83 protein-coding genes (1 of these 83 cut by a window edge) are annotated in these 94,208 nt (G+C 68.5%); 42 read left to right on the forward strand and 41 right to left on the reverse strand.

The window, feature by feature from the left end:
- A protein-coding gene (locus J8I35_RS19725; RefSeq protein ID WP_209926663.1) for a LysR family transcriptional regulator crosses the window boundary here: on the forward strand, positions 1–958 show its 3' portion. 5 nt of this gene lie to the left of the window's left edge; 958 of the gene's 963 nt are visible here — the last part of the coding sequence; the start codon falls outside the window, past its left edge; its stop codon occupies positions 956–958.
- A gap of 87 nt (positions 959–1,045) precedes the next feature.
- The gene (gene ggt / locus J8I35_RS19730; RefSeq protein WP_209926665.1) at positions 1,046–2,920 is read left to right on the forward strand and encodes a gamma-glutamyltransferase; all 1,875 of its coding nucleotides are present in this window, start codon (positions 1,046–1,048) and stop codon (positions 2,918–2,920) included.
- A gap of 56 nt (positions 2,921–2,976) precedes the next feature.
- On the opposite strand, the gene J8I35_RS19735 is transcribed toward ggt, so the two are convergent.
- The 3 genes from J8I35_RS19735 to tauA are packed head-to-tail and all read right to left on the reverse strand — an operon-like array spanning position 2,977 to position 5,796.
- Positions 2,977–3,942 carry an ABC transporter permease subunit gene (locus J8I35_RS19735; RefSeq protein ID WP_209926724.1) on the reverse strand — a complete coding sequence of 322 codons (966 nt, stop codon included), beginning with the start codon at positions 3,940–3,942 and terminating at the stop codon, positions 2,977–2,979.
- Entirely contained in the window at positions 3,942–4,739 is a 798-nt protein-coding gene (locus J8I35_RS19740) for an ATP-binding cassette domain-containing protein (protein WP_209926666.1), read from the reverse strand. Before J8I35_RS19740 ends, J8I35_RS19735 begins: the two co-directional genes overlap by 1 nt.
- Before the next feature lie 40 nt (positions 4,740–4,779).
- Positions 4,780–5,796: a taurine ABC transporter substrate-binding protein gene (gene tauA / locus J8I35_RS19745; protein WP_209926668.1), complete on the reverse strand. Its 1,017-nt coding sequence runs from the start codon at positions 5,794–5,796 to the stop codon at positions 4,780–4,782.
- Positions 5,797–6,484: 688 nt separating this feature from the next.
- On the opposite strand from tauA, the gene J8I35_RS19750 reads away from it, so the two are divergent.
- Entirely contained in the window at positions 6,485–7,153 is a 669-nt protein-coding gene (locus tag J8I35_RS19750; RefSeq protein WP_209926670.1) for a hypothetical protein, read from the forward strand.
- Positions 7,154–7,217: 64 nt separating this feature from the next.
- Positions 7,218–7,631: a hypothetical protein gene (locus tag J8I35_RS19755; RefSeq protein ID WP_124640419.1), complete on the forward strand. Its 414-nt coding sequence runs from the start codon at positions 7,218–7,220 to the stop codon at positions 7,629–7,631.
- Positions 7,632–7,850: 219 nt separating this feature from the next.
- On the opposite strand, the gene lipA is transcribed toward J8I35_RS19755, so the two are convergent.
- The 3 genes from lipA to J8I35_RS19770 all read right to left on the reverse strand — a co-directional run bounded on the left by lipA (position 7,851) and on the right by J8I35_RS19770 (position 9,993).
- Positions 7,851–8,834 (reverse strand): lipoyl synthase, encoded by a 984-nt coding sequence (gene lipA / locus J8I35_RS19760; RefSeq protein WP_209926672.1) that lies wholly within the window; start codon positions 8,832–8,834, stop codon positions 7,851–7,853.
- Positions 8,827–9,582, reverse strand: coding sequence for a lipoyl(octanoyl) transferase LipB (lipB, locus tag J8I35_RS19765; RefSeq protein WP_209926673.1), 756 nt, complete (start codon positions 9,580–9,582; stop codon positions 8,827–8,829). The genes lipA and lipB overlap by 8 nt, the downstream gene beginning before the upstream one ends.
- A gap of 84 nt (positions 9,583–9,666) precedes the next feature.
- Positions 9,667–9,993 carry a DUF2917 domain-containing protein gene (locus tag J8I35_RS19770; protein WP_050018167.1) on the reverse strand — a complete coding sequence of 109 codons (327 nt, stop codon included), beginning with the start codon at positions 9,991–9,993 and terminating at the stop codon, positions 9,667–9,669.
- 102 nt (positions 9,994–10,095) lie between these two features.
- On the opposite strand from J8I35_RS19770, the gene J8I35_RS19775 reads away from it, so the two are divergent.
- Complete coding sequence (locus J8I35_RS19775; protein WP_006485238.1) at positions 10,096–11,085, forward strand: transcriptional regulator GcvA; 990 nt, start codon at positions 10,096–10,098, stop codon at positions 11,083–11,085.
- A 22-nt stretch (positions 11,086–11,107) separates the two neighbouring features.
- On the opposite strand, the gene J8I35_RS19780 is transcribed toward J8I35_RS19775, so the two are convergent.
- The 10 genes from J8I35_RS19780 to J8I35_RS19825 all read right to left on the reverse strand — a co-directional run bounded on the left by J8I35_RS19780 (position 11,108) and on the right by J8I35_RS19825 (position 20,262).
- Positions 11,108–11,416: a YbeD family protein gene (locus J8I35_RS19780; RefSeq protein ID WP_204493675.1), complete on the reverse strand. Its 309-nt coding sequence runs from the start codon at positions 11,414–11,416 to the stop codon at positions 11,108–11,110.
- Entirely contained in the window at positions 11,416–12,342 is a 927-nt protein-coding gene (locus J8I35_RS19785) for a D-amino acid aminotransferase (protein ID WP_050018154.1), read from the reverse strand. Before J8I35_RS19785 ends, J8I35_RS19780 begins: the two co-directional genes overlap by 1 nt.
- A 48-nt stretch (positions 12,343–12,390) precedes the next feature.
- Positions 12,391–13,701, reverse strand: a complete 1,311-nt coding sequence (locus J8I35_RS19790) for a D-alanyl-D-alanine carboxypeptidase family protein (protein WP_124593438.1) — start codon at positions 13,699–13,701, stop codon at positions 12,391–12,393.
- A gap of 497 nt (positions 13,702–14,198) precedes the next feature.
- The gene (locus J8I35_RS19795) at positions 14,199–14,843 is read right to left on the reverse strand and encodes an alpha/beta hydrolase (protein WP_124593439.1); all 645 of its coding nucleotides are present in this window, start codon (positions 14,841–14,843) and stop codon (positions 14,199–14,201) included.
- Between the two features lie 13 nt (positions 14,844–14,856).
- The gene (locus tag J8I35_RS19800; protein ID WP_050018157.1) at positions 14,857–15,174 is read right to left on the reverse strand and encodes a ferredoxin; all 318 of its coding nucleotides are present in this window, start codon (positions 15,172–15,174) and stop codon (positions 14,857–14,859) included.
- A gap of 154 nt (positions 15,175–15,328) precedes the next feature.
- A complete protein-coding gene (locus J8I35_RS19805; protein WP_124593440.1) occupies positions 15,329–16,480 on the reverse strand; it encodes a VanZ family protein in 1,152 nt (383 codons plus the stop codon).
- A 43-nt stretch (positions 16,481–16,523) separates the two neighbouring features.
- Entirely contained in the window at positions 16,524–17,147 is a 624-nt protein-coding gene (locus J8I35_RS19810; RefSeq protein WP_023478104.1) for an ABC-type transport auxiliary lipoprotein family protein, read from the reverse strand.
- Positions 17,148–17,186: 39 nt separating this feature from the next.
- Entirely contained in the window at positions 17,187–18,116 is a 930-nt protein-coding gene (locus tag J8I35_RS19815; protein WP_050018159.1) for an MlaD family protein, read from the reverse strand.
- A 17-nt stretch (positions 18,117–18,133) separates the two neighbouring features.
- Positions 18,134–19,033, reverse strand: a complete 900-nt coding sequence (locus J8I35_RS19820) for an ABC transporter ATP-binding protein (RefSeq protein WP_124556173.1) — start codon at positions 19,031–19,033, stop codon at positions 18,134–18,136.
- Complete coding sequence (locus tag J8I35_RS19825; protein WP_235356330.1) at positions 19,030–20,262, reverse strand: ABC transporter permease; 1,233 nt, start codon at positions 20,260–20,262, stop codon at positions 19,030–19,032. The genes J8I35_RS19820 and J8I35_RS19825 overlap by 4 nt, the downstream gene beginning before the upstream one ends.
- Positions 20,263–20,446: 184 nt before the next feature.
- Here J8I35_RS19825 and J8I35_RS19830 point away from each other — a divergent pair, with 184 nt between their 5' ends.
- Positions 20,447–22,516 (forward strand): bifunctional 2',3'-cyclic-nucleotide 2'-phosphodiesterase/3'-nucleotidase, encoded by a 2,070-nt coding sequence (locus J8I35_RS19830; protein ID WP_209926675.1) that lies wholly within the window; start codon positions 20,447–20,449, stop codon positions 22,514–22,516.
- Between the two features lie 8 nt (positions 22,517–22,524).
- Positions 22,525–23,376, forward strand: coding sequence for a tetratricopeptide repeat protein (locus J8I35_RS19835; protein ID WP_209926676.1), 852 nt, complete (start codon positions 22,525–22,527; stop codon positions 23,374–23,376).
- 669 nt (positions 23,377–24,045) lie between these two features.
- Here J8I35_RS19835 and J8I35_RS19840 read toward each other — a convergent pair.
- The gene (locus tag J8I35_RS19840) at positions 24,046–24,639 is read right to left on the reverse strand and encodes a hypothetical protein (protein WP_245170341.1); all 594 of its coding nucleotides are present in this window, start codon (positions 24,637–24,639) and stop codon (positions 24,046–24,048) included.
- Between the two features lie 492 nt (positions 24,640–25,131).
- On the opposite strand from J8I35_RS19840, the gene J8I35_RS19845 reads away from it, so the two are divergent.
- The 3 genes from J8I35_RS19845 (at position 25,132) to J8I35_RS19855 (ending at position 27,299) form a co-directional block, all read left to right on the forward strand.
- A complete protein-coding gene (locus J8I35_RS19845; RefSeq protein WP_209926678.1) occupies positions 25,132–26,052 on the forward strand; it encodes a biotin--[acetyl-CoA-carboxylase] ligase in 921 nt (306 codons plus the stop codon).
- Positions 26,049–26,849, forward strand: coding sequence for a type III pantothenate kinase (locus tag J8I35_RS19850; RefSeq protein WP_209926680.1), 801 nt, complete (start codon positions 26,049–26,051; stop codon positions 26,847–26,849). Before J8I35_RS19845 ends, J8I35_RS19850 begins: the two co-directional genes overlap by 4 nt.
- A 207-nt stretch (positions 26,850–27,056) precedes the next feature.
- A complete protein-coding gene (locus J8I35_RS19855) occupies positions 27,057–27,299 on the forward strand; it encodes a hypothetical protein (protein WP_050018166.1) in 243 nt (80 codons plus the stop codon).
- A gap of 16 nt (positions 27,300–27,315) precedes the next feature.
- Here the strand turns inward: J8I35_RS19855 and rfaE2 are convergent, their stop codons facing one another.
- The 6 genes from rfaE2 to J8I35_RS19885 form a co-directional block, all read right to left on the reverse strand.
- Positions 27,316–27,801, reverse strand: a complete 486-nt coding sequence (gene rfaE2, locus J8I35_RS19860) for a D-glycero-beta-D-manno-heptose 1-phosphate adenylyltransferase (protein ID WP_069620197.1) — start codon at positions 27,799–27,801, stop codon at positions 27,316–27,318.
- A gap of 171 nt (positions 27,802–27,972) precedes the next feature.
- On the reverse strand, positions 27,973–28,851 hold the full coding sequence (locus J8I35_RS19865) for a diiron oxygenase (protein ID WP_011353352.1): 879 nt from the start codon (positions 28,849–28,851) through the stop codon (positions 27,973–27,975).
- A 466-nt stretch (positions 28,852–29,317) separates the two neighbouring features.
- Positions 29,318–30,544, reverse strand: a complete 1,227-nt coding sequence (locus J8I35_RS19870) for a patatin-like phospholipase family protein (RefSeq protein WP_050017804.1) — start codon at positions 30,542–30,544, stop codon at positions 29,318–29,320.
- Positions 30,545–30,564: 20 nt separating this feature from the next.
- Entirely contained in the window at positions 30,565–31,290 is a 726-nt protein-coding gene (locus J8I35_RS19875; RefSeq protein ID WP_209926681.1) for a PhaM family polyhydroxyalkanoate granule multifunctional regulatory protein, read from the reverse strand.
- A gap of 81 nt (positions 31,291–31,371) precedes the next feature.
- Positions 31,372–32,199: an enoyl-CoA hydratase/isomerase family protein gene (locus J8I35_RS19880; RefSeq protein ID WP_089488857.1), complete on the reverse strand. Its 828-nt coding sequence runs from the start codon at positions 32,197–32,199 to the stop codon at positions 31,372–31,374.
- 140 nt (positions 32,200–32,339) lie between these two features.
- Complete coding sequence (locus J8I35_RS19885) at positions 32,340–33,332, reverse strand: fumarylacetoacetate hydrolase family protein (RefSeq protein ID WP_209926683.1); 993 nt, start codon at positions 33,330–33,332, stop codon at positions 32,340–32,342.
- Positions 33,333–33,461: 129 nt separating this feature from the next.
- On the opposite strand from J8I35_RS19885, the gene J8I35_RS19890 reads away from it, so the two are divergent.
- The 6 genes from J8I35_RS19890 (at position 33,462) to J8I35_RS19915 (ending at position 40,988) form a co-directional block, all read left to right on the forward strand.
- Positions 33,462–34,328, forward strand: coding sequence for an IclR family transcriptional regulator (locus tag J8I35_RS19890; protein ID WP_027812547.1), 867 nt, complete (start codon positions 33,462–33,464; stop codon positions 34,326–34,328).
- A gap of 113 nt (positions 34,329–34,441) precedes the next feature.
- On the forward strand, positions 34,442–35,677 hold the full coding sequence (locus tag J8I35_RS19895) for a DUF3108 domain-containing protein (RefSeq protein WP_209926685.1): 1,236 nt from the start codon (positions 34,442–34,444) through the stop codon (positions 35,675–35,677).
- A gap of 247 nt (positions 35,678–35,924) precedes the next feature.
- Positions 35,925–36,182, forward strand: a complete 258-nt coding sequence (locus tag J8I35_RS19900; RefSeq protein WP_006477667.1) for a DUF3567 domain-containing protein — start codon at positions 35,925–35,927, stop codon at positions 36,180–36,182.
- Positions 36,183–36,385: 203 nt separating this feature from the next.
- A complete protein-coding gene (locus J8I35_RS19905; RefSeq protein WP_050017798.1) occupies positions 36,386–37,453 on the forward strand; it encodes a homocysteine S-methyltransferase family protein in 1,068 nt (355 codons plus the stop codon).
- A gap of 41 nt (positions 37,454–37,494) precedes the next feature.
- Positions 37,495–40,212 carry a methionine synthase gene (gene metH / locus J8I35_RS19910; RefSeq protein WP_245170342.1) on the forward strand — a complete coding sequence of 906 codons (2,718 nt, stop codon included), beginning with the start codon at positions 37,495–37,497 and terminating at the stop codon, positions 40,210–40,212.
- A 188-nt stretch (positions 40,213–40,400) separates the two neighbouring features.
- Positions 40,401–40,988 (forward strand): hypothetical protein, encoded by a 588-nt coding sequence (locus J8I35_RS19915; RefSeq protein ID WP_209926686.1) that lies wholly within the window; start codon positions 40,401–40,403, stop codon positions 40,986–40,988.
- Positions 40,989–41,295: 307 nt separating this feature from the next.
- On the opposite strand, the gene J8I35_RS19920 is transcribed toward J8I35_RS19915, so the two are convergent.
- Complete coding sequence (locus J8I35_RS19920) at positions 41,296–41,619, reverse strand: DUF1840 domain-containing protein (RefSeq protein WP_006489103.1); 324 nt, start codon at positions 41,617–41,619, stop codon at positions 41,296–41,298.
- A 200-nt stretch (positions 41,620–41,819) separates the two neighbouring features.
- On the opposite strand from J8I35_RS19920, the gene argS reads away from it, so the two are divergent.
- The 6 genes from argS to J8I35_RS19950 all read left to right on the forward strand — a co-directional run bounded on the left by argS (position 41,820) and on the right by J8I35_RS19950 (position 49,983).
- Complete coding sequence (argS, locus tag J8I35_RS19925) at positions 41,820–43,601, forward strand: arginine--tRNA ligase (RefSeq protein WP_050017796.1); 1,782 nt, start codon at positions 41,820–41,822, stop codon at positions 43,599–43,601.
- Between the two features lie 120 nt (positions 43,602–43,721).
- Positions 43,722–44,621 (forward strand): SPOR domain-containing protein, encoded by a 900-nt coding sequence (locus J8I35_RS19930; RefSeq protein WP_124556186.1) that lies wholly within the window; start codon positions 43,722–43,724, stop codon positions 44,619–44,621.
- A 70-nt stretch (positions 44,622–44,691) separates the two neighbouring features.
- Positions 44,692–45,330 carry a thiol:disulfide interchange protein DsbA/DsbL gene (locus J8I35_RS19935; RefSeq protein ID WP_011694426.1) on the forward strand — a complete coding sequence of 213 codons (639 nt, stop codon included), beginning with the start codon at positions 44,692–44,694 and terminating at the stop codon, positions 45,328–45,330.
- 19 nt (positions 45,331–45,349) lie between these two features.
- Entirely contained in the window at positions 45,350–46,123 is a 774-nt protein-coding gene (locus J8I35_RS19940; RefSeq protein WP_050017794.1) for an SDR family oxidoreductase, read from the forward strand.
- A 419-nt stretch (positions 46,124–46,542) separates the two neighbouring features.
- Complete coding sequence (locus J8I35_RS19945) at positions 46,543–48,138, forward strand: ABC transporter substrate-binding protein (RefSeq protein WP_209926688.1); 1,596 nt, start codon at positions 46,543–46,545, stop codon at positions 48,136–48,138.
- Positions 48,139–48,330: 192 nt separating this feature from the next.
- Positions 48,331–49,983, forward strand: a complete 1,653-nt coding sequence (locus tag J8I35_RS19950; RefSeq protein ID WP_209926690.1) for an ABC-F family ATP-binding cassette domain-containing protein — start codon at positions 48,331–48,333, stop codon at positions 49,981–49,983.
- 16 nt (positions 49,984–49,999) lie between these two features.
- On the opposite strand, the gene J8I35_RS19955 is transcribed toward J8I35_RS19950, so the two are convergent.
- A complete protein-coding gene (locus tag J8I35_RS19955) occupies positions 50,000–51,079 on the reverse strand; it encodes an MBL fold metallo-hydrolase (protein WP_209926691.1) in 1,080 nt (359 codons plus the stop codon).
- 303 nt (positions 51,080–51,382) lie between these two features.
- Between J8I35_RS19955 and aceK the strand changes: the two genes are divergently transcribed.
- From aceK to bioB, 9 genes are all read left to right on the forward strand, one after another.
- Positions 51,383–53,200, forward strand: a complete 1,818-nt coding sequence (aceK, locus tag J8I35_RS19960; RefSeq protein WP_050017788.1) for a bifunctional isocitrate dehydrogenase kinase/phosphatase — start codon at positions 51,383–51,385, stop codon at positions 53,198–53,200.
- A gap of 56 nt (positions 53,201–53,256) precedes the next feature.
- A complete protein-coding gene (gene can, locus J8I35_RS19965; protein ID WP_050017787.1) occupies positions 53,257–54,024 on the forward strand; it encodes a carbonate dehydratase in 768 nt (255 codons plus the stop codon).
- A gap of 111 nt (positions 54,025–54,135) precedes the next feature.
- Positions 54,136–54,813, forward strand: coding sequence for an SDR family oxidoreductase (locus J8I35_RS19970; protein WP_050017786.1), 678 nt, complete (start codon positions 54,136–54,138; stop codon positions 54,811–54,813).
- 39 nt (positions 54,814–54,852) lie between these two features.
- Positions 54,853–55,290 carry a YchJ family protein gene (locus J8I35_RS19975; RefSeq protein ID WP_209926693.1) on the forward strand — a complete coding sequence of 146 codons (438 nt, stop codon included), beginning with the start codon at positions 54,853–54,855 and terminating at the stop codon, positions 55,288–55,290.
- Between the two features lie 106 nt (positions 55,291–55,396).
- A complete protein-coding gene (locus tag J8I35_RS19980) occupies positions 55,397–56,668 on the forward strand; it encodes a CocE/NonD family hydrolase (protein ID WP_209926695.1) in 1,272 nt (423 codons plus the stop codon).
- A gap of 512 nt (positions 56,669–57,180) precedes the next feature.
- Entirely contained in the window at positions 57,181–58,527 is a 1,347-nt protein-coding gene (bioA, locus tag J8I35_RS19985) for an adenosylmethionine--8-amino-7-oxononanoate transaminase (protein ID WP_209926697.1), read from the forward strand.
- On the forward strand, positions 58,524–59,711 hold the full coding sequence (gene bioF, locus J8I35_RS19990) for an 8-amino-7-oxononanoate synthase (RefSeq protein WP_209926699.1): 1,188 nt from the start codon (positions 58,524–58,526) through the stop codon (positions 59,709–59,711). The genes bioA and bioF overlap by 4 nt, the downstream gene beginning before the upstream one ends.
- Positions 59,708–60,430: a dethiobiotin synthase gene (gene bioD / locus J8I35_RS19995; RefSeq protein ID WP_209926701.1), complete on the forward strand. Its 723-nt coding sequence runs from the start codon at positions 59,708–59,710 to the stop codon at positions 60,428–60,430. The genes bioF and bioD overlap by 4 nt, the downstream gene beginning before the upstream one ends.
- Before the next feature lie 39 nt (positions 60,431–60,469).
- A complete protein-coding gene (bioB, locus tag J8I35_RS20000) occupies positions 60,470–61,489 on the forward strand; it encodes a biotin synthase BioB (protein WP_089488864.1) in 1,020 nt (339 codons plus the stop codon).
- A gap of 146 nt (positions 61,490–61,635) precedes the next feature.
- Here bioB and J8I35_RS20005 read toward each other — a convergent pair whose 3' ends face one another.
- The 4 genes from J8I35_RS20005 to J8I35_RS20020 form a co-directional block, all read right to left on the reverse strand.
- A complete protein-coding gene (locus J8I35_RS20005) occupies positions 61,636–62,361 on the reverse strand; it encodes a copper homeostasis protein CutC (RefSeq protein WP_124593463.1) in 726 nt (241 codons plus the stop codon).
- 109 nt (positions 62,362–62,470) lie between these two features.
- A complete protein-coding gene (locus J8I35_RS20010; protein ID WP_209926704.1) occupies positions 62,471–62,875 on the reverse strand; it encodes a hypothetical protein in 405 nt (134 codons plus the stop codon).
- Positions 62,872–63,258: a hypothetical protein gene (locus tag J8I35_RS20015; RefSeq protein ID WP_050014335.1), complete on the reverse strand. Its 387-nt coding sequence runs from the start codon at positions 63,256–63,258 to the stop codon at positions 62,872–62,874. Before J8I35_RS20015 ends, J8I35_RS20010 begins: the two co-directional genes overlap by 4 nt.
- 150 nt (positions 63,259–63,408) lie before the next feature.
- Positions 63,409–64,695, reverse strand: a complete 1,287-nt coding sequence (locus tag J8I35_RS20020) for an EAL domain-containing protein (RefSeq protein WP_124557498.1) — start codon at positions 64,693–64,695, stop codon at positions 63,409–63,411.
- 312 nt (positions 64,696–65,007) lie between these two features.
- Between J8I35_RS20020 and J8I35_RS20025 the strand changes: the two genes are divergently transcribed.
- Both J8I35_RS20025 and J8I35_RS20030 read left to right on the forward strand, forming a co-directional pair.
- Positions 65,008–66,675, forward strand: coding sequence for a Na+/H+ antiporter (locus tag J8I35_RS20025; RefSeq protein ID WP_050014333.1), 1,668 nt, complete (start codon positions 65,008–65,010; stop codon positions 66,673–66,675).
- A gap of 378 nt (positions 66,676–67,053) precedes the next feature.
- Complete coding sequence (locus tag J8I35_RS20030) at positions 67,054–68,475, forward strand: family 1 glycosylhydrolase (RefSeq protein ID WP_209926705.1); 1,422 nt, start codon at positions 67,054–67,056, stop codon at positions 68,473–68,475.
- A 139-nt stretch (positions 68,476–68,614) separates the two neighbouring features.
- On the opposite strand, the gene J8I35_RS20035 is transcribed toward J8I35_RS20030, so the two are convergent.
- Positions 68,615–72,187, reverse strand: a complete 3,573-nt coding sequence (locus J8I35_RS20035; RefSeq protein WP_209926707.1) for an indolepyruvate ferredoxin oxidoreductase family protein — start codon at positions 72,185–72,187, stop codon at positions 68,615–68,617.
- A 1,643-nt stretch (positions 72,188–73,830) separates the two neighbouring features.
- Positions 73,831–74,388: a DapH/DapD/GlmU-related protein gene (locus tag J8I35_RS20040; protein ID WP_209926709.1), complete on the reverse strand. Its 558-nt coding sequence runs from the start codon at positions 74,386–74,388 to the stop codon at positions 73,831–73,833.
- A 337-nt stretch (positions 74,389–74,725) separates the two neighbouring features.
- On the opposite strand from J8I35_RS20040, the gene J8I35_RS20045 reads away from it, so the two are divergent.
- Positions 74,726–75,340, forward strand: a complete 615-nt coding sequence (locus J8I35_RS20045) for a glutathione S-transferase (RefSeq protein WP_209926727.1) — start codon at positions 74,726–74,728, stop codon at positions 75,338–75,340.
- Between the two features lie 31 nt (positions 75,341–75,371).
- Here the strand turns inward: J8I35_RS20045 and J8I35_RS20050 are convergent, their stop codons facing one another.
- Both J8I35_RS20050 and J8I35_RS20055 read right to left on the reverse strand, forming a co-directional pair.
- Positions 75,372–76,340 carry an ion channel gene (locus J8I35_RS20050; RefSeq protein ID WP_050014329.1) on the reverse strand — a complete coding sequence of 323 codons (969 nt, stop codon included), beginning with the start codon at positions 76,338–76,340 and terminating at the stop codon, positions 75,372–75,374.
- Positions 76,341–76,505: 165 nt separating this feature from the next.
- On the reverse strand, positions 76,506–77,525 hold the full coding sequence (locus J8I35_RS20055) for a sulfate ABC transporter substrate-binding protein (protein WP_050014328.1): 1,020 nt from the start codon (positions 77,523–77,525) through the stop codon (positions 76,506–76,508).
- A gap of 451 nt (positions 77,526–77,976) precedes the next feature.
- On the opposite strand from J8I35_RS20055, the gene dapA reads away from it, so the two are divergent.
- A complete protein-coding gene (gene dapA, locus J8I35_RS20060; protein WP_050014327.1) occupies positions 77,977–78,870 on the forward strand; it encodes a 4-hydroxy-tetrahydrodipicolinate synthase in 894 nt (297 codons plus the stop codon).
- A gap of 3 nt (positions 78,871–78,873) precedes the next feature.
- On the opposite strand, the gene J8I35_RS20065 is transcribed toward dapA, so the two are convergent.
- Positions 78,874–79,923, reverse strand: coding sequence for a LysR substrate-binding domain-containing protein (locus J8I35_RS20065; protein WP_209926711.1), 1,050 nt, complete (start codon positions 79,921–79,923; stop codon positions 78,874–78,876).
- Between the two features lie 105 nt (positions 79,924–80,028).
- On the opposite strand from J8I35_RS20065, the gene J8I35_RS20070 reads away from it, so the two are divergent.
- Complete coding sequence (locus J8I35_RS20070) at positions 80,029–81,345, forward strand: MFS transporter (protein ID WP_209926713.1); 1,317 nt, start codon at positions 80,029–80,031, stop codon at positions 81,343–81,345.
- 55 nt (positions 81,346–81,400) lie between these two features.
- On the opposite strand, the gene J8I35_RS20075 is transcribed toward J8I35_RS20070, so the two are convergent.
- Both J8I35_RS20075 and J8I35_RS20080 read right to left on the reverse strand, forming a co-directional pair.
- Positions 81,401–83,602: a TonB-dependent siderophore receptor gene (locus J8I35_RS20075; RefSeq protein ID WP_209926715.1), complete on the reverse strand. Its 2,202-nt coding sequence runs from the start codon at positions 83,600–83,602 to the stop codon at positions 81,401–81,403.
- Positions 83,603–83,744: 142 nt separating this feature from the next.
- Positions 83,745–84,383 (reverse strand): glutathione S-transferase, encoded by a 639-nt coding sequence (locus tag J8I35_RS20080; protein ID WP_124557506.1) that lies wholly within the window; start codon positions 84,381–84,383, stop codon positions 83,745–83,747.
- Positions 84,384–84,494: 111 nt separating this feature from the next.
- Between J8I35_RS20080 and J8I35_RS20085 the strand changes: the two genes are divergently transcribed.
- Positions 84,495–85,412: a LysR substrate-binding domain-containing protein gene (locus J8I35_RS20085; protein ID WP_209926717.1), complete on the forward strand. Its 918-nt coding sequence runs from the start codon at positions 84,495–84,497 to the stop codon at positions 85,410–85,412.
- Between the two features lie 9 nt (positions 85,413–85,421).
- Here J8I35_RS20085 and J8I35_RS20090 read toward each other — a convergent pair whose 3' ends face one another.
- From J8I35_RS20090 to J8I35_RS20100, 3 genes are read right to left on the reverse strand one after another with little or no spacing between them, the layout of a single operon-like run.
- Complete coding sequence (locus J8I35_RS20090; protein ID WP_209926719.1) at positions 85,422–87,647, reverse strand: xanthine dehydrogenase family protein molybdopterin-binding subunit; 2,226 nt, start codon at positions 87,645–87,647, stop codon at positions 85,422–85,424.
- Positions 87,644–88,645 (reverse strand): xanthine dehydrogenase family protein subunit M, encoded by a 1,002-nt coding sequence (locus tag J8I35_RS20095; protein ID WP_209926721.1) that lies wholly within the window; start codon positions 88,643–88,645, stop codon positions 87,644–87,646. The genes J8I35_RS20090 and J8I35_RS20095 overlap by 4 nt, the downstream gene beginning before the upstream one ends.
- 18 nt (positions 88,646–88,663) lie before the next feature.
- On the reverse strand, positions 88,664–89,419 hold the full coding sequence (locus J8I35_RS20100) for a 2Fe-2S iron-sulfur cluster-binding protein (RefSeq protein ID WP_050014319.1): 756 nt from the start codon (positions 89,417–89,419) through the stop codon (positions 88,664–88,666).
- Between the two features lie 554 nt (positions 89,420–89,973).
- Here J8I35_RS20100 and J8I35_RS20105 point away from each other — a divergent pair.
- The gene (locus tag J8I35_RS20105) at positions 89,974–90,258 is read left to right on the forward strand and encodes a hypothetical protein (protein ID WP_089488876.1); all 285 of its coding nucleotides are present in this window, start codon (positions 89,974–89,976) and stop codon (positions 90,256–90,258) included.
- Between the two features lie 32 nt (positions 90,259–90,290).
- On the opposite strand, the gene J8I35_RS20110 is transcribed toward J8I35_RS20105, so the two are convergent.
- Together J8I35_RS20110 and J8I35_RS20115 are read right to left on the reverse strand one after the other, a co-directional pair.
- Positions 90,291–90,443, reverse strand: a complete 153-nt coding sequence (locus tag J8I35_RS20110) for a hypothetical protein (protein ID WP_160300514.1) — start codon at positions 90,441–90,443, stop codon at positions 90,291–90,293.
- Between the two features lie 82 nt (positions 90,444–90,525).
- On the reverse strand, positions 90,526–91,149 hold the full coding sequence (locus J8I35_RS20115; RefSeq protein WP_050014317.1) for an alpha/beta hydrolase: 624 nt from the start codon (positions 91,147–91,149) through the stop codon (positions 90,526–90,528).
- A gap of 343 nt (positions 91,150–91,492) precedes the next feature.
- On the opposite strand from J8I35_RS20115, the gene J8I35_RS20120 reads away from it, so the two are divergent.
- Genes J8I35_RS20120 through J8I35_RS20135 form a run of 4 tightly spaced genes read left to right on the forward strand, consistent with a single transcriptional unit; the run spans position 91,493 to position 94,133 of the window.
- Entirely contained in the window at positions 91,493–92,434 is a 942-nt protein-coding gene (locus J8I35_RS20120) for a glyoxylate/hydroxypyruvate reductase A (RefSeq protein ID WP_209926723.1), read from the forward strand.
- Between the two features lie 30 nt (positions 92,435–92,464).
- Positions 92,465–93,397 (forward strand): hydroxymethylglutaryl-CoA lyase, encoded by a 933-nt coding sequence (locus J8I35_RS20125; protein WP_124557609.1) that lies wholly within the window; start codon positions 92,465–92,467, stop codon positions 93,395–93,397.
- A 26-nt stretch (positions 93,398–93,423) separates the two neighbouring features.
- The gene (locus J8I35_RS20130) at positions 93,424–93,930 is read left to right on the forward strand and encodes a YbaK/EbsC family protein (RefSeq protein WP_089488878.1); all 507 of its coding nucleotides are present in this window, start codon (positions 93,424–93,426) and stop codon (positions 93,928–93,930) included.
- A complete protein-coding gene (locus J8I35_RS20135; protein ID WP_006477621.1) occupies positions 93,927–94,133 on the forward strand; it encodes a DUF1289 domain-containing protein in 207 nt (68 codons plus the stop codon). Before J8I35_RS20130 ends, J8I35_RS20135 begins: the two co-directional genes overlap by 4 nt.
- Positions 94,134–94,208: the final 75 nt, after the last annotated feature.

Genomic DNA, 94,208 nt, shown 5'->3' on the forward strand with positions numbered 1-94,208 from the left:
CCTGAACGCGCTGACGCTGCTCGTCGAGATCCTCGACGCCGGCAATCTCAGCAAAGCCGCGCAGCGACTCAAGATGAGCCGCGCGAACGTCAGCTACCGCTTGAACCAGCTCGAACGCTCGATCGGCCAACAGCTCGTGCGCCGCACGACGCGGCGCATGGAGCCGACCGAGATCGGGCTGAAGCTGTACGAGCACGGCCGGCGCATCCGCAACGAACTGCTCGCCGCGCAGGAATCGGTGACGACGCTCGGCCAGGACCTGCAGGGCCGCGTGCGGCTGTCGGTGCCGAGCGGCTACGGGCAGATGGTGATGTCCGACTGGCTGCTCGCGTTCAAGCGGCGGCATCCAGGCATCGTGCTCGACGTCGTGTTCGAGAATCGTGTGGAAGACCTGATGCGCGACGAAGTCGACATCGCGATCCGCGTGATGTCCGAGCCGCCGCAGAACCTCGTCGCGCGCGACATGGGCGCGGTGCGCTACGTCGCATGCGCGTCGCCCGCGTTCGCGGCCGCGCACGGGATGCCCTCGAGCCTCGGTGCGCTGGCCGCAGCTCCCGTCGTCACCGCGACGGTGCTGGGCCGGCAGTTGCGAATCGCCGCGTATCTCGGCGACGAGCGCCACGAGGTGCTGCTCGAACCGACGCTGATTTCGGAGAACTTCCTGTTCCTGCGCCAGGCGATCCTCGCGGGGATCGGCGTCGGCATCGTGCCCGACTACGTGATGCAGGACGACCTGCGGCACGGCGCCGTCGTCACGTCGCTCGATGCGTACCGGCTCAGCATCTTCGGCACCCACATGTACATGCTCTACATGCCGAACCGCCACCACACGCGCGCGACGTCGACGTTCATAGAGTTCATCCTCGAACAGGCCGGAAAGACCGGCCGGGGCGGGCCCGGCGGGATGCGTCAGGGTTTCCTGTCGGATGACAAGCCGCCGGGCGCACGGCGACAATAGCGCGCCGGGGCGGGCAGCGCCGTTGCGCCCGCACCGATGTCAACGTCAACGCCGCTCTCCTTCGAATTCACTGCTGCCGAGGGTTCCATGTTCGACCGGATTCGTCCGCATTCGCGTCCCTGGACGCTGCTCGCCGCCGTCGCGCTCGTCGCGTTGAACGCCGGCTGCACGTCCCCGTCCGCGCCGTCGGGCGCCGTCGTCCCGGTCGCCGCCGCATCGGGCGCGGCCGTCCCGCTGCCCGGCGTTCATGCGCCCGAACTGTCGTCCGGCTGGACCGACAAGCCGGGCTGGACCTCGCAGCACTTCATGATCGCGGCCGCGAACCCGCTCGCGACGCAAGCCGGCTACGACATGCTGAAGGCCGGCGGCACCGCGATCGACGCGGCGATCGCGACGCAGATGGTGCTCGCGCTGGTCGAGCCGCAATCGTCGGGGCTCGGCGGCGGCGCCTTCATGCTGTATTTCGACGGCAAGTCGACGCAGGCGTACGACGGCCGCGAAACCGCACCGGCCGCCGCGACCGACCGGCTGTTCTACGGCCCGACCGGCCAGCCGATGAGCTTTTACGAAGGTGTCGTCGGCGGGCGTTCGGTGGGCACGCCGGGCGTGCTGCGCATGCTCGACGCCGCGCACCGCGCACACGGCAAGCTGCCGTGGCGCCGGCTGTTCCAGCCGGCCATCCGGCTCGCCGAGCGCGGCTTCACGATCAGCCCGCGCCTCGCGATGCTGATCGCGAACGACAAGTACCTGAGCAGCGATCCGGCCGCGCGTGCGTACTTCTACAACAAGGACGGCTCGCCGAAGGCGGCCGGCACGGTGCTGAAGAACCCCGCGCTCGCGACCGTGCTGCGCCAGGTCGCCGACCACGGCGCGAATGCGTTCTACACCGGTGCGATCGCGCGCGACATCGTCGCGAAGGTGCGCAAGCATCCGACCAACCCGGGCCTGCTGTCGCTGCAGGATCTCACACGCTACAAGGCAAAGGTGCGTGCGCCGCTGTGTACCGATTACCGGCGCTCGGTCGTGTGCGGGATGCCGCCGCCGTCGTCGGGCGGCCTCGCGATCGCGCAGATGCTCGGCATCCTCGAAGCGATGCCCGACTGGCAGCAGATCGGCGCGCAGAAGCCGGTGCGCAACGACGTCGGCTACGAGCCGACACCGTTCGCCGCCCACCTGTTCAGCGAAGCCGGGCGCCTCGCGTATGCGGACCGCGCCCGCTACGTGGCCGATCCCGATTTCGCGCCGCTGCCGGGCGGCAACTGGGCGAGCCTCACCGACAAGACCTATCTCGCGCAGCGCGCGCGGCTGATCGGCGACAGCAGCATGGGCGTCGCGCAGGCCGGCACGCCGCAAGGCGCGACGCTCGCGCTGGCCGACGACCGCAGCCCCGAATTGCCGTCGACGTCCGACATCGCGATCGTCGACCGCTACGGCCAGGCGCTGTCGATGACGACCAGCGTCGAGGATGCGTTCGGCTCGCGGCTGATGGTGCGCGGCTTCATGCTGAACAACCAGCTCACCGATTTCTCGTTCGTGTCGAACGACAACGGCCGGCCGGTCGCGAACCGCGTGCAGCCCGGCAAGCGACCGCGCTCGGCGATGTCGCCGGAACTCGTGTTCGACAAGAAGACGAAGCAGGTGACGATGATCGTCGGCTCGGCCGGCGGCCCCGCGATCATCAATCACGTCGCGAAGACGCTGGTCGGCGTGCTCGACTGGGGGATGACGATGCAGCAGGCGATCGCGCTGCCGAACTTCGGGTCGATGAACGGGCCGACGCAGCTCGAGCGCGACCGCGTGTCGGACGCGCTCGCCGACGGGCTGAAGGGTCGCGGGCACGACGTGCGAATCGTCGAGATGAACTCGGGGCTGCAGGGGATCCAGCGGCTGAACGTGCAGGGGCAGACGGTGTGGTTCGGCGGGGCGGACCCGCGGCGGGAAGGGGTGGCGATGGGCGATTGAGCGCGAAAGGCGCGGGCGGCGAGTACGCGCTCGTTGCCCGTGCCGTCAGCGTGACGTCACCCTCGCCCCTTCCACGGCACCACCCGCCGCTCGACCCACCGCATCGCGAGATCGAACAGCCACGCGATCGCGCCGATGAGCAGGATGCCCATCACGACGATGTCGGTGCGCAGGAAGCTCGACGCATTGAGCACCATTTGCCCGAGCCCGGCCGTCGCGGCGACCATCTCGGCCGCGACGAGCGTCGTCCAGCCGAACCCGATCGCGATCCGCAGCCCCGTGAGGATTTCCGGCAGCGCGGCCGGCAGCACCACATGGCGCACGATCTGCGCGAAGCTCCCGCCGAGCGAATACGCGGCGTTGATCTGCTCGACCGTCGCGGCGCGCACGCCGGCGCGCGCGGCCATCGCGATCGGCGCGAAGCACGCGAGGAAGATCACGACGAGCTTCGCCGTTTCGTCGATGCCGAACCAGATCACGACGAGCGGCAGGTATGCGAGCGGCGGCAGCGGCCGGTAGAACTCCAGCAGCGGATCGAGCACGCCGCGTGCAAGGCGGCTCACGCCCATCAGGATGCCGGCCGGCACGCCGATCGCGGTGGCAAGCAGGAACGCGCCGAACACGCGCGCGGCGCTCCACAGCAGGTGGTCGGACAACGGCAGACCGCCCTGGATGCGGCCTTGCCACGCATCGACGAATGCGGTCCACACGGCTTCCGGCGCGGGCAGGAACAGCGGCGGCAGCCACTGGAAATGCGTCGCGACCCACCAGAGCGCAGCCAGTGCCGCGATCGTCGCGGCGCTGAGCGCGGCCGTCTTCCCCTGCCCAGGCAACCGGTAGCGATGCGAGGCGCGCGCCGGACGCGGTACGTCGCGCCGCTGCGTATCGCGTCCGTCCGGCCCGAAACTCGCGGCCGCTCGATCGGCCGCCCAAGAATCCTGCGTACTCATGTCGTCCTGCCTGTGCAATGTACTGATCCGGCCGCGCCCGACGGACGCGCCGTGCCGCGCTAATTCGTGCATCACGCCGGCTCCGCGACCGCCTCGTCGCGATGCAGATACGCGATCAGCCGCTCGCGCCACGCGATGAAATCAGGCGACGACTTCACCGCGCGCGCATCGCGCGATTCGACATAGCGGCGCGCGAACGGCAGCTCGAAGGTTTCCGCGATCCGGCCGGGGCCGGGCGTCATCACGACGAGACGCGTCGCGAGAAACAGCGCCTCCTCAACATCATGCGTGATGAAGAACACCGTCTTGCCGGTGCGCGCCCATACGTCGAGCACGAGCGCCTGCATCGTGCCGCGCGTCATCGCGTCGAGCGCGCCCATCGGCTCGTCCATCAGCAGCACGCGCGGATCGCTCGCGAGCGCACGCGCGATGCCGACGCGCTGCTGCATCCCGCCGGAGAGCTCATACACGCGCGCATGCGCATGGCGCTCGAGCCCGACGAGCGCGAGCATCTCTTTCGCGCGCGCTTCGCGTTCGGCTTTCGACACGCGCGCGAAACGCAGCCCGAGCGCGACGTTGTCGAGCACGTCGAGCCACGGCAGCAACGCGTATTTCTGGAACACGACGCCGCGATCCGCGCCGGGGCCCGTGACCGGCACGCCGTCGACGCATACGTCGCCGGCCGTCGGCGCGACGAAGCCGGCCATGCAGTTCAGCAGCGTCGTCTTCCCGCATCCGGACGCACCGAGCGCGACGACGAATTCACCGGACTCGATGCGCAGGTCGACGCGCGCGAGCGCCTGCGTCGTCGGCCTGCCGCGTTCGCCCGGATACGCAACCGACACCTGACGGACTTCCAGCGTGCTCATGATCGAAGGGCTCCGCGACGAGTGGGCTGAACGGCCATGCTCAGCGCGCGGCCTTCTGCACGAACTGCGGATCGACGCCGGCCGAATAGTCGGCGAGCACCGTCTGGATCGTGCCTTGCGATTTAAGGAATGCAGCCGTGGCCGCGAGCGACTTCGCGGCGCCCGATTGCGCGCCGCCGCCGAGCCACGTCGGCGAAGCCTGTTCGGCCGCCGTCGGGAACGCGTAGAGCGCGAGGCTGGCCGGCACGTCCTGCGCATTCGCGCCGGACACCTTCGCGACCGCCGCGACCTGCGGCGAGCCGACCTTCCACGCCGCCGCATGCGCGCGGTAGTCGGCGTCAGCCGCCGCGAGCACCTTCACGAAGCGCGCGACGAACTCGGGGTTCTCGCGCGCGAACTTGCGGCTCACGACGAAGCCGTCGAAGGTCGACTTGCCACTTTCTTTCGCCACCTGCCCCGACGTCGTCAACACGGTGCCCGACTGCTTGACCTTCGCGAGCACCGGATCCCAGATATAGGTCGCGTCGATGTCGCCGCGTGCCCACGCGGCCGCGACTTCGGGCGGACGCAGGTTGACGATCTTCACGTCGTTCGGATTGACGCGCGCGGCCTGCAGCGCGACGAGCGTATGGAAGTGCGACGTTGACACGAACGGTACGCCGATCTTCTTGCCCTTCAACCCGGCGACGCTGGTCACGCCCGAACCGTTGCGCGCGACGAGTGCCTCGGCGTCGTTGATGTTGTCGAGCACCCAGAACAGCGAGATGTCGAGCCCCTGCGACAGGCCGGCCGCGATCGGGCTCGACCCGGCCTCGCCGAGCTGTACGGAGCCGGACGCGAGCGCGCGGATCACGTCGGCGCCGCTGTCGAGCTTGCGGAACCTGACCTTGTAGCCGGTCGCCTTTTCGACTTCACCGCTCGCTTGCGCATAGCGCCACGGCACGACCATGTCCTGGTACGCGATCACGACTTCGCGCGATTCGGCGTGCGCCGCGCCAAGCGCGGCAAAGGCGGTCAGCGCGACGACGGCGCGGCGGATGAAGCTGAAACGGGACATGCGGCTCTCCTTCGAATGCGGGCGTTGCTGGGAGAGCCGACTTTACGGGCTTTGCGTGCGGCGGGAGCGAACTTATCCTGCGAAGCTATCGATGATGTTTCAGCTTTGCTTTTCACGCTGGATTGGATCGCGCGTCCGGTCGGGTGGCGATTGTCGTGCGGAAGCGGGGTACTGCAGCGCATACGCAGTGTGCGTTAGTCGACGCGAGATCGTAGCTCAACTTCGAAGCGTTGCATGCCGCGTGCATCCGACGGGAAAAATCGACAAAACCGCGAGGCATCGAAAACATTCGGACTCCCGGATTTTTAGTACCTATCTGATTGCTGCGCCGCATGCCACCGTGATAATTCTTCATCTGTTGCGAAAACAGGTGACGCGCATGAAACGGTACTTGCTTAAGGTAGGCGACAGGTCAACTACGGGTGGCGTCGTCATCGAGGGGATAGACAGTTGCACGCATCATGGCACTGCGCCGACTTTTGTTGGTGCTCAAGTCGTTTGTAACACGTGCCAGTCCACAGGTGTCATCGCAGCTCAGGCGCCGTTGCTGGCGCCAGGATAGGCGCTACAGCGGGCACGATGGTCGGTATTGAACTCGGGCCTGGTGCCGTAATAACCGGCGCCATCGGCTATTTCGGCGGCTCGATGATTGCCGATCAGATTCCAGATGAATGATGACGGAGGAGACGTGTCTTTCTTCAAGCGCAAGATTGACGAGTTGCAAACGAAGCGGGCGGTGCGGGAAAGTGTGAAGAGTCTCGAAGATGCCTTCGGAAGGTCGATTGGTGAATTGCAGACCATTTTCGGCTCCGGTGCGCTCGATCTCGAAAAGCAGCAAGTTCCTGTCTATCCCAAGTCGATATATCAAGGCGATGCAGGAATCAATGCTTTCGGGCTGGCTCATCATGTTCAGCCGGATCAGTTTCCGGCTTTGCTGAATCTCGTGCGACAAGGACGAAGCGAGGTTGCGCATTTTCACTTCATGCGCGAAGTCGGCGGGCAGCCACTGAGCACCATCATCTCCCCCAAATGGACGTTTGCAGAGCGAGTCGTGCGCTTGCTCTCCAACGATGTTGAGCTAATTGCCGAGCTCTCGGAGCAGGGCTTCCACCCTCCTCCTCCGTGGATCACGCTATATGAGTTTGGACCGGTTCTGCATGTCAGTCAGGGCGACCCTCACTACTGGCTGAACTATGTCTGGGACTCGTTCTGGGAAAGCCTGAGCCTGGATGAACAGACAGACTTTCTGGAAGCAGGCAGAAAAGAGACTGATGCCTATATCACGACCGAGGACTGGGAACTGTGGGTTGAGAGTATCAGAATGCGCGACGCCCGGTTTCGCATGCTTGAGGGCTAAAGGCACGCAAAGGGTGGAAAGGACGGACGGCAAAGCCAGCATGGCTGGTGTGACGGCAGGGACAATGAAGAACAAGTACAGCTTATTGCAAATGAGGGATGTCTGGATCGATGCCTATATAAGCGGCGACATCGATCAATTGAATTTTGTAGAAAGCGCCCACTTCTTCGTGAAACGACGAGATCGGATTCTGACCAAGGTCCAGCAAATAGCATCGATACAACGGCGCCTTGCCGAAAAGACTTGGCCGGATTGTGGTCCTCGGATCCACCAGGACATCACCGCGATCGTGGAAGACCATTCATGGGCATCGATTTCCGGTACAGGCTCGATGGCAAGCAACGGAAAAGACCTTACCCGATTTGACTATCTCGAACTATGGGTGGTCAACGAAAATCGATGGCAGATCGCCGCGCTTTGCTACGACGAGAAACGACGCGAAGCCGAAGGGGTTAAAGATAATTCGGACGAGGAATAGACATGGACAAACGCTTCCAACGGGGAGCCAATCCTCTGTCCCGAGCAGAGCGAACGCCTCTCCAATCACTGGCCGGTTATTTGCCCCGTACGATGCCGCGCCGAGGAAAAGGTATGTCACCCGTGCCCCCTTCTTCACCAGATTCCGATACGAAAAAGCCCGCATCGCGGCGGGCCTTATTCGACTGCACGAGTGCTGCAGAACCGGAGATTGCGACGCTCAGACCACCCCCGCCCCATGCGCCTGCAGATCGGCGTGATAGCTCGAGCGCACCATCGCGCCGACGGCCGCGTGCGTGAAGCCCATCTTGTACGCCTCTTCCTCGTACATCTTGAACGTATCCGGATGCACGTACGCCCGCACCGGCAGGTGGTGCTCCGACGGCTGCAGGTACTGGCCGATCGTCAGCATGTCGACGTCGTGCGCGCGCAGGTCGCGCATCACCTGCAGGATTTCCTCTTCGGTTTCGCCGAGGCCGACCATCAGGCCCGACTTCGTCGCGACGTCCGGATGCAGCGCCTTGAAGTCTTTCAAGAGCTTCAGCGAGTGCGCATAGTCCGAACCCGGGCGCGCTTCCTTGTACAGGCGCGGCACCGTTTCGAGGTTGTGGTTCATCACGTCCGGCGGGGCGGCGTTCAGGATCGAGATCGCGCGGTCGAGACGGCCGCGGAAGTCCGGCGTCAGGATCTCGATGCGCGTGTCCGGCGACTGCGCACGCGTTTCGCGAATGCACTCGACGAAGTGGGCGGCGCCGCCGTCGCGCAGGTCGTCGCGGTCGACGCTCGTGATCACCACGTACTTGAGCTTGAGCGCGGCGATCGTGCGCGCGAGGTTCTTCGGTTCATCCGCATCGAGCGGATCGGGACGGCCGTGGCCGACGTCGCAGAACGGGCAGCGGCGCGTGCACTTGTCGCCCATGATCATGAACGTCGCGGTGCCCTTGCCGAAGCATTCGCCGATGTTCGGGCAGCTCGCTTCCTCGCACACGGTATGCAGGTTGTGCTCGCGCAGGATCGTCTTGATCTCGTTGAAGCGCGAGCTGCCGGTGGCCGCCTTCACGCGGATCCACTCGGGCTTCTTCAGCTTTTCGATCGGAATGACCTTGATCGGGATGCGCGCCGTCTTCGCCTGCGCCTTCTGCTTGGCGGTCGGATCGTAGGCAGCCGAATCGGCCGGTGCGGGGGAAGCGGTAACGTCAGTCATTCGATTGTTCCAGTGCGTGCGGCTTGTCGGCGGCCGCGGATGCGCCGTCGAGGTTGGCGATCAGACGGCCCACCAGCGTGTGGGCGACGTCGTTCCAGTCGGCGGCAACCGCGAGGCTCGCCATGTCGACGGTTTCCAGTCCGGCATAGCCGCACGGGTTGATCGCGAGAAACGGGCGCAGATCCATCTTCACGTTCAGGCTCAGCCCGTGATAGCTGCAGCCGTTGCGGATCTTCAGGCCGAGGGCCGCGATTTTCGCGCCCTCGTGCACGCCGGATGCCACGTAGATCCCGGGCGCGCCCGCCTTGCGGACCGAAGCGAGATTATACGCCGCGAGGGTTTCGATCACGGCCTCCTCGATCTTCGTCACGAGTGTGCGCACCATCAGCTTGCGCCGGCGCAGGTCCAGCAGCAGGTAGACGACGATCTGGCCGGGGCCGTGGTAGGTGATTTGTCCGCCGCGGTCGACCTTGACGAGCGGCACGCCGCTGTCGGCCACCAGCAGGTGCGCCGGGTCGCCGGCCTGGCCGAGCGTGTAGACGGGCGGATGCTCGACCACCCAGATTTCGTCGCCGGTGTCGGCCGTGCGCGTGTCGGTGAACGCGCGCATCGCGTCGAAGCTCGCGTCGTACGCCTCGCGGCCCCGCCATCGCACGGTGACCGGCTGGGCCGGCTGAGCCGGGACTCCGGCGGGCGATGCGGAAACGGCGACAGGCGTGGACACGATGGAAACCGGCGAAACGGACATGGGCGGTAGTTTACCGAAAACCCGTGGGTCTCGCCGGCCTGGGGACGGGGACGGATCGCCGATATCCGTCGGATGAAACGATGGTCAGACGGTACGCCAGCCGTCGTGCAGCAGCGCGTTGACGCGTTCGCGCAGCCGGGACAGCCCGCCGAGCGCGACTTCCCGCGGCGGGCGCGACACCGAGAACGCGACGCATGCGCCCTCGCGGCCTTCCGCGCTGAGCCACAGCCGCTCGCCGCGGCGCAGCTTCAGCGTCTCGCCGTCGGCCAGGAAGTAGTCGTCGACGTCGTTGCTGCGCGTCGCCCAGACCGGCCCGCACTGGACGATCAGCCGCGTGCTGCGTTGCACCTTCATCGGCACGGTCTCGCCCGGGGGAATTTCGAAGGTGATGCTTGAAGAGATTTCTTGCATGATCGACTCCGCCAATAAGTGCTTCGATGACTACAATCGTAGTCACTTGAAGGTGTCCGACCAAACGACCAATTTTCACGTCGATGTGAGGAAAATTAGCAAATGGACCTCCGCCAGCTGCCGGCGCTGAACGCGATTCGCGCGTTCGAAGCCGCCGCCCGCCACGAGAACTTCTCGCGCGCCGCCGACGAGCTGTTCGTCACGCACGGCGCGGTCAGCCACCAGGTGCGCGCGCTCGAGGAAGAGCTCGGCGTGCAGCTGTTCACGCGCAACGGCAAGCGGCTGTGCCTGACCGACGCCGGCATGCGCTACGCGCAGCAGATCCGCACCGCGCTGATGGTGATCGCCGACGCGACGCGCGACGTGCGCGCGAGCGACCGCGACCGGCGGCTGGTGGTGTCGATGCTGTCGTCGTTCGCCGCGCGCTTCATCACGCCGCGCATCGGCACGTTCATCGAGCGGCACCCGGAAATCGACGTCGAGCTGCAGTCGACCAACTCGCTCACCGATTTCGCGCGCGACGACGTCGATCTGGCGATCCGCTTCGGCTTCGGCAGCTATCCGGGGCTGCACGTGGAGCCGCTGTTCGAGGAGGTGTTCTTTCCGGCGTGCGCGCCGACGCTGAACGGCGGCAAGCTGCCGCAGACGCCCGCCGATCTCGTGCACTACCCGCTGCTGCGCTCGGACGACGAGCTGTGGCGGCCGTGGTTCGACGCGGCCGGGCTCGATACGCTGACCGAGCCCAAGCGGGGGATCCTGTACCAGGATTCGTCGAACCTGCTGCTGGCCGCGATCGAAGGCCAGGGCATCGCGCTGGTGCGCCGCTCGCTCGCGGTGCACGACCTGCTCGACGGGCGCATCGTGCGCCTGTTCGACATCGACGGGCCGAGCCCGTGGCACTATTTTTTCGTGTGTCCGCCGCCGCTCTTGAACACGCCGCGCGTGCAGGCGTTCAGGACCTGGCTGTTCGAGGAAGTGGCCGAATACAAGCGGCTGTGCGACGAGCTGGACGCGCGGCGCGCGGCGGGAAAATGCCCCGCCGAGTGCGCGCTGGAGGGAGGATGGAAAGGGATCAGCGGCCGTTTGCGCTGACCCCGGACGCCGGAACGGGCGCTTAAAGCACGACCTTGACCATCGGATGGCCGGTCAGCGCACGGTAGATGTTGTCGAGCTGTTCCTGGCTCGTCGCGCGCACGGTGATCGTGAGGCCCGTGTAATTGCCGCCGCTCGACGCGCGCTCCTCGATTTTCTCGACGTCGATCTCGTTGTCGTGAACGGCCACGACCTTGAAGATCGTGTCCTTGAACTCGGGGTGCGCCTTGCCCATGATCTTGATCGGGAAATCGCACGGAAACTCCAGCAGCGACTCCTTCCGGGTCTCGATCGCGCCGGTGACCTCGATGGTTTTGGTCGGTTCGCTCATCATTTTCTCCGGGTTAGGTCAAACTGTTCAAACTCGCGTGCCTTCGCACGCTGGTACGCGTCATACAGCGCCGCGAACACGGGGCCCGGCTTGCCGCCCTGCACGGGCAGATCGTCGAGCGACGTCACAGGCAGGATTTCCTTGGTGGCCGACGTCAGCATGATCTCGTCGGCCGAGCGCAGCTCGACCTCGCTGATCTCGCGCGCGACGAACCGGATCCCGCATTCTTCGGCCAGTTGCTCGACCAGCGCGTAGCGGATCCCTTCGAGGATCTTGTTGCTGCGCGGCGGCGCGAACAGCTCGCCGTTCTTCACGATCCACACGTTCGACGACGAGCCTTCGGTCACGTTGTCGTCGCGCAGCTGGATCGTCTCGAACGCATCGCGTTCGGCCGCATGCTGCGCCATCAACACGTTGCCGAGCAGCGAGATCGACTTGATGTCGCAATGCAGCCAGCGGCGATCCTCGGCCGTCACGCAGCGCACGCCCTTCGCGCGCTCCGCTTCGGACGGCAGCCGCAGCGGGCTCGTCATCGCGAACACCGTCGGCACCGCGTTCGCCGGGAACGCATGGCCGCGCTTCGCGACGCCGCGCGTCACCTGCAAGTAGACGAGCGCGTTGCCGTCGGCGAGGCCTTCGGCGTTCGCCGCGACCACCCGCTCGATCAGCGCGCGCCAGCCCGCCGCATCGTGCGGGTTGTCGATGCCGATCTTCTTCAGGCTGCGCGCGAGCCGGTCCAGATGCTGTTCGATCCGGAACGGCACGTGCGCGCCGTCGTGCGCATAGACGGGGACGACTTCATACACGCCGTCGCCGAAGATGAACCCGCGGTCGAGCACCGGCACACGGGCTTCGGACAGCGGCACCAGTTCCTCCTGCGCCGAGACGCTGAGGTAGACGATCGGTTCGAATTCGGCTTGGCTCATAGCTTTGACAGATGGGGATGAAGTCGTGAAAACAAAGGCCCGTCGTGCTTACTTCTTCTTGCTGAACATCAGCAGGATCGAGTCCCAGATACGTCCGAAGATACCCGCTTCCGGCACCGCCTGCAGCGCGACGACCGGGAATTCGGACAGCGTCTTGCCGTCGGCGACGATCTTCACGGTGCCGACCTGCTGGCCTGCCGCGAGCGGCGCGATCAGCGGCGCGTTGACGTCGACCTCGGTCTTGACCTTGTCGCCGAGGCCGCGCGGCACGGTCGCCCACTGGTCGCCCTTCACGCCGACCTGCACGGTGTTGTCCTTGCCCTTGTAGACGCGCGGCGTCGAGATCGCCTGGCCGCCCTTGAACAGGCGCACCGAATCGAACGCGCTGTAGCCGTAGTTCAGCATCTTCATGCTGTCCTGCGTACGGTCGCTTTCCTTCTGCTCGCCCATCATCACCGACACGAGGCGGCGCTGGCCGTCGACGCCCGGGATCGCGCGCTTCGCCGATGCGATCAGGCAGTAACCGGCCGCCTGCGTGTGGCCCGTCTTCAGGCCGTCGACCGTCGGGTCGAGCCACAACAGACGGTTGCGGTTGCCCTGGCGGATGTTGTTGTACTTGAATTCCTTCTCCGAGAAGATGCCGTAGTACTGCGGAAAATCGCGGATCAGGTGAGCCGACAGCTTCGCGAGATCGCCGGCCGTCGTGTAGTGGTTCGGGTCGGGCATGCCGTTCACGTCGGCGAAATGCGTGCCCTTCATGCCGAGGCGCGCGGCCTCGTCGTTCATCAGCGTGACGAACTGCCCTTCGCTGCCGCCGACGAGTTCGGCCAGCGCGATCGCGGCGTCATTGCCCGACTGGATGATCATCCCGTACACGAGGTCGTGCACGGACACCGGCTTGTTCGCCTCGATGAACATGCGCGACTCGTCGCGGCCGACGCGGCGCACGGCTTCGCTCGGCGTGACGATCTGCTCCATCGAGATCTTCTTCTTGTCGAGCGCCTCGAACACGAGGTAGGCCGTCATCAGCTTCGTCAGCGACGCCGGCTCGACGCGTTCGTCCGCATTGCCCGATGCGAGCACCGTGTTGCTCGTCGCGTCGACGAGCACCCACGAGCGCGCGTTCACGCCCGGCGGCGGCACCGCGCCCGGCATGTAGGTCGCGGGCGCACCGGTGAACTGCTCGGCGGCCGGCGCCGCATGCGCGGCCTTGGCCTTGGCGGCCGGCTTCGCCTCGGCGACGACGATCGTCGATGCGAGCGCGACGGGCAGCATCACGCCGAGCGCGACGTTGCGCGCGGCGGTGCTGAAGGCGATGGAGGAAGCGAGGGACTTGAGGCCTTGGGAAGACAGACGCATGATCGATTCAGGCTGATGGCAGAAAGTGCGGTGCGAAACGCGCAGGGTTGAACGGCAAGGCGGCGGGCGTGTCGGGCGCTCGCCCGACACCGTCGGGCGACGCGAAACGCGCCGGTTGGACTCGTGCGGGCGCGTTCGGTTCGCGGCCGTCGCGAGCGGGCGGACAGGCGGCGAAACGAGCGCCGCATGGGCCCAGCCGGGCCGCGGGCAACGCGAAAGCGGCCATTATACGTGGCCGCGAACGGCGTTTTCGCGAACCGGGCAGCGGACGTCCGCAACCCCGTTGCGCGAGCATCGCACGGGAATGCGGCGGGCACGCGTGCTCGAAGCCGCGCGAAAGGCGTGCGCAGGCGGCGTGCAAGCCGGGTTGCGGCGCCATGCAGCAGGCGGGGCGCGGCGCGATGTCGCGTGAAGTTTCGGGAAGGGTCGCGCATCGTCCGGACGGGCGCCGGTGCGCGGTACGGACGCGGGCGCTTGCGCCGACGCCCGCATGCAGGCTAGCGCCACGCGTCGACGATGATGCGCTTCAGCACGTGCAGCTTGCGATGGAGGAAATGCTCGGCGCCGGGGATCACGACGACCGGCAGCTCCTGCGGCCGCGCCCAGTCGTACACCGACGCGATCGGCACCGTGTCGTCGGTTTCGCCGTGGATCACGAGCGTGTTCTCGGGCACGTCGGCCACCTGCCAGCGGCTCGCGGCCGTGCCGACGAACACCATCCGCTCGATCGTCTCGCCCGCGTCGCGCAGGCGCTTCGCGACGTGCGACAGCACGAAGGTGCCGAACGAGAAGCCCGCGAGCACGAGCGGCAGGTCCGCATACGCGGGCTGCGCGCGCATGTGCGCGAGCACCGCGAGAAGATCGTCGGCCTCGCCCGCGCCGTTGTCGTGCACGCCTTCGGTCGCGCCGACGCCACGGAAGTTCGACCGGTAGACGACATAGTTCAGTTGCACGAGCGTGCGCGCGAGCGTCTGCGCGACCTTGTTGTCCATCGTGCCGCCGAACAGCGGATGCGGGTGCGCGACGAGCGCGATGCCGCGCGGCGCGGCGCCGCTTTCGCGCACGGCGTCGGGCAGGTCGACCGCGATTTCGATCTGGCCGATCGGGCCCGCGATCAGCGATTTCTGCGTATGAACGTTCATTCGGGCGGCCCGCTCAGATCTTCAGGCGGTCGACGACGTTGCCGTCGCGCAGGTGCGACTCGACGATCTCGTCGATGTCGGCCTGGTCGACGTACGTGTACCACGTGCCTTCCGGATACACGACCATCACCGGCCCTTCCTCGCAGCGGTCGAGGCAGCCGGCCTTGTTGATGCGCACCTTGCCGGGCCCCGCGAGACCGAGTTCCTTCACGCGCTTTTTCGCGTATTCCTGCATGGTCTGCGCATTGCATTGCGCGCAGCTCGGGCGCTCGGCGCCCGGATCGCGCTGGTTCAGGCAGAAGAAGACGTGGTGCTGGTAGTAGGAATCCATGATGGTGACGAGCGGCCCGGCACGAGGCCGTGCGCAAAGAAGGGCGATGAATTGCCGTTGCGCGGGGCGGCAACGGAGGATGCCGACGATTATAGCGAGCGGCGCACGCGGCTGCCCGCGGCACGGCCGCCGCCGCGCGGCCCGGGCTGCCGCGTCAGCGGCGCAGCGCGGCCGGTAGCCACGCGTGCTCGACGCGCTGGCCGAGCCAGATCAGCGCCGCGTAGGGCCAGATCCACGCGAGCCAGCGCGCGAGGCTGTTGAAGTGCACGTAGCGGCCCTGCCGCCACCCCGATAGCGTGAAGTCGAAGAACGGGTTGACCGGCAGCAGGTTCACGAGCGCGACGCCGGCCAGCAGCGCGAGCGCCGCGAGCATCGCGCGCCACGTCGCCGGCACGCGCAACGCGACGAGCGCCGCCGCGAAGCCGAGCTCGATGCCGAGCCGCGCGCCGGGCGTCGCCCACACGACGACGAGGCCGGTGGCCGACTGCATGAACGTTGCGGCCGCCTTCAGCACCAGCGTGGCGACCACCAGCGCGATCAGCAGCCGGATGCGCGGCGCGCGCGGGCGCATCGCGAGCGACGCGATCGCCAGCGCGGCGAACAGCATCAGCCCGCCGAGCACGGCTTCCCACGCGGAATCGGACAGCCAGCCGTCGACCCGCTCGGGCCATTCGCTGACGCGCCACGCGGCCGGCAGCCACGCGAGCAGCGCGTCCTGCATCGACGCGTCGGCGCGCTCCCACAGCGCGGCCGGCCAGTCGCCGATGCCGAACAGGAACGGCGACGGAAACACGATCGCGAACGGCCACAGCGCGGCGAGCAGCAGCGGCGTCGAACCGTCGGCCTCCAGCCACGCGAAGCGCAGCCGGCGCAGCGCGCCGCGGTCGAGCAGCGCGCCGGTGGCCGGCGCGGCGAGCGCCGCGCCCAGCAGCGCGCCGAGCGCGTTGGCGCCAAGGTCGAGATTCGACGCGACGCGCGTCGGCAGGTAGGTCTGCAGCGCTTCCATCGCGCCCGACAGCAGCACGCCGAGCCCGCCCGCGATCAGCGTCGCGGCCACGCCGCGCCAGCGCGGGTGCAGCGCGAGCACGCCGAGCGCGCCGAACGGCAGATAGCCGAGCACGTTCGTGGCCACGTCGAACGTCGTCACGTAGCGCTGCATCGGCGCGAACAGGTAATCGAACGGGCCGATGCCGAGCGCCACCCAGCCTTCGAACGGATACAGCGACGCATAGACGATCAGCGCCGCGTAAGCGGCAAACGCCTGCCGCGCGAGCGGTGACGCGCGATGCGTGCCCGGCACGTTCATCGCGGAGGCAATCGCGAATGCAATCGCGGCTGCACGCCGGCCGTCACGGCGTGCCCGCGTACGCCTGCACGCCGACCCACGCGGCGATCTGCGACACGAGTTCGTCGCTGGCCGCCGCGAGCGCACGCGCGCCGCCGGCCGCGTCGGGCGTGCTCGACGGCGCGCGCGCGACGAACGTGCGCTGGCCGAGCACCTTGCCGTCCTGCATCAGCGTCGCGCGCGCGGTCACCGCGCCGTGGCTTTGCGACTGCCCGTCGAAAACCTGTTCGAATTCGCTCAGGTCGACCTTGAGCGTCGGCGCGCGCACGCCGTCGGCGCCTTCGAGCACCGTCCCGCGCGACGACAGCGCGCCGCGCAGCCGCTGCGTGAGCAGTTGCGCGGGCGGCGCGGTCCAGCGGCTGTCGCGATAGACGGCCACGTGCTGCGCATCGGCATACGCCAGGCGGTACGCGAACTTGTCGGAATCGAGCGCGTCCGGCGCGGCGACGTCGAGCACCTTCAGCGCGGGGCCCGAACCGGTGGTCGTCACCGACGACGCGGGCCCGAGGTCGTAGCGGATGTTCGACAGCACCGCGTCGTTGCCGGCGCAGCCGGCCGCCAGTGCGAGCGTCAGCACGGCCAGCGCGGCCGCGGCCGGGCGCAGCGCGCGGTCAAGGATTCGTGGCATGGCGTATTCCTGCATGAGGTTTCCGGTTTTCGATGGGCGTCACTTCCCGGCCGTCGCACCCGGCCAGACGAAGCCCGCCTCGCCGGGCCCCGGGGCCGCGCCGGGCGAGCCGAACAACAGACTGCGCGGGTTGCGGCCAAGTTCACCGGCGACGTCCTTCAATTGCCGCGACGCGTCGCCAACGCTGTCGGCCAGCGCATTGAAGCGCGGCAACGTGTCGTACTGCACGCGCGCGTTGAGGCCGTTCAGCGCGACGCCGACCTGCTCGGCGGCCGTGCCGGCCTTGTTCAGGTTCGACACGAGCGGCCCGTTCGGCTGCAGCAGCGTGTTCGCCGACGCCATCGCGCGGTTCACCTCGTGCATCGTCTCCGGCAGCGCGGTGACTGCCGGGCCGAGCTGCCTGGTCAGCGTCGCGGCGCCGTCGGCCGCGTGCTGCAGGCTTTCGGCGGTCGCGCGCAACTGCTCGCGCATCTCCGGCGACATCAGCGCGTTCGCGCTCTTCGCGGCCAGTTCGAGCTGCCGCAGCAGCACGTCGCCGCGCTCCTGGATCTGGTCGAACAGGCTCGGCCGCATCGGGATCTGCGCGATCGCCTTCGGCGACGACGGCAGCGGCGACAGATCGCGCCCCGTATCCTCGAGCTGCACGAACGCGATGCCGGTCACGCCCTGGAAGCCGAGGCTGCCGTAGGTCGACTGCGTGATCGGCGCGTCGTGATCGACGAGAATGCGGATCCGGATCTGGCCCGGATGCGTGCGATCGAAGCCGATCGACTGCACCTTGCCGACGTCGAGGCCGCGAAAGCGCACGGCCGCGTCCGGGAACAGCCCGGTCACGTTGGTGCGCGCGAGCAGGTCGTACGGCACGCGCACGGTGCGGTCGACGTTGAACCAGAACACGGTGCCCGCGATCGCGAGCGTCAGCGCGATCGTGAACAGGCCGGCCCAGAACGCATGTGATTTGTTTTCCATTCGCGGGTTCCTTGCTTCTACAGCTCGACGCTCGACAGCGCCGGTTCGAGGGCCGCCTTCGGCAGCTTCGCGCGCCGCTCGGGCGGCAGCGCCTGCAATGCGCGGCGCCCGCGCAGCCCCAGGAAATATTCGTGGATGAATGGATGGTCGACGTTCGCGGCCTCCTCGACGGGCGCGGCGACCAGCACCTTGCGATCGGCCAGCACCGCGACGCGCGTCGACAGCGCGACCATCGTGTCGAGGTCGTGCGTCACCATCACGACGGTCAGCCCGAGCGTGCGGTGCAGCGTCGCGATCAGCTCGACGAATTCGTCGGACGCCTGCGGATCGAGGCCGGCCGTCGGCTCGTCGAGGAACAGCAGCTCGGGCTCCAGCGCGATCGCGCGCGCGATGCCGACCCGCTTCACCATCCCGCCCGACAGCGCGGCCGGCATCTTCGACGCGTGCTTGCACGGCAGCCCGACCATCTCGAGCTTCAGCATCACGATGTCGTGCAGCAGGTCCGGCGGCACGCGGCCGAGCTCGCGCAGCGGCTGCGCGACGTTGTCGAACACCGTCATCGACGAGAACAGCGCGCCCTGCTGGAACAGCATCCCCGAACGCGTGCGCATCATCCGCGCGGTCGCGTCGTCGATCGTCGCCGTATCCTCGCCGAACACCTTGATCGTGCCCGACGTCGGCCGCTCGAGGCCGAGGATCTGGCGCACGAGCGTCGTCTTGCCGGAGCCCGACCCGCCGACGATCGACACGATCTCGCCGCGCCGCACGTCGAAGTCGAGCTTCTGGTGAACGACGTTGCGCCCGTAGCGCTTGGTCAGGTTGCGCACCTCGATCACGAGGTCGCCGGCGTCGGCGGCCGCGTCCGGCCCGGCGCCGATCGCCGCGGCATGCGCGGTCGTTTCGTTCGATGCGTTCATCCGAGCCCCACGTTCTGGAACAGGATCGCGAACACCGCGTCGGCGAGGATCACGACCGTGATCGACGACACGACCGACGTGGTCGTGCCTTCGCCGAGGCTCTGCGAGTTCGCCTTGATCCGGAAGCCGAAATGGCACGCGACCAGTGCGATCAGCATGCCGAACACGACGCCCTTGCCGACGCCGATGTACAGGTTCGCGATCGGCACGACGCCCGGCAGCGAGCGCACGAAATAGTTGATGTCGATGCCGAGCACCAGCTTCGCGGCGAGCGCGCCGCCCGTCAGCGCGATGATGTTGGTCCACATCACGAGCAGCGGCATCGCGACGCCGAGCGCGAGCACGCGCGGCAGGATCAGCCGCAGCCCGTGCGGGATGCCCATCACGCGCATCGCGTCGAGCTCCTCGGTCACGCGCATCACGCCGATCTGCGCGGTGATCGCCGAGCCCGAGCGGCCCGCGACGAGGATCGCCGACAGCACGGGACCGAGCTCGCGGATCACCGACAGCCCGAGAATGTTCACGATATAGCGGTTCGCGCCGAACATCTGCAACTGCTGCGCGGACAGGTAGCTGAGCACGATGCCGATCAGGAACGCGACGAGCGCGGTGATCGGCAGCGCCTGCGCGCCGGCGCTGTAGATGTTCGCCGAGGTCTCCTTCCACGGCATCGTCCGCGGGCGGCGCAGCACCGACAGCGCGTCGAGGATCACGCGGCCGAACATCGCGATGCCGCCCTGCAGGTGTTCGCCGAACGCGAAGATCGCCAGGCCGAGCCGCGTGACGGGATCGAACCGCACGATGCGCTCGGGCGCCTCGCGCTGGCTGTCGAGCCGTTCGATGCGCTCGAAGATCGTGCGCTGCGTGGCGCTCAGCGCGACGCCGGCCGGCAGCTTGCGGCCCCACACGCGCCACAGCGCCTGGCCGCCGACGTGGTCGAGCCGCTCGATGCCGGACAGATCCCATTCGCTCACGCGCCCGCTGGCGAGGGTCGCGATGCGGCGCGCCACGGCGCCGCGGTTGCGCGCGAGCGACAGCGCGGTCCACTGGCCGGTCAGGCGCACCGTCTGGCCCTGGCCGCCGGCGTCGACCGACAGGCCGGGAGGAGTCTCGAAGTCCAAGGGCGGGTTGTTTGCAAAAGGATGACAGCGGCCATTGTAGCGAACCGCCCGGCGCCGCGACGTGAGGATTACGGCCGGCATGCCCGGCCGCGGCGCCGGGCCGGGCATGCCGGCCGGGACCGGCCCGAAGCCGCCGCGGGCCTCGGCCAGCGGCCGGCGTCGCGACCTTTCATTGTTCCGTCACGTTTCCTTTCGATACTCTCACGCGCCGCACCTCAGGCCGTCGGCGCGCCGCGCCGCCATTCGTGCGTACCCCGCGTTTCATAAAACAGAACACCGAACAGGACAACCGATGCGTCTCCCCCCGCTTTCCCGCCGCCACGTGCCGGCCGCCGCCGCGCTCACCAGCCTCGCCTTCGTCCTCGCCGGCTGCGGCGGCGACGACGTCACCGCCACGCCGCCGTCGCAGCCCGAGGCCCAGGCGCCCGTCGGCACGACGGCCACGCTCGCGCTGCTCGAGACGACCGACCTGCACACCAACGTGCTGTCGTACGACTATTTCAAGCTCGCCGCCGACAATTCGCTCGGCTTCGAGCGCGTGTCGACGCTGATCGCGCAGGCGCGCAAGCAGTACCCGAACACGCTGCTGCTCGACAACGGCGACACGATCCAGGGCACCGCGCTGTCGGACTACCAGGCGCTGGTTAAGCCGGTCGGCTGCGACCAGACGCTCGCGATCTACAAGGTGATGAACGCCGCGAGATTCGACGGCGGCGGGATCGGCAACCACGAGTTCAACTACGGGCTGCCGTACCTGTCGCAGGTGACCGGCAACACGTTCGAGGTCGACGGCCTGCCCGCGCCCGCCCAGCAGAAGAAGTGCGCGGGCCCGAACTTCCCGCAGGTGCTCGCGAACGTGATCAGCGCGAAGACCAATGCGCCGCTGTTCACGCCGTACACGATCCTGACGCGCACGGTGACGGCCACGACGCCGGACGGCAAGACGGTCAGCGCGCCCGTGAAGATCGGCATCATCGGCTTCACGCCGCCCGCGATCATGAACTGGGACAAGCGCTGGCTCGACGGCAAGGTCTATACGACCGGGCTGAAGGAAGCGGCCGAGAAGTACATTCCGGAGATGCGCGCGAAGGGCGCCGATCTCGTCGTCGCAATCTCGCACGGCGGCCTCGACAATTCCGCGTACTCGCCGACGATGGAAAACGGCAGCTGGTGGCTGTCGAAGGTGTCCGGCATCGACGCGATGCTGATCGGCCACTCGCACCAGGTGTTTCCGGACGCGAACAGCACCGTCGCGCAGTTCAACCTGCCGGGCGTCGACAAGGTCAAGGGCACCGTCAACGGCGTGCCGACCGTGATGGCCAACTACTGGGGCAAGCACCTCGGCGTGATCAAGCTTGGCCTTAAGTTCGACGGCAAGACGTGGATCGTCGACAAGTCGCTAACGACCGTCGAGGCGCGGCCGATCCAGAACGCCGACAAGAGCTACGTCGCGGCCGACCCGTCGGTCTCCGCCGCGATCGCGGCCGAGCACCAGGCGACGATCGACTACGTGAAGACGCCGATCGGCTCGACCGACTACCGGATGAACTCGTACTTCGCGGACGTCGGCGATCCGGGCGCGATCCAGATCGTCAACGAGGCGCAGGCCGACTACGTGAAGACCTACGTGCAGGCGAACCTGCCGCAGTACGCGTCGCTGCCGGTGCTGTCGGTCAGCGCGCCGTTCAAGAGCGGCTTCGGCGGCGGCACCGACTACACCGACGTCGCGCCGGGCGCGCTCGCGATCAACAACGCGGCCGACCTGTACCTGTATCCGAACACCGTGTACGCGGTGAAGGTGAGCGGCGCCGACGTGAAGAACTGGCTCGAGACGGCCGCGAAGCGCTTCAACACGATCGACCCGACCAAGGCCACCGTGCAGCCGCTCGTCAGCACCTTCCCCGGCTACAACTTCGACATGTTCACGTCGGCCGATCTCGCGTATGAAATCGACGTCACGCAGCCGGTCGGCAGCCGGATCCGGAACCTGACGTACAAGGGCGCGCCGATCGACCCGAACGCGCAGTTCATCGTCGCGACCAACAACTACCGCGCGAGCGGCGGCGGCAATTTCCCGGGCCTCGACGGCAGCAAGACGATCTTCGCGTCGCCCGACGCGAACCGCGACGTGCTGATCGCGTTCATCAAGAAGCGCGGCGCGATCACGCGCGCGGCCGACGGCGCGCAGCGCAGCTGGCGCTTCACGAAGCTCGCGAGTTCGGTCGCGCACGTGCGGTTCGCGTCCGCGCCGAACCGCCTCGGCGATGCGGCGGCGGCCGGCCTGACCGGCATCACGCAGGTCGCGGCCGACGACGGCTCGGGCAAGAACCTCGCGACCTACGAGATCGACCTCACGCAATGAGACACACGATGCAACCGATCCGGACGATGCGGCCCGCCGAAACCGGCTTCACCGCCGCCGCGCGGCGCGTGCTGCGCGCGAAACTCCCGCCCGCCGCGCTGCTCGCGACGGCGGCCGTGACCGTCGCGGCCGTCGTCGCGGCGACCGGCCTGCGCGGCGCCGGCCCCGCGCCGAGCGCCGCGCAGCTCGACGAATGGCAGGCGATGGTCACACAGGCGACCGAGCCGCATGCGCTGGCGCAGTTGCGCACGCTCGCGCGCCGCGGCTCGGGCGCCGCGCAGGCGGCGCTCGGCATCGCGCTCGTCGATGCGCATGAACCGGGGCTGCGCGACGAGGGGCGCGGCTGGCTGGAAACGGCCGCGGCGGCGGACAAGGCCGACAAGGCCGACGCGCCGGCTGCGCGGCGCGCGCAGCTCGCGCTCGGCAAGGCGTTGCTGCTGGGCAGTGGCGACCTGGCGAAAGACTATGCGCGCGCCCGCGCGCTGCTCGGTGCAGCGGCCTCGGACGGCGACCCGGCCGCCGCGTATTACCTCGGGCTGATCTACCGCAGCGGCTACGGCATCGCGGCCGACCCGGTGCAAGCCGCGCACTGGTTCGACATCGCGTCGCGCGCGGACATCCCGGCCGCCGACTTCATGCTCGCGAACGCGTACCGCGACGGCAGCGGCGTGCCGCGCAACGACGCGCGCGCGCTCGCGCTGTATCGCCGGGCCGCCGAGCACGAGCTGCCGGAAGCCGTGCAGACGCTCGCGATGGCCTATCGCAACGGCGAACTCGGGCTTCGGCCCGATGCGGACGAATTCCACGCGCAGTGGATCGAGACCGCGCATGCGCTGAAGCACCCGGTGGTTGCGCCGTGACGGCCGTTCGGCCGGGGGGCGCGTGGGCGTGACCCGGCCGAACGGTGATTGCTTCGCATGCGTCATCCTCGCACCGCGCATTGGTATCGATCCCCGCAACCGGAATCGGCCTGCGCGACGGCAGTGGCGCACCAACCGTTCGACCGGTGAAGGATCGTCTGTTCATCCGGTACGCCACTTAAGCAGCCGGGAAACATAGGGCTCAAGGTAGAACAGGCCCGCGAGTATGGTTCCAATGCTGAGCGTGGTACTCCATCTCTTGCATGACCAGCGTCTATACGCCAGTACATTGACGACGCAGAAAAACAAGGCAGGCCCCAGCAAGTACGCCAGAAACAATACTCCCTGCCACCATGAGGTCGGGCACTTGTCGATCTCGTAACAACCGCGAGCCGGTGTGCCTGCAAGTTTCGGCCAATTGATATGGCTGTAAACGTAGAGGTAAAACCAAGTTAACAGCAAACCACCAAGCACCCCCAAAAGCGCAATCGCAAACCGCTTCACTTGATCTCCCAAAACAAGACTGAATTCGATTTCCCGAGATCGGAATAGCTGAGACTTGGGAAGACATTCGCTCCTTGCCGAAACGACACCATCCCGATATATCGCCCTATCGTCGACGCCGCACCCCAGAAACCATTCATCGTCATTCGAGAGCCATTCCAAAGATCAATGTGACCGCCGCTCGCATTCAATTCCGACTCGCCTGCACGCGCCCAGTAACCATCGAACAGCGGGCTCGGTACCGATGCGTGGCAGTTGGCCATTCGTACCGACACGCCCCGCATACGTGCGTCCGTCGGTCATTTCGATCAAATAGGGATAGCTTTGCGGCAACGTCGTGCCGATGCCGACACGTACCTGTTCGTCGTAATCGAGCGTGATATCCGCTCTCGCCGTCGCAACCGGCGCTTCGTCCTCGGGCGTTGGAGTGTGTCTATTCTCCAGAAGCTCAGTCGCCTCATGCGAAGTCAGGATCATCCTCATGCCCCGCTCGGCATAGAACACCGGCGGCGGATTGCACCCGCATGCATTGATATCCCCACTCAACGCCCATCCCTGACCATTCGGTGCCCTGCCAGGCAAGCGCGGACCTTTCGGCGCGACAAACCCAACCTGCTCGCAAGCCGTGCAGTAGGTTTTCATGTAGAGCGTGGCGATCTGCACACGCGGCGGCGGATTGGAACACGTGACGTATTCCAGTCCCTCGGTGATCGTCGCGCTGCCGCCCCGATCGCCCTTGGCGAGGTAATAGCGGATCATGCGGCGCCACCTCGGCTCATCGCGCCCGAGCAACGCTCATCTGCGAAAGTACCGGGGCTCCGCACATCCGACGACGGTCGGCCTGCCAGCCGCATACCGGCCGCCACTAGCCATCAATCGGCCGACAACAGCCAGCGAAGACTCGAGTAACCATTGCTGGCCATCATTCATCCGGATTCCCTCTCGTCGCTATCAGCGCAAATCTCATCGCACCAAAATGCACGACCGGCACAAGGAAATCCATCATACGAATTCGAAATCCCGATCAATCGATATCGGTCGAACGACGTTTCGTCAATCGATCAACCGGAATGTCGGCGCTACGGTGATCCCAGCTCATATGCACTCGACTACCCGAATGCCACTTCTCCCGATTCGGCACGAGCACATTCGCGCGAAGCGTCGCACATCAATCGGCCCCTGCCGCCCGAGGAAATGACCGTCGCCCCACTTGCCGACGCGCCCACGCCCCCTGTCGCTACAATAGGCGCCATGAACGCCCCCACCTCCTCCGACACGCCCGATTCCGGCGACGCGCACATCGCGCGCAACCGGCTCGAGGCGCACCTGGACGCCGCGCCGCGTGCGTGGCCGCTCGACATCGTCGCCGCCACCGGCTCGACCAACGCCGACGTCGCGACGCGGCTCAAGGCGCTGCCGCGCAAGGCGAACGCGCTGCCCGCGCCGCTCGTACGCGTCGCGTTCGAACAGACGGCCGGCCGCGGCCGGCAGGGCCGCCCGTGGTTCGCGCAGCCCGGCAATGCGCTGCTGTGCTCGGTCGGCTGCATCGTGCCGCGCGCCGTCGATGCGCTAGCCGGCCTCAGCATCGCGATCGGCGTCGCGCTCGCCGAAGGGCTGGCCACGCTGCCGCTCGACGCCCGCATGCGCGTCGCGCTCAAATGGCCGAACGACCTGCTGCTGACGGCCGACGACGACGGCGCGCCGCGCATCGTCGGCAAGCTCGCCGGAATCCTGATCGAAACCGTCTGGACCACCGCCGACGCCACCGCCGTCGTGATCGGCTTCGGCATCAACGTGCGCGGCGCGGAAGCCGTGGCCGCGCAGGTCGACGCGCTGCGCGCGCGCGAAGCCACGCTCGCGAGCGGGCTACCGCCCGCCGCGCTGTCGATCGCGTGCGCGTCGGCGAACCTCACCGATACGCTCGCCGCGTCGCTGAACGCACTCACGCCCGCGCTCGCGCAGTTCGGCACCGACGGCCTCGAACCGTTCCTGCCACGCTGGCACGCACTGCACGCGTACGCGGGCCGCGAAGTCGTGCTGCTCGAACAGGGCGTCGAACGCGCGCGCGGCATCGCGACAGGCATCGACACGACCGGGCAGCTGCTGCTCGACACGCCGAGCGGCGTACAAACGATCGCAGCCGGCGACGTATCGCTGCGCGAAGCGCAATGAGCGAACCGCACCTGCTGATCGACGCCGGCAACAGCCGGATCAAGTGGGCGCTCACCGACGCGCGGCGCACGCTCGTCGACACGGGTGCGTTCGGCCACACGCGCGACGGCGGCGCCGATCCCGACTGGTCGATGCTGCCGCGACCGCGCGGCGCGTGGATCTCGAACGTCGCGGGCGCCGACGTGGCCGCACGGCTCGACGCGCTGCTCGACGCGCGCTGGCCGGGCGTGCCGCGCACGACGATCCGCTCGCGCCCCGCGCAATGCGGCGTGACGAACGGCTATACGACGCCCGACCAACTCGGCAGCGACCGGTGGGTCGGCCTGATCGGCGCGCATGCGGCGTTTCCGGGCGAGCATCTGCTGATCGCGACGTTCGGCACCGCGACGACGCTCGAGGCACTGCGCGCGGACGGCCGCTTCACCGGCGGCCTGATCGCGCCGGGCTGGGCGCTGATGATGCGCGCGCTCGGCACGCACACCGCGCAGTTGCCGACGCTGACCACCGATATCGCCAGCGGCCTGCTTGCGGGCGCGCAGGCCGAACCGTTCCAGGTCGATACGCCGCGCTCGTTGTCGGCCGGCTGCCTGTACGCACAGGCCGGGCTGATCGAACGCGCGTGGCGCGATCTCGTCGCGGCGTGGCAGGCGCCGGTGCGGCTCGTGCTGGCCGGCGGTGCGGCGGACGACGTCGCGCGTGCGCTGACGGTCCCGCATACGCGGCATGACACGCTGATCCTGTCCGGGCTCGCGCTGATCGCAACGGACGCGGCCGGCCCGGCGACGGCGCAGGATTGACGCAAAGGCGCGGACATCGCGCCGGCGCGCGGCGAAGCAGGTCCAAGTAGGTCCAAGCCGGCCCACGTCACGCCGACGATGCAATACGCGCGGTGCCGCACCAGCGGCCCGCACGCATGGTCGACAGAAGCCATGAAAAAAGCCGGCCATGCGGCCGGCTCGACTGAACGACGTGAACCACGTCGATGACGACAAGGAGTTTCGACGATGCTGCGCTGGCTGATCGCTGTTCTCTTTCTCGCCAACATGCTCGCGTTCGTGGTGGCGCGCGGCGTGTTCGGGCCGCTGCCGGCGGCCGGCCCGCGCGAGCCCGGCGTGCTGTCGCGGCAGGTGCAGCCCGACGCATTGCGCGTGACCCCGCTCGCGCGGGCAACCGACCAGCCCGTCGTCGGCGGCCCGATCGCCGCGCCGGCCGTCACGACCGCACCGCTCGCGGCATCGACCCCGTGACGGCGCCGGGCCGCGCTCAGGACTGTTGCGCGCGCACCTTCTTCAACAACGCTGTGGTGGAGCGGTCGTGCTCGAACGGAATCGCGAGCGCCCGGCCGCCCCAGCCGCGCACGAGCGCGGATTCCGGCAGCGCGTCCATGTCGTAATCGCCGCCCTTCACGAGGATGTCCGGACGGACGGCCTCGATCAGCGACACGGGCGTCTTTTCCGCGAACGTCACGACCCAGTCGACGCTTTCCAGCGCCGCCAGCAATGCCGCACGATCCTCTTCGCGGTTGATCGGCCGGTCGTCGCCCTTGCCGAGCATGCGCACCGACGCATCGCTGTTCACGCCGACGATCAGGCACGCGCCGAGCGCTTTCGCATCGGCGAGATACGTGACGTGACCGCGATGCAGGATGTCGAACACGCCGTTGGTGAACACGACGGGCGACGGCAGCGACGCGCGCAGTGCGACGAGGGCATCACGGGTGATCAGCTTGCGTTCGAAGGTGGCGGACATGATGGAGATCGGACGGAATGAACGACGGCGCGCGCGACGGCGGCACCCGATAAAAAGCCCGCCGGACCGGCCGGGCGGGCTTCATGCAACGAACGCGACACGGTGTGCCGTGAGCCGCGCGCGAATCGGGTGCGAATCGGACCCGACTTGCGCCGGCGGCGCCGGCCAGCCTCAGGCCGGCTGCGCGGCCGACGACGGGCCGCTTTCGGCCTGCAGGCGGCCGGTAACCTCCTTGCGGTAGCGGTTCAGTTCCTGCGCGGTCGCGAACGTGCGCTCGAACAGGATCGACAGGTTGTGCAGGATCCGCTCGACGACCTTCTTCTCCCACTCGCCGTCGAAACGGATCTGCTCGTCGAGCCAGCGCTCGAGCCATTCCGGATCGGGCAGGCGCGACTGCACGGTGTCGCGCGGAAACAGCGCCTGGTTCACGTGCAGGTTGGTCGGGTGCAGCGGCTTCTCGGTGCGGCGCGCCGACGCCATCAGCACGCCGATCTTCGCGAATGCGGCGCGGGCGACGTCGCCGCAGTTGTTCAGCGCTTTCTTCATATAGCGCAGGTACGCGCCGCCGTGACGCGCTTCATCGCGCGAAATCGTTTCGTAAATCTGCTTGATGACGGGCTCGGTGTGCCAGTCGGCCGCGCAACGGTACCAGTGGTTCAGGCGGATTTCGCCGCAGAAGTGCAGCATCAGCGTCTCGAGCGGCGGCGCCGGATCGAACTGGAAGCGCACCGCGTGCAGTTCCTCTTCGGTCGGCACCATCTCCGGCTTGAAGCGGCGCAGGTATTCCATCAGCACGAGCGAATGCTTCTGCTCCTCGAAGAACCACACGCTCATGAACGCGGAAAAATCGCTGTCGTGCTGGTTGTCGCGCAGGAACATCTCCGTCGCGGGCAGCGCCGACCATTCGGTGATCGCGTTCATCTTGATCGTCTTCGCCTGCTCGTCGGTGAGCAGCGAAGCGTCGAACTTGTCCCACGGAATGTCCTTCTCCATGTCCCAGCGGACAGCTTCGAGCGACCTGTAAAGTTCCGGATAAAGCATGGTGTTCATGATGGTCCCACCCCTGTTCTGCGCAATGCGACTTCTCTAAACGTGACTGTTGCCGCGCAAGCGCGCCACGCGCGCTTTTTGCAGCCAAGACTGTAATTTTACGCGGGAAACCGGCCCGCCGGACGTCGATTCCTCGTCCGGCAGCCAGGCGGCCGCGTTGCCGCCGTTGGGCATGCCGCAACCCGCTCCGTTCGGACGAAGCCGGCCGCGCTTGCCTGAGTGGGGGCCGGCGCTGGCCGGCTCGTTGGCGCGCCCGTCCCCTGCCCCAGGCGGGTTCCCCGAAAGGTCCCCGTGCGGATGCCGGATCGGCGGGCTGCTCGATATGGTGTATACGGCGGCGGCCATGATAGCACGCGTGCATGACGGTTCCGAGACGCCCGGCCGGTCGCGCGCCGCCTACCTCGGTGCGGCGATCGGTCGCGGCCCACCGTCGCGAAAACGCAACCTTACAGTGCGCCTTCGCGTGTCAGACCCGTATTTCGCCGGTCGCGAGGCCGTCTTCCGGCGGCGTGCCGGCCGCCGGCGCGCTGCCGCCGTCCGCCCCGGCAATCCAGCCGGCGAGCGTCTCCCGCTGGGCCCGGCCGTCGCGGTAGCCGAGCTCGATCAGCTCGCGCGTGAACGCTTCCTCGAACAGCAGGTAGCTGGCGAACGATGCGCCGGTCGGCTGGCTGCCGCCGATCGCGCCGAGCAGCCCGCGCATCGTCGCCGGCATCTGCTTCAGGTGTTTCGCGGCGATCAGCTCGATGCGCTCGGACGGCGCGATCGCGAGCACGTCGACGTGCCGCCAGCCGCTGTCGATCTCGACCTGGTGCGGCAGGTGCTCGATCATCTGGTTGATGTGCTCGATCCGTTCGATGTCCGAGCCGATCGAGTCGAGAAACACGCTCGCGAGCACCTGCTGGCCGATCTGCGCGAGCGTCGGGTAGCCACGGGCCCGTCCCGTGCCGTTCGCGGCCGGGATCTCGGGCCGCGGATCGGCCGCACCGACGACGACGATCCGGTCCGCGCCGAAGTGGATCGCCGGCGACAGCGGCGCGATCTGCCGGATCGAGCCGTCGCCGAAGTACTCGACCTGTCCGTCGAGCACGAGCGGCACGGCGGGAAACACGAACGGAATGGCCGACGACGCGAGCAGGTGCGACGCCGACAGGTCGACGAGCCGCGCGGTGCGCTGCGCGCGCCGCCACGCCTGGATCGGCTCGGCGGCCTGGTAGAACGTGAGGTGCCGGCCGCTCGAATAGCTGAGCGCGGTGACCGCGAGCGCGTGCAGCAGACGCGCCTCGAGCATCTGCTCGATCCGGTGGAAGCTCAGCTCGCGCTGCAGCAGGTGCGCGAGCGGCGTGTTGTCGAGCAGCCCGCGCGGCGAGCGGCGGGCCGCCCAGCCGAACGTCATCGTCGCGAGCCAGCGCGCGCCGGCGCCCGCGATGCCGAGCCAGTCGGTGCGATACACGTAATCGGCGCGCAGCGGCTCCCAGAATTCGAGCAGGCGCCGCACGCCGTGGGAAAAGTCGTCAGCGTGGCTCGCGATCGACGTCGCGTTGATCGCGCCGGCCGACGAACCGCAGATCACCGCGAACGGCACCGTATGCCGCTGCGGATCGGCCTCGCGCGCGATTTCGGCCAGCGCCTTCAGCACGCCGACCTGGTATGCGGCGCGCGCGCCGCCTCCCATCAGAACGAGCGCGAGCCGCATGATCCGCTACCTGCGCCCCATCACGTCGAGCGCTTCGGCGGACGCGTTTCGGGCGACGAAGCGGCCGCCGCGCGCGCCGCGGCCGAACCGGACGGCTTCGCGCGCTTCGCGGCGGGCTTGCGCGGCGCGGCAGCGGCGGACTTCGTCGCGGGCCCGGGCGCGGCGGCGGCCTCCGGCGGCGCGGCGTCCGGCGCCGCAGGCTGCATGCCCGGTTGCGCCATCGCGAGGCTCGCGAGCTGGTTGAATTGCGTCTGCAGCAGGTTCCACCAGCCGGACGGGTCGAACGGCTGCTGCGCGGGGTCGTCTTCCGCCGCATCGGCCGCGGGCGCGGCCTCGCCCGCCGACGCGGGTTTCGCGGCCTGCGCGGCGGCCACGGCCGCTTCCTCGGCCGCCGACATCGAGCTTTGCGCGAACGCGCCGAACGCGCGCAGCGTCGCGAGCGTCGCGCGCTGCACCTCGAGCGCCTGGATCGCGGACTGCAGCATCCCGAGATTGAGCTTCAGCCACTGCTCGACCGCGCGCAGATCGGTGATCCGCTTGTCGAGTTCCTCGACGTTCGTGAGCGGCGACATCATGTCGGACATGCTCGACAGCGACGGCGGCAGCCCGTGCGTGGCGCCCGGAAACGGCGCCATCCCGCCGAACGGCGACATCCGCATCATGTCCCACATCCGGTCCATCATGTCGGCGGGCTGGAACCCGGCAAAGCCGGCGAAAGGGTTGGCGCCGGAGGCATCGGTCGTCATACGGGCATCCTGGTTGACTGGGGGAACGAGGCGGCCGCCGTGCGTCGCGCAGCCGCGCGTGATTCGATCATAGCGCGCACGTCAGAACGGCGCGTCGCCGGGGAACGCGGGCGGGCGCCGTTCGCGCAGCGAGCGGATGCCTTCCTGCACGTCGGGCCCCGAAAAACCCATGAATTCGAGCGCGAGCGACGTATCGAAGGTCGGCCCGGCCGTGCGCAGCCAGTTGTTCAGCGCGTACTTGGTCCAGCGGATCGCCGACTGCGAACCGTGCGCGAGCCGCTCGGCCACTTCGTATGCCTTCGGCAGCAGGTCGGCCGGCGCGACCGCGAGCGAGACCAGCCCGATCCGCTCGGCCTCCTCGCCGCTCACGGGCTCGCACAGCATCAGGTAGTACTTCGCCTTCGCCATCCCGCACAGCAGCGGCCACACGATCGCCGCGTGGTCGCCGGCCGCGACGCCGAGCCGCGTATGGCCGTCGATGATGCGCGCATCCTTCGCGGCGATCGAGATGTCGGCGAGCAGCCCGGCGACGAGCCCCGCGCCGACGGCCGGCCCGTGCATCGCCGACACGATCGGCTTGCTGCAGTTGATCACGTTGTAGACGAGGTCGCGCGCCTCGCGCCACACGCGGGCGCGCACGTCGAAATCGTTCGCCATGTCCTCGACGAGCGCGAGATCGCCGCCCGCCGAAAAGCCCTTGCCTTCGCCGCGGATCACCGCGACGCGCGTGTCGGGATCGCGATCGACGTCGCGCCAGATGTCGGCGAGTTCGCGATGCATGCGCGCGTTCGCGGTCGCGAGGCCGCTGCGGTTCGCGCCCTCGCCGCTCATCACGATGTCGAGCACGCCATGGTCGCGGCGCGTCACCTTCAGTGCTTCGTAACCGCCGTACGCGGCGAGATCGGCCATCTGCTGCTCCTTGTTCGAGGTGCTCGAACGCTTGAATCGAGTGTAGCCAAGCCCGCGCGGTCAAACATCGGGCGAAACCCGGCGCGCGGGCCGAAGCCGGGGTTCGCCGTCGCGTCGCGTTGCGTTACGTACCGCGCCGCTTATGCCGCGCCGTCGGGCGGGGAAACCGACTGCTCGATCGCGCCGAAGATCGACTTGCCGGCCGCGTCGAACATCTCGATGCGCACGGTGTCGCCATAGCGCATGAACTCGGTCTGCGGCGCGCCGTGCTCGATCGTCTCGAGGCAGCGCTTCTCGGCGATGCAGCAGTAGCCGCGCTTCGCGTCCTTGTTCGATACCGTACCGGAGCCGACGATCGAGCCGGCGCGCAGGTTGCGCGTCTTCGCCGCGTGCGCGATCAACTGGCCGAAGTGGAACACCATGTCGGTGCCGGCGTCGGGCTGGCCGACCTTCTTGCCGTTCCAGTGGACGATCATCGGGCGGTGCACGCGGCCCTCGCGCCATTCGTCGCCGAGCTCGTCGGGCGTGACGGCGACCGGCGCGAACGCGGTGGCCGGCTTGCTCTGGAAGAAGCCGAAGCCCTTCGCGAGTTCGGCCGGAATCAGGTTGCGCAGCGACACGTCGTTCACGAGCGTGACGAGCCGCACGGCCTTCAGCGCGTCGTCGGGCGACGCGCTCATCGGCACGTCGCCGGTGATCACCGCGACTTCCGCCTCGAAATCGATGCCCCATTCCTCGGACGGGCATACGACGTCGTCGCGCGGCCCCAGGAAATCGTCGCTGCCGCCCTGGTACATCAGCGGGTCGGTCCAGAATTCGGGCGGCATCTCCGCGCCGCGCGCGCGGCGCACGAGCTCGACGTGGTTCACGTACGCGGAGCCGTCGGCCCACTGGAACGCGCGCGGCAGCGGCGCCATGCAGTTGGCCGGATCGAACGCGAAGGAATTGCGCGCGCGGCCGTGGTTCAGCGCGTCGTACAGGTCGCGCAGCTGCGGCGCGTAGAACGCCCAGTCGTCGAGGACACGCTGCAGCGTCGGCGCGATCGCGTCGGCGATCGCCGCGGTGTGCAGGTCGCGCGACACGACGATCAGCTGGCCGTCGCGCGTGCCGTCCTTCAGCGAAGCAAGTTTCATAGGGAGGATCTGCCGTTGTAGTGACGATGGAGGGAATCTATTTTACGATGGTGAATCCCTGCGGCGCGCCATGATCGCGCACGCCGTTTTCGCCCCGTTTCCCGTCGCATTTTCGCGCACCCGTTGCCCATGCCCGCCAGCCCGCTCCCCGACGACGATCTCGCCGACTCCGATACCGACGACGCCGCTTCCGGCGAACACGGCGAGAAGGTCCGTTCCGGCATCCAGTCGATCGAGGTCGGCTTCCGCCTGCTCGACGTGCTGACGAGCGAGCCGCGCGCGATGATGCTGCGCGACCTCGCGCAGCGCGCGGGCATGAGTCCTGCGAAGGCGCACCGCTACCTCGTCAGCTTCTCGCGGCTCGGCGTGGTGTCGCAGGATCCCGTCTCGGGCCGCTACGAGCTCGGCGGCTTCGCGCTGCAGATGGGCCTCGCGCGGCTCGCACGCGTCGACGGCGTGAAGCTCGCGCGGATCGCGCTGACCGAATTCCGCGACCGTCTCGACCAGACGGTCGGCATCGCGGTATGGGGCAACCAGGGGCCGACGATCGTGCACTGGATGGAATCGAGCCATCCGGCGAAGGCGTCGCTGAAGCTCGGCGACGTGATGCCGCTGCTCGGCTCCGCGACGGGCCTGCTGTTCGCCGCGTACCTGCCGCGCAGCAAGACCGCCGCGATGCTCGAGCGCGAACTCGCCGATACGCGCCGCTCGCCGCACCACGGCGGCCCGCGCACGCTCGACGAAGTCGACGCGGTGCTCGCCGACGTGCGCGAGCACCAGGCCGCGCGCGTCGAAGGGATGCTGCTGCCGACGATCCATGCGTTCTGCATGCCCGTGTTCGACGCAGTCGGCGAACTGGCGCTCGCGATCGTCGCGCTCGGCCAGGAAGGCTCGTTCGACATCGCGTGGGGCGGCGAGATCGACACCGCGCTGCGCGCATGCGCGCAGAAACTGTCTTACGAACTCGGCTATAGTCCCGACGCACGCGACGCCTGACACATCCGGTTCACGCGACGTCACGCCTCGCGAACGCGCAGCGCATCCGGCGGTCCGATTCCTGTGGCGCGCGCCGCGCGCCCGACGTCACCCACGCGCCCGACCCTGTTCCGATGCCCAACCAGCCTGCCGACCTTCGCCCGAGTCACGCCCTGCCCCGCCGCTGGCTGCGCGTGGGCGTCGCGCTGGTCGCCGTGCTGGTACTGCACGCGCTTGCCGGATTCTGGCTGATGCGCAACCGCGAATCGTTCACGCCGCCGCCGTCCGCTGAGATCCCCGTGCAGATCGAACTGCTGAAACCGCAGCCGATCGAGCGCCAGCCTGCGCCACCGGAACCGAGGCCGGTCGAACGTCCGGCCGCACCCAAGGCTGCCCCGCCGAAACCCGCGCCGTCGCACGAGCCGGTCCTCACCTCCACGCAAACGGCCGAGCACGGCGAACCGCCGGCGGCCGCCGCATCCGCGGCGAGCGGCGCATCGGGGGCTTCGGGCACGCAAGCCGCGTCGGCCGCGGGCGCCAGCGCCGCGACGCCGGGGCCTGCCACGAGCGGCGTGAAGTTCGCCGCGCCGCCATCCGGCGACCTGCAATACGACACGTTCTACAACGGCATGCAGAACATGATCGGCACGATCCACTGGCGCACCGACGGGCACACGTACGACCTGTCGGTGTCGATGCCGGTGCCGTTCGTCGGCCCGTTCACCTATCGCAGCGAAGGCCGCATCGACGCGTTCGGCGTCGCGCCCGACCGTTACGTCGAGAAGCGCGGCAAGCGGCCGGAAGACATCGCGATCTTCAACCGCGAGATCCGGCAGGTTGTGTTCACGCGCACGCCGAACAACGCGCCGCTGCCCGACGGCGTGCAGGACCGCTTCAGCATGCTGATGCAGTTGTCGGGGCTGCTGCGCGGCAATCCCGCCGCCTACAAGCCTGGCGTCACGCAGCAGTTCTTCGTGATCGACAACAACAGCGGCGAGACCTGGCCGATCACCGTGATCGGCGACGAGCAGGTGCAGACGCAGGCCGGCATCGTCGGCGCGCGCCACTTCATGCGCCTGCCGCGCCGCGACGGCGACACGCGCCGCATCGACATGTGGCTCGCGCCGTCGCTCGGCTGGCTGCCCGCGCGGCTCGTGCAGACCGAGCCGAACGGTGCGCAGATCGAGCTGCTGTGGCACGGCCGCCTCGCCGCACCGAACGTGCCTGCCGATGCAGCGCCCGGCGGCGCAACGAACGCGCCCACCGCGGCGTCGACGCCCCATGCATCGCCTGCGCCGCCTGCGGAACCGGCGCCATCGACACCGCCCGCGACGATGCAACCACCGGCGGCGTCGACTGTCACACAGTGATAAACGCACATGAATCGGCAATTTCGACCGATTACAGTTTTTCCGGAAATGGCCGATGACATTCTTTAACAACTATTTCAGTCCACCGGCTCACAATGAGAAACGTTTGATAGACATCGGCTTCTAACCGATACACCCCACGCAAACGGGAGAACGGGGTGTGCAGCGCAAGCCCCTTGAAACCGGCAAGGCTTGCCCCACCTAGGGGACAACAAGGCCAGATGCCACTGCGAAGAGGAGTGCCGCCATGCAAATGATCTACAACAGCCCCAATTACTGCGTCGTCGAATTTGCGCCGCAGGCCGGCCATCACCTGATGAATGCCGGCGGATACGAAATCGTCGACAAGAACGCGCAGCGCGAAATCTTCATCGACGGCGAACTTGCCGAACGATTCCGCGCGCACGTGAAGCAGCTGATCGAGGATGAACCGTCGCTCGACGAGGTCGACGAATTCCTCGGACAATTCGACAGCCTGATGATGATGCCCGTCGTGCTGCACTGACGACTCGCGGCCCGGCGCGTCACGCGGCCGGGCCATTCGCCGCGCATCGATGCGGCGCCGCGTGCACTCCGATCCTGCCCCCGTCCGGCTCGCCGGCGGGGGCTTTCCTTTGGCGGCCCGTCCGGCCCATGCGGCGAGGGCCGACGACCGCTTGACGCACCGGCTACAATGACGGTTTTCCCGCCTTCGCCGATCTTCCGCCCATGTCCGCGACTCCTCTCGCCGCTTCCGTCCCGCTCGACGCGCGCTACACGCGCGGCGCCGCCCTGCCCGCGCTGCTGAAATCGCGCATCCTGATCCTCGACGGCGCGATGGGCACGATGATCCAGCGCTACAAGCTCGACGAAGCCGCGTATCGCGGCGAGCGCTTCAAGGATTTCCCGCGCGACATCAAGGGCAACAACGAGCTGCTGTCGCTCACGCAGCCGCAGATCATCCGCGAGATCCACGACCAGTACTTCGCGGCCGGCGCCGACATCGTCGAAACCAACACGTTCGGCGCGACGACCGTCGCCCAGGCCGACTACGGGATGGAAGCGCTCGTCGTCGAGATGAACGTCGAATCGGCGAAGCTTGCGCGCGAATCGGCCGCGAAATACGCGACGCCGACCAAGCCGCGCTTCGTCGCGGGCGCGATCGGACCGACGCCGAAGACGGCCAGCATCTCGCCGGACGTCAACGATCCGGGTGCACGCAACGTCACGTTCGACGAGCTGCGCACGTCGTACTACCAGCAGGCGAAGGCGCTGCTCGACGGCGGCGTCGACCTGTTCCTCGTCGAGACGATCTTCGACACGCTGAACGCGAAAGCCGCGCTATTCGCGCTCGACGAGCTGTTCGAGAACACCGGCGAGCGCCTGCCGATCATGATCTCGGGCACCGTCACCGATGCGTCGGGCCGGATCCTGTCGGGCCAGACGGTCGAGGCGTTCTGGAATTCGCTGCGTCACGCGAAGCCGCTCACGTTCGGGCTGAACTGCGCGCTCGGCGCGGCGCTGATGCGCCCGTACATCGCCGAGCTCGCGAAGCTGTGCGACACCTACGTGTCGTGCTACCCGAACGCGGGCCTGCCGAACCCGATGAGCGACACCGGTTTCGACGAAACGCCCGACGTCACGTCGGGCCTGCTGAAGGAATTCGCGCAGGCCGGGCTCGTGAACCTCGCGGGCGGCTGCTGCGGCACGACGCCCGAGCACATCGCCGAGATCGCGAAGGCGCTCGCCGACGTGAAGCCGCGCCGCTGGCCGAACCAGTACAGCGACAACGCCTGACCGACCGCCCCACGTCCATCATCAAAAGAATTCGCACCGCCATGACCGATCACATGATGCGCCTTGCCGGCCTCGAGCCGTTCAACGTCACGCCCGGGACGCTCTTCATCAACGTCGGCGAACGCACCAACGTCACCGGCTCGAAGGCGTTCGCACGGATGATCCTCAACGGCCAGTTCGACGAGGCGCTCGCCGTCGCGCGCCAGCAGGTCGAGAACGGCGCGCAGGTGATCGACATCAACATGGACGAGGCGATGCTCGACTCGAAGGCGGCGATGGTGCGCTTCCTGAACCTGATCGCGTCGGAGCCGGACATCGCGCGCGTGCCGATCATGATCGACTCGTCGAAGTGGGACGTGATCGAGGCCGGCCTCAAGTGCGTGCAGGGCAAGGCGATCGTGAACTCGATCTCGCTGAAGGAAGGCGAGGACGCGTTCCGTCACCACGCGAACCTGATCCGCCGCTACGGCGCGGCCGCGGTCGTGATGGCATTCGACGAAACCGGCCAGGCCGATACCTACGAACGCAAGACTGAAATCTGCAAGCGCTCGTACGACTTCCTCGTGAACGAAGTCGGCTTCCCGCCGGAAGACATCATCTTCGACCCGAACATCTTCGCGGTCGCGACCGGCATCGAGGAGCACAACAACTACGCGGTCGACTTCATCGAGGCGACCCGCTGGATCAAGCAGAACCTGCCGTTCGCGAAGGTGAGCGGCGGCGTGTCGAACGTGTCGTTCTCGTTCCGCGGCAACGACCCGGTGCGCGAGGCGATCCACACCGTGTTCCTGTACCACGCAATCCAGGCGGGGATGGACATGGGCATCGTGAACGCGGGCCAGCTCGGCGTGTACGCCGATCTCGACCCGGAGCTGCGCGAGCGCGTGGAAGACGTGATCCTGAACCGCCGCGACGATTCCACCGATCGTCTGCTCGAAATCGCCGACAAGTTCAAGGCGGGCGGCGCGAAGAAGGAAGAGAACCTCGAGTGGCGCAACCAGCCGGTCGAGAAGCGGCTTTCGCATGCGCTCGTGCACGGCATCACGACCTTCATCGTCGAGGATACCGAAGAAGTGCGCGCGAAGATCGCCGCGGCCGGCGGCCGTCCGATCAACGTGATCGAAGGGCCGCTGATGGACGGGATGAACATCGTCGGCGACCTGTTCGGCCAGGGCAAGATGTTCCTGCCGCAGGTCGTGAAGTCGGCGCGCGTGATGAAGCAGGCGGTCGCGCACCTGATCCCGTTCATCGAGGAAGAAAAGCGGCTGCTCGCGGAAGCGGGCGGCGACGTGCGCGCGAAGGGCAAGATCGTGATCGCGACCGTGAAGGGCGACGTGCACGACATCGGCAAGAACATCGTGTCGGTCGTGCTCCAGTGCAACAACTTCGAAGTCGTCAACATGGGCGTGATGGTCCCGTGCAACGAGATCCTCGCGAAGGCGAAGGTCGAGGGCGCGGACATCATCGGGCTGTCGGGCCTCATCACGCCGAGCCTCGAGGAAATGGCGTACGTCGCGTCCGAAATGCAGCGCGACGACTACTTCCGCGTGAAGAAGATTCCGCTGCTGATCGGCGGCGCGACGACGTCGCGCGTGCACACGGCCGTGAAGATCGCGCCGCACTACGAAGGCCCGGTCGTCTACGTGCCGGACGCGTCGCGCTCGGTGTCGGTCGCGTCGAACCTGCTGTCGGACGAAGGCGCGGCGAAGTATCTCGACGAGCTGAAGTCCGATTACGAACGCATTCGCGACCAGCACGCGAACCGCAAGGCGCAGCCGATGGTCACGCTCGCCGACGCGCGCGCGAACAAGACGAAGATCGACTGGGCCGGCTACCAGCCGGTGAAACCGAAGTTCATCGGCCGCCGCGTATTCAGGAACTACGACCTGAACGAACTCGCGAACTACATCGACTGGGGCCCGTTCTTCCAGACCTGGGATCTCGCGGGCCCGTACCCGGCGATCCTGAACGACGAGATCGTCGGCGAATCGGCGCGGCGCGTGTTCTCCGACGCCAAGTCGATGCTCGCGCGCCTGATCCAGGGCCGCTGGCTGACCGCGAACGGCGTGATCGCGCTGCTGCCGGCGAATACCGTCAACGACGACGACATCGAGATCTACAGCGACGAGTCGCGCTCGGAAGTGCTGCTCACGTGGCGCAATCTGCGCCAGCAGAGCGTGCGCCCGGTGGTCGACGGCGTGATGCGGCCGAACCGTTCGCTCGCCGATTTCATCGCGCCGAAGGAGTCGGGTGTGGCCGACTACATCGGGATGTTCGCGGTGACGGCCGGTCTCGGCGTCGACGTGAAGGAAAAGCAGTTCGAAGCCGATCACGACGACTACAGCGCGATCATGCTGAAGGCGCTCGCCGACCGCTTCGCGGAAGCGTTCGCCGAAGCGATGCACGCACGCGTGCGGCGCGAGCTGTGGGGCTATGCGAGCGGCGAGACGCTCGACAACGACGCGTTGATCGCCGAGAAGTATGCGGGCATCCGCCCGGCGCCCGGCTACCCGGCCTGCCCCGACCACCTCGTGAAGCGCGACATGTTCGACGTGCTGCACGCGGACGAGATCGGCATGAGCGTGACCGATTCGCTGGCGATGCTGCCGGCGGCGAGCGTGTCGGGCTTCTACCTCGCACATCCGGACAGCCGTTACTTCTCGGTCGGGAAAATCGGACAGGATCAACTGGAGGACTACGCGCAACGTATGGCGCTGTCGCTCGACGACGCGCGCCGCGCGCTCGCGCCGCAGCTGTAACCGCGTCGACCGCGGCGATCCGCCACTTTCATCGCCACGCGCCCCGATCCAGGGGCGCGTCGCACAACGGCTTGATTCATCAGGATACCTAATCTCAATAATCGAGATCGAAATCGCTGTAACGCCGAGCTTTCGGGCCAACGCGCGTGGGCGACATGACGCACCCTTCTCCCTAAATCATTCCCGCCATGTCGACCTTCGAGATCCGGATCACCGACACGCCAGCCGACAACGCGAGCCCGTTCCCGCTGACGATCTACCGCGGCGAGCGCTGGGATCTGAGCCATCTGCGTCCGTTGACATTCACCTGCGATCTGGAAACCGGCTTCGATGTGACGGTTCTGGTCCTGTTCTCGTGTCACTGCTTCACACGCAGCTTCAAATGGGACGGACGCACCCGCGACGCCATTCCGGATGACGAGGTCTACGACGACGGCCGCGAGACACGCGTGCTCTGCGCGGACCGGTACCGCGCGTCACGGGAGCTGTTGCGCGGCGTGATCGTCGGGCTGGCGACGCGCCGGATCGTCGTCGCGGATGAACGGCAACCCAATTTCGTCACGGTGGAAACGGTCGCATCGGACGGCACGCAACGCGTGTATGCCGTGTTCTTCGAGGTGGCGAAGGACCGGATCAGGAAACGCCGGCTCATCCTGCGCGTCCAGTCCGCCTACATGCTGGATGGCGGCCTGAACCGGCGCCAGCGGGAAGCGCGGAAAGTCGCGTTGCGCACGTTGCTGCGCGCAAGCCTGGAAGGCCGCAAGATCCGGGCGTAGAAAAACCAACGGCCGCCTTTCGGCAGCCGTCGCATGCGGGACTCTCTTTCCGTCTTTCAACGAAATACCCACTCCAGGTGGGACCCGGTTGCCCAGGCGGCGCTATGTTTTCGCACCCGCTTTCACATAGTCTTACATTGAATTATAAGGAATTTCACCTGCCGGTCAAGGCAGACGCCGCGCTCCCACCCCGATTTCGGGGCCGCCGTCTGATCGACGCAAATTTCATCAGACAAAAGAAAAAGCCCGCTCGAACGCGGGCTTTTTTCGTGTCGGGCGAACCGTTCGATCCGCCAGGCAAGGACGCTCAGAAGCCCCAGTGCACGTCGGCCTGGCCGGCCTTCGCTTCGCGCAGCATCGTCAGGAACGGCGCGACGCGCTGGGCCAGGCTCGGCGGCACTTCATGGTGCGCGTGGTCGGCTTCGTCCTCGTGGAAATGGCCGGCGTGCTCGGCGCGCTCCTGCTTCGCCTGCGCGACCGCGCCTTCCAGCTTGGCGATCGCGTGGTCCAGTTCGTCGTGCGTAATGACGCCGCGCTCGCCCAGCTGCTTGCCGACGAGACCCAGCACATACACGGCGAAATCCTTCAGCACGTCGAGATCCTGTGCCGCCTTGCTCTTGAACGTAATCATGACAATTCCCTTTTCATCTTGTTGTGCCTGCGCGGCGCGGTTGGGGAACGCCGACAGACCGGCGTCCGGCCTCGCGGACGCGGGCCGCCTGAGCGGCATATTAGCACCTGTTAAAATTCTGCGATCCCTGAAACGCGCGCTTAAAAAGCGCGCCGGCGGGCCCGCGTTTCCGGCCGCCACCAACGAAGCCTTCTACCAGCATGCTGCCAGCACACAAACAGACCCTCGAAGCCCTGCTCGCGGATAGCGTCAAGCAGGTCGCACACGCGCTGAAAGGCGCCGACGCGGCGTTCGTCGCCCCCGCCATCACGCTGGAGCGCCCGAAGGTCGCCGCGCACGGCGACGTCGCGTGCAACGTCGCGATGCAGCTCGCGAAGCCGCTCGGCGCGAACCCGCGCCAGCTCGCCGAGCAGATCGTCGCCGCACTGACCGCGCAGCCGGCCGCGCAAGGCCTCGTCGAAGCCGCCGAGATCGCCGGCCCCGGCTTCATCAACCTGCGCCTGTCGGCCGCCGCGAAACAGGCGGTGATCGCCGCCGTGTTCGACCAGGGCCGCGCGTTCGGCACGTCGGATCGCGAGAAAGGCAAGCAGGTGCTGCTCGAATTCGTGTCGGCCAACCCGACCGGCCCGCTGCACGTCGGCCACGGCCGCCAGGCCGCGCTCGGCGACGTGCTCGCGAACGTGATCGCGAGTCAGGGCTATGCGGTACACCGCGAGTTCTACTACAACGACGCGGGCGTGCAGATCGGCAACCTGGCGATCTCGACGCAGGCGCGCGCCCGCGGCCTGAAGCCGGGCGACGCGGGCTGGCCGGAAGCCGCGTACAACGGCGAGTACATCGCCGACATCGCGCGCGACTACCTGAACGGCGAAACGGTCGCCGCGTCGGACGGCGAGCCGGTGAAGGGCGCGGGCGACGTCGAGGATCTCGACGCGATCCGCAAGTTCGCGGTCACGTACCTGCGTCGCGAGCAGGACATGGACCTGCAGGCGTTCGGCGTGAAGTTCGACCAGTACTACCTCGAGTCGTCGCTGTACAGCGAAGGCCGCGTCGAGCAGACGGTCGACGCGCTGGTCAAGGCCGGCATGACCTACGAGCAGGACGGCGCGCTGTGGCTGCGCACGACCGACGAGGGTGACGACAAGGATCGCGTGATGCGCAAGTCGGACGGCACGTACACGTACTTCGTGCCGGACGTCGCGTACCACGTGACGAAGTGGGAGCGCGGCTTCACGAAGGTGATCAACATCCAGGGTTCGGACCACCACGGCACGATCGCGCGCGTGCGCGCCGGCCTGCAGGGGCTGCACATCGGGATCCCGAAAGGCTATCCCGACTACGTGCTGCACAAGATGGTCACGGTGATGCGCGACGGCCAGGAAGTGAAGATCTCGAAGCGCGCGGGCAGCTACGTGACGGTGCGCGACCTGATCGAATGGTCGGGCGGCGCGGCCGCGGGCCAGGAAGCGGCACCCGACCTGATCGACGAGGCGACCATCACGCGCGGCCGCGACGCGGTGCGTTTCTTCCTGATCTCGCGCAAGGCCGATACCGAGTTCGTGTTCGACATCGACCTCGCGCTGAAACAGAACGACGAAAACCCGGTCTATTACGTCCAGTACGCGCATGCGCGGATCTGCTCGGTGCTCAACGAACTGAAGTCGCGCTACAACGTCGACGTCGCGCAACTGCCGGGCGCCGACCTGTCGCAACTGACGAGCGCGCAAGCGGCGTCGCTGATGCAGAAGCTCGCCGAGTATCCGGACATGCTCACGCACGCGGCGAACGAGCTGGCGCCGCACGCGGTCGCGTTCTACTTGCGCGATCTCGCTGGCGAATTCCACTCGTTCTACAATGCGGAGCGCGTGCTGGTCGACGACGAAGCGCCGCGCAATGCGCGCGCCGCGCTGCTCGCCGCGACCCGGCAGGTGCTCGAGAACGGCCTGGCGGTGCTCGGCGTATCCGCGCCCGCCAAGATGTAAGGATGTCAGCGCGGCCCCGAACCGGGCCGCGAATGGCCGCGGCAGCACCGGCCGGCGGATGCCCGTCGCCGGATGCCCGCCGCGGCCCTCTCACGATTCTTTTTGCAGGTGACTCAAGCAATGGCACAACCACGCCGAACTTCGAAGCAATCGAAACAAGCAGGAGGGACATTTCTTGGAATCGTGCTGGGCCTGATCGTCGGCCTCGCGATCGCGGTGGTGGTGGCGCTCTACATCACGCGTTCGCCGTCGCCGTTCGTGTCGAAGGTCGCGCCGCCGCCGGCCGACAACGGCGCGAGCCAGCCGCAGCAGTTCGACCCGAACCGCGCGCTGCAGGGCAAGACGCCCGGCCAGCCGGTGCCGCAGGCCGCGCAATCCGCGCCGCCCAACACCGCGCCCGGCCAGGCCGCGAACCAGACCCAGAACGGCCTGCTGCCCGAGCCGCAGATCGTCGAAGTGCCGCCGTCGGGCAACACGAACGGCGCCACCGGCTCGAACAACACCGCCGCGTCGAACAATCCGTCGTCGGGCAACGGCGTCGCCGTCGCACCGAAGCCGGCCGACACCACGCCGCCGCCGAAGAAGACGCAGCAAGCGCAGCAGCAACAGCAGCAAGGTGGCGAGGACGACCTCGCACGCTTCGCCGCGCAGAAGCAGGCGCAGCAGGCCGCCGCGCAAAAGCAGCAGCAACAGCAGCAGGCCGCGAACACGCCGAAGCCGACGTCGTCGGCCGCAGCCGCCGCGGCAACCACGGCGAAGCCGCCGACCGCGAACGACGCGAACACCGGCTACTTCCTGCAGGTCGGTGCATACAAGACGGAAGGCGATGCCGAGCAGCAGCGTGCGCGCCTCGGCTTCCAGGGCTTCGAGTCGAAGGTGTCGAAGCGCGACGTCAGCGGCGTGACCTACTTCCGCGTGCGCGTCGGCCCGTTCTCGAAGTTCGAGGATATGAACTCGGCCCGTCAGCGCCTGTCCGATGCAGGTGTCGACACGGCGGTGATCCGCTTCACGAAGCAGTAAGCCAACCGGCCGCGCCCACGCAGAACCCGTTACGTTCCGTAACCCGAGCAACTGATTCGACGTTCACAACATGAAAAAACTACTTAGCACGCTCCTTCTGTCCCTGGGCCTGGCCGCCGGCCTCGCGCAGGCTTCGCCTGCCGCGCCGGCCGCCGGCAAGGACTTCGAGGTGATGAAGTCGCCGCAGCCGGTGTCCGCGCCGGCCGGCAAGGTCGAGGTCATCGAGTTCTTCTGGTACGGCTGCCCGCATTGCTACGAATTCGAGCCGACGATCGAGGCCTGGGTGAAGAAACAGGGCAACAACATCGACTTCAAGCGCGTGCCGGTCGCATTCCGTGACGATTTCCTGCCGCACTCGAAGCTGTTCTACGCGGTGTCCGCGCTCGGCATTTCCGAGAAGGTCACGCCGGCGATCTTCAACGCGATCCACAAGCAGAAGAACTATCTGCTCACGCCGCAGGCGCAGGCCGACTTCCTGGCCACGCAAGGCGTCGACAAGAAGAAGTTCATGGACGCGTACAACTCGTTCAGCGTGCAGGGCGAGGTGAACCAGTCGGCCAAGCTGCTGAAGGACTACGCGATCGACGGCGTGCCGACGGTCGTCGTCCAGGGCAAGTACAAGACGGGCCCCGCTTACACGAACAGCATCCCGGGTACCGCGCAGGTGCTCGACTTCCTCGTGAAGCAGGTTCAGGACAAGAAGCTCTGATCCCCACCCGCGCGCCGGCATGACTACTCCGCTGAAGGTCTTCATCACCGGCGCGTCGAGCGGCCTCGGCCTCGCGATGGCCGAGGAATACGCCCGCCAGGGCGCCACGCTCGCGCTCGTCGCACGGCGCACCGATGCACTCGATGCGTTCGCGCGGCGGTTCCCGAAGCTGTCCATCTCCGTCTATTCCGCCGACGTGCGCGACGCCGACGCGCTCGCGACGGCCGCCGCGTCGTTCATCGCCGCGCACGGCTGCCCCGACGTCGTGATCGCGAACGCGGGCATCAGCCAGGGCGCCGTCACGGGCCAGGGCGATCTCGCCACGTTCCGCGACGTGATGGACATCAACTACTACGGGATGGTCGCGACGTTCGAGCCGTTCGTCGGCCCGATGACGGCCGCCCGCCACGGCACGCTGGTCGGCGTCGCGAGCGTCGCCGGCGTGCGCGGGCTGCCCGGCTCCGGCGCGTACAGCGCGTCGAAATCGGCCGCGATCAAGTATCTGGAAGCGTTGCGCGTCGAGCTGCGTCCGGCCGGCGTCGGCGTCGTGACGATCGCGCCCGGCTACATTCGCACGCCGATGACCGCGCACAACCCGTACAAGATGCCGTTCCTGATGGACGCCGACCGCTTCGCCGCGCGTGCGGCGCGCGCGATCGCTCGGCAGCACGCGTTCCGCGTGATTCCGTGGCAGATGGGCGTCGTCGCGAAAGTGCTGCACGTGCTGCCGCGCTGGCTGTACGATCGCCTGTTCGAAAAGGCGCCGCGCAAGCCGAAGGCCGGCGCGCACTGAGTGCGTCGCGGATCCGGCGCGCGTCTCGCCGGATCGCTGTCGCGCCGCGGTGATCTGCATTGCCATACCGCGCGAATCCGCGCGGATCTCTCCCCTCGTGCCGCACCGCTGCGGCGACCTGTTGGTTCCATTCAGCGCGCTGCGCCGCGCATTTCCGTCGCGCATTCGCAGCCGCCCGCCTCGCCCCGACCCGGAACGTCGCCTCCCACGCCGCGCTCGCACTACCCGCTCCGCCGCATCAACACCCGTTCCGTCGCGAACGCAGCCGTTTTTCGGTCAATTCGCTGCGTTCCGACGCCTTTTTTCACGCGTCGCGCGCTTTGACGGTATCCTATTCGCCAGCCGCGCGGCCCTGCCCGCTTCCGGGCCGCGCCTGCCTCCGTCATCCAGCGAAAAACACACGCCACGTGGGAGATCCTATGCACGTCAAGCCGTTCGCCGTGGCCGCGCTCGCGGTCGCCCTTGCCGCCCCCGGCCTCGCCGCCGCCAAGCCGCTTACCGTCTGCACGGAATCGAGCCCGGACGGCTTCGACGTCGTGCAGTACAACTCGCTCGTCACGACCAACGCATCGGCCGACGTGATCTTCAACACGCTCGTGTCCTACGACGAAGCCGCGAAGAAAGTCGTACCCGCGCTCGCGGACAAATGGGAAGCGAGCGCCGACGGCCTCACGTACACGTTCCACCTGCGCCCGAACGTCGCGTTCCAGACCACCGACTATTTCAAGCCGGGCCGCGCGCTCAATGCGGACGACGTCGTGTTCACGTTCGCGCGGATGCTCGACGACGCGAATCCGTGGCACAAGGTGGCCGGCGCGAGCGGCTTCCCGCATGCGCAGTCGATGGGCCTCGTGAAGCTCGTGAAGTCGGTCACGAAGGTCGACGACAGCACGGTGAAATTCGTGCTGAACGAGCCGAACGCGACGTTCGTGCCGATCCTGACGATGGGCTTCGCGTCGATCTACTCGGCCGAATACGCGGACCAGCTGCTGAAGGCCGGCAAGCAGGCCGACCTGAACGCGAAGCCGGTCGGCACCGGCCCGTTCGTGCTGAAGAGCTATACGAAGGACGCGCTGATCCGCTACGACGCGAACCCGACGTACTGGGGCACGAAACCGAAGGTCGACCGGCTGATCTACGCGATCACGCCCGACCCGTCGGTGCGCCTGCAGAAGGTGAAGGCCGGCGAATGCCAGATCGCGCTGTCGCCGAAGCCGCAGGACGTGCTCGCCGCGAAGGGCGAAAGCGCGCTGAAGGTCGTGCAGACGCCCGCGTTCATGACCGCGTTCGTCGCGCTGAACACGCAGAAGAAGCCGCTCGACAACGACAAGGTGCGCGAGGCGCTGAACCTCGCGTTCGACCGCGCGACCTACCTGAAGGTCGTGTTCGACAACACCGCGACGGCCGCGAACAATCCGTATCCGCCGAACACGTGGAGCTACGCGAAGGACGTCGCGCCGTATGCGTACGATCCCGCGAAGGCGAAGCAGCTGCTCGCGCAGGCCGGCTTCCCGAACGGCTTCTCGACGACCATCTGGACGCGCCCGACCGGCAGCGTGCTGAACCCGAACCCGAAGGTCGGCGCGGAACTGCTGCAGGCCGACCTCGCGAAGGTCGGCGTGAAGGCCAAGGTGAAGGTGATCGAATGGGGCGAGCTGATCAAGCAGGCGAAGCTCGGCCAGCATGACATGCTGTTCATGGGCTGGGCCGGCGACAACGGCGATCCGGACAACTACCTGTCGCCGCTGTTCAGCTGCAACGCGGTGAAGTCGGGCATCAACTTCGCGCGCTTCTGCGACGCGCAGCTCGACAAGCTGATCGCCGACGGCAAGTCGACCGCCGATCAGGCCAAGCGCGCGAAGCTGTACGAATCGGCGCAAAAGATCATCCACGATCAGGCGCTGTGGATTCCGCTCGGCTACCCGACCGCGGCTGCGTTGACGCGCACGAACGTGAGCGGCTATCACGTGAGTCCGTTCGGCCGGCAGAACTTCGCGACGGTCGCCGTGCAGTAACCGTGCGTGGCGCGCAAGCGACGGCGTTCGCGCCGCCCGCTTGCGGCCCGCGCGCCGCGCTTGCTACACTGCGCGCTCATTCCTCATACCGGACGCCAGCCAAAGTGAACAACTAAGCCTTCCCGAAATGTTTTCGCCGCCCGTGCCACGCACGCCGCGCGCGAAGGTCTTCATGCATTTTTGGAGGTGCTTATGGCTGCAGCCACGCCCACCGGCGCGCTCGTCGCGCTTCATCACGTTTCCTTCCGCTTCGACGACGGCGTCACGCTGTTCGATTCGCTCGACCTGTCCATCGACCGCACGCCGACCGGCATCGTCGGCCGCAACGGCGTCGGCAAGAGCCTGCTCGCGCAACTGATCGCGGGGCGGCGCACGCCGAGCGCGGGGACGATCGAGCGACATACGCACGTCGTCTACGTCGCCCAGCAGCACGATCTCGACCGCGATGACGCGGCCGCCGCCCCGCCGACCGTCGCGCAGATCGCGGCGCTCGATGCGCCGCTCGGCGCGCTCGCGCGTCTCGCGGACGGTCGTGCGACGCCGCGCGACTTCGACCTGATCGGCGATCGCTGGGATCTCGCGGAGCGGCTGCGCACGGCGCTCGACGCGGCCGGCCTGCACGACGTCCACGCCGACATGCCCGCGCATGCGCTGAGCGGCGGCCAGCTCGCGCGCGTCGCGCTGATCGGCGCGCTGCTGTCGGGCGCCGGCCTGCTCGTGCTCGACGAACCGACCAACCATCTCGACGCCCCGGGCCGCGCGTGGCTGCGCGCGGCGCTCGACGGTTGGCGCGGCGGCGTGGTCCTCGTGAGCCACGACCGTGCGCTGCTCGCCGGCGTGCAGCGCATCGTCGAGTTGACGCCGCACGGCGCGCGCTCGTATGGCGGCAATTACGCGCTCTACCGCGCGCAGCGCGACGCGCAACAGGAGGCCGCACACGCGGCGCTCGACCATGCGCGCACCGAGCGCGGGCGCGTGCGGCGCAGGCTCGAACAGGAACACGACACGATCCAGCGCCACGCGGCCGCCTCGCTGCGCGACGCGAAGACGGCCAACCTGTCGTCGATGGCGCGCCAGAGCCGCAAGGGCGCGGCGCGCGCGATCATGGGGTCGGTCCGGCGTCATCAGAGCGACTTCAAGGCGACACTCGACACGCGCGTGCAGGAGGCAGCCGCGCGCATCGAAGCCGACGCGCCGGTGCTCGTCTCGCTGCCGGGCACGGAAGTCAGCGCGCGCCGCCAGCTGTTCACGCTCGAGCGCGCGCGATTGCCGTGGCGCGTCGCGGGCGACGCCGACGCGATCACGTGGTCGGCGAGCGGCGCCGTGCGCATCGCGCTGACGGGCCCGAACGGCTGCGGCAAATCGACGTTGCTGAGGATGCTCGCGGGCGAGCTCGCGCCGCGCTCAGGTACCTGCACGACGCACGTGAGCGCCGCGTATCTCGACCAGCGGCTCGCGCTGCTCGACCCGGAGCGCTCGATCGTCGAGCAACTGGGCCTGCTCGATACGCCGCTCGCCGAAGGCGACCTGCGCAGCCGCCTCGCGCTGCTGCAGCTCGACGCGACGCGCGCGACGCAACCGGCGCGGCAACTGAGCGGCGGCGAACGGCTGAAGGCCGCGCTCGCCTGCGCGTTGTGGCGCGGCACGCCCGCGCAATTGCTGCTGCTCGACGAGCCGACCAATCACCTCGATCTCGAATCGGTGCGCGCGATCGAAGCGGCGCTGGCCGGCTTCCCCGGCGCGATCGTGGTCGCGTCGCACGACGCCGCGTTTCTCGCGGCGCTCGAACCGACGCACACGATGCAGTGGCAGCGCGACGGGTGGCGTTACGAACCCGTCGCGTAACGACGATGAAGCACGCTCAACCAGCGGTGCGGAACCGCAGCACCCCGTCTCCCCCCTGCTCGCGCACGAGCTCGCCCGCGAGCCACAGCAGGTTCAGGTGCGCGAGCGCCTCGCCGAGCGCGAAGGTCATCTGGTGGATGTCGAGCTCGCGGCGGCGGAACATGATCGGCACGATATCGGCCGCGCTCATCGGCTGCTCCGCGCACGCGACGCGCACTTCGGCCAGGCGCGCATCGTGGTGTTCGCGCAGTTGCGCGATGCGCGTGCGCACGCCGCGGAACGGCTTGCCGTGCGACGGCAGCACGAGCGTGTCGGGCGCCATCGTCTCGTAGCGGCCGAGCGATTCGAGGTACAGCGCGAGCGGGTTCGCTTCCGGCTCGAGATCGAACACCGACACGTTCGTCGAGATGCGCGGCAGCACCATGTCGCCGGAAATCAGCACGCCGTCCGCTTCGCTGTGGAGCGCGCAATGTTCAGGCGAATGGCCGAAGCCGGTGACGACGCGCCACGTGCGCGCGCCGATCGTCACCGCGTCGCCTTCGCGCAGGCGCCGGTAGCGCGGCGGCACGGCCGGCACGAGGTCCGAGTAATAGCCGCGGCGGTTGCGCAGCTTGTCGAGCGCGGCCGGATCGGTCAGCCCGTGGCGCGCGAAGTGCTCGGCAGCCGCCGCGCCGCCCGCGTTCGAACCGTTGCCGGCCGCCATCAGGCAGCCGAACAGATATTCGCCGAGCGTCATCCACAGCCGCACGTTCCAGCGGCCCTTGTCGCCGCCTTCGCACAGCCAGTTCGCGAGGCCGAAGTGGTCGGGGTGGCAGTGCGTGACGAGCACGCGCAGCACGGGCAGGCCGTCGAGCTGCGTGTCGAAGATCTGCTCCCAGTGCGTGCGGATCGCGTCGGACGAGATCCCGCAATCGACGATCGTCCAGCCGGCCTGCCCGTCGATTTCGTCGCGCAGCAGCCAGAGATTGATGTGGTCGAGCGAGAACGGCAGCGGCATGCGCAGCCAGCGCACGCCGGGCGCGACCTCGAACGTGTCGCCCGCGGCGGGCAGCGTATCGGCGAAGGGATAGTCGAGTTGGTGTTCCAGGGCGTTCATCGGTGGGGCGTCTCGTCGTTATCGGTGCGAATGCGCGCCGGCGGCAGGCGCGGCGGGCGGTGCGTCGATTCTATCGCCGTCGCGCGAAACAGGTTCTCGACGACCGCCGGCCCGCCGCAAAAAAGTTCGTGTCAGAATCGGCTCCGTACCCGTATCTTTACGCGAAGATGCACCGAACGGCGCCCAACGGCGAACAACACGCCGATTGACGGCCGCTCGCGCGTCACCCCGAAAGTCATTGAAACGCCGACTTGGGCGCTAAAATGGCGGGTGCTTACAGCCCCTTGAACGAGCCTGCACGCGATGAATCACTTCCCCAAACTGCTGTCGTCGCAGATCGGTTTCGACGTCGCGCAGACGATGCTCGAATACTTCGATCGCCATTACCGGATCTTCCGCGAAGCGGCGGTCGATGCGAAGACGCTGTTCGAGCGCGGCGACTGGCACGGGCTGCAGCGGCTCGCGCGCGAGCGGATCACGTCGTACGACGACCGCGTGAAGGAATGCGTCGAGGTGCTGGAAGACGAATACGACGCGGAGAACATCGACGACGAAGTGTGGCAGCAGATCAAGCTGCACTACATCGGGCTGCTCACGTCGCACCGCCAGCCCGAGTGCGCGGAAACCTTCTTCAATTCGGTGTGCTGCAAGATCCTGCACCGCTCGTATTTCAGCAACGATTTCATCTTCGTGCGCCCGGCGATCTCGACCGAGTATCTGGAGAACGACGAGCCGGCCGCGAAGCCGACCTACCGCGCGTACTATCCGGGCACCGACGGGCTCGCGGTCACGCTCGAGCGCATCGTCACGAACTTCCAGCTCGAGCCGGCGTTCGAGGATCTCTCGCGCGACATCGGCTGCGTGATGCAGGCGATCGACGACGAATTCGGCCGCTTCGACGAAGCGCCGAATTTCCAGATCCACGTGCTGTCGTCGCTGTTCTTCCGCAACAAGAGCGCGTACATCGTCGGCCGCATCATCAACGCCGACCGCGTGCTGCCGTTCGCGGTGCCGATCCGCCACGTGCGCCCGGGCGTGCTCGCGCTCGACACCGTGCTGCTGCGCCGCGACCTGCTGCAGATCATCTTTAGCTTCTCGCATTCGTACTTCCTCGTCGACATGGGCGTGCCGTCCGCGTACGTGGATTTTCTCTGCACGATCATGCCGGGCAAGCCGAAGGCCGAGATCTACACGTCGGTCGGGCTGCAGAAGCAGGGCAAGAACCTGTTCTACCGCGACCTGCTGCACCACCTGTCGCATTCGAGCGACCGCTTCATCATCGCGCCCGGGATCAAGGGCCTCGTGATGCTCGTGTTCACGCTGCCGTCGTTCCCGTACGTGTTCAAGATCATCAAGGATCACTTCCCGCCGCCGAAGGAAACGACGCGCGCGCAGATCATGGAGAAGTACCAGCTCGTGAAGCGCCACGACCGCCTCGGGCGGATGGCCGACACGCTCGAGTATTCGAGCGTCGCGCTGCCGCTCGCGCGGCTCGATCATGCGCTCGTGCGCGAACTCGAGAAGGAAGTGCCGTCGCTGCTCGAGTACGAGGACGACAAGCTCGTGATCGAGCACCTGTACATCGAGCGCCGGATGACGCCGCTGAACCTGTATCTGCAGAACGGCAGCGACGCGGACGTCGAGCACGGCGTGAAGGAATACGGCAACGCGGTGAAGGAGCTGATGAAGGCGAACATCTTCCCCGGCGACATGCTGTACAAGAACTTCGGCGTCACGCGCCACGGCCGCGTCGTGTTCTACGACTACGACGAGATCGAGTACCTGACCGACTGCAACGTGCGACGCGTGCCGCCGCCGCGCAACGAGGAGGACGAACTGTCCGGCGAACCGTGGTATACCGTCGGCCCGCACGACATCTTTCCGGAGACCTACGGACCGTTCCTGCTCGGCGACCCGCGCGTGCGCGACGTCTTCATGAAGCATCACGCGGACTTTTTCGATCCCGTGCTGTGGCAGGCGAGCAAGGACAAGCTGATGCAGGGCGAATTGCCCGATTTTTATCCGTACGACACGGCCCTGCGCTTCAGCGTGCGCTACCCCGCGCGCTTCGACGCGACGGGCCGCAACGACGGCGCAGGCGACGCGCAGCGCGCCGCCTGACGCCGGCAACACCCGATCCGATATCGACTTGATTTCCGCCAACGGAATCCACACCGATGACTACCCAAGACAATCCGCTTTCACATCTGTTCGACAATAACGATGCCTGGGTCAAGCGCCAGCTCGCCGACGATCCCGATTTCTTCGCACGGCTCGCCGACCAGCAGGCGCCGGAATATCTATGGATCGGCTGCTCCGATTCGCGCGTGCCGGCGAACCAGATCATCGGCCTGCCGCCGGGTGAAGTGTTCGTGCACCGCAACATCGCGAACGTGGTCGTGCACAGCGACCTGAACTGCCTGTCGGTGATCCAGTTCGCGGTCGACATCCTGCGCGTGAAGCACATCATGGTCGTCGGCCACTACGGCTGCTCGGGCGTGAACGCGGCGCTGCACAACCGCCGGGTCGGCCTCGCGGACAACTGGCTGCATCACGTGCAGGACGTGCGCGAACGCCATGCGGCGCTGCTCGACGAATGGCCGGTCGGCGAAGCGCGGTATCGCCGCCTGATCGAGCTCAATTCGATCGAACAGGTCGTCAACGTGTGCCGCACGACGATCGTCAACGACGCGTGGGCGCGCGGCCAGTCGCTCACCGTGCACGGGCTCGTGTACGGCGTGCACGACGGCCGGATGCGCAACCTCGGGATGTCCGTGTCGAACTTCGACGCGCTCGACGCCACCTACAAGCGCTGCGTGGCGGCGCTGACCGCACGCGGCCAGCACGCGCCGGACAACGACATGGTCGCGGCGGACGCGGCACGGCTCGAAGACGTCGCGCAGGCGGTCGCCGCCACGCTGAAGCCGTGCGACGACGCGCAGTAACGTGCAGTGACGCGCCAGTCGCCTGACGGCGGCTGCCACGCGGGCGCGGCGCGCATCGAACGAATCTGACACCGGCACTGCCTCGGCGGCGCCTACCCAAGGAGCGACGGCATGAAAACCGTATTGATCGTCGGCGCATCGCGCGGCCTCGGCCGCGAATTCGTCCGGCAATACCGGCGCGACGGCTGGAACGTGATCGCCACCGCGCGCGACGCGGCGTCGCTCGATGCGTTGCGTGCGCTGGGCGCGCAGCCGCATGCGCTCGATATCGCGCAGCCCGCGCAGATCGCGGCGCTCGGCTGGAAGCTCGACGGCGAGCGGCTCGATGCGGCCGTGCTCGTGTCGGGCGTGTACGGGCCGCGCACCGAAGGCGTCGAGACGATCACCGCCGAGGATTTCGACGCGGTGATGCATACGAACGTGCGCGGGCCGATGCAGTTGCTGCCGATCCTGCTGCCGCTCGTCGAGGACGCGCGCGGCGTGCTGGCCGTCGTGTCGAGCCGGATGGGCAGCATCGCCGAGGCGACCGGCACGACCGGCTGGCTGTACCGCGCGAGCAAGGCCGCGCTGAACGACGCGCTGCGCATCGCGTCGCTGCAGACGCGCCATGCCGCATGCATTGCGCTGCATCCCGGCTGGGTGCGCACCGACATGGGCGGCGCGCAGGCCGCGATCGATCCGGAAACGAGCGTGACCGGCATGCGTCGCGTGATCGCCGAATCCGGTTCGGACGTGTCGCAGGCGAACGGCCGGTTCTTCCAGTACGACGGCATCGAGCTCAGCTGGTGAGCCGCGCCGGCAACCGGGCGTTGTTAATTCACATTGCGCATGATTTCGAACCGACCTGACGCGTGCCCGTGCGGCGGCGCATCCCCCGCGCCCGCCGGCAACGCGCCGGCCCCGCGCTACGCGGCCTGCTGCGGCCGCTTCATCGACGGCGCCGAAGCCGCCCCGACCGCACTCGAATTGATGCGCTCGCGGTACAGCGCGTACGTGCTCGGCGCGACCGATTACCTGCGCGCGACGTGGGCCGCGCGCACCTGCCCGCCCGATCTCGACACCGACCCTGACGCGCCGGACGCGCCGCGCTGGCTCGGCCTCGCGGTCAAACGGCACGTACCGCTCGACGACCGGCACGCGGAGGTCGAATTCGTGGCGCGCTACAAGGTCGGCGGACGCGCTTACCGGCTGCACGAGACGAGCCGTTTCGAGCGCGACGAGCAGGGATTCTGGCGCTATGTCGACGGCGAAGTAAGTGAACGCTGACAAATAGTTGCCATGTCAGACGCCGGGTAATTCCCGCATTGCACAACCTGATTTTGTCGGGCTACGATGGGCTCGACTTGGTCATGTTGCATGGCAGGGCTTACGGATGGCGTTCAGCAAGGTATTGGTGGGATGGATGGCGGCGTGTGCGCTGTCGGCCGCTCAGGCCGGTACGCTGCCGAGCGCCATTACGGGTGCGGGCGCCAGCGGGTCGCTCGCGCATGCCGAGCATTTCGACTACGCCGACTCGAACCTGCCGCAGGTCGCCGCCGATCTCAACGAGCAGATCCTTCGCATTCCGGCCGATGCGTCGGGCGCCATCACGCTCGAGGCTACGCTGTTCAAGCCGAACGGCCCCGGCCCGTTCCCGCTCGTCGTCTTCAACCACGGCAAAAATACCGGCGATCTCCATCTGCAGCCGCGCAGCCGGCCGCTCGCGTTCGCGCGCGAATTCGTGCGCCGCGGCTATGCGGTGATCGCGCCGAATCGCCAGGGCTTCGCCGGTTCCGACGGGACGTACCAGCAGGAAGGCTGCAACGTCGGCAAGAACGGCCTCGCGCAGGCCGCCGACGTCGATGCGACGGTGCGCTACATGTCGCGCCAGCCGTACGTCGATGCGTCGCGCATCGTCGTCGCCGGCACGTCGCACGGCGGGCTCGCGTCGGTCGCGTACGGCACCGAAGCCGCGGCCGGCGTGCGCGGCATCATCAACTTCTCCGGCGGGCTGCGCCAGGACCTGTGCGACGGCTGGCAGCGCAACCTCGTCGACGCGTTCGACCACTACGGCGCGCATACGGCCGTGCGGTCGCTGTGGCTGTACGGCGACAACGATTCGGTGTGGACGCCCGCGCTGGTCGCGCAGATGCACGATGCGTACGTGTCGCACGGCACGCAGGCCCGCTTCATCGATTTCGGCCGCTACAAGGACGATGCGCACCGGCTGATCGTCGATCGCGACGGCGTGCCCGTGTGGTGGCCGGCCGTGAACGCATTCCTCGCCGAACTGAACCTGCCGACCGCGGTGCGCTATGCGGTCGCGGACCCGCACGAGCCGAAGGCCACCGGCTACGCGTCGATCGATGCGGTCAACGCGGTGCCGTACGTCGACGAAGCCGGCCGCGAAGGCTATCGCCGCTTCCTGAACCAGCATCCGAGCCGCGCGTTCGCGGTGTCGTCGGAAGGCGCGTGGTCGTGGGCCGAAGGCGGCGACGACCCGATGGCGCTCGCGCTCGACAACTGCGCGAAGCAAGGCGCCGGCGCGTGCCGGCTGTATGCGGTCAACGACCGCGTCGTGTGGAACGCCAACACGACACAGACGGCCGACAACGGCGACGATCGCACCCGCGATACCGATACGCGCGCGCTGGCTTCGCGCTGACGCTCGGCTGTCGTTCCTCTCGCTTCCCCTTTGCGCACCGTCGATTCAAGATCATCGCGGTGCTCCGCCGCATGCTCGTCAAATCGAGCACGCGCCGCGTAATGCTCGTTTTTACGAGCAATCGACTTGAATTCGCGCCAGATCTCGTCCAGCCGTCCGGGCCTTCCGCGCCCCTGTCGATCTGACGATGCACGAAGCAAGACCGCCCCTCGTCGCCGCCAAACCCGCACCATCATCGTTCCCCATATTTCGCCACCCGGCCGCCCCGCGCCCTGCGATTTTTTCTGTCGGGGGCGTCACTCGAACGTCGTCATCTGCGCGCATTTCGCCCGATCCGCCGCGTTCCGTTCCGAGCCCCTCCGAACTGCGTCGAACTCCCGCCCAGCAAGGCTGTGCGGCGTTTGTAACCGCTAGTGCAACGCGCGGCGGAACACGCTAATCTCTGCGCGTTTCGTATCCCGCCGCGCGGCATCCCGTCGATGCCGCGCGGTCGTTTTACCCCCGGAGTCGCCTTGAGTACGCCAGCCACCGACGACTGGGTCGCGCGCAGCCTGCGCGCGGTCTGGCATCCCTGCACCCAGATGAAGCATCACGAGCGCCTGCCGCTCGTCCCCGTCGCGCGCGGCGCGGGCCTGTGGCTGGTCGACCGTGACGGCCGCCGTTACTTCGACGCGATCAGCTCGTGGTGGGTCAACCTGTTCGGCCATGCGAACCCGGACATCAACGCGGCGCTGAAGGACCAGCTCGACACGCTCGAGCACGCGATGCTCGCCGGCTGCACGCACGAACCGGCGATCGAGCTCGCCGAACGCCTGCATGCGCTGACCGCGCGCACGCTGGGTCATGCGTTCTTCGCGTCGGACGGCGCGTCGGCGGTCGAGATCGCGCTGAAGATGAGCTTCCACGCGTGGCGCAACCGCGGCCGCGCGAACAAGCAGGAATTCGTCTGCGTCGCGAACAGCTATCACGGCGAGACGATCGGCGCGCTCGGCGTGACCGACGTCGCGCTGTTCAAGGATGCGTACGACCCGCTGATCCGCCACGCGCACGTGGTCGCGTCGCCCGACGCGCGCGGCGCGCTGCCGGGCGAGACGGCCGCCGACGTCGCGGGCCGCGCGCTCGCGGACGTGCGGCGCCTGTTCGCCGAACGCGGCGACCGGATCGCCGCGCTGATCGTCGAGCCGCTCGTGCAGTGCGCGGCCGGCATGGCGATGCACGATCCGTCGTACGTGCGCGGGCTGCGCGCGCTGTGCGACGAATTCGGCGTGCACCTGATCGCCGACGAGATCGCGGTCGGCTGCGGGCGCACCGGCACCTTCTTCGCGTGCGAGCAGGCCGGCGTCTGGCCCGATTTCATGTGCCTGTCGAAAGGGATCAGCGGCGGCTACCTGCCGCTGTCGCTGGTGCTCACGCGCGACGACGTGTTCGCGGCGTTCTACGACGACGACACGACGCGCGGCTTCCTGCACTCGCATTCGTACACCGGCAATCCGCTCGCGTGCCGCGCTGCAGTCGCGACGCTCGACCTGTTCGCGCGCGACGACGTGCTCGCGAGCAACGTCCGCAAATCGTCGATGCTGCGCGCGGCGCTCGCGCCGCTCGACGCGCACCGCCAAGTGCGCCATCTGCGCGAGCGCGGCACGCTGTTCGCGTTCGACGTCGCGCTCGACGGCGACGCGGCGCGCGGCTTCTCGCGGCGCTTCTTCGAACACGCGCTCGAACGCGAGCTGCTGCTGCGCCCGATCGGCACGACCGTGTACCTGATGCCGCCGTACGTGATGAATGACGACGACATCGCGTGGCTCGCACAGCACACGCGCGACACGCTCGACGCGACGCTGGAGGATCTCGGCCGATGAGCCTGCTCGACACCCTGCAACGCGGCCTCGCCGACCTCGACGCGCAAGGGCTGCGCCGCGTGCGCCGCATCGCCGACACCGCGTGCGACGCACGCATGACCGTGAACGGCCGCGAGATCGTCGGCTTCGCGAGCAACGACTACCTCGGCCTCGCCGCGCATCCGGCGCTCGTCGCCGCGTTCGCGGAAGGCGCGCAGCGCTACGGCTCCGGCAGCGGCGGCTCGCACCTGCTCGGCGGCCATTCGCGCGCGCACGCCAAACTGGAAGACGAACTCGCGGGCTTCGCGGGCGGCTTCTCCGATGCGCCGCGCGCGCTGTACTTCAGCACCGGCTACATGGCGAACCTCGCGGCGATGACGGCGTTGGCCGGCAAGGGCGCGACGATCTTCTCCGACGCACTGAACCACGCGTCGCTGATCGACGGCATGCGGCTGTCGCGCGCGAACGTGCAGGTCTATCCGCATGCGGACATGGCCGCGCTCGCCGCGCTGCTCGACGCATCGGATGCGGAAACGAAGCTGATCGTCAGCGACACCGTATTCAGCATGGACGGCGACCTCGCGCCGCTCGCCGAGCTTGTCGCGCTGGCCGAGCGCCACGGCGCGTGGCTCGTCGTCGACGACGCACACGGCTTCGGCGTGCTCGGCCCGCAGGGTCGCGGCGCGCTCGCGGCCGCCGCGCTGCGTTCGCCGCATCTGGTGTACGTCGGCACGCTCGGCAAGGCGGCCGGTGTCGCAGGCGCGTTCGTGATTGCGCATGAGACCGTGATCGAATGGCTGATCCAGCGCGCGCGCAGCTACATCTTCACGACGGCCGCGCCGCCGGCCGTCGCGCATGCGGTATCGGCAAGCCTGAAGGTGATCGCGGGCGACGAAGGCGACGCGCGCCGCGCGCACCTCGCCGCGCTGATCGGCCGCACGCGCGCGCTGCTGCGCAATACGCGCTGGCAGCCGGTCGATTCGCACACGGCCGTGCAGCCGCTCGTGGTCGGCAGCAACGACGCGACGCTCGCGGCGATGCGCGCGCTCGACGCGCACGGCCTGTGGGTGCCGGCGATCCGGCCGCCGACGGTGCCGGCCGGCACGTCGCGGCTGCGCGTGTCGCTGTCGGCCGCGCATTCGTTCGACGATCTTGCTCGGCTCGAAGCCGCGTTGATCCAGGCCAGCGAGGAGGCCGCGGCATGACCGCCGCCCCGCTGTCCGTCTTCGTCACCGGCACCGACACCGAAATCGGCAAGACCTTCGTGTCGGCCGCGATGCTGCACGGCTTCGCACGGTATGGCCTGCGCGCGGCCGCGCTGAAGCCGGTCGCGGCCGGCGCGTACGAACGCGACGGCGTGTGGCGCAACGAGGACGCGGACCAGCTCGACGCGGCCGCGAACGTCGTGCTGCCGCCCGAGCTGCGCACGCCGTTCCTGCTGAAGGCGCCGGCCGCGCCGCATATCGTCGCCGCGCAGGAAGGCGTGACGCTCGACCTCGACACGATCGTCGCGTGCCATCGCGAAGCGCTGACGCGCGCGGACGTCGTCGTCGTCGAAGGCGTCGGCGGCTTTCGCGTGCCGCTGAACGACACGCAGGACACCGCCGATCTCGCGGTCGCGCTCGGCCTGCCCGTCGTGCTCGTCGTCGGCGTCCGGCTCGGCTGCATCAGCCACGCGTTGCTGACGGCCGATGCGATTCGCCAGCGCGGCCTCGCGCTCGCGGGCTGGGTCGCGAACCATGTCGACCCGGCCATGTCGTTCGCCGACGAGAACGTCGCGACGATTCGCGACTGGCTCGCGCGCGAGCACCGCGCGCCGCTCATCGGCCGCATCGCGCACATGACGCCGGCCGCCCCCGAATCCGCCGCGGCGATGCTCGACATCGCCGCGCTCGTCGAGTCGCTGCGCACCGCGCGGCCTTGACCCAACCGATCCCCCATCCCGCCAGGACAGGAAAACGAAATGACCCAAGCCCAGACCGCCACCGTGCAACCCGACGCGATTCCCGTGGCTGCGCCGGCCCCGCAGCGCTGGCGCGTCGCCGACGTCGTCGCGCTGTTCGCGCTGCCGTTCAACGACCTGATGTTCCGCGCGCAGCAGGTGCACCGCGAGCACTTCGACGCGAACGCGGTGCAGCTGTCGACGCTGCTGTCGATCAAGACGGGCGGCTGCGAGGAAGATTGCGGCTACTGCTCGCAGTCGTCGCATCACGACACGGGCCTGAAGGCCGAGAAGCTGATGGACGTCGACACGGTGCTCGACGCCGCGCGCGCGGCGAAAGCGAACGGCGCGAGCCGCTTCTGCATGGGCGCCGCGTGGCGCAATCCGAAGGAGCGCCACATGCCGGCGCTGACCGAGATGGTGCGCGGCGTGAAGGAGCTCGGCCTCGAGACCTGCATGACGCTCGGCATGCTCGAGGACGAACAGGCTCGGCAGCTCGCCGACGCCGGCCTCGACTACTACAACCACAACCTCGACACGTCGCCGGAGTTCTACGGCCAGGTGATCTCGACGCGCACGTACCAGGATCGCCTCGACACGCTCGACCGCGTGCGCGACGCGGGCATCAACGTGTGCTGCGGCGGCATCATCGGGATGGGCGAATCGCGTCGCGAACGCGCGGGCCTGATCTCGCAGCTCGCGAACCTGAACCCGTATCCGGAATCGGTGCCGATCAACAACCTCGTCGCGATCGAGGGCACGCCGCTCGAAGGCACCGCGCCGCTCGACCCGTTCGAGTTCGTGCGCACGATCGCGGTCGCGCGCATCACGATGCCGAAGGCCGTCGTGCGCCTGTCGGCCGGCCGCGAGCAGCTCGACGACGCGATGCAGGCGATGTGCTTCCTCGCGGGCGCGAACTCGATGTTCTACGGCGATCAGCTGCTGACGACGAGCAACCCGCAGACGCAGCGCGACCGCGCGCTGTTCGAGCGCCTCGGCATCCGCGCGAGCCAGGCCGACGCGCTGGCGGACAACGCGTAAGCGGCAACGGCCGGCGCGCCGCGCCCGCCAACGAAAAGCCGGGGCGCGCCCCGGCTTTTTTTCATCCGATCGTCTGCATCGGGTCGCGCTGCGCGCCATGCATCGACGGTCTTCTCGACGCGCCAACACGCAGCTTCGGCATACGCTTACACGTGCGACGCCGCGCCGTCGAGCGCCGCGCGCACGCGCTCGACGTGCAGCGCGTCGACGGGCGCCAGCACCTCGCCGCGCGGCCGCACGCCCGAACCGAAATGCACCGCGCGCACGCCGGTCGCGCGCACGAAATCGCCGACCGCGTCGATCGTGAGCCCGGAGCCGGCCAGCACCGTGCAGGTCGTGCCCGCCGCCTGCCGCACGAGCCGCGTGATCGTCGCGACCGCGTCGAGCACCGACGGATGGCCACCCGACGTCAGCACGGACGTGACGGCCGGCACGCGCAGCAGCGCGTCGAACGCGGCGTTCAGATCGCGCGCGACGTCGAACGCGCGGTGGAACGTGAGCGCGCGCCCGTCGGCGGCGGCCGCGATCCGGGCGAGCGCGCCGAGATCGACGTCGCCGCGCGGATCGAGCGCGCCGAACACGACGCCGTTCGCGCCGGCCGCGACTGCCGCGCGCACGTCGCGCTCGATCACGCGCAGGTCGTCGGCGTCATAGACGAACGAGCGGCTGTGCGGACGCACGATCACGTTGACGGGAATCGGCACGGCGGCCACGACGGCCTCGATCAGGCCGACGCTCGGCGTCAGCCCGCCTTCGGTGATCGCGGTCACGAGTTCGAGGCGGTCGGCGCCCGCGCGGGCGGCGACCTTCGCATCGCCGACGGTCGTGGCGATCACTTCGAGGAGAATGGGAGAAGCGGCATGTCGGTTCATGGGCGGCCCGCGAATCGTCTGGACAATTCGCGCATCCTAGCCGAGCCGCGTGACGGACGCCAGCGTGCCGGCCGCCGCAGACTTCAGCCGCGCATTTCAGCCCGGTACGTCAGCCGCGCCGCACGAGCCAGACGCCGACGAGCGCGGACAACGCCGTGACGGCGGTGCCGGGTACGAACCGGAACATGCGCGCGTTGAAGTACGCGCCCTGCTGTTGCATCACGTCGACGATCGCCGGCGTGAGCACGAGCATCCCCCAGCCGATCATCCCGAAGGCGGTGGTCGCGGCCGCGACGAGCAGCACGATGCCCGCGCCGCGCGCACGCGGCCGGAATGCGCCGGCAAACATGCCCGCGGCGAGCAGCACGGCCGACACCGCGAACAGCACGGCGACGAATACGGTCGTCGCGCCCGCCTGACCGACCTTCATGAACGCGATCATCTGCGCGGCGATCACGCAGAAGCCGGCGATCGAGAACAGCACGATCGCCAGCGCGTTGCGCACGACGCTCACGCAACGGCCTGCCGGAAATACGCGGTCGCCGGGCGCCGGAACAGCAGGTAGACGAACACCGCGAACAGCAGAACGCCCGGGATCAGCACTGCGAGCATCGACGCCGGCATGTTGATCAACGAGAACGCGATGCCGAACACGAACGTCACGATATAGGCGTTGCGCGACCATTCGCGCCCCTTGAGGATCGCGATGCCGATCACGACATTCGCGGCCTCGACGATCATGCTGATGCCGAACGTCGCCCACACGGGCAGCAGGTAGTGCGACATCAGCGCCTGGGTGGTCGGCATGCCGATCGAGAACGGCGTATAGACGCAGGTGATCGCGTTGGTCACGATGATGATCCACGCGAGGATGGTCAGCGAAATCGGTCGCTTCATGGCGTTTTCCTTTTATATTCGCCGCCATGGTGGCCCCCGGGACGGCGCGCGCGGTCACGACGGCCGCGGTCGCGCCATTGTCGGGGAAGCGCGCGGCGAACGCAACGGCCGCCCCCGCGCCGTCGGTCGCCGCATCCCGACCGTGTGCCGCTACGCCGCTTGCGCGTCCTCGTCGATCCAGTCGATATCGCCGCACAGCACGCGCTGCGCATCGCCGACGCGCACGGCCACCGACAGCGTCACGCACGGCTGCGCCTCGTTGATCGACAGGTACGGCCGCGTGACCTGCACGCGCCCCGGTTCGGCGATCGCCGAGCGGAAATACGGCCGGCGCAGCCAGTTCGCACCCTGCGCGTCCGCCAGCGGCGAAAAGCGCGCCTCGGCGAGCGCGCGATCGGCGCGCAGCACGACGTTGCGGCCCGACTGCCGGCCCTGCGCGTCGAGCAGGAAGCAGCGTGCGGCCGCGTCCAGCGCGAGGAAGTTCCAGCACACCTCGTCGAGCGGCTCGCCGCCCGCGAGGCGCTCGGCCGCCCGTTCGAACGCGCGCAGGTACGGGGCGAGCCGCTGCGCGTCGCGCCGCTCGCGCGCTTCGGTCTGCTGACGAAAGCGCTCGGTCAGCTCGCCGATGCAGCCGGTCGCGGCCGCGCTGTCGGGCAGCCCCGGCGCCGGGCGGCCGAAGTAGTAGCCCTGCACGAAATCGGCCTCGCACGACAGCGCGATCTGCGCTTCGTGCTCGGTCTCGATCCCTTCGACGAGCACCAGCTTGCCGGCCTCGTGCAGCAGCGTCACGAGCCCGTGCAGGATCGCGGTGAGCCCCGTGCGGTGCGCCGCGTGCGACAGCATGATCCGGTCGAGCTTCACGATGTCCGGGTTCAGCTGCCAGATCCGTTCGAGGTTCGAGTGACCCGCGCCGAAATCGTCGAGCGCGATCAGGAAGCCGTGCGTGCGAAACTCGCGCACGGCCTCCGCGAGCCGCTCGACGTCCTCCGCGCGCTGTTCGAGCACTTCGAGCACGATGCGCCGCGGCGGCATGCCGAGCCGTTTCAGGTTCGCGAGCAGCGCGGCCGCCTGGAACGGATCGGTGAGCACGCCCGGATGGACGTTGAGAAACAGCCACTCGCGCTCCGCGCCGAGCAGCGCGAAGTTCTCCAGATGCAGCGCCTGCGCGAGCCGGTCGAGCTGGAGCAGTTCGTCCCGGCGCGCGGCTTCGCCGAACACGTCGAGCGGCGACACGGGGCGGTCGAGCGCATCGTGTGCGCGCAGCAGCGCCTCGTAGCCCACCGCACGCTGGTGCGACAGGCTGAATATCGGCTGGAACACGGTCGTGAGCGTCAGGTCGCGGTGCTGCGTCGCCAGCCGTTCCAAGCCCGAGCTCATCTCCCGCTCGAACCGGTACGGCGACGCGGCGGCCGGACGCTCCTGTTGCACGATCGTCATGCCTTCCTCCTGGTGATGCAGTCGAACGCGACGTCCGGCGTCCGGCGAAAACAACGAACGGGACGGCGCGCCATGTCATTGGTTGGACCCTCGGTGACCCGGCGCAAGCCGGGCGGCTGCTCTCCCTCAAGCAAGCTCCGTGCGAGGTGCCGACAACCCGTGCGCCATGCGGCTGTGCCGGGCCGCCGCACCACCGTGGCGCGTGTTCGACGCACCATTCCCGTGCGCACGCACCGGCCACTCGAGCGCACCCGTTACGCCGGCACGCTACACTCCGTACGATCGTTTCATTCCGCGTTATTCGCCGTCTCGATGGAAATCGTTTTCACAGTCCTCATCCTGCTGCTGACCGTCGCGCTGTCCGGCGCCGTCACGCGTCTCCTGCCGTTGCAACTGCCGCTGCCGCTGATGCAGATCGCGTTCGGCGCGATGCTCGCGTGGCCGAAGCTGAACCTGCACGTCACGTTCGACCCCGAGATCTTCATGCTGCTGTTCATTCCGCCGCTGCTGTTCGCGGACGGCTGGCGGATTCCGAAACGCGAGCTTTACCTGCAGCGCCGCGCGATCCTGATGCTCGCGTTCGGGCTCGTGTTCATGACGGTACTCGCAGTCGGCTACTTCGCGCATTGGCTGATTCCCGAGTTGCCGCTGCCGATCGCGTTCGCGCTCGCGGCGGTGCTGTCGCCGACCGACGCGGTCGCGCTGTCCGGGATCGCCGGCAAGGGTCGCATTCCGCCGCAACTGATGCACATCCTCGAAGGCGAGGCGCTGATGAACGACGCGTCGGGCCTCGTCGCGCTGAAATTCGCGATCGCGGCCGCGCTGACGGGCGTATTCTCGCTGCGCGCCGCGTCGGTCACGTTCGTGATCGTCGCGGCCGGCGGGCTCGCGACGGGCGCGATCGTCGCGTGGCTGTTCAGCGCGCTGTCGACGCGCTTCCTGAATGCCGAGCAGGAAGGCGACCCGGCGCCCGGCATCGTGATGACGCTGCTGGTGCCGTTCGCGGCCTACCTGTTCGCCGAGCACCTCGACCTGTCGGGCGTGCTCGCGGCCGTGTCGGCCGGGATGATGATGAACTACACGAGCTTCTCGCGCAAAAGCACCGTCGCGTCACGCGTGCGCGCCGAAAGCACGTGGGCGCTGATCGAGTTCGTGTTCAACGGCATGGTGTTCATCATGCTCGGGCTGCAGCTGCCGCACATCATCGGCCGTGCGCTCGTCGACGCGCACCATACGAGCGACGCGCTGGTCGGCCGGATGATCTTCAACGTGTGCGCGATGATGCTCGCGCTGTATGCGATCCGCTTCCTGTGGGTGTGGCTGCTGCGCTGGTTCGCGAGCCGCCGCGCCGCGCGCCATGGCCTCGCCGGCACGATGGCCGGCGTGCGCACGATCGCGGTGATGACGGTCGGCGGCGTGCGCGGCGCGGTCACGCTCGCCGGCGTGCTGTCGATCCCGGTCGCGCTGTCCGACGGCGCGCCGCTGCCGGGCCGCGACACCGCGGTCTTCATCGCGTCGGCCGTGATCCTCGGCTCGCTGATCGTCGCGGTCATCGGCCTGCCGCTGCTGCTGCGCGGCGTGCGCTCGTCGCGCAACCCGCTCGGCGACGAGGAGCGCATCGCACGCTCGGCCGCCGCGCAGGCCGCGATCCGCGCGATCGATGCGTCGCACGACGCGATCTCGACCGATCTCGACGAATCGGGCGCGGCGCGCTGCGCGGACATCTCCGCACGCGTGATGGATCAATACCGCCGACGGCTCGCCGCGCTGGCCGACGACGGCCCCACGCCGCGCGCGGAAGCGAAGCAGGCCGAAACGATGGAGCTGCAGATGCGGATCGCGGCCGTGCGCGCGGAACGCTCGGCCCTGTACCGGCTGCGCGGCGACAGCAAGATTTCCGACGAGACGCTGACGAAGCTGATTCGCGAGATCGACCTGTCGGAAACCGCGCTGTCGACGCGCAAGAAAGGGATCGTCTGACAGTAAGGCAGCGCGGTGCGCCGACCGTGCTGCCGCGTGTGAAGCCCCTGCCTGCCGGCAGCCCGAGGCCGAGCCCCGTGTCATACGGCGCTCGGCCTCGTTGTTTTGGCCGATGCATGCGCGGCGCGGTCTTCAGCGGCTTTCAAAAAAATTAAACAATACATCCTTATTATTTCCTGCAAGCCGAAACGATACCGGTTCCCGCTCGACCGTCGAGACGATCGATTCCGTGCGAATCGGTCGCTTCACGCGTCATCGGTGATCGGTGACGCGCGCAATCGTTGATCCGATGCATGCGAGGCTTTTCTCGTTCCATGCCATTTCCATCGTTTTCCTAATCAAAATGCGCACGTCATTCCGTGCGAAACGACCGAACCCATGATCAAACCCCTCTCGCTCCAGAGCCGGCGACGCTTTCTCGCACAAGGCGCCGCCGCCCTCGGCAGCGGCATGCTGTCCGCCTGCGGCGGCGATTCGATCGACTCCGCGGACGCATCGGCCCGCTTCGCCAACGATTTCGTGTGGGGCGTCGCCACCGCCGCGCCGCAAATCGAAAGCCGAGACGGCCGTGGCCGAAGCAACTGGGACGTGTTCGCCGACCAGCCCGGCACGATCGCCGACGGCTCGACGAACGCACGCTGCATCGAATTCGAGCAACGCTACCCGGGCGACTTGTCGCTGCTCGCGAACGCGGGCGTTCAGGCGTTCCGTTTCTCGACCGCATGGCCGCGCGTGCAGCCGGACGGCGCCGGCGCGCCGAGCGAAGCAGGCCTTGCCACCTATGACCGCATGGTCGATGCGATGCTGGCGCGCAATCTCACGCCTTACCTGACGTTGTTTCACTGGGACATCCCCGTATGGGCCGGCGATTTCCGCGACCGCGACATCGCGTACCGGCTGGCCGACTACGCGCAGATCGTGGCGCGCCGCGTCGGCGATCGCGTCAAGCACTGGATGATGCTGAACGAACCGAACGGCGTCGCGCTGTCGGGCTACGCGTACGGCGCATCGCCGCCGCGTGCGCAGTCGATGGGGGCGATGTTCGCCGCGATCCACCATCAGAATCTCGCGCAGGGATTGATGTTCCAGGCCGTGCGCGCGAACGTGCGGGGCGCCGCGCAGATCGGCACGACGATCAGCGGGCGGCCCGTCCTCGCCGTGACGAATTCGGCCGCCGACCAGGCCGCCGCCGCGCAGTTCGATGCGATCTGGCATCGCGCGTTTCTCGATCCGCTGTACGGCAAGGGCTATCCGGCCGAGCTGCAGACGGCGCTGGCGCCGCTCGTCCGGCCGGGCGACATGACGACGATCGCCGCGAACCCGGATTTTCTCGGCGTGCAGTATTACAACTGCTTCTACGTGAAGGCCGGCGCCGGCGGCACGGGCTTCGCGCTGGCCGCCAGCCCCGCGAACGAAATCCAGACGATGGGCTACCCGGTCGAGCCGTACGGGATGTCCGAGATGCTGCTGCGCGTCCACCGCGACTACGGCGCGCCGCGCATCCTCGTCACCGAGACCGGCTTCGCGATCGCCGAACCCGCGCCGAGCGGCGGTTTCGTCGACGACGGCCCGCGCATCGACTATCTCGCGCGCTATCTGAACGCCGCGCACGATGCGTATCGGCAGGGCGTCCGCCTGGGCGGGCTGTTCTGCTGGGCCGGCATGGACAGCTGGGAATGGTCGAGCGGCTTCGCGAAGAAATTCGGGCTGGTCCACGTCGACCCGGCAACGCAGGAACGCCTGCCGAAACGCAGCCTCGCGTACTACTCGCGCTGCATCGCCGGCAATCGCGTCGCGTAGGCGGCAAGAGCGACGCGGACGGGCACGCCGCGAACCGACGTACCCGCCCGCGGCGCCCCGCCAGCCGTCGCCTGACGCGGCGCCCCGCTGCCGCGCCGATCGTCGTCGCGAATCACCGCGCCCGCGCCGCGCGTTCGCGTTACTTCGCGACGACGACCGGAATCCCCTTCAGCATCCCCGCACCCTTCATCTCGTCGAGCGCGTGCTGCACGGCCGCGCTCGTCGCCGCGTCGATGCCGAGCTGCAGCGCGAGCTCGCGTTCCGTGCGCTTCACGCCGGCCAGGTTGCGCACCTTCACGTGGCCGAAGCCGCGTACGCGCGCGTGCAGGTCGGCCAGTTGCACGACCTGCGCCGCATTGCCGGCGGTCATCGCGGCGAACGCACGCGTGAGCGTCGTCTCGTAGTCGTCGGCCAGCGCGCGCTCCATCTTGCGCTCGACCGTGCGGCCGAACGGATCGAGCCACGTGCCGCGCAGGCTGCGCACGCGCGCGAGCATGCCGAACACCGGCCACATCCACTGGCCGAACACGCGTTTCTTCGGCGCGCTGCCGTCGCTGCCGGCCTTCGCGACCGTCGGCGGCGCCAGGTTGAACTTCACGCGGTACGTCTGCCCCGGCACGCCTTCGAACTGCGCTTCGAGCGCGGTGCGGAACGCGTCGTCCGTGTACAGCCGCGCGACTTCGTATTCGTCCTTCACCGCGAGCAGCCGGTAGAACGTCGTCGCAACCGCGCGCGTCAGCGCGTCGTCGCCCTTCGCGCGCGCCACGTTCACCAGTGCCCGATAGCGCTCGACGTAGCGCGCACCGCCGTACGCGTCGAGACGCGCCTCGCGATCGGCGATCAGCTCGGCGAGCGTCTCCGGCGCCACGTGGGCGGCCACCGCGTGACGTGCGTTCCACAACGCATCGAGGCCCGCCGCGTCGCCGGCCGCCATCCGGCCGATCGAGAACGCGAGCTTGTTCATCGGCACCGCGACGTTGTTCAGCTCGATCGCGCGCATCATCGCGGCGAGCGACACCGGCACGAGGCCGAGCTGCCACGCGTAGCCGAGCATCAGGATGTTCGCGCCGATCGAATCGCCGAGGAACTTCGCGGCGAGCGCCTGCGCGTCGCAGCTCGACAGGTAGCCGTCGCCGGCCGCGTGGCGCATCTTCTCGAGCAGCGCATCCGCATGCAGGTTCGCGTCGGGGTTCTGCACGAATGACGCGTTCGGGATCCGGTGCGTGTTGACGACGATTCGCGAACGCGCGTGACGCACCGTCTGCAGCGCCTCGGCGCTCGCGCCGACCACCATGTCGCACGCGAGCAGCACGTCGGCCTGCTGCGTATCGATGCGCACCTGGTTCAGCCAGCGGTCGCTCGACGCGATCCGCACGAACGACAGCACCGAGCCGCCCTTCTGTGCGAAGCCCATGAAGTCGAGCACCGACGCGCTCTTGCCTTCGAGGTGCGCGGCCATGCTGATCAGCGCGCCGACCGTCACGACGCCGGTGCCGCCGACGCCGGTCACCAGCATGTCGAACGGCGCCGCGTCGAGGTGCGTGGCCGGCACCGGCAGCGCATCGACGCGCGCGGCGAGCGCCGCTTCGTCGAACGCCGCGCCGGCGGCCTTCTTCAGCGCCGCGCCCTCGACCGTCACGAAGCTCGGGCAGAAGCCGTTCACGCACGAATAGTCCTTGTTGCACGACGACTGGTCGATGCGGCGCTTGCGGCCGAGCGGCGTCTCGAGCGGCTCGACCGACAGGCAGTTCGACTGCACGCCGCAGTCGCCGCAGCCTTCGCACACCGCGTCGTTGATGAACAGACGCTTGTCCGGGTCGGGGAATTCGCCCTTCTTGCGGCGGCGGCGCTTCTCGGCCGCGCAGGTCTGGTCGTAGATCAGCACGGTGACGCCCGGCGTCTCGCGCAATTCGCGCTGCACCGCATCGAGTTCGCTGCGGTGATGGAACGTCGTGCCGGTCGGGAACTGCCCGTGATGGCCGTCGTACTTCTCCGGTTCGTCGGACACGACGACGAAGCGCGACACGCCTTCCGCCTCGACCTGCCGCGCGATCTGCGGCACCGAGATGCTGCCGTCGACCGGCTGGCCGCCCGTCATCGCGACCGCGTCGTTGTAGAGGATCTTGTACGTGATGTTCGCTTTCGCGGCGACCGCCTGGCGGATCGCGAGGATGCCCGAGTGGAAGTAGGTGCCATCGCCGAGGTTCTGGAACACGTGCTTCGTGTTGGTGAACATCGCGTGCGCGGCCCAGTCGACGCCTTCGCCGCCCATCTGGATCAGGCCGGTGGTGTCGCGCTCCATCCACGACGCCATGAAGTGGCAGCCGATGCCGGCCTGCGCGATCGAGCCTTCGGGCACCTTCGTCGACGTGTTGTGCGGGCAGCCCGAGCAGAAGTACGGCGTGCGCTTCACCGCATCGGCCTCGTTCGACAGGATCTGCGGCGCGACGAGATCGACGACGCGCTCGCGGCGGTCGAGCGCCGGCTTGTGCCGCGCGAGCCAGTCGGCGAACACCGGCAGGATGCGCGACGGACGCAGTTCGCCGAGTTCGGACAGCAGGCACGCGCCCGCCGCATCGTGCTTGCCGAGCACGCGCGGGCGCGCGCCTTCGGTGCGGTTGTACAGGTAGTCCTTGATCTGCTGCTCGATCACCGGGCCCTTTTCCTCGATGACGAGCACTTCCGACAGACCGTCGACGAAGGTTTCGATCCGTGTCATTTCGAGCGGATACGACAGGCCGACCTTGTAGATCCGCACGCCGGCCGCGTCGAGATCGGCGACCGTCAGGTCGAGGCGGCGCAGCGCTTCCATCAGGTCGAGGTGCGCCTTGCCGCAGGTGACGATGCCGACGTTCGCGTGCGTGCTCGGCGCGATCCACTTGTCGATGCTGTTGGCACGCGCGAAATGGCGGACCGCGTCGAGCTTCGCCGCGAGGCGCGCCTCGATCGTGAGGCTCGGCAGGTCGGGCCAGCGGTTGTGCAGGCCGCCCGCCGGCGGCGTAAAGCCTGCCGGCGCCGGCCAGCGCGTCTGCAATGCATCGAGGTCGACGGTGGAGCCGGACTCGACCGTTTCCGAGATCGCCTTGAAGCCGACCCATGCGCCCGAGTAGCGCGACAGTGCCCAGCCGTACAGGCCGAATTCGAGCATGTCGGCGATGTTCGACGGGTTCACGACCGGCATGTGCCACGCCATCATCGCGAAGTCGCTCTGGTGCGGCATCGACGACGACACGCAGCCGTGATCGTCGCCCGCGACGACCAGCACGCCGCCATGCGGCGACGAGCCGTACGCGTTGCCGTGCTTCAGCGCGTCGCCCGCGCGATCGACGCCCGGGCCCTTGCCGTACCACATCGCATACACGCCCTCGACCGTGCGTTCGGGGTCGGCCTCGACCCGCTGCGTGCCGAGCACGGCCGTGCCGCCGAGCTCCTCGTTGATCGCGGGCAGGAAGCGCACGCCGCTCGTGTCGAGGAGTTTCTTCGCCTTCCACAGCTGCTGGTCGACCATCCCGAGCGGCGAGCCGCGGTAGCCGCTGACGAAGCCGGCCGTGTTGAGACCTTGCTCGGTATCGACCGTGCGCTGCATCAGCAGCAGGCGGATCAACGCCTGCGTGCCGGTCAGGAAGATCCGGCCGCGCGTCGCGGTCAGGTTGTCGGTCAGGCGGTAGTCGGACAGGGCGGGCGGGCCGTCGACGGGCAGGCGGGCGGTCATGTGGGGAGTCTCCGGATTGTGCTGTTGTGCTGTTCTCGGCCGTGCGCGGCGGGCGCCGGGTGACGCATGAGTGCGGCAGCGAATGGCTCTATTTTTTCGCGCGCCGCCGAGAATGTTTTTTCTCATCTTGCTCGGACCGGCGCGCGGTGAGAAAAACTGTGCAGCTTTTTGGCGGGATTTGAGAGAGTTTTCGCGCGGGGTGCCGGAGTGGGATGGGTCGGTGCTTCGCAGCGGTCGGGCAGTCTGGCGGAAAAGGCGGCGCGGGCCGTCAGGCGCGCAGCTTGGCCGGAGAATGCCGCTCGACGCCCGTGCGACAAGGGTTTCAGCGGCATCGGACCATCACTCTCACCATTGAAATGCACAGGGTTCCGATTGATCGGCGGCGACGGATGTCCACAATGTCGCGCCCTTCGGCCGACCGGGCTCGCGCGCTCACCGTTCGATTGCACAGCGTTTCGAGTGGCGTCGGGGGCGGGATGTCCACATCCGGAATCGGCATGCGGGGCGCTCGGGCAGCGACGCTCACCGTTGAAATTCACAGCGCGGCAAGTGGGTTGCGGCGGTGGATATCCACATGGGAAATCGCGCGTTTCGTCGGTCCGACTTTCGCACTCACCGTTCGAATACCCTGGGCTTCGACTGGCTGCGGTGGCAGTTGTCCACGTCCGGATCTGCATTGCCTCGTGACCATCCGCGCACCCTCACCGTTGAAAACCACAGCGCTTCGAGTGTTTGAGTGGGCTGGATATCCACATGGACGGGCGCTCCCCGAGGTATGGCAAAGGCACGCTTCGAAGGGTACCGACGACGGGCAATCCATGCCGGAAGCGGCTCATCACCCGATCGGGCGCCGATGCTCACCGTCGAAATACACAGTGCCGCGAGTCGTTTCGGCGGACGGATATCCACACGAGCATGCACATCGTCGTTGCTCCCGATCTTGCGCTCGAACCTGACAGAAACACCCGTTTCGCGCGGCATCGGCGGTCCAACGGCCGCATCCTGACGGGCTGCACGCCGATCGCGAGCTGACGCTCACCATTGAATTACACAGCGTGCCGAGTCGCTGGAGAAGGCGACCGGCGCATCGAAATCCGCACGTTGCGAACCGCGCGCCTGCGCTCACCGTTAGAATGCACAGCCCTTCGATTGGGGGCCGGAGCCGGATATCGACGTCGCGCGGCCCGCAGGTGATGGTCACGCATTCACGCCATTCGGCTAGAATGCGCGTCGCCCCGAGCCACGGCAACGGCTGGAAACCCACGCCAGTGCGGGCGCACCGCCAGATCGGGCGCGACACTCACCGTTGAATTTCACAGCATTTCGCTTCGTCTTGCCGCGAGTTGTCCACAACCCGCTTGATGTCTCGCGCAGCGTCCGGTCTCCTCACCTGTGAAAACCACAGGTCGCCGACTCGTTTCGATGCCCGGATATCCACAACCGGGCGCACGACCAGATCTTCATCTGCCGATCGATGGACGACCCGGCGCGCGACAACCGCGAAATGCCGCAATGGCTTGTCCGGACGGCCTCAGCGGCACACTCACCGTTCAAATGCACAGCGTTTCGACTCGCTCTGGCGGAGGGTTGTCCACATCCCTCCGTCGACGCTTCATCACGCCGGCACGCGGGCCCGGGCGACTTTATTCCGCAATCGCTCGAATGATCTTCGCCGGATTGCCGCCGACCAGCGTATTCGGCGGAACGTTCCGGGTGACGACGGCTGCGGCCGTGACGACCGCGTTCTCGCCGATCGTCACGCCGCCGATAATCGTCGCGCCCGCGCCGATCCATACGTTGCGGCCGATCACGATCGGCTTCGCGACCACGCAATCGCGCCGCCGCGAAGGCTCGACCGGATGGCCGGACGTGATCAGGCTGACGTTCGGGCCGATCATCACGTCGTCGCCGATCTCGAGCCCGCCCAGGTCGTAGAACGTGCAGTTCTGGTTGACGAACACGTTGCGCCCGACCTTCATGCCGGTGCCGCCCGTTGCGTAGAACGGCGGGATCAACGTGAAACCGTCGTCAACCTGCGTGCCGATCAGTTCACCGAACAATGCGCGTACGTCCGCCGCATCGTCGAACGTCAGGCGGTTGAGCCGCGCAGTGATCGCCATTGCTCGTTGAACCTCGGCCACCATGGCCGCCGATTCGGGCGTTCTGCGCGGAATGATCGTGATGCGGTCGTCGTTTGCCATGCGTGAGAGGGGCTCCGGTGAGTGCGGCGTTGGGTGATGCGTCGGCGATCGCGGACGGCGATTGCGTTCCTCTGCGCGGGTACGACCGAACGGGTCGGGCATAGCGTAGTCATGCGGATTTACGCCGGGGATTTCGATGAATTTTCATAACTAGTTTTTATATAACCAGTTACCCACTGAACTCCCATTGTGTAAGGCGCTACGCGGTATTTCGCCCGATTCACCGGATGCAATCGAACCGGACGCCCCCCGCCGCGCGCCCCTGTCCCAACCTCCTGCGCTCGGGTACGCTTGAGCATCCACCGGATCGACACCTGCACCCAAACGCGGAGGCATGATGAAGCTCTACTACTGGCCGAAGACCCGGGCATTCCGGGCGCTGTGGATGCTCGAGGAAATCGGCGTGGTGTACGAACTCGTGCCGATCGACCTGCGCTCGCACGAACAGGGCAGCGATGCGTTCGCGCAGGTCAACCCGATGGCCAAGCTGCCCGCGCTCGACGACGGCAGCGCGCCGTTCGCCGAATCGGGCGCCGTGCTGCTCTATCTCGCCGACCGCTGCTCGGCTGCCGGGCTCGGTGTCGCGCCCGACGATCCGCTGCGCGGCCGGTTCCTCCAGTGGATGTTCTTCACGCCGACCTGCCTCGAACCGGCGATGGCCGAGAAATTCACCGGCGCGTCGGGCAACCCCGTCGCGTTCGGCTGGGGCAACATCGCGCGCGTGCAGCGCGCCCTCGCGCAAGCGCTCGCCCATAGCCGCTGGCTCGTCGGCGAACGCTTCACCGCCGCCGACCTGCTGCTCGCGAGCACGCTGAAGATCGCGTTCGACGCGCATCTGCTGCCGCACGAAGGCGTGCTCGGCGACTACGTCGCGCGCGCCGAGGATCGCGACGCGTTCCGCCGCGCGGTCGCGATCGAACAGCGCGAAGCGGCGCGCCTGCTGCACGCGTGACGCGCAGCGGGGCCGCACCCGCCGCCCTCGATCACGCCTGCCCGACGGGCCCCGGCGCCGACGTGTCCGCGTCGATCACCACGCCCGGCGAACCGCGTTCGTCGGTGTCGTCGTCGATCGGCACGACTTCATGAAAATGCGTGTAATCGATGTGCGTGATGCCGTCCTCGTCGTGCATCAGGTCGACATAGCGGTGGCGCCAGCGGATCTCGCCATGCGCCCACGCATGACGCGCCTGCATGACCTGCGCGGTGGTCTCGTCCGAACCCTCGATCGTGATCAGCAATTGCGCGTCGCGCGCGGCGAGCGATTCGGGCGTCTCGCCGAACAGCGCGCTCGACTCGTCGATCACGTGCATCAGGTTCCAGCCGAGCAGGAAGATCGGATGCTCGTTGCGCACGAGCGGCAGGTCGTGAATCTTGCGCAGCGCGTAGCCCTCGTGCGTGCCTTCGACGCGCATCAGCCGCAGTTTCGCCTGCGCCTCGGCAATCACGTTCTGGCGGGCATTCGCGGCGCGCACCATCAGCGTCATCCGGCCGTTCAGCGGCCGCACGATCGCGTTGCGCGCGAACAGGATCTTCGCCTGCGGCCGCGAAAACCGCGCGAACACGAGCCCCGTGGCCAGCGCGATGCTCGACATCCCGACGAAGATCTCGAACGTCGCGACGAGGTGCGCATAGACCGTCTGCGGATGCATGTCGCCGTAGCCGACGGTCGCGAGCGTCTCGACGCTGAAGAAGAATGCGCCGCCGAAGCCGGGCGGCGCCTGGTTCGCGATCGGCTCATGGCCGAGCAGATAGAGCATCGCGAAGCCGCTGTTGAGCAGCAGGAACAGCACCGCGAGCGACAGGAAGAACACGGGCCAGCTCACCGTCAGCGCGCGGTGATAGAAGTCGCGCCAGCCGAGCGGCGGCATCCCGTACGCGATCACCGGGCGGGTGCCCGACCAGATCTTGCGGCCACGGCCGCGGGAGGCTGGGGAAGACGAATCGACGTTCATCGCGCGGCGCCGGTTGCAGGAAGGCGATGAGCGTAGCACGCGCGGCGGTGGCCGGGAATGCAGGCCGCTTCGGAACCGGAAGCCGCCGCGCAGCCGCAAAAAAAGCCGGCCGCACGAGCGGCCGGCTAAATCGTCATGCGGGGTCGCGCGTGGCGCGCGCCGCGATCACTTCCGGTCGACGATCACCTGGTCGAACGTGCCGCCGTCGGCGAAATGGGTCTTCTGCGCGTTCGCCCAGCTGCCGAAGACCTGCTCGACGCTGAACGTCTTCAGCGCCTTGAACTCGGCCGCATGCTTCTTCAGCACGGCCGCGTCGCGCGGGCGCAGATGGTGCTGCGCGATGATCTCCTGCGCTTCCGGCGTGTACAGGTAGTCGAGATACGCCTGCGCGACCTTGCGCGTGCCTTTCTTGTCGACCACCTTGTCGACGACCGCGACGGGCGGCTCCGCGAGGATGCTCGCCGACGGATACACGGCGTCGAACTGCGCGCCCGATGCGCCCGTGTCCATCAGCGCGACTTCGTTCTCGAACGTGACGAGCACGTCGCCGATGCCGCGCTGCGTGAACGTCGTCGTCGCGCCGCGGCCGCCCGAATCGAGCACCGGCACGTTGCGGAAGATCGCCTTCTCGAAGTCGAGCGCCTGCGGGTCGGTCGCGCCCTTCTGCTTCTGGAAGCCCCACGCGGCGAGATACGCATAGCGGCCGTTGCCCGACGTCTTCGGGTTCGCGATGATCACCTGCACGCCCGGCTTCGCGAGATCGCTCCAGTCCTTGATCGCCTTCGGGTTGCCCTTGCGCACGAGGAACACCATCGTCGTCGAGTACGGCGAGCTGTTGTCCGGGAAACGCGCGCGCCAGTCCTTCGGCAGCAGCTGGCCGCGCTCGGCGAGCAGGTCGATGTCGTTCGGCTGGTTCATCGTCACGACGTCGGCCTGCAGCCCCTGCAGTACCGACAGCGCCTGCGCGCTCGACGCGCCGTGCGACTGCTTGATCGTGACCGTCTCGCCGGTCTTCTGCTTGTAGGCCGCGGCAAAGCTCGCGTTGATGTCCTTGTACAGCTCGCGCGTCACGTCGTACGACACGTTCAGGATCGACGTGTCCGCGTGCGCGGCCGTCGCCGCCACGACCAGCGCCGCCGCCGCGCCCGTGTGCAGCCAGCGACCGATCCCCTTGATGCTTGCCATCGTGATATGCCCCGTTTCCAGTGGTGGTGAATGTGCGTGACCGCCCGCGTACGCGCTGTCATCGAAACGTAAGCGGGCATTCTAGCGGCCGGCCGCGGCGCGCCTTCCAATCAGTCGTGGAAAGCAAATCTCGAAATATGCTAAACGACGGCCGGGGCTCGCGCGCGCCGCCGCCCCGGTGTTAAGATCGCCGCTCAGCCCACTCACGGTTCATCCATGTCCGCTCTCCTGCGCTCGCCCTCGATCCTCGCCGCCGTCGCGGCAGGTGCGCGCGCGGCCGGGCTGAAACTGAAAAAACGACTCCTCGACTGACGGGGACGTCGCGTCCCGTCAGGCGAATGCCGGACGGGATGCCCGCAGGTCGTTTCTTTCTCCTTGCTCGCACGCCTCGCTCCGGCACTCCGCCGGCGGAACGGTTCCTTCCCACTCCGTTTCCACCATGAGGCTTTGCATGAACACACGTTTCGAAGGTATCTGGCTGCCGATCATCACGCCGTTCCACCACGGCGAAGTCGACCATGCCGCGCTCGCGCGACTCGCGCGCCACTATGCGGCCGCAGGCATCGCGGGCTTCGTCGCGGGTGCGACGACCGGTGAAGGCGTGCTGCTCGACGCGCGCGAACAGGACGCGGTGTTCGCGACGCTGCGCGACGCGGCGCCCGGGCTGCCGATCGTCGTCGGGCTGACCGCGAGCGCGACGCATTTCGCGGCCGCCCGCGCGCGCGAACTCGCGGCGTTGCGGCCCGACGGGCTGCTCGTCACGCCACCCGTCTACGTGCGGCCGACGCAGGACGGCATCCGCCGCCATGTCGAAGCGATCGTCGACGCGGCCGACCTGCCGGTGCTCGTCTACAACATCCCGTACCGCACCGGCGTGAACGTCGAACTGGACACGCTGCAGGCGCTCGCCCGCGATCCGCGCGTCGCGGGCATCAAGGAATGCGGCGGCACGCTCGACCGGATGAGCCGGCTGGTACACGACACGCCGCTCGCGATCCTGTCCGGCGACGACAACCAGAACTTCGCGGCGATGTGCGCGGGCGCGCACGGCGCGATCGCGAGCAGCGCGCACGTGCTGCCCGAATGGCATGTGCGGATTCACGCGTGGCTGCGCGACGGGCGGCTCGCCGACGCGCGGCGCCTGTCGGTCGCGCTGCAGCCGCTCGTCGCGGCGCTGTTCGCGGAACCGAACCCGGCGCCGGTGAAGGCCGTGCTCGCCGCGCAAGGATGGTGCGAGGACGGGTTGCGGCTGCCGTTCGTGCCGGCGAGCGACGCGTTGCGGGCGCGGTTGGAGAAGCTCTGTGCGGGGCTCGAGGCGATCGAGCCGGACGCCGCCGCGGCATAGGAATCACGCGGCAAGCGCCTGCTCCGTCGCTCCCCGCACCGCCTGCGTCACGATCCGCGCGAGCCGCTCGACCGTCGGCGTCGGCGTCGCCGACGACGTACGCCGCAGCAGGATCAGCGGCAAGCTCGGCAGCGCCGGCAGCCCGCACGACGCCGCATCGAGCACGCGCACCGACGCGGGCAGCCCGTAATGCGAGCGCACCGTCAGCCCGAGGCCGGCCGCCGCGGCCGCCCATAGCCCGGCCAGGCTCGGTGTCGTGAACGCGACGCGCCACGGCACGCCCGCGCGGTCGAGCGCATCGGTCGCCGCGCCGAAGAACCGGCACGGCCGGTCGAACACGACGAGCGGCAACGGCTCGTCCGTCCCCCGCACCGCACGACCGCCCGCTTCGCCGACACCGCCCTCCCCACCCGCATCCCCGCCGCCATCCGGCCTCCCGACACCCCCGCCCGCCACCGCGCCGATCCATTGCATCGGCACGTGCGCGATCGCTTCGCCGTCGATCCCCGCCCGCGACACGAGCGCCGCCGACGCCGGATCGCCCCACACGAGCGCCAGATCGAGCTGGTTCGCATCGAGCCGGTCGAGCAGGTCGGCATTGCGCGCCACGCGCGCCTCGATCTTCACCTTCGGATGCGCGCGCGCGAACCGCCCGAGCACGTCCGGCAGGATCGCCTCGCCGAAATCCTCCTGCAGCCCCACCCGTACCCAGCCGTCGAGCTTCACGCCGCGCACGGCCGCGGCCGCCTCGTCGTTCAGCTCGATCATCCGCCGCGCGTAGCGCAGCATCGCGTCGCCGGCGTCGGTCAGCGCGAGCCCGCGCCCGGCTTTCACGAACAGCGGCGTGCCGGCCTGCTCCTCGAGCTTGCGGATCTGCGCACTCACCGCCGACGACGAGCGCGCGACGCGGTCGGCCGCCTTCGCGAAACTGCCGAGATCCACGCCCGCGACGAGGCTGCGCAACGCCGCGACGTCGAAGTTGGGCCGCGCCAGCGCCGCGTCGGCGCCCGCGAGCGGCTCGCCGCCGTCGCGCGCAATGTCGTGTTCGGGCATCTCAATCATCCTGATTTATCGAACGATTCATCAAAAACTTTCCGATTTTCAGGATGAATGTAGGCCGCCAGACTGTGGACGTCAACTTCGAATCGGGCCTCCGTCATGGATACCTCGTGCATCGCTTCCCCCTCTTCGACTGCCCGCGACGTGCGCGGGCCGGCCCATCGCTGGCGCGTGCTGGGCGCCGGCGTCGCCGCGAACCTGAGCTTTTCGGCTGCCGCGGCCGGCATTCCGACCACGGCCGTCTGGATGCGCTCGGCCTACCACCTCGACAACGGCGCACTCGGCCTCGTGCTTGGCGCGCTCGGCTTCGGCGTCGCGCTGTCCGAGCTGCCGTGGGGCATCGCCGCCGACCGCTTCGGCGACCGCCGCGTGCTGCTGACCGGGCTCGTCGCGACGGCCGCGATGCTCGCGCTGATGATGTGCACGATCGCCCCGACCGCGCACGCGGTGCCGCCGCTGATGCGGGTCGTCGCGGCCATGGGCTGCGTCGGGCTGCTCGGCGGCAGCGTGAACGGGTCGAGCGGGCGCGCGGTGATGCGCTGGTTCGGCGAGCGCGAACGCGGGCTCGCGATGAGTATCCGCCAGACGGCCGTGCCGCTCGGCGGCGGCCTCGGTGCGGCGCTGCTGCCGTCGCTCGCGTCGCATGCCGGCTTCGCCGCGGTGTTCGGTGCGCTGATGCTGCTGTGCGCGGGATCGGCGGCGCTCACCTGGCGCTGGCTGCACGAGCCGCCCGCGGAGCCGGCCGCGGCGCGCGTCGCCACGTCCCTAGCCACGTCCCTAGCCACGTCCCTAGCCACGTCCCTAGCCACGCCGCTCGCCGTGCCACAGCCGCAGCCCGCCGGCCACGCGCGCAACCCGCTCGCGAGCGGCCCGGTGTGGCGCATCGTGCTCGGCATCGGCCTGCTGTGCGCGCCGCAGTTCGCGGTGCTCACGTTCGCGACGGTGTTCTTGCACGACTTCGGCCGGCTCGGCCTCGCCGGCATCAGCACGGCGATGGTCGCACTGCAGCTCGGCGCGATGGTGATGCGCGTCTGGAGCGGCCGCCATACCGACCGGCACGGCAACCGGCGCGCGTACCTGCGCGGTTCCGTGTTCGTCGCGGCCGGGTCGTTCACGTTGCTCGCGGCCGCGACGGCCGGCAGCCCGCATGTGCCGCTCGCCGCGATCGTCGCGATTCTCGTGTTCGCCGGCGTGTGCGTGTCGGCATGGCACGGTGTCGCGTACACCGAGCTCGCGACGCTCGCGGGTGCGAACCACGCGGGCACCGCGCTCGGGATGGCCAACACGGTCGTCTACCTCGGCCTGTTCGCGACGCCGCTCGCGATTCCGCCGCTGCTCGCCGCGACTTCTTGGAGCGTGGTGTGGCTCGCCGCGGCGTTGATCGCCGCCGCGACCTACCCGCTGTTCGCGCGCTGACGGGCGCGCGCGGCGGCCGACGGCGTCGAGCGGCGGCCGCCGTCGCGCGGTGCGGTCAGAACTTGTACACGGCCGACAGCATCGCCGAACGGCCGTCGCCGAACTCGACCGCCGATGACCGCGATTCGCTGCCCGACACCTGCCGCACGCGTTCGACGTACGCGCGATCGAACAGATTGTCGACGTTCAGCTGGATGCGCAGCCGGCGGCTCACGTCGTAGCTCGCCATCAGGTTGTGCACCCAGTACGCGCCGAGCTTGCCGTCGCCCTGCGACGTCACGTTGCGCCGACCGACGAAGTGCGAACCGTAGCCGAGCGTCCAGCCCGCCGGCAACCGATAGGTCGTCCACACGTTGAACGCGTGCCGCGGCGTGTTGCCGAGCGCCTGCCCGTCGCGCCGCGGCGACGACGGCGAGCTGAGCGTCACGCTCGCGAGGTACGTGTAGTTCGCGAACACGTCCCAGCGCGGCGTCACCTTGCCGGCGGCGCCGAGCTCGACCCCGCGCACGCGTTGCCGGCCCACGAGCGCATAGCTGCCGTCGGCCATTCGTTCGCGCGCGTTCTTCTTTTCGGTCTGGAACAGCGCGCCGTTCAGCGCGATGCCCGCGAGCCCCTCCCATTTCGCACCGAGTTCGAAGCTCTCGTTTTTCTCGGGCGCGAGCGCGCCGGTCGCCGCGCTCACGCCGGAGCCGGTGGTCACGAGGAATTCGGCGGACGGGTTGAACGACGTCCCGTACGCGAAATACGCGCGACCGTTGTCGGTCGGCTTGAACACGAGCCCCGCGCGCGTGCTCAGATGCCGATCGGCCGTATCCGCGCGCTCGGTGGGCTTGCCGGCCGCGGTGCCTTCCGACCGGCCGTCGATCCAGTCGTGGCGCAGCCCGACGTCGATGTCCCAGTAGCGGCCCACCGAGATCGTGTCGAACGCGTACAGCGCCTTCACGACCAGCGCTGTGTCGTTGCGCGCGCTGTCCTGGCGCTGCGCCGGGCCGCGCCACACGCCGGGCGGCGCGGCGAGCGCGAAGCCGTCGGCCGGGTAGAAGCGGTTGAGCCCGTACGAATAGGTCGTGCGGCCGTACGTCTCGCGGGAAATCTCGAAGCCCGTGACCAGCGTATGCCCGATGCCGAACGTCGAGAACGCGCCGGTGACGTTCGTCTGGTTCGCCCACATCGCGGTCGACGCATCGCGGCCATAGCCCTGCGGCCCGGCCGGCTTGTAGCGCCCCGGCGGCAGGCCCTGCTGGTTCACGTGCGACGCCGAAATCACCGTGTCGCGATTCAGGTGCGCATAGCGGCTCAGGTTCTGCACCTTCAGGCCGGACGACACGTCGTGTTCGGCCTTCACGGTGAACGTATCCGACGTGATGCGTTCGCGGTCGAGATTGCGCCAGCCGAAATAGCGGTCGCGCGACACGCCGGCCAGCACCTGGCCGTTGTGCGCCGGCAGCCCGTAGTCGGGCAGGTTGTTGTCGTACTGGTGGAAATAGCCGAGCGTGACGCGGGTCGGCGTGCCGAGACCGAACGCGAGCGACGGCGCGATGCCCCAACGCCGCTTGCGGATGTCGTCGCGGCCGGGCACGTCGTTGACGTGCGCCATCGCATTCAGGCGGAACGCCGCGCGGCCGTCGGTGCCGGCCAGCGGCCGGTTCGCATCGAGCGTCACGCGGCGGTAGTCCGACGTGCCGAGCATCGTGCCGGCCTCGGTGAACGCGCCGGCCTTCGGTGTCTTGCTGACCAGGTTCACCGAGCCGCCCGTCGTGCCCGCGCCGCCGAACACCGAATTCGGCCCCTTGATCACCTCGACCGCCTCGACGTTGAACAGGTCGCTGCGATTGTTCTGCGCGCTGTCGCGCAGCCCGTCGAGCTGCAGGTTCGCGTTCGCGCCGAAACCGCGGATATTGAACATATCGCCCGACCCGCCGCCGCCCTCGCCGGCGTTGAACGTGATGCCCGCGACGTTCGACAGCGCCTCGCGCAAGCTCAGCGCCTGCTGTTCGTCGAGCACCGCGCGCGGCACGACGGTGATCGTCTGCGGCACGTCGAGCAGCGGCGTCGCATATTTGGCGGAACCCGACCGGTCGACGCGCGACCCGGCGTCGCGCGCGCCGTGCACGACGATCGGGTCCAGGTGCGGCGCGCGGCGCGGCTCGCCTTCCTCCGCGCAGGCCGGCGCGGCCGCACAGGTCATCATCGCGAACGCGACGGATGCGGTCGCGCGGCGCGGCGGCGTCGCGCTCGACCGGATACAACGGCTCATGTTCACTCCATTCCATTGATGAGAACGCTTCTCATTCAATAGAATTGGGCACGACATGACAATTGGACACGTCCGAACTTCGCGGTCCGAACGAACCGCCGCACGGAACGGCCGCGCCGCCGGCTGCCCGCGCGCCGCCGTGTCAAACCGCCTCGCGCGCCAGCGCACGCCGCGCGGCCGGCCGTTCGGCCTCGCGCTGTGCATGCACGGTCCATGCGGGATGCCGCGTCATGTCGAGCCCGATCGCGACGCCCCAGCGATACAGCACGAGCAGGAACGGATCGACGATCGAATGCGCACCCGGCTCGGCCCACGTGCGGCCGTCGGCCAGCAGAGCTTCGATCGACGCGTTCGCGGCGTCGATCGTGCTGCGTCCGTGCGCGCTGACCGCGCCGTGCAGCGCCGGATCGTCGATGAAGCGACCGGGCCGCCACAGCGCGCCGTAGCCGACGCCGTGCACCCAGCCGACCAGCCAGGCGAGCCATTCGTGGCACCGCGCCTCGCGCAGCGGATCGCCGAGCGGCAGCAATTGCGCGTCTGGATAGCGGCGTGCGAGATACGTGAGGATCGCCGGCGTTTCGGTCAGCACGCGCGGCTCGCCCGGAATCGCGAGCACGGGTACGCGCGCCTTCGGGTTGATCGCGAGATAGCGCGCGTCGAGGTTCTGCCGCTCCTTCACCGAGACGATTTCGACGTCGAACGGCGCGCCGGTTTCCTCCAGCGCGATGTGGGCGGCGAGCGAGCAGGCGCCCGGCGAAAGATAGAGACGATAGGCGTTCATGGCGGCTTGGCGTGACGGGCTGTGGAAGACGGAACCGAGTGTAGGAACGCATGCCGATACGCGACAAACGATGAATTGTCGTGCTCGGACATTAGTGTTACTAATACCCGCATGCGACGCATCCACCTTCCTCCGCTGCAGACGCTGCGCGCGTTCGAAGCCGCCGTGCGGCTGCAGAGCTTCACGCGCGCGGCCGACGAGCTCGCGCTCACGCAAGGCGCGGTCAGCCAGCACATCCGCGCGCTCGAGGCGCAGCTCGGCTATCCGCTGTTCACGCGCGAACGCAACGGCGCGACGCCGACGCATGCCGCGCACGCGCTCGCATTGCAGGTGCGCCAGGGCCTGAGCGTGCTCGAACGCGCGTTCGAGCCGACGCTGGCGGTGCGCCGCCCGCGCACCTGCGACGTGACGCTGAACGTGAGCGTGCTGCCGAGCGTCGCCGAGCGCTGGCTCGCACCGCGCCTGCCGCGCTTCTCGGCCGCGCATCCGCACATCTCGATCGTGCTGCATCCGAACGTCGCGCTCGCGCCGCTGCGCAAGCGCGACCGCATCGACGTCGCGCTGCGCTACGGGCCCGGCACGTGGCCCGGCGTCGTCGCCGAGAAGCTGATGAACGAGACGATCTTTCCGGTCGCGAGCCCGGCGTACCGCAATCGCGACGGCGTCGCCCCGCGCACGCCGGCCGACCTCGTGCGCGCGACGCTGCTGCGCCATCCCGCGCAGCCGTGGGAACCGTGGTTCCAGGCCGCGCGGCTCGACCTCACCGAATCTGCGCGCGCACCGCGCTTCACCGATACGAACGCGCTGATCGACGCCGCGCTGCAAGGCCGCGGCGTCGCCCTCGCGCGCCGCTCGCTGATCGAGCCCGAACTCGCTGACGGCACGCTCGTGCGCGTGTCGACGGTGCGCATCGCCGACGTGTACGCGCACTACGTCGTGTGGCGCCCCGACCATCCTCAGGAAGCGGCGATCCGCACGTGGCTCGACTGGCTGCGCGGCGAAGTGCGGCGCAGGACGCCGCGGCGCTGACGCCGACGCTCACGCGCGCATCGGCATCGCCACCTTGTCGAGCGTGATCGGCAGATCGCGCACCCGCACGCCGGTCGCGTGATAGACCGCATTGGCGATCGCGGCCGGCACGCCGGTGATGCCGATCTCGCCGATGCCGCGAATGCCGAGCGGATTGAAATGCGTGTCGTTTTCGTCGACGAAACTCACGTCGAGCTCGCCGATGTCCGCGTTCACGGGCACGTGATATTCGGCGAGATTCGCGTTCGTGAAGCGGCCGTGCCGCACGTCGAGATGCGAACCCTCCTCGAGCGCGGTGCCGAGCCCCCACACCATCCCGCCGATCAGCTGGCTGCGTGCCGTTTTCGCGTTGAGCAGGCGGCCGACGCTGTACACGCCAACGATGCGCGGTACGCGAATCGTGCCGAGTTCGGCGTCGACGTGCACTTCGGCAAACACCGCGCCGAACGAATGGGATGCATAACGCGACTTCTCGTCGCCCGGCTTCGTCGTCGCCTGCGCGTCGATCGGCCGGCCGCCCGCACGCGCGATCACCGCCGCGGCCGGATCGCGCCGCGACGGCTCGCCGCGATGCACGACCCAGCCGTTGTCGACCGTCACGTCATCGGCCGCGGCGCCGTGCAGCGGCGACCCGGGATCGGCGATCGCCAGCGCGATCAGCTTCGCGCGCGCCTGCAGCGCGGCCTCGCGCACGGCGGGCGCCACGCTCGCCGCCGACTGCGAGCCGCCCGATACCGGCGCGCGCGGCAGGCTCGAATCGCCGAGCGCGAAGCGCACGTTCTGCGGCGCGAAACCGAGCGCATCGGCCGCGACCTGCGTCATCACCGTATAGGTGCCGGTGCCGATGTCCTGCGTGCCCGACGCGACCTCGGCCGTGCCGTCCGGCAGGATGCGCGCCCGCGCCGACGCTTCGCTGCGGTTCGCCGGATACGTGGCGGCCGCCATCCCGAGGCCGATCAGCGTGTCGCCGTCGCGCAGCGTGCGCGGCGCGCCGGTGCGGCGCGACCAGCCGAAGCGCCGCGCGCCGACCTCGTAGCATTCGCGCAGCTTGTTGCTCGACCACGGCTTGCCGTCCTGCGGATCGACTTCCGCGTAATTCGCGAGCCGCAGCGCGACCGGGTCCATGCCGAGTTGCCACGCGAGCTCGTCCATCGCCGATTCGAGCGCGAACGAGCCCGACGCCTCGCCGGGCGCGCGCATGAACGTCGGCGTGCCGACGTTCAGCGGCACGATCCGGTGCGTGGTCGCGTGGTTCGGCACCGCGTACATGATCCGCGACGGCATCCCGCACATTTCCATCCAGTCCTCGAACGTCGACGTGGTGGCGATCGTGTCGTGGCGCATCGCCGTCAACGTGCCGTCCTGGCGAGCGGCCAGCACGATGCGCTGTTCGGTGAACGGCCGCCCGCCGACCGAGCCGAACATCTGCGGCCGCGTCAATGCGAGGCGAACCGGGCGCCCGACCTGCTTCGCGGCCATCGCGCACAACGACACGTGCGACCACGACGAGCCCTTGCAGCCGAAGCCGCCGCCGAGAAACGGCGAAATCACGCGCACGTGTTCCGGTGCGATGCCGAACACGGCGGCCACCGCCGTGCTCGCGCCCGACACGCCCTGCGTCGCATCGTGCAGCGTGAGCGTCGGGCCGTCCCAGCGCGCCATCGTCGCGTGCGGCTCGATCGGGTTGTGGTGCTGCATCGGCGTCGTATAGGTCGCGTCGATGTGCACCGCGCCTTCGCGCAGGCCTGCATCGACGTCCCCGCGCTGCGTATCCATCGCGCGGCCCTGCTGCTTCGGCGGCATGCGCGCGCCGCGCTTCGCGTGCGCGAAATCCGCGACGGCATCGGTCGCGCGATAGCGCACCTGCACGGCATGGGCGGCGTCGGTCGCCTGCTCGAGCGTTTCGGCGACGACGACCGCGACGGGTTCGTTGCTGTAGCGCACCGTGTCGTCCTGCAGCAACGTGAGGCGGCGCCCGGCCGGCGGCGACAGCGGCGGCCGGCCGCCGTTGGGCAGCCGCATCGCGTTCTCGTGCGTGATCACGATCAGCACGCCCGGCATCGCGCGGGCGCGCGCCGCATCGATCGACTCGATCCTGCCGGATGCGATCGTGCTCGTGACGAGCACCGCGTGCGCGAGCCGCGTATCGGAGAATTCGGCCGCGTAGTGCGCGCCGCCCGTCACCTTCAGTACACCGTCGACACGGTCGAGAGGCTGTCCCGTCATCGTGTTCATGCGGCACCTCCCGTCATGGCGGCTGCCGTTTCGACCGCACGGACGATCGCCCGCTGCGCGAGCGCGACCTTGAAGCCATTGCCGTCGAGCGGACGCGCATCGCGCAATGCCAGCGCGGCCGTCTCGCGCAGCGTCGCGTCGGTCGGCGTGCGGCCAACGAGATGCGCTTCCGCTTCCGTTGCACGCAACGGCTTGTGCGCGACGCCGCCGAGCGCGATCCGCGCGTCGGCGACGCGCGGGCCGTCCATCCGCAGGGCGGCCGCGACCGACACCAGCGCGAACGCGTAGCTCGCGCGATCGCGCACCTTCAGATAGTGCGCATGGTCGGCAAAGCGCGGCGGCGGCAAGTCCACCGCGGTGATCAGCTCGCCCGGTTCGAGCGTCGTGTCGAGATCGGGACGATCGCCCGGCAAGCGGTGAAACGAGGCGATCGGAATCTGCCGTGCACCGCGCGGGCCGCTCACCTGCACGACCGCATCGAGCGCGGCGAGCGCGACGCTCATGTCCGACGGGTTCACCGCCACGCACTGCGGGCTCGCACCGAGGATCGCGTGCATCCGGTTGTGGCCGCCGATCGCCGCGCAGCCGCTGCCCGGCTCGCGCTTGTTGCATTGCGCGAACGCGGGGTCGTAGAAATACGGGCAGCGCGTGCGCTGCATCAGGTTGCCGCCGACGGTCGCCATGTTGCGCAATTGCGCGGACGCGCCAGCGAGCAGCGCCTGCGACAGCAGCGGATAGTCGGCGCGCACGCGCGGATGATCGGCCGCATCGCTGTTGCGCACGAGCGCACCGATGCGCACGCCGCCGCCGGGCAGCGCATCGACCGTATCGAGGCCCGCGATCCGCGTGATGTCGATGAGCGTGACGGGCCGCGCGACACCGCCCTTCATCAGGTCCAGCAGGTTCGTGCCGCCGCCGATGAAGGCCGCGCCGGGCCGCTGCGCCGCGCGCACGGCGCCGGCGACGTCGGTCGCGCGTTCGTAGGAGATCGCTTCCATTGCGGTGCCCCTCCGCGCCTAGCCGTGCGCCGCATGCGCGGCGCGCACGGCGGCGACGATGTTCGGGTACGCGCCGCAGCGGCACAGGTTGCCGCTCATGCGCTCGCGGATCTCGTCGTCCGACAACTGCGCGGGACGGCGCCGCACGTCATCCGTGGCGGCGCTCCCGGCCCCCGCCGCGAACTCGTCGAGCAGCGCGGTCGCCGAGCAGAGCTGGCCGGACGTGCAGTAGCCGCACTGGAACGCATCGCATTCGACGAACGCACGCTGCACCGGGCTCAACACGCCGCCGCGCGCCAGCCCTTCGACGGTCGTGATCCGCTCGCCCTCGTGCATCACCGCGAGCGTCAGGCACGCGTTGATGCGCCGGCCGTCGACGAGCACCGTGCACGCGCCGCACTGCCCGCGATCGCAGCCCTTCTTCGTACCCGTGAGGCCCGCGTATTCGCGCAGTGCGTCGAGCAGCGTGACGCGCGGTTCGAGCTGCAGCGTGTATGCGCGCCCGTTGATGTCGAGATGCACGGGCCGCGCCGGCACCGTATCGCGGCGGGGCGCGGCCGGCGTGGACGCCGCGTGCGGCGACTGCGGATGAACGTGCGATGCGGCGCTGACGGTCGCGGCAGCCGCCGCGGATTGCAGGAAACGGCGCCGCGCGGCGCTGGACGGCGTATCGTGCGGCAACGGCAGCGGCGCTGAACGGCCGGGCCCGAGCGGCGACGGGGCAGCGTCGCGCGCCGGTTCGGCGGACGGAGAATCGGATCGATCGCTGGACATGGCTTCTGCTCGCTCCGTGGTTGATGGACGCGGGTGTGCGCCGCGTGCCCGGATGGCAGCGCGGTCGGCACGCGCATCGGCAACGAGCAATTCGGGTGCCGCGAAACTGCGGGGGGCCGCATACAGGTGCAGCGCCGGCCATCGTGCGCGGCGCGCACCGGGCGGCAGACGGACCGAGTTGGCGGTGAGAACGCTTCCATGACGCCACGCTGGCGCGCGGCTGGCCGTTCGCTGACGAAGCGGCAATAACGCCCGATTTTTGGGCGCGGCCGGCCGCGGATCGGTCGCAAGTTGCCGATCGCGTTTGCGATGCCGCGCATGGCGCCCGCGTCGCCGTGGCCGGGTCGCGGCGTGGCGCGCCGTGTAAATGCGCGCAGCATCCGCCTCTGCTGGAAAATTCCGCCATGCGTGCCGGTGGATCGCCGCGACGGCATTCGGTCAGCCGGACGAAACCATTTCGCGATCGCGCCGGAATCGCAAACGATTCACCGAAACGTCGCATCGCGCCCGCATACTCGAAAACGTTTCCCGATCAGCCTGCCAGGAGAGAAGTCATGCGTCGCGTTTCCGTCGCCGTCGTTCTGTGTACCGCCGTGTTCGTCGCCGCGTGCAGCGACGACGCACCGCACGACGCCCACGCGACCGACACCGTGCCGCAGGCCGGCGCATCGAGCGGCGCCGCCAGCGCGTTCAACAGCGACGCGACCGCGAATACCGTCGCATCCGAGGCCGCGCCGCTCGCGCCGCCCGTCGTGCATTACCCGCCCGATGACGACGACGATGCGAAGCCCACTGGGAACGCAGCCGCTTCAAGCGCCGCCGCGTCGTCGCCGGGCTGATCCCGCTGCCACGTGATAGGAGTCGCTACTGTTCAGGCAGCGCAGTGGGCGCGCGCGTCGAGCCGCCACTGACATGACGTAACGGTCGGCGACGGCGCGAACGGCACGGTGTCGCGCCGCTTCGCGGGCCACGTCGGGTACGGCCGGCCGAGCGATTCGGACCCGGCCGCGGCCGTCAGGGCCATGAGGCCCGCCTGCGCATGGCAAGCGCGACGGCCCGCCCTACCGCGACAGCCACCGCGCGGCATGCGCCGCGCGACCGGCCCGTCAGACCGCGTGCGCGAGCGCGCGATCGACGAGCGCGGCCTCGAAGCCGTCGTCCGCGTCGCGAAAACGCAGCGGCGCCGCGCAATGCACCAGCGTGTCGATGAAGTATTTCGCGCGCGGCCACGGCCCGTAGCCGGCCGCCGTGTTGATGTGCCCGGCATCGCCGAGGTTCACGAACGCGCTACCCAGGCGCTGCGCGAGCGTGCGCGCATCGCCGAGCGGCATCCACGGATCGGTCTCGCTGCCGATCACGATCGACGGCACCGCGAGCCGGCGTGCGTCGAACGGCCCGGCAAACGTGAATTTCTTCGGGCTCGCCGGCGCGACGAACAGCACGCCCGCGACATCGCCGACGTGCGGCCACTGCGCGAGCGCATGCGCGGTCGCGAGGCAGCCGAAGCTGTGCGCGGCGAGCACGAACGGGCCGCGCTCGCGATCGAGCAGCGCGCGCACCGCTTGCGCCCACCCCGCGAGATCGGGCGCATCCCAGTCGTGCTGCTCGACCCGCAACGCGCGCGGGAACTGTCGCTCGAGCCAGGTCTGCCAGTGAGCGCCTTCACTGCCGTGCAGGCCCGGAACGGTGACGAGCCGCGGCGGCCACGCCGATTTGCTGCATGCGCGCATGATTGCCCTCGCTTGCTTGAAGACGAGGTTCGATTGTGGCGTCGCGTACGCAGCGGCCGAACCAATATTTTGTGCTTTGCTTTTGCGCGGCGCGGTGACCGGCGGCCCGGCGACCGCGTGACGGCGGCCCGCGTCGGCCGTACGCCCCGCGCAGCGGCGCAATGTGCGGCGAAACCGTAGAATGTGGGCTTCCCGTCAGCGTCACACGGAACCGGTCCGCGCGCCGACGCGCCGGGCCGTTCGTCAGGAGTCGTCCAATGTCCGCTACGTCCGCCGGCGCGCCGCGCCCGGCTTCGCTCGCCGTTCCCGTGACGCGCCTCGCCGGCGCGCGCGCCGTCACGCAATGAAGATCCTGTTCCATTCACCGCATCAGGAAGCCGGCGCATGGCGCGACGAGATCGCGCGGGCGCTGCCGGAAGCCGAACTGCGCGCGTGGCAGCCGGGCGATACGGCCGCCGCCGACTACGCGCTCGTGTGGCGCGCACCGCGCGAGTTCTTCGCGCCGCGCGACGGCCTGCGCGCGATCTTCAACCTCGGCGCGGGCGTCGATGCGCTGCTCGCGCTCGACCGCGCGCATCCGGGCACGCTGCCCGCACACGTGCCGCTGGTGCGGCTCGAGGATTCGGGCATGGCGCAGCAGATGGTCGAATACGTGACGCACGCGGTGCTGCGCTACCTGCGCCGCTTCGACGAATACGACCTGCAACAGCGCGAACGCCGCTGGCAGCCGCTCGAACCGCATGCGCGCGCGCGCTTCACCGTCGCGGTCCTCGGCCTCGGCGTGCTCGGCGCCGAGGTCGCCCGCGCGCTCGCCGCGCTCGGCCTGCCGGTGCGCGGCTACAGCCGCAGTGCGAAGCAGCTCGACGGCATCGCGACCTTCGCCGGCGACGGCGCGTTCGACGCGTGCATCGACGGCGCGAAGGTGCTCGTCAACCTGCTGCCGAGCACGCGCGACACCGACGGCATCCTGTCGGCGCGCGCGTTCGCGCGGCTCGCGCGCGGCGCGTACGTCGTCAACGTCGCGCGCGGCGCGCATCTCGTCGAAGCCGACCTGCTCGACGCGCTCGCGAGCGGCCAGGTCGCCGCGGCCACGCTCGACGTGTTCCAGCACGAACCGCTGCCTGACGACCATCCGTTCTGGCGCGCGCCGCGCATCACGATCACGCCGCACAGCTCGGCCGAGACGCTGCGCGCGGAAGCCGTCGAGCAGATCGCCGGCAAGATCCGCGCGCTCGAGCGCGGCGCGCCCGTCAGCGGGATCGTCGACTACGCACGCGGCTACTGAATTCCGCCCTACACGAAACCGGAGACAACCATGACGTTCCCCACCGCCGTCAAGATCGTCGAAGTCGGCCCGCGCGACGGCCTGCAGAACGAGAAGACCTTCGTGCCCACCGACGTGAAGATCGCGCTCGTCGACCGGCTGTCGCGCGCCGGCTTCCGCAACGTCGAGGCCGCGTCGTTCGTGTCGCCGAAATGGGTGCCGCAGATGGCCGACGGCGCCGACGTGATGGCCGGCATCGAGCGCCGCGCGGGCACCGTGTACTCGGTGCTCACGCCGAACCTGAAGGGCTTCGAGCATGCGGTCGCCGCGCGCGCCGACGAAGTCGTGATCTTCGGCGCGGCGAGCGAAGCGTTCTCGCAGCGGAACATCAACTGCAGCATCGCCGAGAGCATCGCGCGCTTCGAGCCCGTTGCGAAGGCCGCGAAGGACGCGGGCCTGCGACTGCGCGGCAGCGTGTCGTGCGCGCTCGGCTGCCCGTATCAAGGCGAGGTGCCGGTCGCGTCGGTCGTCGACGTCGTCGAACGCTTCGCCGCGCTCGGCTGCGACGAGATCGACATCGCCGACACGATCGGCGTCGGCACGCCGAAGCGCACGCGCGAGGTGCTCTCCGCGGTCACGCGCGTGTTCCCGCGTGACCGCCTGTCGGGCCATTTCCACGACACCTACGGCCAGGCGCTCGCGAACATCTACGCGGCGCTGTTCGAAGGGATCGAGATCTTCCACGCGTCGGTCGCGGGCCTCGGCGGCTGCCCGTACGCGAAGGGCGCGACCGGCAACGTCGCGACCGAGGACGTGCTGTACCTGATGCAAGGCCTCGGCATCGAGACCGGCATCGATCTCGCGCAGGTCGTCGCGGCCGGCGACTTCATCTCGAACGCGATCGGCCGCGCGAACGTGTCGCGCGCCGGTCGTGCACTGCTTGCCAGGGCGCAGGGCGCGGCCGACGCCGCGAACTGCGTCTGATCACGCCCTCCCACGGACGCCCCCCCATGACGACACCCGCTTCATTCGATTCCCTCCCCGATTCCGCGCGACGCGTCGCGCTGCTGCTGCGCGAGCGCGGCCATGCGAAAGGCATCGTGATGCTCGCCGAAACCGGCAAGACGTCGGCCGAGGCCGCGGCCGGGCTCGGCTGCTCGGTCGCGCAGATCGCGAAGTCGATCCTGTTTCGCCGGCAGGCCGACGGCGCGCCCGTGCTGGTCGTCGCGAGCGGCGTGAACCGCGTCGACGAAAAGAAGGTCGCCGCGCAGGTCGGCCCGGTCGGCCGCGCGGACGCGAAGTTCGTGCGCGACAACACCGGCTATGCGATCGGCGGCGTCTGCCCGATCGGCCATCTGGTCGAACCCGTCACGCTGATCGACGCCGACCTGCTCGCGCTCGACAGCCTGTGGGCCGCTGCCGGCCATCCGCACGCGGTGTTCAACCTGTCGCCGCACGAACTCGTGTCGCTGACGGGCGCGCCGGTCGCGGACGTCGCGTTGCGGGAGCCCGCATGAGCGACGTGACGATGCCGGTCGCCACGGTCGCGTCGCCGTGCACCGACGTCTGCCGGATCGATCCGCGCACCGACTGGTGCGCGGGCTGCCTGCGCACGCGCGGCGAGATCAAGGGATGGCGTGAGTCGGACGACGACGCGCGGCGCGCGCTGCTTGCGCGGCTCGACGCGCGGCGGCGGCTGATCGCGGGCAGCGAGACATAAAAAAAAGGTTCATCGCGGGAAACCGTGGAGCGTTTGAGGGGGATTGCGTAATCTGACGCCTGACTTTAAAGACGT

It is taken from the genome of Burkholderia sp. CpTa8-5 (assembly GCF_017815045.1).
Lineage (GTDB): Bacteria > Pseudomonadota > Gammaproteobacteria > Burkholderiales > Burkholderiaceae > Burkholderia > Burkholderia sola.

What these genes read in the sequence shown, in the direction of transcription:
- ggt (WP_209926665.1), top strand. Translation starts at nt 1,046, where the DNA reads ATGTTCGACCGGATTCGTCCGCATTCGCGTCCCTGGACGCTGCTCGCC.
- J8I35_RS19735 (WP_209926724.1), bottom strand. Translation starts at nt 3,942, where the DNA reads ATGCACGAATTAGCGCGGCACGGCGCGTCCGTCGGGCGCGGCCGGATC.
- J8I35_RS19740 (WP_209926666.1), bottom strand. Translation starts at nt 4,739, where the DNA reads ATGAGCACGCTGGAAGTCCGTCAGGTGTCGGTTGCGTATCCGGGCGAA.
- tauA (WP_209926668.1), bottom strand. Translation starts at nt 5,796, where the DNA reads ATGTCCCGTTTCAGCTTCATCCGCCGCGCCGTCGTCGCGCTGACCGCC.
- J8I35_RS19755 (WP_124640419.1), top strand. Translation starts at nt 7,218, where the DNA reads ATGAAGAACAAGTACAGCTTATTGCAAATGAGGGATGTCTGGATCGAT.
- lipA (WP_209926672.1), bottom strand. Translation starts at nt 8,834, where the DNA reads ATGACTGACGTTACCGCTTCCCCCGCACCGGCCGATTCGGCTGCCTAC.
- lipB (WP_209926673.1), bottom strand. Translation starts at nt 9,582, where the DNA reads ATGTCCGTTTCGCCGGTTTCCATCGTGTCCACGCCTGTCGCCGTTTCC.
- J8I35_RS19770 (WP_050018167.1), bottom strand. Translation starts at nt 9,993, where the DNA reads ATGCAAGAAATCTCTTCAAGCATCACCTTCGAAATTCCCCCGGGCGAG.
- J8I35_RS19775 (WP_006485238.1), top strand. Translation starts at nt 10,096, where the DNA reads ATGGACCTCCGCCAGCTGCCGGCGCTGAACGCGATTCGCGCGTTCGAA.
- J8I35_RS19780 (WP_204493675.1), bottom strand. Translation starts at nt 11,416, where the DNA reads ATGAGCGAACCGACCAAAACCATCGAGGTCACCGGCGCGATCGAGACC.
- J8I35_RS19785 (WP_050018154.1), bottom strand. Translation starts at nt 12,342, where the DNA reads ATGAGCCAAGCCGAATTCGAACCGATCGTCTACCTCAGCGTCTCGGCG.
- J8I35_RS19790 (WP_124593438.1), bottom strand. Translation starts at nt 13,701, where the DNA reads ATGCGTCTGTCTTCCCAAGGCCTCAAGTCCCTCGCTTCCTCCATCGCC.
- J8I35_RS19795 (WP_124593439.1), bottom strand. Translation starts at nt 14,843, where the DNA reads ATGAACGTTCATACGCAGAAATCGCTGATCGCGGGCCCGATCGGCCAG.
- J8I35_RS19800 (WP_050018157.1), bottom strand. Translation starts at nt 15,174, where the DNA reads ATGGATTCCTACTACCAGCACCACGTCTTCTTCTGCCTGAACCAGCGC.
- J8I35_RS19805 (WP_124593440.1), bottom strand. Translation starts at nt 16,480, where the DNA reads ATGAACGTGCCGGGCACGCATCGCGCGTCACCGCTCGCGCGGCAGGCG.
- J8I35_RS19810 (WP_023478104.1), bottom strand. Translation starts at nt 17,147, where the DNA reads ATGCCACGAATCCTTGACCGCGCGCTGCGCCCGGCCGCGGCCGCGCTG.
- J8I35_RS19815 (WP_050018159.1), bottom strand. Translation starts at nt 18,116, where the DNA reads ATGGAAAACAAATCACATGCGTTCTGGGCCGGCCTGTTCACGATCGCG.
- J8I35_RS19820 (WP_124556173.1), bottom strand. Translation starts at nt 19,033, where the DNA reads ATGAACGCATCGAACGAAACGACCGCGCATGCCGCGGCGATCGGCGCC.
- J8I35_RS19825 (WP_235356330.1), bottom strand. Translation starts at nt 20,262, where the DNA reads ATGCCCGGCCCGGCGCCGCGGCCGGGCATGCCGGCCGTAATCCTCACG.
- J8I35_RS19830 (WP_209926675.1), top strand. Translation starts at nt 20,447, where the DNA reads ATGCGTCTCCCCCCGCTTTCCCGCCGCCACGTGCCGGCCGCCGCCGCG.
- J8I35_RS19835 (WP_209926676.1), top strand. Translation starts at nt 22,525, where the DNA reads ATGCAACCGATCCGGACGATGCGGCCCGCCGAAACCGGCTTCACCGCC.
- J8I35_RS19840 (WP_245170341.1), bottom strand. Translation starts at nt 24,639, where the DNA reads ATGATCCGCTATTACCTCGCCAAGGGCGATCGGGGCGGCAGCGCGACG.
- J8I35_RS19845 (WP_209926678.1), top strand. Translation starts at nt 25,132, where the DNA reads ATGAACGCCCCCACCTCCTCCGACACGCCCGATTCCGGCGACGCGCAC.
- J8I35_RS19850 (WP_209926680.1), top strand. Translation starts at nt 26,049, where the DNA reads ATGAGCGAACCGCACCTGCTGATCGACGCCGGCAACAGCCGGATCAAG.
- J8I35_RS19855 (WP_050018166.1), top strand. Translation starts at nt 27,057, where the DNA reads ATGCTGCGCTGGCTGATCGCTGTTCTCTTTCTCGCCAACATGCTCGCG.
- rfaE2 (WP_069620197.1), bottom strand. Translation starts at nt 27,801, where the DNA reads ATGTCCGCCACCTTCGAACGCAAGCTGATCACCCGTGATGCCCTCGTC.
- J8I35_RS19865 (WP_011353352.1), bottom strand. Translation starts at nt 28,851, where the DNA reads ATGAACACCATGCTTTATCCGGAACTTTACAGGTCGCTCGAAGCTGTC.
- J8I35_RS19870 (WP_050017804.1), bottom strand. Translation starts at nt 30,544, where the DNA reads ATGCGGCTCGCGCTCGTTCTGATGGGAGGCGGCGCGCGCGCCGCATAC.
- J8I35_RS19875 (WP_209926681.1), bottom strand. Translation starts at nt 31,290, where the DNA reads ATGACGACCGATGCCTCCGGCGCCAACCCTTTCGCCGGCTTTGCCGGG.
- J8I35_RS19880 (WP_089488857.1), bottom strand. Translation starts at nt 32,199, where the DNA reads ATGGCCGATCTCGCCGCGTACGGCGGTTACGAAGCACTGAAGGTGACG.
- J8I35_RS19885 (WP_209926683.1), bottom strand. Translation starts at nt 33,332, where the DNA reads ATGAAACTTGCTTCGCTGAAGGACGGCACGCGCGACGGCCAGCTGATC.
- J8I35_RS19890 (WP_027812547.1), top strand. Translation starts at nt 33,462, where the DNA reads ATGCCCGCCAGCCCGCTCCCCGACGACGATCTCGCCGACTCCGATACC.
- J8I35_RS19895 (WP_209926685.1), top strand. Translation starts at nt 34,442, where the DNA reads ATGCCCAACCAGCCTGCCGACCTTCGCCCGAGTCACGCCCTGCCCCGC.
- J8I35_RS19900 (WP_006477667.1), top strand. Translation starts at nt 35,925, where the DNA reads ATGCAAATGATCTACAACAGCCCCAATTACTGCGTCGTCGAATTTGCG.
- J8I35_RS19905 (WP_050017798.1), top strand. Translation starts at nt 36,386, where the DNA reads ATGTCCGCGACTCCTCTCGCCGCTTCCGTCCCGCTCGACGCGCGCTAC.
- metH (WP_245170342.1), top strand. Translation starts at nt 37,495, where the DNA reads ATGACCGATCACATGATGCGCCTTGCCGGCCTCGAGCCGTTCAACGTC.
- J8I35_RS19915 (WP_209926686.1), top strand. Translation starts at nt 40,401, where the DNA reads ATGTCGACCTTCGAGATCCGGATCACCGACACGCCAGCCGACAACGCG.
- J8I35_RS19920 (WP_006489103.1), bottom strand. Translation starts at nt 41,619, where the DNA reads ATGATTACGTTCAAGAGCAAGGCGGCACAGGATCTCGACGTGCTGAAG.
- argS (WP_050017796.1), top strand. Translation starts at nt 41,820, where the DNA reads ATGCTGCCAGCACACAAACAGACCCTCGAAGCCCTGCTCGCGGATAGC.
- J8I35_RS19930 (WP_124556186.1), top strand. Translation starts at nt 43,722, where the DNA reads ATGGCACAACCACGCCGAACTTCGAAGCAATCGAAACAAGCAGGAGGG.
- J8I35_RS19935 (WP_011694426.1), top strand. Translation starts at nt 44,692, where the DNA reads ATGAAAAAACTACTTAGCACGCTCCTTCTGTCCCTGGGCCTGGCCGCC.
- J8I35_RS19940 (WP_050017794.1), top strand. Translation starts at nt 45,350, where the DNA reads ATGACTACTCCGCTGAAGGTCTTCATCACCGGCGCGTCGAGCGGCCTC.
- J8I35_RS19945 (WP_209926688.1), top strand. Translation starts at nt 46,543, where the DNA reads ATGCACGTCAAGCCGTTCGCCGTGGCCGCGCTCGCGGTCGCCCTTGCC.
- J8I35_RS19950 (WP_209926690.1), top strand. Translation starts at nt 48,331, where the DNA reads ATGGCTGCAGCCACGCCCACCGGCGCGCTCGTCGCGCTTCATCACGTT.
- J8I35_RS19955 (WP_209926691.1), bottom strand. Translation starts at nt 51,079, where the DNA reads ATGAACGCCCTGGAACACCAACTCGACTATCCCTTCGCCGATACGCTG.
- aceK (WP_050017788.1), top strand. Translation starts at nt 51,383, where the DNA reads ATGAATCACTTCCCCAAACTGCTGTCGTCGCAGATCGGTTTCGACGTC.
- can (WP_050017787.1), top strand. Translation starts at nt 53,257, where the DNA reads ATGACTACCCAAGACAATCCGCTTTCACATCTGTTCGACAATAACGAT.
- J8I35_RS19970 (WP_050017786.1), top strand. Translation starts at nt 54,136, where the DNA reads ATGAAAACCGTATTGATCGTCGGCGCATCGCGCGGCCTCGGCCGCGAA.
- J8I35_RS19975 (WP_209926693.1), top strand. Translation starts at nt 54,853, where the DNA reads ATGATTTCGAACCGACCTGACGCGTGCCCGTGCGGCGGCGCATCCCCC.
- J8I35_RS19980 (WP_209926695.1), top strand. Translation starts at nt 55,397, where the DNA reads ATGGCGTTCAGCAAGGTATTGGTGGGATGGATGGCGGCGTGTGCGCTG.
- bioF (WP_209926699.1), top strand. Translation starts at nt 58,524, where the DNA reads ATGAGCCTGCTCGACACCCTGCAACGCGGCCTCGCCGACCTCGACGCG.
- bioD (WP_209926701.1), top strand. Translation starts at nt 59,708, where the DNA reads ATGACCGCCGCCCCGCTGTCCGTCTTCGTCACCGGCACCGACACCGAA.
- bioB (WP_089488864.1), top strand. Translation starts at nt 60,470, where the DNA reads ATGACCCAAGCCCAGACCGCCACCGTGCAACCCGACGCGATTCCCGTG.
- J8I35_RS20005 (WP_124593463.1), bottom strand. Translation starts at nt 62,361, where the DNA reads ATGAACCGACATGCCGCTTCTCCCATTCTCCTCGAAGTGATCGCCACG.
- J8I35_RS20015 (WP_050014335.1), bottom strand. Translation starts at nt 63,258, where the DNA reads ATGAAGCGACCGATTTCGCTGACCATCCTCGCGTGGATCATCATCGTG.
- J8I35_RS20020 (WP_124557498.1), bottom strand. Translation starts at nt 64,695, where the DNA reads ATGACGATCGTGCAACAGGAGCGTCCGGCCGCCGCGTCGCCGTACCGG.
- J8I35_RS20025 (WP_050014333.1), top strand. Translation starts at nt 65,008, where the DNA reads ATGGAAATCGTTTTCACAGTCCTCATCCTGCTGCTGACCGTCGCGCTG.
- J8I35_RS20030 (WP_209926705.1), top strand. Translation starts at nt 67,054, where the DNA reads ATGATCAAACCCCTCTCGCTCCAGAGCCGGCGACGCTTTCTCGCACAA.
- J8I35_RS20035 (WP_209926707.1), bottom strand. Translation starts at nt 72,187, where the DNA reads ATGACCGCCCGCCTGCCCGTCGACGGCCCGCCCGCCCTGTCCGACTAC.
- J8I35_RS20040 (WP_209926709.1), bottom strand. Translation starts at nt 74,388, where the DNA reads ATGGCAAACGACGACCGCATCACGATCATTCCGCGCAGAACGCCCGAA.
- J8I35_RS20045 (WP_209926727.1), top strand. Translation starts at nt 74,726, where the DNA reads ATGAAGCTCTACTACTGGCCGAAGACCCGGGCATTCCGGGCGCTGTGG.
- J8I35_RS20050 (WP_050014329.1), bottom strand. Translation starts at nt 76,340, where the DNA reads ATGAACGTCGATTCGTCTTCCCCAGCCTCCCGCGGCCGTGGCCGCAAG.
- J8I35_RS20055 (WP_050014328.1), bottom strand. Translation starts at nt 77,525, where the DNA reads ATGGCAAGCATCAAGGGGATCGGTCGCTGGCTGCACACGGGCGCGGCG.
- dapA (WP_050014327.1), top strand. Translation starts at nt 77,977, where the DNA reads ATGAACACACGTTTCGAAGGTATCTGGCTGCCGATCATCACGCCGTTC.
- J8I35_RS20065 (WP_209926711.1), bottom strand. Translation starts at nt 79,923, where the DNA reads ATGCCCGAACACGACATTGCGCGCGACGGCGGCGAGCCGCTCGCGGGC.
- J8I35_RS20070 (WP_209926713.1), top strand. Translation starts at nt 80,029, where the DNA reads ATGGATACCTCGTGCATCGCTTCCCCCTCTTCGACTGCCCGCGACGTG.
- J8I35_RS20075 (WP_209926715.1), bottom strand. Translation starts at nt 83,602, where the DNA reads ATGAGCCGTTGTATCCGGTCGAGCGCGACGCCGCCGCGCCGCGCGACC.
- J8I35_RS20080 (WP_124557506.1), bottom strand. Translation starts at nt 84,383, where the DNA reads ATGAACGCCTATCGTCTCTATCTTTCGCCGGGCGCCTGCTCGCTCGCC.
- J8I35_RS20085 (WP_209926717.1), top strand. Translation starts at nt 84,495, where the DNA reads ATGCGACGCATCCACCTTCCTCCGCTGCAGACGCTGCGCGCGTTCGAA.
- J8I35_RS20090 (WP_209926719.1), bottom strand. Translation starts at nt 87,647, where the DNA reads ATGAACACGATGACGGGACAGCCTCTCGACCGTGTCGACGGTGTACTG.
- J8I35_RS20095 (WP_209926721.1), bottom strand. Translation starts at nt 88,645, where the DNA reads ATGGAAGCGATCTCCTACGAACGCGCGACCGACGTCGCCGGCGCCGTG.
- J8I35_RS20100 (WP_050014319.1), bottom strand. Translation starts at nt 89,419, where the DNA reads ATGTCCAGCGATCGATCCGATTCTCCGTCCGCCGAACCGGCGCGCGAC.
- J8I35_RS20105 (WP_089488876.1), top strand. Translation starts at nt 89,974, where the DNA reads ATGCGTCGCGTTTCCGTCGCCGTCGTTCTGTGTACCGCCGTGTTCGTC.
- J8I35_RS20110 (WP_160300514.1), bottom strand. Translation starts at nt 90,443, where the DNA reads ATGGCCCTGACGGCCGCGGCCGGGTCCGAATCGCTCGGCCGGCCGTAC.
- J8I35_RS20115 (WP_050014317.1), bottom strand. Translation starts at nt 91,149, where the DNA reads ATGCGCGCATGCAGCAAATCGGCGTGGCCGCCGCGGCTCGTCACCGTT.
- J8I35_RS20120 (WP_209926723.1), top strand. Translation starts at nt 91,493, where the DNA reads ATGAAGATCCTGTTCCATTCACCGCATCAGGAAGCCGGCGCATGGCGC.
- J8I35_RS20125 (WP_124557609.1), top strand. Translation starts at nt 92,465, where the DNA reads ATGACGTTCCCCACCGCCGTCAAGATCGTCGAAGTCGGCCCGCGCGAC.
- J8I35_RS20130 (WP_089488878.1), top strand. Translation starts at nt 93,424, where the DNA reads ATGACGACACCCGCTTCATTCGATTCCCTCCCCGATTCCGCGCGACGC.
- J8I35_RS20135 (WP_006477621.1), top strand. Translation starts at nt 93,927, where the DNA reads ATGAGCGACGTGACGATGCCGGTCGCCACGGTCGCGTCGCCGTGCACC.